Source organism: Lelliottia wanjuensis (assembly GCF_030238365.1).
GTDB lineage: Bacteria > Pseudomonadota > Gammaproteobacteria > Enterobacterales > Enterobacteriaceae > Enterobacter > Enterobacter wanjuensis.
This window is the reverse complement of record NZ_JASSOT010000054.1, coordinates 1-112,178: the sequence shown is the minus strand read 5'-3', so window position 1 is coordinate 112,178 and position 112,178 is coordinate 1. Positions and strand designations below refer to the sequence as shown.

General features: G+C 56.7%; 110 protein-coding genes, 4 tRNA genes and 2 rRNA genes (1 of these 116 running past the window's edge). 46 read left to right on the top strand and 70 right to left on the bottom strand.

The annotated features are described in order from the left end of the window. On the bottom strand, positions 1-115 hold the 5' portion of the coding sequence (locus QQF33_RS08070) for an SFCGS family glycine-rich protein (protein WP_100777835.1). The gene continues 248 nt to the left of window position 1, outside the view; only the first 115 of its 363 coding nucleotides appear in the window; it begins with the start codon at positions 113-115; the stop codon falls past the left edge of the window. A gap of 11 nt (positions 116-126) precedes the next feature. Further along, entirely contained in the window at positions 127-465 is a 339-nt protein-coding gene (locus QQF33_RS08065) for a glycine dehydrogenase (protein ID WP_282493366.1), read from the bottom strand. A 419-nt stretch (positions 466-884) separates the two neighbouring features. Between QQF33_RS08065 and QQF33_RS08060 the strand changes: the two genes are divergently transcribed. Beyond that, positions 885-1,040 (top strand): Hok/Gef family protein, encoded by a 156-nt coding sequence (locus tag QQF33_RS08060; RefSeq protein ID WP_282493365.1) that lies wholly within the window; start codon positions 885-887, stop codon positions 1,038-1,040. 70 nt (positions 1,041-1,110) lie between these two features. Here QQF33_RS08060 and cybC read toward each other — a convergent pair whose 3' ends face one another. Both cybC and pmbA read right to left on the bottom strand, forming a co-directional pair. After that, a complete protein-coding gene (gene cybC, locus QQF33_RS08055; RefSeq protein ID WP_100777838.1) occupies positions 1,111-1,497 on the bottom strand; it encodes a cytochrome b562 in 387 nt (128 codons plus the stop codon). A gap of 28 nt (positions 1,498-1,525) precedes the next feature. After that, the gene (gene pmbA, locus QQF33_RS08050) at positions 1,526-2,878 is read right to left on the bottom strand and encodes a metalloprotease PmbA (RefSeq protein ID WP_285157660.1); all 1,353 of its coding nucleotides are present in this window, start codon (positions 2,876-2,878) and stop codon (positions 1,526-1,528) included. 94 nt (positions 2,879-2,972) lie between these two features. On the opposite strand from pmbA, the gene yjgA reads away from it, so the two are divergent. Then, complete coding sequence (yjgA, locus tag QQF33_RS08045) at positions 2,973-3,524, top strand: ribosome biogenesis factor YjgA (RefSeq protein ID WP_095280536.1); 552 nt, start codon at positions 2,973-2,975, stop codon at positions 3,522-3,524. 79 nt (positions 3,525-3,603) lie between these two features. Here the strand turns inward: yjgA and mpl are convergent, their stop codons facing one another. Beyond that, the gene (mpl, locus tag QQF33_RS08040) at positions 3,604-4,977 is read right to left on the bottom strand and encodes a UDP-N-acetylmuramate:L-alanyl-gamma-D-glutamyl-meso-diaminopimelate ligase (RefSeq protein ID WP_285150361.1); all 1,374 of its coding nucleotides are present in this window, start codon (positions 4,975-4,977) and stop codon (positions 3,604-3,606) included. Positions 4,978-5,175: 198 nt separating this feature from the next. Between mpl and fbp the strand changes: the two genes are divergently transcribed. Further along, entirely contained in the window at positions 5,176-6,174 is a 999-nt protein-coding gene (gene fbp, locus QQF33_RS08035) for a class 1 fructose-bisphosphatase (protein ID WP_282493361.1), read from the top strand. A gap of 146 nt (positions 6,175-6,320) precedes the next feature. Then, positions 6,321-6,614, top strand: a complete 294-nt coding sequence (locus tag QQF33_RS08030; protein WP_282493360.1) for a helix-turn-helix domain-containing protein — start codon at positions 6,321-6,323, stop codon at positions 6,612-6,614. 34 nt (positions 6,615-6,648) lie between these two features. Here QQF33_RS08030 and QQF33_RS08025 read toward each other — a convergent pair whose 3' ends face one another. The 5 genes from QQF33_RS08025 to ytfQ form a co-directional block, all read right to left on the bottom strand. Beyond that, positions 6,649-8,217, bottom strand: a complete 1,569-nt coding sequence (locus QQF33_RS08025; RefSeq protein ID WP_285157659.1) for a methyl-accepting chemotaxis protein — start codon at positions 8,215-8,217, stop codon at positions 6,649-6,651. A gap of 93 nt (positions 8,218-8,310) precedes the next feature. Continuing rightward, a complete protein-coding gene (yjfF, locus tag QQF33_RS08020; RefSeq protein WP_282493358.1) occupies positions 8,311-9,312 on the bottom strand; it encodes a galactofuranose ABC transporter, permease protein YjfF in 1,002 nt (333 codons plus the stop codon). Next, positions 9,299-10,324, bottom strand: a complete 1,026-nt coding sequence (ytfT, locus tag QQF33_RS08015) for a galactofuranose ABC transporter, ATP-binding protein YtfT (protein WP_285157658.1) — start codon at positions 10,322-10,324, stop codon at positions 9,299-9,301. Before ytfT ends, yjfF begins: the two co-directional genes overlap by 14 nt. A gap of 10 nt (positions 10,325-10,334) precedes the next feature. Continuing rightward, a complete protein-coding gene (gene ytfR / locus QQF33_RS08010) occupies positions 10,335-11,837 on the bottom strand; it encodes a galactofuranose ABC transporter, ATP-binding protein YtfR (RefSeq protein WP_285157657.1) in 1,503 nt (500 codons plus the stop codon). 111 nt (positions 11,838-11,948) lie between these two features. Beyond that, the gene (gene ytfQ / locus QQF33_RS08005) at positions 11,949-12,905 is read right to left on the bottom strand and encodes a galactofuranose ABC transporter substrate-binding protein YtfQ (protein ID WP_095284160.1); all 957 of its coding nucleotides are present in this window, start codon (positions 12,903-12,905) and stop codon (positions 11,949-11,951) included. 306 nt (positions 12,906-13,211) lie between these two features. On the opposite strand from ytfQ, the gene ppa reads away from it, so the two are divergent. From ppa to QQF33_RS07990, 3 genes are all read left to right on the top strand, one after another. After that, complete coding sequence (ppa, locus tag QQF33_RS08000; RefSeq protein ID WP_064324598.1) at positions 13,212-13,742, top strand: inorganic diphosphatase; 531 nt, start codon at positions 13,212-13,214, stop codon at positions 13,740-13,742. Between the two features lie 188 nt (positions 13,743-13,930). Further along, a complete protein-coding gene (gene yncE, locus QQF33_RS07995; RefSeq protein ID WP_285157656.1) occupies positions 13,931-15,001 on the top strand; it encodes a 7-bladed beta-propeller protein YncE in 1,071 nt (356 codons plus the stop codon). A gap of 72 nt (positions 15,002-15,073) precedes the next feature. Continuing rightward, positions 15,074-17,056, top strand: coding sequence for a TonB-dependent receptor domain-containing protein (locus QQF33_RS07990; protein WP_390888464.1), 1,983 nt, complete (start codon positions 15,074-15,076; stop codon positions 17,054-17,056). Between the two features lie 97 nt (positions 17,057-17,153). Here QQF33_RS07990 and QQF33_RS07985 read toward each other — a convergent pair whose 3' ends face one another. From QQF33_RS07985 to tamA, 5 genes are all read right to left on the bottom strand, one after another. After that, complete coding sequence (locus tag QQF33_RS07985; RefSeq protein WP_285145747.1) at positions 17,154-17,504, bottom strand: type II toxin-antitoxin system ChpB family toxin; 351 nt, start codon at positions 17,502-17,504, stop codon at positions 17,154-17,156. Then, positions 17,498-17,749, bottom strand: coding sequence for an AbrB/MazE/SpoVT family DNA-binding domain-containing protein (locus QQF33_RS07980; protein WP_285157654.1), 252 nt, complete (start codon positions 17,747-17,749; stop codon positions 17,498-17,500). Before QQF33_RS07980 ends, QQF33_RS07985 begins: the two co-directional genes overlap by 7 nt. Before the next feature lie 208 nt (positions 17,750-17,957). Next, positions 17,958-18,302 carry a gamma-glutamylcyclotransferase family protein gene (locus QQF33_RS07975; protein ID WP_095280525.1) on the bottom strand — a complete coding sequence of 115 codons (345 nt, stop codon included), beginning with the start codon at positions 18,300-18,302 and terminating at the stop codon, positions 17,958-17,960. Between the two features lie 2 nt (positions 18,303-18,304). Beyond that, positions 18,305-22,081 (bottom strand): autotransporter assembly complex protein TamB, encoded by a 3,777-nt coding sequence (tamB, locus tag QQF33_RS07970; RefSeq protein WP_285157653.1) that lies wholly within the window; start codon positions 22,079-22,081, stop codon positions 18,305-18,307. After that, complete coding sequence (gene tamA / locus QQF33_RS07965) at positions 22,078-23,811, bottom strand: autotransporter assembly complex protein TamA (protein WP_282493350.1); 1,734 nt, start codon at positions 23,809-23,811, stop codon at positions 22,078-22,080. Before tamA ends, tamB begins: the two co-directional genes overlap by 4 nt. A 225-nt stretch (positions 23,812-24,036) precedes the next feature. Between tamA and msrA the strand changes: the two genes are divergently transcribed. Beyond that, entirely contained in the window at positions 24,037-24,678 is a 642-nt protein-coding gene (gene msrA / locus QQF33_RS07960) for a peptide-methionine (S)-S-oxide reductase MsrA (protein WP_285157652.1), read from the top strand. Here the strand turns inward: msrA and QQF33_RS07955 are convergent, their stop codons facing one another. Further along, positions 24,679-25,737, bottom strand: coding sequence for a LacI family DNA-binding transcriptional regulator (locus tag QQF33_RS07955; RefSeq protein ID WP_285157651.1), 1,059 nt, complete (start codon positions 25,735-25,737; stop codon positions 24,679-24,681). It lies immediately after the preceding gene. A 191-nt stretch (positions 25,738-25,928) separates the two neighbouring features. On the opposite strand from QQF33_RS07955, the gene QQF33_RS07950 reads away from it, so the two are divergent. From QQF33_RS07950 to QQF33_RS07925, 6 genes are all read left to right on the top strand, one after another. Further along, positions 25,929-27,083, top strand: coding sequence for a Gfo/Idh/MocA family protein (locus tag QQF33_RS07950; protein ID WP_285157650.1), 1,155 nt, complete (start codon positions 25,929-25,931; stop codon positions 27,081-27,083). Positions 27,084-27,099: 16 nt separating this feature from the next. Continuing rightward, entirely contained in the window at positions 27,100-28,278 is a 1,179-nt protein-coding gene (locus QQF33_RS07945; RefSeq protein WP_285157649.1) for a Gfo/Idh/MocA family protein, read from the top strand. Positions 28,279-28,280: 2 nt separating this feature from the next. Beyond that, positions 28,281-29,348 carry a Gfo/Idh/MocA family protein gene (locus tag QQF33_RS07940; protein WP_285157648.1) on the top strand — a complete coding sequence of 356 codons (1,068 nt, stop codon included), beginning with the start codon at positions 28,281-28,283 and terminating at the stop codon, positions 29,346-29,348. 11 nt (positions 29,349-29,359) lie between these two features. Beyond that, positions 29,360-30,385, top strand: coding sequence for a Gfo/Idh/MocA family protein (locus QQF33_RS07935; RefSeq protein ID WP_285157683.1), 1,026 nt, complete (start codon positions 29,360-29,362; stop codon positions 30,383-30,385). A gap of 58 nt (positions 30,386-30,443) precedes the next feature. After that, complete coding sequence (locus QQF33_RS07930; RefSeq protein ID WP_285150349.1) at positions 30,444-31,982, top strand: MFS transporter; 1,539 nt, start codon at positions 30,444-30,446, stop codon at positions 31,980-31,982. A 192-nt stretch (positions 31,983-32,174) separates the two neighbouring features. Continuing rightward, positions 32,175-33,512: a hemolysin family protein gene (locus QQF33_RS07925; protein WP_282493342.1), complete on the top strand. Its 1,338-nt coding sequence runs from the start codon at positions 32,175-32,177 to the stop codon at positions 33,510-33,512. Positions 33,513-33,586: 74 nt separating this feature from the next. Here the strand turns inward: QQF33_RS07925 and QQF33_RS07920 are convergent, their stop codons facing one another. Next, positions 33,587-33,793 (bottom strand): DUF1107 domain-containing protein, encoded by a 207-nt coding sequence (locus QQF33_RS07920; RefSeq protein WP_012015808.1) that lies wholly within the window; start codon positions 33,791-33,793, stop codon positions 33,587-33,589. 321 nt (positions 33,794-34,114) lie between these two features. On the opposite strand from QQF33_RS07920, the gene QQF33_RS07915 reads away from it, so the two are divergent. Continuing rightward, positions 34,115-34,672 (top strand): YtfJ family protein, encoded by a 558-nt coding sequence (locus QQF33_RS07915; RefSeq protein ID WP_282493341.1) that lies wholly within the window; start codon positions 34,115-34,117, stop codon positions 34,670-34,672. Here the strand turns inward: QQF33_RS07915 and cysQ are convergent. Further along, the gene (gene cysQ / locus QQF33_RS07910) at positions 34,666-35,406 is read right to left on the bottom strand and encodes a 3'(2'),5'-bisphosphate nucleotidase CysQ (RefSeq protein WP_285157647.1); all 741 of its coding nucleotides are present in this window, start codon (positions 35,404-35,406) and stop codon (positions 34,666-34,668) included. The two genes, QQF33_RS07915 and cysQ, sit on opposite strands and share 7 nt — an antisense overlap. A gap of 190 nt (positions 35,407-35,596) precedes the next feature. Between cysQ and QQF33_RS07905 the strand changes: the two genes are divergently transcribed. After that, complete coding sequence (locus QQF33_RS07905) at positions 35,597-37,540, top strand: bifunctional 2',3'-cyclic-nucleotide 2'-phosphodiesterase/3'-nucleotidase (RefSeq protein WP_285157646.1); 1,944 nt, start codon at positions 35,597-35,599, stop codon at positions 37,538-37,540. 166 nt (positions 37,541-37,706) lie between these two features. Here the strand turns inward: QQF33_RS07905 and QQF33_RS07900 are convergent, their stop codons facing one another. Genes QQF33_RS07900 through QQF33_RS07880 form a run of 5 tightly spaced genes read right to left on the bottom strand, consistent with a single transcriptional unit; the run spans position 37,707 to position 41,641 of the window. Then, on the bottom strand, positions 37,707-38,093 hold the full coding sequence (locus QQF33_RS07900; protein WP_282493338.1) for a winged helix-turn-helix transcriptional regulator: 387 nt from the start codon (positions 38,091-38,093) through the stop codon (positions 37,707-37,709). A gap of 59 nt (positions 38,094-38,152) precedes the next feature. Beyond that, positions 38,153-38,656 carry a protein disulfide oxidoreductase gene (locus QQF33_RS07895; RefSeq protein ID WP_285157645.1) on the bottom strand — a complete coding sequence of 168 codons (504 nt, stop codon included), beginning with the start codon at positions 38,654-38,656 and terminating at the stop codon, positions 38,153-38,155. After that, positions 38,646-39,230 (bottom strand): DsbA family protein, encoded by a 585-nt coding sequence (locus QQF33_RS07890; RefSeq protein ID WP_285153826.1) that lies wholly within the window; start codon positions 39,228-39,230, stop codon positions 38,646-38,648. The genes QQF33_RS07895 and QQF33_RS07890 overlap by 11 nt, the downstream gene beginning before the upstream one ends. A 2-nt stretch (positions 39,231-39,232) precedes the next feature. Then, positions 39,233-41,245, bottom strand: coding sequence for a protein-disulfide reductase DsbD family protein (locus QQF33_RS07885; RefSeq protein WP_285157644.1), 2,013 nt, complete (start codon positions 41,243-41,245; stop codon positions 39,233-39,235). Positions 41,246-41,293: 48 nt separating this feature from the next. Beyond that, positions 41,294-41,641, bottom strand: coding sequence for a copper resistance protein (locus QQF33_RS07880; RefSeq protein ID WP_285150346.1), 348 nt, complete (start codon positions 41,639-41,641; stop codon positions 41,294-41,296). Between the two features lie 169 nt (positions 41,642-41,810). On the opposite strand from QQF33_RS07880, the gene QQF33_RS07875 reads away from it, so the two are divergent. The 3 genes from QQF33_RS07875 (at position 41,811) to QQF33_RS07865 (ending at position 44,609) form a co-directional block, all read left to right on the top strand. Then, positions 41,811-42,659, top strand: a complete 849-nt coding sequence (locus QQF33_RS07875) for an SDR family oxidoreductase (protein WP_285157643.1) — start codon at positions 41,811-41,813, stop codon at positions 42,657-42,659. Between the two features lie 81 nt (positions 42,660-42,740). Then, positions 42,741-43,565 carry an AraC family transcriptional regulator gene (locus QQF33_RS07870; protein ID WP_285157642.1) on the top strand — a complete coding sequence of 275 codons (825 nt, stop codon included), beginning with the start codon at positions 42,741-42,743 and terminating at the stop codon, positions 43,563-43,565. Between the two features lie 75 nt (positions 43,566-43,640). Beyond that, a complete protein-coding gene (locus QQF33_RS07865; RefSeq protein WP_285145774.1) occupies positions 43,641-44,609 on the top strand; it encodes a DMT family transporter in 969 nt (322 codons plus the stop codon). Between the two features lie 89 nt (positions 44,610-44,698). Here QQF33_RS07865 and QQF33_RS07860 read toward each other — a convergent pair whose 3' ends face one another. After that, positions 44,699-46,348 carry a methyl-accepting chemotaxis protein gene (locus tag QQF33_RS07860; RefSeq protein ID WP_285150343.1) on the bottom strand — a complete coding sequence of 550 codons (1,650 nt, stop codon included), beginning with the start codon at positions 46,346-46,348 and terminating at the stop codon, positions 44,699-44,701. 248 nt (positions 46,349-46,596) lie between these two features. Between QQF33_RS07860 and ytfE the strand changes: the two genes are divergently transcribed. Then, a complete protein-coding gene (gene ytfE / locus QQF33_RS07855) occupies positions 46,597-47,259 on the top strand; it encodes an iron-sulfur cluster repair protein YtfE (RefSeq protein ID WP_285150342.1) in 663 nt (220 codons plus the stop codon). Between the two features lie 214 nt (positions 47,260-47,473). On the opposite strand, the gene cycA is transcribed toward ytfE, so the two are convergent. Both cycA and fklB read right to left on the bottom strand, forming a co-directional pair. Then, positions 47,474-48,883 (bottom strand): D-serine/D-alanine/glycine transporter, encoded by a 1,410-nt coding sequence (cycA, locus tag QQF33_RS07850; RefSeq protein WP_285157641.1) that lies wholly within the window; start codon positions 48,881-48,883, stop codon positions 47,474-47,476. Positions 48,884-49,192: 309 nt separating this feature from the next. Next, the gene (gene fklB / locus QQF33_RS07845; RefSeq protein WP_174348693.1) at positions 49,193-49,813 is read right to left on the bottom strand and encodes an FKBP-type peptidyl-prolyl cis-trans isomerase; all 621 of its coding nucleotides are present in this window, start codon (positions 49,811-49,813) and stop codon (positions 49,193-49,195) included. Positions 49,814-50,046: 233 nt separating this feature from the next. Between fklB and QQF33_RS07840 the strand changes: the two genes are divergently transcribed. Beyond that, positions 50,047-50,691: an OapA family protein gene (locus QQF33_RS07840; protein ID WP_285145729.1), complete on the top strand. Its 645-nt coding sequence runs from the start codon at positions 50,047-50,049 to the stop codon at positions 50,689-50,691. Between the two features lie 35 nt (positions 50,692-50,726). Here the strand turns inward: QQF33_RS07840 and QQF33_RS07835 are convergent, their stop codons facing one another. From QQF33_RS07835 to rpsF, 5 genes are all read right to left on the bottom strand, one after another. Next, the gene (locus tag QQF33_RS07835) at positions 50,727-51,662 is read right to left on the bottom strand and encodes a DMT family transporter (protein ID WP_285157640.1); all 936 of its coding nucleotides are present in this window, start codon (positions 51,660-51,662) and stop codon (positions 50,727-50,729) included. 153 nt (positions 51,663-51,815) lie between these two features. Continuing rightward, positions 51,816-52,265: a 50S ribosomal protein L9 gene (rplI, locus tag QQF33_RS07830; protein WP_059179941.1), complete on the bottom strand. Its 450-nt coding sequence runs from the start codon at positions 52,263-52,265 to the stop codon at positions 51,816-51,818. Between the two features lie 41 nt (positions 52,266-52,306). After that, positions 52,307-52,534 carry a 30S ribosomal protein S18 gene (rpsR, locus tag QQF33_RS07825; protein WP_000135199.1) on the bottom strand — a complete coding sequence of 76 codons (228 nt, stop codon included), beginning with the start codon at positions 52,532-52,534 and terminating at the stop codon, positions 52,307-52,309. A gap of 4 nt (positions 52,535-52,538) precedes the next feature. Continuing rightward, positions 52,539-52,853 carry a primosomal replication protein N gene (gene priB, locus QQF33_RS07820; protein WP_100777875.1) on the bottom strand — a complete coding sequence of 105 codons (315 nt, stop codon included), beginning with the start codon at positions 52,851-52,853 and terminating at the stop codon, positions 52,539-52,541. Between the two features lie 6 nt (positions 52,854-52,859). After that, complete coding sequence (gene rpsF, locus QQF33_RS07815; RefSeq protein ID WP_011915632.1) at positions 52,860-53,255, bottom strand: 30S ribosomal protein S6; 396 nt, start codon at positions 53,253-53,255, stop codon at positions 52,860-52,862. Positions 53,256-53,597: 342 nt separating this feature from the next. On the opposite strand from rpsF, the gene yjfY reads away from it, so the two are divergent. Next, positions 53,598-53,873 (top strand): DUF1471 family protein YjfY, encoded by a 276-nt coding sequence (gene yjfY / locus QQF33_RS07810; protein WP_285150339.1) that lies wholly within the window; start codon positions 53,598-53,600, stop codon positions 53,871-53,873. Positions 53,874-53,952: 79 nt separating this feature from the next. On the opposite strand, the gene QQF33_RS07805 is transcribed toward yjfY, so the two are convergent. Genes QQF33_RS07805 through ulaA form a run of 6 tightly spaced genes read right to left on the bottom strand, consistent with a single transcriptional unit; the run spans position 53,953 to position 58,361 of the window. Further along, the gene (locus tag QQF33_RS07805; protein ID WP_285150338.1) at positions 53,953-54,639 is read right to left on the bottom strand and encodes an L-ribulose-5-phosphate 4-epimerase; all 687 of its coding nucleotides are present in this window, start codon (positions 54,637-54,639) and stop codon (positions 53,953-53,955) included. After that, positions 54,626-55,492 carry an L-ribulose-5-phosphate 3-epimerase gene (locus QQF33_RS07800; protein ID WP_285145725.1) on the bottom strand — a complete coding sequence of 289 codons (867 nt, stop codon included), beginning with the start codon at positions 55,490-55,492 and terminating at the stop codon, positions 54,626-54,628. Before QQF33_RS07800 ends, QQF33_RS07805 begins: the two co-directional genes overlap by 14 nt. A 9-nt stretch (positions 55,493-55,501) precedes the next feature. After that, positions 55,502-56,152 carry a 3-keto-L-gulonate-6-phosphate decarboxylase UlaD gene (gene ulaD, locus QQF33_RS07795; RefSeq protein WP_282493322.1) on the bottom strand — a complete coding sequence of 217 codons (651 nt, stop codon included), beginning with the start codon at positions 56,150-56,152 and terminating at the stop codon, positions 55,502-55,504. A gap of 13 nt (positions 56,153-56,165) precedes the next feature. Continuing rightward, positions 56,166-56,633 carry a PTS ascorbate transporter subunit IIA gene (ulaC, locus tag QQF33_RS07790; protein WP_282493321.1) on the bottom strand — a complete coding sequence of 156 codons (468 nt, stop codon included), beginning with the start codon at positions 56,631-56,633 and terminating at the stop codon, positions 56,166-56,168. Positions 56,634-56,642: 9 nt separating this feature from the next. Further along, a complete protein-coding gene (gene ulaB, locus QQF33_RS07785; RefSeq protein WP_282493320.1) occupies positions 56,643-56,948 on the bottom strand; it encodes a PTS ascorbate transporter subunit IIB in 306 nt (101 codons plus the stop codon). Positions 56,949-56,963: 15 nt separating this feature from the next. Next, positions 56,964-58,361: a PTS ascorbate transporter subunit IIC gene (gene ulaA / locus QQF33_RS07780; protein ID WP_282493319.1), complete on the bottom strand. Its 1,398-nt coding sequence runs from the start codon at positions 58,359-58,361 to the stop codon at positions 56,964-56,966. Positions 58,362-58,720: 359 nt separating this feature from the next. Here ulaA and ulaG point away from each other — a divergent pair, with 359 nt between their 5' ends. Both ulaG and ulaR read left to right on the top strand, forming a co-directional pair. Next, entirely contained in the window at positions 58,721-59,785 is a 1,065-nt protein-coding gene (gene ulaG / locus QQF33_RS07775; RefSeq protein ID WP_285153581.1) for an L-ascorbate 6-phosphate lactonase, read from the top strand. A gap of 111 nt (positions 59,786-59,896) precedes the next feature. Beyond that, a complete protein-coding gene (ulaR, locus tag QQF33_RS07770) occupies positions 59,897-60,652 on the top strand; it encodes an HTH-type transcriptional regulator UlaR (RefSeq protein ID WP_103947877.1) in 756 nt (251 codons plus the stop codon). Here the strand turns inward: ulaR and yjfP are convergent. Further along, positions 60,649-61,377 carry an esterase gene (gene yjfP, locus QQF33_RS07765; protein ID WP_285150336.1) on the bottom strand — a complete coding sequence of 243 codons (729 nt, stop codon included), beginning with the start codon at positions 61,375-61,377 and terminating at the stop codon, positions 60,649-60,651. The two genes, ulaR and yjfP, sit on opposite strands and share 4 nt — an antisense overlap. A gap of 138 nt (positions 61,378-61,515) precedes the next feature. On the opposite strand from yjfP, the gene bsmA reads away from it, so the two are divergent. Then, positions 61,516-61,845, top strand: coding sequence for a biofilm peroxide resistance protein BsmA (gene bsmA / locus QQF33_RS07760; protein WP_285145721.1), 330 nt, complete (start codon positions 61,516-61,518; stop codon positions 61,843-61,845). 152 nt (positions 61,846-61,997) lie between these two features. Further along, entirely contained in the window at positions 61,998-62,273 is a 276-nt protein-coding gene (gene yjfN, locus QQF33_RS07755; protein WP_282493315.1) for a DUF1471 family protease activator YjfN, read from the top strand. A gap of 30 nt (positions 62,274-62,303) precedes the next feature. On the opposite strand, the gene QQF33_RS07750 is transcribed toward yjfN, so the two are convergent. Next, positions 62,304-63,926: an isovaleryl-CoA dehydrogenase gene (locus QQF33_RS07750; RefSeq protein WP_285150335.1), complete on the bottom strand. Its 1,623-nt coding sequence runs from the start codon at positions 63,924-63,926 to the stop codon at positions 62,304-62,306. A 191-nt stretch (positions 63,927-64,117) separates the two neighbouring features. On the opposite strand from QQF33_RS07750, the gene QQF33_RS07745 reads away from it, so the two are divergent. Continuing rightward, the gene (locus QQF33_RS07745; protein WP_282493313.1) at positions 64,118-65,407 is read left to right on the top strand and encodes an MFS transporter; all 1,290 of its coding nucleotides are present in this window, start codon (positions 64,118-64,120) and stop codon (positions 65,405-65,407) included. A gap of 149 nt (positions 65,408-65,556) precedes the next feature. On the opposite strand, the gene rlmB is transcribed toward QQF33_RS07745, so the two are convergent. From rlmB to nnr, 14 genes are all read right to left on the bottom strand, one after another. Continuing rightward, the gene (gene rlmB / locus QQF33_RS07740) at positions 65,557-66,288 is read right to left on the bottom strand and encodes a 23S rRNA (guanosine(2251)-2'-O)-methyltransferase RlmB (protein ID WP_095280487.1); all 732 of its coding nucleotides are present in this window, start codon (positions 66,286-66,288) and stop codon (positions 65,557-65,559) included. Positions 66,289-66,353: 65 nt separating this feature from the next. Continuing rightward, positions 66,354-68,801, bottom strand: a complete 2,448-nt coding sequence (gene rnr, locus QQF33_RS07735) for a ribonuclease R (protein WP_285150334.1) — start codon at positions 68,799-68,801, stop codon at positions 66,354-66,356. A gap of 38 nt (positions 68,802-68,839) precedes the next feature. Next, positions 68,840-69,265, bottom strand: coding sequence for a nitric oxide-sensing transcriptional repressor NsrR (nsrR, locus tag QQF33_RS07730; RefSeq protein WP_282493311.1), 426 nt, complete (start codon positions 69,263-69,265; stop codon positions 68,840-68,842). Positions 69,266-69,457: 192 nt separating this feature from the next. After that, on the bottom strand, positions 69,458-70,756 hold the full coding sequence (locus QQF33_RS07725) for an adenylosuccinate synthase (protein ID WP_282493310.1): 1,299 nt from the start codon (positions 70,754-70,756) through the stop codon (positions 69,458-69,460). A 102-nt stretch (positions 70,757-70,858) separates the two neighbouring features. Next, positions 70,859-71,056 (bottom strand): DUF2065 domain-containing protein, encoded by a 198-nt coding sequence (locus QQF33_RS07720; protein ID WP_095280484.1) that lies wholly within the window; start codon positions 71,054-71,056, stop codon positions 70,859-70,861. Between the two features lie 71 nt (positions 71,057-71,127). Beyond that, positions 71,128-72,132, bottom strand: coding sequence for a protease modulator HflC (gene hflC, locus QQF33_RS07715; RefSeq protein WP_282493309.1), 1,005 nt, complete (start codon positions 72,130-72,132; stop codon positions 71,128-71,130). 2 nt (positions 72,133-72,134) lie between these two features. After that, a complete protein-coding gene (gene hflK, locus QQF33_RS07710; protein ID WP_282493308.1) occupies positions 72,135-73,397 on the bottom strand; it encodes an FtsH protease activity modulator HflK in 1,263 nt (420 codons plus the stop codon). A gap of 60 nt (positions 73,398-73,457) precedes the next feature. Then, on the bottom strand, positions 73,458-74,738 hold the full coding sequence (gene hflX / locus QQF33_RS07705) for a ribosome rescue GTPase HflX (protein ID WP_100777896.1): 1,281 nt from the start codon (positions 74,736-74,738) through the stop codon (positions 73,458-73,460). Between the two features lie 74 nt (positions 74,739-74,812). After that, entirely contained in the window at positions 74,813-75,124 is a 312-nt protein-coding gene (hfq, locus tag QQF33_RS07700; protein WP_006810391.1) for an RNA chaperone Hfq, read from the bottom strand. An 85-nt stretch (positions 75,125-75,209) separates the two neighbouring features. After that, the gene (gene miaA / locus QQF33_RS07695; protein ID WP_282493307.1) at positions 75,210-76,160 is read right to left on the bottom strand and encodes a tRNA (adenosine(37)-N6)-dimethylallyltransferase MiaA; all 951 of its coding nucleotides are present in this window, start codon (positions 76,158-76,160) and stop codon (positions 75,210-75,212) included. Beyond that, the gene (gene mutL, locus QQF33_RS07690) at positions 76,153-77,994 is read right to left on the bottom strand and encodes a DNA mismatch repair endonuclease MutL (RefSeq protein WP_285145718.1); all 1,842 of its coding nucleotides are present in this window, start codon (positions 77,992-77,994) and stop codon (positions 76,153-76,155) included. The genes miaA and mutL overlap by 8 nt, the downstream gene beginning before the upstream one ends. A gap of 9 nt (positions 77,995-78,003) precedes the next feature. Continuing rightward, positions 78,004-79,347 (bottom strand): N-acetylmuramoyl-L-alanine amidase AmiB, encoded by a 1,344-nt coding sequence (gene amiB, locus QQF33_RS07685; protein WP_285157639.1) that lies wholly within the window; start codon positions 79,345-79,347, stop codon positions 78,004-78,006. Positions 79,348-79,363: 16 nt separating this feature from the next. Further along, complete coding sequence (gene tsaE / locus QQF33_RS07680; protein WP_282493304.1) at positions 79,364-79,825, bottom strand: tRNA (adenosine(37)-N6)-threonylcarbamoyltransferase complex ATPase subunit type 1 TsaE; 462 nt, start codon at positions 79,823-79,825, stop codon at positions 79,364-79,366. Next, positions 79,818-81,344, bottom strand: coding sequence for a bifunctional ADP-dependent NAD(P)H-hydrate dehydratase/NAD(P)H-hydrate epimerase (gene nnr / locus QQF33_RS07675; RefSeq protein WP_285157638.1), 1,527 nt, complete (start codon positions 81,342-81,344; stop codon positions 79,818-79,820). The genes tsaE and nnr overlap by 8 nt, the downstream gene beginning before the upstream one ends. Between nnr and queG the strand changes: the two genes are divergently transcribed. Beyond that, complete coding sequence (gene queG, locus QQF33_RS07670) at positions 81,343-82,482, top strand: tRNA epoxyqueuosine(34) reductase QueG (RefSeq protein WP_285157637.1); 1,140 nt, start codon at positions 81,343-81,345, stop codon at positions 82,480-82,482. The two genes, nnr and queG, sit on opposite strands and share 2 nt — an antisense overlap. Positions 82,483-82,752: 270 nt before the next feature. Here the strand turns inward: queG and QQF33_RS07665 are convergent. From QQF33_RS07665 to orn, 4 genes are all read right to left on the bottom strand, one after another. Continuing rightward, a tRNA-Gly gene (locus tag QQF33_RS07665) sits at positions 82,753-82,828 on the bottom strand. A gap of 36 nt (positions 82,829-82,864) precedes the next feature. Further along, positions 82,865-82,940: transfer RNA gene (locus QQF33_RS07660), tRNA-Gly, on the bottom strand. Between the two features lie 46 nt (positions 82,941-82,986). Beyond that, positions 82,987-83,062, bottom strand: a tRNA-Gly gene (locus QQF33_RS07655). A 188-nt stretch (positions 83,063-83,250) separates the two neighbouring features. Further along, complete coding sequence (orn, locus tag QQF33_RS07650) at positions 83,251-83,796, bottom strand: oligoribonuclease (protein ID WP_285145714.1); 546 nt, start codon at positions 83,794-83,796, stop codon at positions 83,251-83,253. A gap of 107 nt (positions 83,797-83,903) precedes the next feature. On the opposite strand from orn, the gene rsgA reads away from it, so the two are divergent. From rsgA to mscM, 3 genes are all read left to right on the top strand, one after another. Continuing rightward, positions 83,904-84,956: a small ribosomal subunit biogenesis GTPase RsgA gene (gene rsgA / locus QQF33_RS07645; protein WP_282491509.1), complete on the top strand. Its 1,053-nt coding sequence runs from the start codon at positions 83,904-83,906 to the stop codon at positions 84,954-84,956. Positions 84,957-85,053: 97 nt separating this feature from the next. Further along, a complete protein-coding gene (gene asd / locus QQF33_RS07640; protein WP_285150330.1) occupies positions 85,054-86,022 on the top strand; it encodes an archaetidylserine decarboxylase in 969 nt (322 codons plus the stop codon). A 17-nt stretch (positions 86,023-86,039) separates the two neighbouring features. Continuing rightward, positions 86,040-89,351 carry a miniconductance mechanosensitive channel MscM gene (gene mscM / locus QQF33_RS07635; RefSeq protein ID WP_285150329.1) on the top strand — a complete coding sequence of 1,104 codons (3,312 nt, stop codon included), beginning with the start codon at positions 86,040-86,042 and terminating at the stop codon, positions 89,349-89,351. A 112-nt stretch (positions 89,352-89,463) separates the two neighbouring features. On the opposite strand, the gene epmA is transcribed toward mscM, so the two are convergent. Continuing rightward, the gene (gene epmA, locus QQF33_RS07630; RefSeq protein ID WP_285157636.1) at positions 89,464-90,441 is read right to left on the bottom strand and encodes an elongation factor P--(R)-beta-lysine ligase; all 978 of its coding nucleotides are present in this window, start codon (positions 90,439-90,441) and stop codon (positions 89,464-89,466) included. Positions 90,442-90,750: 309 nt separating this feature from the next. Here epmA and frdA point away from each other — a divergent pair, with 309 nt between their 5' ends. The 6 genes from frdA to QQF33_RS07600 all read left to right on the top strand — a co-directional run bounded on the left by frdA (position 90,751) and on the right by QQF33_RS07600 (position 95,841). After that, positions 90,751-92,541 carry a fumarate reductase (quinol) flavoprotein subunit gene (gene frdA / locus QQF33_RS07625; RefSeq protein ID WP_282491514.1) on the top strand — a complete coding sequence of 597 codons (1,791 nt, stop codon included), beginning with the start codon at positions 90,751-90,753 and terminating at the stop codon, positions 92,539-92,541. Then, a complete protein-coding gene (locus QQF33_RS07620; RefSeq protein ID WP_095280467.1) occupies positions 92,534-93,268 on the top strand; it encodes a succinate dehydrogenase/fumarate reductase iron-sulfur subunit in 735 nt (244 codons plus the stop codon). Before frdA ends, QQF33_RS07620 begins: the two co-directional genes overlap by 8 nt. Before the next feature lie 10 nt (positions 93,269-93,278). Beyond that, positions 93,279-93,674 carry a fumarate reductase subunit FrdC gene (gene frdC, locus QQF33_RS07615; protein WP_100777909.1) on the top strand — a complete coding sequence of 132 codons (396 nt, stop codon included), beginning with the start codon at positions 93,279-93,281 and terminating at the stop codon, positions 93,672-93,674. A gap of 10 nt (positions 93,675-93,684) precedes the next feature. Next, positions 93,685-94,044 carry a fumarate reductase subunit FrdD gene (frdD, locus tag QQF33_RS07610; protein WP_095280465.1) on the top strand — a complete coding sequence of 120 codons (360 nt, stop codon included), beginning with the start codon at positions 93,685-93,687 and terminating at the stop codon, positions 94,042-94,044. 59 nt (positions 94,045-94,103) lie between these two features. Beyond that, positions 94,104-95,246, top strand: a complete 1,143-nt coding sequence (ampC, locus tag QQF33_RS07605) for a CMY2/MIR/ACT/EC family class C beta-lactamase (RefSeq protein ID WP_285157635.1) — start codon at positions 94,104-94,106, stop codon at positions 95,244-95,246. A gap of 64 nt (positions 95,247-95,310) precedes the next feature. Next, entirely contained in the window at positions 95,311-95,841 is a 531-nt protein-coding gene (locus tag QQF33_RS07600; RefSeq protein WP_282491518.1) for a lipocalin family protein, read from the top strand. Here QQF33_RS07600 and sugE read toward each other — a convergent pair. Further along, the gene (gene sugE / locus QQF33_RS07595) at positions 95,838-96,155 is read right to left on the bottom strand and encodes a quaternary ammonium compound efflux SMR transporter SugE (RefSeq protein WP_282491519.1); all 318 of its coding nucleotides are present in this window, start codon (positions 96,153-96,155) and stop codon (positions 95,838-95,840) included. The genes QQF33_RS07600 and sugE overlap by 4 nt on opposite strands. Before the next feature lie 262 nt (positions 96,156-96,417). On the opposite strand from sugE, the gene QQF33_RS07590 reads away from it, so the two are divergent. Then, the gene (locus QQF33_RS07590) at positions 96,418-97,011 is read left to right on the top strand and encodes a LuxR C-terminal-related transcriptional regulator (protein ID WP_285145710.1); all 594 of its coding nucleotides are present in this window, start codon (positions 96,418-96,420) and stop codon (positions 97,009-97,011) included. A gap of 51 nt (positions 97,012-97,062) precedes the next feature. Here QQF33_RS07590 and ecnB read toward each other — a convergent pair whose 3' ends face one another. From ecnB to efp, 3 genes are all read right to left on the bottom strand, one after another. Further along, entirely contained in the window at positions 97,063-97,209 is a 147-nt protein-coding gene (gene ecnB / locus QQF33_RS07585; protein ID WP_095280461.1) for a lipoprotein toxin entericidin B, read from the bottom strand. A gap of 107 nt (positions 97,210-97,316) precedes the next feature. Continuing rightward, positions 97,317-97,448 (bottom strand): entericidin A/B family lipoprotein, encoded by a 132-nt coding sequence (locus QQF33_RS07580; protein WP_285157634.1) that lies wholly within the window; start codon positions 97,446-97,448, stop codon positions 97,317-97,319. Positions 97,449-97,628: 180 nt separating this feature from the next. Further along, the gene (efp, locus tag QQF33_RS07575) at positions 97,629-98,195 is read right to left on the bottom strand and encodes an elongation factor P (protein ID WP_095280459.1); all 567 of its coding nucleotides are present in this window, start codon (positions 98,193-98,195) and stop codon (positions 97,629-97,631) included. 41 nt (positions 98,196-98,236) lie between these two features. On the opposite strand from efp, the gene epmB reads away from it, so the two are divergent. Beyond that, complete coding sequence (epmB, locus tag QQF33_RS07570) at positions 98,237-99,265, top strand: EF-P beta-lysylation protein EpmB (RefSeq protein ID WP_285157633.1); 1,029 nt, start codon at positions 98,237-98,239, stop codon at positions 99,263-99,265. A gap of 112 nt (positions 99,266-99,377) precedes the next feature. Here epmB and QQF33_RS07565 read toward each other — a convergent pair whose 3' ends face one another. From QQF33_RS07565 to QQF33_RS07555, 3 genes are all read right to left on the bottom strand, one after another. Continuing rightward, positions 99,378-99,731, bottom strand: a complete 354-nt coding sequence (locus QQF33_RS07565) for a DUF4156 domain-containing protein (RefSeq protein WP_282491525.1) — start codon at positions 99,729-99,731, stop codon at positions 99,378-99,380. A gap of 257 nt (positions 99,732-99,988) precedes the next feature. Next, entirely contained in the window at positions 99,989-101,632 is a 1,644-nt protein-coding gene (groL, locus tag QQF33_RS07560; RefSeq protein ID WP_282491526.1) for a chaperonin GroEL, read from the bottom strand. 40 nt (positions 101,633-101,672) lie between these two features. Beyond that, positions 101,673-101,966, bottom strand: coding sequence for a co-chaperone GroES (locus QQF33_RS07555; RefSeq protein ID WP_003855929.1), 294 nt, complete (start codon positions 101,964-101,966; stop codon positions 101,673-101,675). A gap of 178 nt (positions 101,967-102,144) precedes the next feature. On the opposite strand from QQF33_RS07555, the gene yjeH reads away from it, so the two are divergent. Then, positions 102,145-103,383 carry an L-methionine/branched-chain amino acid transporter gene (yjeH, locus tag QQF33_RS07550; protein WP_285157632.1) on the top strand — a complete coding sequence of 413 codons (1,239 nt, stop codon included), beginning with the start codon at positions 102,145-102,147 and terminating at the stop codon, positions 103,381-103,383. A gap of 83 nt (positions 103,384-103,466) precedes the next feature. Here yjeH and QQF33_RS07545 read toward each other — a convergent pair whose 3' ends face one another. Beyond that, positions 103,467-103,937, bottom strand: coding sequence for an FxsA family protein (locus tag QQF33_RS07545; protein WP_282491529.1), 471 nt, complete (start codon positions 103,935-103,937; stop codon positions 103,467-103,469). Positions 103,938-104,271: 334 nt separating this feature from the next. On the opposite strand from QQF33_RS07545, the gene aspA reads away from it, so the two are divergent. The 5 genes from aspA (at position 104,272) to QQF33_RS07520 (ending at position 109,844) form a co-directional block, all read left to right on the top strand. Continuing rightward, entirely contained in the window at positions 104,272-105,708 is a 1,437-nt protein-coding gene (gene aspA / locus QQF33_RS07540) for an aspartate ammonia-lyase (RefSeq protein ID WP_103948109.1), read from the top strand. A gap of 115 nt (positions 105,709-105,823) precedes the next feature. Next, entirely contained in the window at positions 105,824-107,125 is a 1,302-nt protein-coding gene (locus QQF33_RS07535) for an anaerobic C4-dicarboxylate transporter (protein WP_282491530.1), read from the top strand. A 111-nt stretch (positions 107,126-107,236) separates the two neighbouring features. Next, positions 107,237-107,560, top strand: coding sequence for a divalent cation tolerance protein CutA (cutA, locus tag QQF33_RS07530; protein ID WP_285150324.1), 324 nt, complete (start codon positions 107,237-107,239; stop codon positions 107,558-107,560). Then, the gene (locus QQF33_RS07525) at positions 107,536-109,221 is read left to right on the top strand and encodes a protein-disulfide reductase DsbD (RefSeq protein ID WP_285150323.1); all 1,686 of its coding nucleotides are present in this window, start codon (positions 107,536-107,538) and stop codon (positions 109,219-109,221) included. Before cutA ends, QQF33_RS07525 begins: the two co-directional genes overlap by 25 nt. Before the next feature lie 47 nt (positions 109,222-109,268). Beyond that, on the top strand, positions 109,269-109,844 hold the full coding sequence (locus QQF33_RS07520; RefSeq protein WP_285150322.1) for a transcriptional regulator: 576 nt from the start codon (positions 109,269-109,271) through the stop codon (positions 109,842-109,844). Here QQF33_RS07520 and QQF33_RS07515 read toward each other — a convergent pair. Both QQF33_RS07515 and QQF33_RS07510 read right to left on the bottom strand, forming a co-directional pair. Then, a complete protein-coding gene (locus tag QQF33_RS07515; RefSeq protein ID WP_285150321.1) occupies positions 109,841-110,431 on the bottom strand; it encodes a LysE family translocator in 591 nt (196 codons plus the stop codon). The genes QQF33_RS07520 and QQF33_RS07515 overlap by 4 nt on opposite strands. Positions 110,432-110,467: 36 nt before the next feature. Then, a complete protein-coding gene (locus tag QQF33_RS07510) occupies positions 110,468-111,313 on the bottom strand; it encodes an AraC family transcriptional regulator (RefSeq protein ID WP_285150320.1) in 846 nt (281 codons plus the stop codon). Positions 111,314-111,483: 170 nt separating this feature from the next. Here QQF33_RS07510 and QQF33_RS07505 point away from each other — a divergent pair. Next, positions 111,484-111,559 (top strand) — tRNA-Phe (locus QQF33_RS07505). Positions 111,560-111,860: 301 nt separating this feature from the next. Here the strand turns inward: QQF33_RS07505 and rrf are convergent. Further along, positions 111,861-111,976: ribosomal RNA gene (gene rrf, locus QQF33_RS07500) — 5S ribosomal RNA — on the bottom strand. A 98-nt stretch (positions 111,977-112,074) separates the two neighbouring features. After that, positions 112,075-112,178, bottom strand: a 23S ribosomal RNA gene (locus QQF33_RS07495); the annotation flags it as partial.

The following is a 112,178-nucleotide window of genomic DNA, read 5'->3' as shown; positions in this document are numbered from 1 at the left end:
TGTCCGCCGCCACGCCCGGAACCACAACCGCACGTCCGCCTGCTTTCTCAACGCCGATAGCCACTTTCTGGCCTTTGCCCAGACGATCGCCAATCACAACAGTAATTTGTTCCATGGTAGTGCTCCTTAAAGGTTGTCTTTCGCGACTTCGAAGTGGACGGAGAGCAGCCAGGCTTCTTCATCAGGAAGATTGCCGAACTGCGCCACTACTTCGCGGGCAAGTCGCATTGAATCTGCAGAAATTTCGTCAAACAGGTCGGCTTCAACGTCCGGCAGCGGTTCGCCGGTCACGGACCGGTGCGCCATCGCGCGAACGTGTGAAGTCAGCATTTGCACCTGGACGTCATTGGGAATGATGTTGTGCTGGCGAAGCAGCGTGAAAACCTGCTCCAGCATGGTGTCGGCGAGCTGTGCCGTTTGCGCTGCCTGTTCCCCAACGTCGTTCATTACCGCTCCGTTAATCACTCGTCTTACCCCGTTAATGGCTCTGGGATAAAACTAACGCTGGCGGTGAATTGTTTGTAGCGAGTTGTTTTCCACTTCGAAGTGGAAAGGAGAGCGGCACCAGTGATCTGTGCCACATAATTGCGGTGAATATGGATTATCAGCTGGATTTGCGTGATGAATGTCACGCGATTCGGTGGTCAAAGGGTACGGATGAGAGCGAAAAAGTTTACGAGCAGGCTCGTAGAAATGTGACGTGGATAAGGTTTTCTTATCGGGATTCGGTAGAGTGCGGGTGGGTGCTTGAGACTGACCGTCTCATGCATGGGACGGAAAGTGGAAAGCCCCTAACTGACTTAAAACCAGGGTCGGGGCCTTAAACGACACGTCCTCACACGTGAAGTTAGTGCCTTACCCGCTTTTAAAGCAAGGAGGCACCCATGAAGCAGCAGAAACCCATTATTAGGGCCCTGATGATTATTGCTTTGACAATAATCATCTTATCTCTGGTAAACCGGAAAACCCTGTGTGAAATTCGTTTTCATCAGGGTTCGCTGGAGTTAACTGCGCGGATGGACTGCCGCTCCGGAAAGTAAGGAGCTGACATGCGGAGGCAGGGAGTATGCCTCCGCCTCACGAGAAAGGGCGTACAGCTCAGGCACCCAATTAACGGTACTTTTTGTGGTACTCGTTACGCGTGGTGACAAACCCGTCAGCGGCGGCCTGCGCCTCTTTCACTTTGCCTTCGTTGGCAAGCTTAAGCGCACCGTCAATCTGGCCGACCAGCACGTCAAAACCGTGGCGGAAATCTTTCATCTCCGCGCTGTCCGGTGCGGCGTTTTCCAGCTTCGGCGGCGTTGCTTTTTGCGCGTCGAGGGCGGCGGCACGCATCTTGGTTAATGCGTCTTTCATTTCTGTCGCATTATCCGTTTTTTGCACCACTTTCAGATTGGTGCTGAGGGTGTCCATGTTGTCTTCAAGATCGGCGGAAAAGGCTGCCGAACTCATGACCAGGGTTGACGCGACGACGACGGCTAACAGGCTTTTATACATTGCTCACTTCCTTTTTTATTATGAAAGATTATTGACCGGCGATTTTCATCTCCGGTAACAGCACTGAACCACACTGTATATTGCTGCGCGTTTCAATATCGTTACCGACGGTCACAATATTGCGCCACATATCTTTTAAGTTGCCGGCGATGGTGATTTCGCTCACCGGGTACTGAATTTCGCCGTTTTCGACCCAGAAGCCCGCCGCACCGCGCGAGTAATCCCCGGTGATGCCGCTTACGCCCTGGCCCATCAGCTCAGTGACCACGAGGCCGGTGCCCATCTGTTTGAGCATCTGTTCAAAGTTCAGCCCCTGGCCTTCAATGCGCCAGTTGTGGATCCCGCCCGCGTGACCGGTGCTTTTCAGCCCCAGCTTACGTGCGGAGTAGTTGGTCAGCAGCCACTGGGTCAGCACGCCGTCTTTGATGATGTCGCGACGTTCCGTGCGCACGCCTTCGCTGTCGAACGGCGTGGACGCCAGGCCTTTCAGCAGGTGCGGATGTTCTTCGATGGTCAGCCATTCTGGCAGAATTTGCGTGCCCAGCGCATCGAGCAGGAAGGTGGATTTACGGTAAACCGCCCCACCCGCAATCGCGCCCACCAGGTGACCAAACAGACCTGTCGCCACTTCATTGGCGAAGATCACCGGCGCTTTCATGGTGGAGAGTTTGCGCGGCGACAAACGGGACAGGGTGCGTTTCGCGCACTCTTCGCCGACCCACTCCGGGGACTGCAAATCGCCCATCGCGCGGCCAATGGTGTAAGCGTAATCGCGCTCCATGTCGCCGTTCTCTTCGGCGATCACGCAGCTGGAGAGAGAGTGACGCGTTGAGCAGTAGCCCTGCAGCATGCCGTGGCTGTTGCCGAACACTTTGATCCCGTAGTGGCTGTTGAAGCTGCCGCCTTCGGTATTGGTGATGCGTTTATCCGCTTTCAGCGAGGCTTGCTCTGCGCGAGCCGCGTACTCAATGGCTTCGTCCGGAGACACTTCCGCCGGGTGGAACAGGTCGAGATCCGGGGCGTCAAACGCCAGCAGCTCTTTGTCCGCCACGCCTGCATACGGGTCTGGCGAAGTGTAGCGCGCGATATCCAGCGCGGCCTGCACGGTGCGCGCGATCGCATCCGGGCTCAAATCTGTCGACGAGGCGCTGCCTTTGCGATTCTGGTGATAAACCGTAATCCCCAGCGCGCCGTCACTGTTAAATTCAACGTTTTCCACTTCGCCAAAGCGGGTGCTGACGCTAATGCCCGTGGTCTTGCTGACCGCCACTTCTGCGCCATCGGATTGGCCTGAGGCCAGCATCAGTGCTGTGGATACCGCTTCTTCAAGAATCTTACGCTGCGCTTCAACTTGTGAGGTTACTTTCATCGCAAATGCCATACTGTAAGAGGGAGTTATCTGAAGTCTAACAGAGAACCGTTTTTCAGTGCGCGTCTTAACTGGTAACATTAGCCTCTTTTTTAAGGAGCCTGACATGACTAAGCAGCCCGAAGACTGGCTCGACGACGTTCCCGGTGATGACATCGAAGACGAAGATGATGAAATCATCTGGGTCAGTAAAAGTGAAATTAAACGCGACGCCGAAGAGTTAAAACAACTTGGTGCGGAAATGGTAGAGCTGGGTAAAAACGCGCTGGATAAACTCCCGCTCGACCCGGATTTGCGCGGAGCCATTGAACTGGCCCAACGCATCAAAAAAGAAGGCCGTCGCCGTCAGCTGCAGCTGATCGGTAAAATGCTGCGCCAGCGTGACGTAGAACCGATTCGCCAGGCGCTGGACAAGCTGAAGAACCGCCACAACCAGCAGGTTGCGCTGTTCCATAAGCTGGAGCAGATCCGCGACCGTCTCGTGGATAATGGCGACGACGCCGTCGCAGAAGTGTTGAACCTGTGGCCGGACGCCGACCGTCAGCAGTTACGTTCGCTTATCCGCAACGCGAAGAAAGAGAAAGAAGGGAATAAGCCGCCGAAATCTGCGCGCCTGATTTTCCAGTATCTGCGCGAGCTGGCTGAGAACGAAGGTTAAGTTTTTGCCGGATGGCGCTGCGCTTATCCGGCCTACGATCCCGTAGGCCCGGTAAGCAAAGCGCCACCGGGCACAACAGTTACTCTACCGCTTGTGCTTTCTTCGCCAGACCGTCCAGCAGTTTCTGATGTATCCCACCAAAACCACCGTTACTCATCACCAGAATGTGATCGCCCGGCTGGGCCGTTTTCACGATCATATCCGCCAGCGTATCCACGTCCGCATGCCAGTGCGCAGGCTGCACGCAGGCTTCGGCCACTTCCGCCACCTGCCACGGAATATGCTGCGGTTGCAGGAGGAAAACTTCATCCGCACGGCCTAACGACGGCGCGAGATCGTCCTTGCTGAGCCCCATTTTCATGGTGTTTGAACGCGGTTCCAGCACCGCCAGGATCCGCGCCGTACCGCCCACTTTGCCGCGCAGGGCAGCCAGCGTCGCGAGGATCGCCGTCGGGTGATGGGCGAAATCGTCGTACACGGTCACGCCGTTGGCTTCGCCACGCAGTTCAAGGCGACGACGGGCGTTGATGAACGAGTTCAGCGCATTCGCCGCATCGGCAGGCACTACGCCCACGTGACGCGCGGCGGCAATCGCCATCAGACCGTTATGCATGTTGTGTTCGCCGACCAGCGCCCACTTCACTTCGCCGACTTTCTCGCCGTCCAGCAACACTTCCCATTCGGACGCGTCGGTGGTCAGTTTCTTCGCCTGCCAGTGGCCCTGCTCGCCCACCAGCTCCTGCTCGCTCCAGCAGCCCATCGCCATCGTCTGTTTCAGGTTGATGTCGTTTTCCGGGTAGATGATGCGGCCCTGGCCCGGCACGATGCGCACCAGGTGGTGGAACTGTTTCTGAATGGCTTTCAGATCGTCAAAGATGTCCGCGTGATCGAACTCAAGGTTGTTGAGGATCAGCGTGCGCGGGCAGTAATGCACGAACTTGGAACGCTTATCGAAGAACGCGCAGTCGTATTCGTCCGCTTCAATCACAAAGAACGGGCTGTCGCCCAGACGCGCGGAGACGTCAAAATTCCCCGGTACGCCGCCGATCACAAAGCCCGGTTTGTAGCCGCAGGCTTCCAGGATCCAGGTTGCCATACCGGCGGTGGTGGTTTTGCCATGCGTACCGGCAACGGCCAGCACCCAGCGATCGCGCAGCACGAAATCGTGCAGCCACTGCGGGCCAGACATGAACGGAATGTTGCGTTCCAGCACCGCTTCCACACACGGATTACCACGGGTCATGGCGTTGCCGATAATCACCAGATCGGGCTCGTCGTCCAGTTGGCTGGCGTCATATCCCGAAATCAGGTCGATGCCCTGCTTCTCGAGCAATGTGCTCATCGGCGGATACACATTGGCGTCCGAACCTGTCACCTCATGGCCTAAAGAGCGCGCCAGCATCGCCAGTCCGCCCATGAAAGTGCCACAAATCCCCAATATATGAATGCGCATACGTCACTATCCCTCTTCTGTGTGGCGCACATTTTACTCACATGTCAGCCCCAGAGAAACGCATTTCAGGTAAATCCGTATTTTGCTGGCGCGATTCACCTCTGCGCTAATATTTGAATGTTTGTTAAGATTGTTGGACTTCTGGCTTTATACGCAACATACGATCGCTTTACTCACATACGATGCAGGGAAAGTGTTATGAAAACGTTAGGTGAATTTATTGTCGAAAAGCAGCACGAGTTCTCTCATGCTACCGGTGAGCTCACTGCTTTGCTGTCGGCAATAAAGCTCGGCGCGAAGATCATCCACCGCGATATCAACAAGGCCGGTCTGGTCGATATCCTGGGTGCCAGCGGTGCCGAAAACGTACAGGGCGAGGTGCAGCAAAAACTCGATCTGTTCGCCAATGAAAAACTGAAAGCCGCACTGCGCGCACGCGATATCGTCGCGGGCATCGCGTCCGAAGAAGAAGATGAAATCGTGGTTTTCGAAGGCTGCGAGCACGCCAAATACGTTGTGCTGATGGATCCGCTGGACGGATCCTCGAACATCGACGTTAACGTTTCTGTCGGCACGATCTTCTCCATCTATCGCCGCGTCACGCCCGTCGGCACGCCGGTCACGGAAGAAGATTTCCTCCAGCCGGGCAACAAGCAGGTGGCGGCCGGGTATGTGGTTTACGGCTCCTCCACCATGCTGGTGTACACCACCGGCTGCGGCGTGCACGCCTTTACCTACGATCCGTCGCTGGGCGTGTTCTGCCTGTGCCAGGAGCGTATGCGTTACCCGGCCAGCGGCAGCACCTACTCCATTAACGAAGGCAATTACATCAAATTCCCGAATGGCGTGAAGAAGTACATCAAATTCTGCCAGGAAGAGGATAAGTTGACCCAGCGCCCGTATACCTCGCGCTACATCGGTTCTCTGGTGGCGGATTTCCACCGTAACCTGCTGAAAGGCGGTATTTATCTCTACCCAAGCACCGCCAGCCACCCGGAAGGGAAACTGCGTCTGCTGTACGAATGCAACCCGATGGCGTTCCTGGCCGAACAGGCCGGCGGCAAGGCGAGCGACGGTAAAGATCGCATCCTGGACATCATCCCGGAGAGTCTGCACCAGCGCCGTTCGTTCTTCGTCGGCAACGATCATATGGTCGAAGACGTCGAGCGTCTTATCCGCGAATACCCTGACGCATAATGCTTTTCTTACGGGGAGTTCCACTCCCCGTTCTTATTTATATATTTTACCGTATAAATGAATATAAAAATGGCGCTTTAATCTTCCCGCCCTGTCGCGCATTATTCTGAACAGTTGCGTAATTATTCAGAGGAGTGACTGTCAGGATGCAAAATTTTTCTCGTGCGAACACCGGTATTGATTTAAATCTTATCCCTGTCTTTATTGAGATCGTCCGTTGCGGCAGCATGGCGAAAGCCTCCATCCGTCTGGAGATGTCCCGCCCTGCGGTGAGCCTGGCGTTAAAACGTTTTAATCAACTCTTTGACGAGCCGTTATTTATTCGTAAAGGCTTATATCTTGAGCCGACGCCAAAAGCATTACAGTTAACCAATTCGCTGGAAAATTTAATGGCGGATATTCATCAAAATATTGGTGCAGTGAATACTACGGAAGTATAAACCCCGGCGCATTGCACGCCAGGGTTGATTATTATCAGGCCGTTTGTGCCGACAATTTAAACGACGACATCGCTTCAATCAGTTCGCGTGATTGCTCTTCCAGCGATCGCGTTGCCGCGGAAGACTGTTGTACCAGCGCGGCATTTTGCTGCGCGGTCTCGTCCATCTGATTGACCGCAATATTCACCTGCTCAATACCTCGACTCTGTTCCAGAGAGGCGTTGGCGATCTCACGCATCAGTTTGGTCATGCGCAGCACTTCCGTGGCGATCTCATCCATCGTCTCACCAGCCTGTTGCGCCAGCTCGCTGCCTTCGTTGACGTGAGTCTGTGAATCGCTGATCAGCGTGCGGATCTCTTTCGCCGCATCGGCGCTTCGGCTGGCGAGGTTGCGTACTTCCCCGGCGACCACCGCAAAACCACGCCCCTGCTCGCCCGCACGCGCGGCTTCTACCGAAGCGTTGAGCGCCAGGATGTTGGTCTGGAAGGCGATACCGTCAATCACGCTCAGGATGTCGGCGATGCGCGCCGAGCTGCCCGAGATATCGCGCATTTTTTCAATCACATAGCACACCATTTCGCTGCCGTGATCCGCCGTGTCCGAGACGCTTTTCGCCATCTGGTGCGCCTGCTCGGCGTTGTCGGCGTTCTGTTTCACCGTGGCGGTGATCTGTTCCATGCTGGCCGCGGTCTGCTCAAGGGAGGTGGCCGTGGATTCCGTGCGCTGGGCCAGATTGATGTTGCCCGCCGTCAGTTCGCGGCTGCCCGTGTCAATCTGCGAGCTGGCATCGCGCACGCGCATCACCGAGCCCATCAGCGACTGGCGCATCTCTTCGATGGCCGCATTCAGCCGGTTGAACTCCTGACTGGTCGGTTCGTTCAGGCTGTGGGTCAGATCGCCTGCCGCCACGCGCTCAAGCTGGGAGATAGATGCCAGCAGCGGCTTAAGCAGCATATGGCGCAGGGACAGCCACGCCAGAACGATAATCCCGGCGGTGAGCAGCGCGGCGATCACGATCAGCATCATCACGCGGTTTTTGCTCGACTGCACCGCTTTCACTTCCGATTTCCCGCGCTGCTCGCTCCACGACTGGAACGCCTGCATATCGTTATCAAACTGGCGCGCGACCGGGATCAGCTTGTTCTCCAGCAGATCGTAATAGGCATCGGCGCTCTGTTGGTTCAGCGCAGCGACCATCGGAGTGATCCCGTCGGTGTTATAGGTGGCGAAACTCGCCGCCACTTTATCCAGCAGCTGCTGCCCCTGCGGATTCTCAATTCCGCCGTCGATTACGCCTTTCAGCGTTTTTTGCGCCTGCGCGACTTCGCGATTGATGTTCTGCACGGATTTGGCGGCATCATCCAGCATGCCGATCTCCATCAGACGCACGGCCTGACCTGCCTCATTACGGGCGCGCAAAATCAGCGTGTAACCCGCGTTGAGCTGCACCATCTGCTCACCCTGCAGGTGATTGATGCGCTGTAAAGAAGAGGAACTCTGTGTGAGGGCATAGATGCCAATGCCGCTGACAATCAGCAGCAGAAGGGTCATAACGGCCAGTAACGAAAGCAAGCCGGTACGAATCGATAGCGTTTTCAGCATGATGTTATTTCCGGTAGCGAGATATTTCTGGACAGAAATAAAGGTTATCGACCGCTACCGGAAAAAGTTTACACTTTAAGCAAATTCAGGGTGTTATCTGTTGAGCGTTGTGGTGCTAACGCGCGTCACAGGCGAGCTGAGGCGGTTTTCCCACAGCACCGTCAGACCGCGCTGCAAGGCGATAAAGATGAACAGCAAAATCCCAATCGCGATTTTGGTCCACCAGGAACTCAGCGTTCCGTCGAAGTTGATGTAGGTCTGGATCAGCCCCTGGATCGCCACGCCAAACAGCGTCCCGAGCACCGTTCCGACGCCGCCGCTCAGCAGCGTGCCGCCAATCACCACCGACGCAATCGCGTCCAGTTCAACGCCCACGCCCGCCAGCGCGTAGCCCGCCTGGGTGTAGATCGAGAAGACAATCCCCGCCAGCGTCGCCAGCCCGGTAGAGAGCATATAGATGCGGATGGTGGTGCTGCGGGTGGAGATCCCCATCAGGTTCGCCGAGGTCGCGCTGCCGCCGATGGCGTAGACCTGGTTGCCAAAACGGGTGCGGTGCGCGAGGAACATGCCGATCACCACCACGCCGAGCATCAGCAGGCCCATTGCGCTCAGACGCCCGCCGCCGGGGATTTTCCACGCCAGGCTGGAGAGTGTGTCGTAGATCGGATGGTTAATCGGGATCGACTCTTCCGACACCAGATAACTCACGCCGCGCAGGAAAAACATCCCGGCGAGAGTAATGATAAACGCCGGGATCTTCAGGGCGTCGATCAGCAGCCCCATAAAGGCGCCAAACGCGCAGCCCATCACCAGCACCAGCGGGAAGGCCAGCAGCGGCGAGATCCCCCAGAACCCGATCGCTTTGGCGAGGAACACACCGGTAAAGGCGATCACCGACCCGACGGAGAGATCGATCCCGCCGGAGAGGATCACAAAGGTCATGCCGACGGCGATGATCCCGAGAAACGCGTTATCGGTCAGGATGTTGCAGATTACGCGCGTCGAGGCGAAACCGGGGAATTGCGTCAGGCAGTAGAGATAGCCCAGCACGAATACGCCCAGGGTGATCATGAGCGGTAAGTTACGTTTTATCATGGCCGCGTATCCCCTTGATGATGCTAATAAAGCGCGACGACTGAACAATCAGCACGCAAAGCACAACCACCGCTTTGACCACCTGATTGAGCTCCGGCTGGAAGCCTGAAAGCAGAATGCCGGTGTTCATGCCCTGGATAATCAGCGCGCCAATCACCGACAGCAGCAGGTTAAAGCGCCCGCCCATCAGCGATCCGCCGCCGATGACTACCGCCAGAATCGCGTCCAGCTCCAGCCACAATCCGGCGTTGTTGGCATCGGCCCCGCGAATATCGGCGGCAACGATGATCCCGGCAATGGCCGCGCAGACCCCGCTCAGCACGTAGGTCAGCATCACCACCATGCGGGTGCTGACGCCGGCATTTTTCGCGGCGCGAATGTTGATCCCCACTGCTTCGATGAACATCCCCAGCGCCGTTTTACGGGTGAACAGCCAGAACACAACCAGCGTCACCAGGGCGATAATCACCGGCGTCGGGAACAGCAGCAGCCTGCCGCTGCCGAACCACGCCAGCTGCGGGGAGTCGAAGGTGACGATCTGCCCGGCGGTGATCAACTGCGCCACCCCGCGCCCGGCGACCATCAGAATCAAAGTGGCGACGAACGGCTGGATTTTCAGAAGCGAGACCAGGATCCCGTTCCACAGCCCCGCCAGCACGCCGGTGCCCAGCGCCGCTAAAATCACAACCGGCAGGCTGTGCCCGGCGACCGTCATCGAGGCGGCAGTCGCCCCCGCGATAGCCATGGTCGCGCCGACGGAGAGGTCGATCCCGCCGGTGGCAATCACCAGCGTCATGCCGATCGCCAGCAGCGCCACCGGTGCGGCGCGGTTTAAGATATCTATGGGGCTACCGAACAGGCGGCCATCCTGCAAAATAATCTGGAAAAAGTGCGGCGCGACGAGGCTATCGACCACCAGCACCAGTAGCAGCGCCACGATTTGCGGCGTGCCGGTGGGCCAGCTGAAGCGGCGCCTGGATTCGCCAGGTTTGGGAAGAGAACGGGGCATCACGATGTACTCCTTATGCCGCGATGGCATTCATGATCGCCGGAACCGAGAGTTCATCCAGCGGGATCTCTGCCACCTGCTTGCGATCGCGCATGATGATCACGCGATCGGCGTACCCCACCAGCTCTTCAAGTTCGGAGGAGATGACCAGCAGCGCCAGACCGTCGGAGCAGAGCGTTTCGATCAGGCGAATAATTTCCGCGTGCGCGCCGACGTCGATGCCGCGCGTCGGCTCATCGAGGATCAGGAACTGCGGTTTGGTCAGCAGCCAGCGGGAGAGCAACACTTTTTGCTGGTTGCCGCCGGAGAGAAACTCGATCGGCTGCTCGGTGCTGGGGGTGCGAATGCCGAGCTGGCGAATAAAGCGCTCGGCAATGGCGATCTGCTCACGCTTTGGAATCGGCCGCAGCCAGCCGCGCTGCGCCTGCAATGCAAGGACGATGTTTTCGCGCACCGAGGCGGCGGCAATGATCCCTTCGGTTTTCCGGTCTTCCGGACAAAAACCGATCCCCAGGCAGGAGGCCTGGTGCGGCGATCGCAGGGTTTGCGGTTTGCCTTTGATCATCGCGCTGCCGCTGTCGGCAGGCTTAATGCCAAAGATCACTTCCGCGGTTTCAGTGCGCCCTGATCCTAATAAGCCCGCCAGACCGACGATTTCACCGGGGCGCACTTCCAGGTTGAACGGCGTGATGGTACCTTTTTTACCAAAATCTTTGAACGCGGCGACGGGTTTGTCGCTCAGGAGCGTGCGGCCCGCGCGCTGCAGCGCATGGGTATCCAGCTCACGGCCCAGCATCATTTTGACCAGCTCGATCTGCGGCAGCTCACGGGTTTCGCGGCAGCCAACAAAACTGCCGTTGCGCAGGACGGTAATGCGATCGCTGACCTGATATACCTGATCGAGGAAGTGGGTGACGAAGATCAGGCTCACGCCCTGGTCACGCAGCTGGCGCATCAGGGTAAACAGCATTTCCACTTCCTGGGTATCGAGGCTGGCGGTGGGTTCGTCGAGGATCAGCACTTTGGCGGAGAGATCGATCGCCCGGCAAATGGCGACAATCTGCTGCATCGCCACCGAAAAGCGGTTCAGCGGCTCGCGCACGTCGAGTGAGAAACCGTAGGATTCCATCAGCCTGGTGGCGCGCGCTTCCATCTCTTTTCGGCGCAGCAGGCCGAAGCGGCGCGGCTCACGGCCAATAAACAGATTATCCGCCACCGACATGTTTGGCAGCAGGTTCACTTCCTGGTAGACCGTCCCGATACCCAGCTGCTGGGCGTGGGCGGTATTTTTCGGGGAGATGGCGTTGCCTTCCAGAAAAATGGTGCCGCGATCGGCGTGGTACACCCCGGTCAAGGCTTTGATCAGCGTCGATTTCCCGGCGCCGTTTTCACCGAGCAGCGCCATGATTTCACCGCGACGCAGGCTGAAATCGACGTTATCCAGCGCTTTCACGCCGGGGAAGAATTTGCTTAATCCTTCGGTTCGGAGGATTTCCTGGTGTTGTTCTTGAGTCATGGTTCCCCCTGCATCACGCCGGATGGCGCTACGCTTATCCGGCCTACAAATGCGCTTCCTGTAGGCCGGGTAAGCGCAGCGCCACCCGGCATTTTTCCTGACTGAGCGGCCTTAGTAGCCCATGTTTTTCTTCTTCTCTAACTCTTCTTTCGCCGTGTCTGGCAGGTAGAGGGTGGATTTGGTGATGGTCAGCTGCTCAGGTTTGGTGCCGTCTTTCTTGAATTTCTCAAGGGCATCAAACGCCGGGCCGGCCATGTTTGGCGTCAGCTCGACGCTGGCGTTCGCTTCGCCGTCAATCATCGCTTTATAGATATCCGGCACGCCGTCGATTGAGCCGGTCAGGATATCTTTGCCCGGTTTCAGGCCCGCTTCTTTGATCGCCTGAATCGCGCCGATCACCATGTCGTCGTTATGGGCGTAAACCATGCAGATGTTCTTGCCGTTGTTTTCCGCTTTGATGAAGCTCTCCATCACCTCTTTACCTTTGCTGCGGGTAAAGTCGCCGGACTGAGAACGGATAATTTTGATGTTTGGCGCTTTGGCGATGGCTTCCGCAAAGCCTTTCTTACGGTCGATTGCCACGCTTGCGCCGACGGTGCCCTGCAGCTCCACAACGTTACACGGCTTGCCATCGACCTGCTTAATCAGCCAGTCACCGATCAGCTGCCCTTCGAGCACGTTGTTGGCGGTGACGGTGGTCATATAGAGAGATTTGTCTTTCACATCGATGGAACGGTCGAGCAGGAACACCGGAATTTCAGCGTCTTTCGCTTCTTTCAGCACCGGTTCCCAGCCTGTCGCCACTACCGGCGCGATGAAAATGGCGTCAACGCCCTGGGCGATAAACGAACGCACCGCTTTGATCTGGTTTTCCTGTTTTTGCTGGCCATCGGCGATTTTCAGCGTGATACCGCGCTTTTGGGCCTCGCTTTTCGCGACGTTGGTTTCAGCCGCGCGCCAGCCGGATTCTGAGCCGACCTGCGAAAAACCGACGGTTAAGGGGGCGGCCATCGCCATAGACGACATGGCTGCCGAAACTGCTGTGACAAGAAGTAAGCGCTTCCACATAATGATGTCCTCGTAGCCCAGGTTATTGTTGGTCAAAAGATGTTCTGCGAAAAAACTATAGCCAATGGAATATGTAACGGATTGCGTTACATCACACTTCAGAAAAGTGAATAAAACGTTAATCACAAGTTTGTAATCGCTTTCATTCGCTCATGAAATATGCGGCTGAGTTTATGGATTTTCCTGTCATGGAAAGGTTCTGAAAATGGCGCGGGGATGGGGATGAGAATGAAAACAGGCGGAGACTTTCGGCGTGAGTTGGCTATAATACTCGCCACTTGTTTAGCATACACATAGGACACTCACATGAGCTTACTCAACGTCCCTGCGGGTAAAGAACTGCCGGAAGACATCTACGTTGTTATCGAAATCCCGGCCAACGCAGATCCTATCAAATACGAAATCGACAAAGACACCGGTGCGCTGTTCGTTGACCGTTTCATGTCCACCGCGATGTTCTATCCGTGCAACTACGGTTACATCAACCACACCCTGTCTCTGGACGGTGACCCGGTAGACGTTCTGGTCCCAACTCCGTACCCACTGGCCCCAGGTTCTGTGGTTCGCTGCCGTCCAGTTGGCGTGCTGAAAATGACCGACGAAGCCGGTGAAGATGCGAAACTGGTTGCGGTTCCGCACACCAAACTGAGCAAAGAGTACGATCACATCAAAGATGTGAACGACCTGCCAGAACTGCTGAAAGCGCAGATCACTCACTTCTTCGAGCACTACAAAGATCTCGAAAAAGGCAAATGGGTTAAAGTTGACGGCTGGGACAACGCAGAAGCAGCGAAAGCTGAAATCGTTGCCTCCTTCGAGCGCGCTGCGAAGAAGTAATTCTTCCACCCCTATGCTTTAAGCCCCGCACGTCGGGGCTTTTTTGTGCCCGCCATTTCGTATCCCCTTAATATCTGACCGGTTATTGCCCCACCAGAAAAGGTAGTCGCTGTTCACATTCGTCATTTGATAATGAGAGTGGATATCATTATCATTTGCAGTTCGTAAATAAATGTGAATAAACGTCAATGACCCTACACAATGTGAAAACCCTCAGCACCTCGATTCGCGCGGCAATGGCAGCGGCACTCATGCTGACCAGCGTGTCTGGCTTCTCGGCTGCATTGCCAGAGAAAGACTTTGTCACCCAGCCCGTGGGCCACGGTGTTTACGAGCTGGCCTATGACGGACAGGCAAAAGTGCTGTTTGCCGCCAGCGCCCCCTCGTTTGATAAAGACCAAACCAAAGGCAAAATCTACAAGCTGAACCTGGAAGACCTCACGGGAACGGGCGTGATTGAAACCACGCGCCGCGCCTTTGCCACCGCGCTTGACGAAGAAAATCATCTTCTCTACGTGGGCAACACGCTGGAAGGCTCCGTCACCGTGATCGACACCCGGACCGGCAAAGAGCTGGCCGTGATTCAGCTCGCCGACACCAGCAATCCGAAAGATATCGCCCACACCCGCGAAATGGTGCTCGATAAACAGCATCACCGCCTGTACGTCACCGCCGTGGTGGAAAAAGGCATCGTCTGGGTGATCGACACCGAAAAGCGCCAGCTCATTAACACTCTGACCGATATGGACGAATACCCGACCGGGCTGGCGGTGGACGCGGAGAAAAATCGTCTGTACGTGGTCAACGGTAAAAACGGGCTGATCGTCGTCGATACCCAGAGCGACAAGATCCTCAGCCGTTTCAACGTCGAACCAGAGAAAAAGCACTTCTTCCTGAATATCGCGCTGGACAGCAAAAACAACCGCGCCTTCCTGACTGACCCGGATCTCCCGAAGGTTATGGTGGTGGATATCCGCACCGGTAAAGTGCTCAATCACATCGACGTCACCAACTCGTTGGCGGTGCTTTACAACGAAAAACGTAACGAGATTTACGTCACGCACCGCAACGGCAAACTCATCAGCATTATCGACAGCCAGACGTACAAGGTGAAAAACAGCATTGCGACCACCGCGATGCCGAACAGTCTCGCTCTCTCCACTGACGGGAACGTGCTCTATGCCAGCGTCAAACAGGACGAGAAAGTGGCGAAAGAGAAACCGGATTACGTCATCAGAATCGCCCTCGATAAGCTCTGATTCCCTCACCAACCACACCCTGCGGCGTAAGACCGCGGGTGTTTTTTATTTTTCCTTTTTGGGTTTATGGCTATGAAAACGCGTCAATTAATGATGTTCACAGGCATGGTGGCGTTAACCGGCACGCTGGTTTTGCCCGCACAGGCAGACGATGAGATGGTGGTCACCGCCACCGGCTTTTCACAACAGAAAAAAGAAGCGCCCGCCACGATTTCCACGGTCGATCGCAAAACGCTGGATATTCAGCCCGACCAGACCATCGGCGATGCGATTAAAAACATCCCCGGCGTCTCCGTCTCTAACGGCGGCAGCGATATGGCCAACGGCAGCATCATGATGCGCGGGATGGACTCGAGCTACACGGCGTTTATGGTCAACAGCGTGAAGCAGAACACCAGCGAATCGCGCCCGTACGGCCAGGATATCGGCGCCGAAGCGGGCTTTTTACCGCCGATGGAAGCCATCGAGCGCATCGAGGTGATTCGCGGCCCGATGTCCTCCCTGTACGGCTCTGACGCCCTCGGCGGCGTGGTCAACGTGATCACCAAAAAACCTTACGGCGTGGCCGACTGGACGGGCGCTATCGCCGCCAACACCTGGCTGCAGGAGCATAAAGATCTGGGCAACACCAGTCAGCTGAACCTGTTCGCGATGGGGCCGCTGATTCAGGACAAGCTGGGCCTGAGCATTGCCGCTGACGGGCTGGATCGTCGCGATGACGAGCGCCAGAACTACTTCGGCAAGCACAACCGGAAATCCGTCGATGCCACGCTGGGCCTGAAAGCCAGCGACAATAACCTCTTCGACCTGAACGTGGTCGTGGGCGAGCAGGAAAAAAATCGCACCAAAAAACGCGGTACGCCGTGGATGTGGAAGTTCGATCGCAACGCGGTGACCCTCACCCATACGGGCTGGTACGCGGAGGACACCATTGCGACAACCAACTACATCAACTACGAGAAAGGGCGTTCGAAGTATCTGCTGGACAACACCTCGCCTGAGTACGTGCAGACTGAAAACTACGTGGCCAACTCGCAAACCACCTTCACTCTGGATAACCACAAGCTCACCGTCGGGGCGAACTTCACGCGCGAAGAGCTGAACGACCATTTCTATGAGTCAGGCAAAACGCTGCCGGGCGTCGAGCCCGTCACCAAAGTGACGCGTAACGGCTGGGCGCTGTTTGCAGAAGACGCCTGGACGATCAACGATTTTACCCTGACCAGCTCCGCACGCGGCGATTACGACAGCTATTTCGGCGCGCACGTGACGCCAAAACTGTACGGCAACTGGGCGATTACCGATGCCTGGGCGCTGAAGGGCGGGATCTCCGCGGGCTATAAAAAACCGGAGCTGCGCGCCACCTCGGATCAATTCGTCACCCCGCACGGGTCGACGCCGCCGTATCCGTTCCTGACCGTGGGTAACGACGATCTGAAACCAGAGAAAAGTGTCAACGCAGAAACGGGCCTCTACTGGACCGGCGAATCTGTGTCGCTGGACGGCACCGTCTTCTACACCCAGTTCAAGGACAAAATCTCTGAGCAGACGATCTGCGAAACCACCGCCACCAACCAGTGCGAAGTGAACGGCTACAAAGCCGATTCCGTCGATAAATACTTTAACGTCAGCAAAGCGGACGTTTACGGTATCGAGCTGAACGGCGACTGGCAGGTCACCCAGGATCTGAAAGCCAACGCGAACTACACGTACAACCACAGCGAGCAGAAATCCGGTGTGGATAAGGGCTACGCGCTGAACGACTACCCGCGTCATATGGCGAATGTGTCACTGAACTGGGCGGCGACGCAGTCGTTGGATCTGTGGAGCAACGCGAACTACCGCAGCAGCAACCGGGACAGCAACAGCGGCACGAAATATGAGGCTTACACGCTGGTCGATATCGGCGCGCGCTATAAGCTGAATAAAAATACGCAGCTGCTGGCGGGGATCTATAACCTGTTCGATGCGGACCCGAAACGCACCACCTCGTGGGGTGATTACGGGCAACTCGAAGGGCGTCGGTATAATCTTGGGGCGAGGATTGAGTTTTAATCCTGCGCCGTTGATTGCCGGGTGGCGCTTGCGCTTACCCGGCCTACTAAAGCTGCGATACCGTCATGTAAGCCGGCGCCACCCGGCAGAGTCAGCCTCAGTCGATAAGCGTTTGCAAACGCAGCAGCACATCTTCAACCACTTCATCTGCGGCCACACCCAGCCGTTTAGCCTGACGGGCATTGAGATCCAGCATCCTGATCTGGTTAACCAGAACCACGCCCTGAATGTCACCCTCTTCACAGCTCAGCGGCACGCTGAAACCCGCATAACGAGCGAAGTTGCCACCCTGAGTGACAGGGGCAATTAGCGTCATGCCTAACTGATTAAAATCACCGACTGAAAGGACAAGCGCCGGCCGACTCTCCCCTTGTTGCTCATGGCCTCTTACGGGATCAAGCCCGACGAGCACAATATCTCCACGCTCAAAGATCGGGCGCGTTACCATACTTCATCACCCACGGGGCCGGATGTTCCCCAGATGTCCTGTTCGCTGATCTCTGGTGCTGTCGTATCGCACTGCGCCAGCAGTTCCTGAAGTGTGTAACGCTTTGCCACCGGAGTGAGCACTAACTGATTATTCATCACCTGAGCCTCCATACTCTGACCCGGTTGTAAACCGAGCGCTTTCATCACTGTGCCTGGAATGACCATACCTGCACTGTTTCCCCATTTTTTGATGGTTATACGCATGAGCACCTCCATAGTTATACAAAGTATAACTCATGAAAGTGCGAGAACTGTTTTACGCCCACGCTTTTGTGAGTGCCAGCAAAAAAGTGCAGCAATTCGGTGTTTCGGAAAACGCATCGGAGAAAAAAGTGGAGTGCGGGGAAATTGCAGAACAGAACGCGAAGCATCTTGCAAAAAACAACGCCACCCGGAGGTGGCGTTGTTCATCTCAGTACTGGTCTCTGTCTAACCAGTTACCGCTTTCAATCAGTTTCAATCCATCGACCGGACGCTGGTACACGTACATCCATGCACTGCCATACGGAGTCTGGATCAACTGGCGTGCATATTCACCGCCCCTGGTGCGCAAGGCATCAAGTTCGGCAAGTGTAGCGTTATCAATACGATAAACTTCACCCTGTACCGTTCCGTTCCCCGGAACCGCGCCTGGATAGTGGCCCAGACTGTACAACTGGTAGTTCTCGATATTGTAATTTCCCAGCAACTGGGCGTTCGTCATCCAGTGACTGTTGCCTTGCCTGGTTCGTAAACTGCCGTATACAAATATTCGCATTGCTAAAACTCAAACTGATAGAGCAAATCGAGCGCCTGGTCTACGCCAGACACCGCTTCCAGATATAGCTTAGGCATCAGCCGATAGCGTAGCGTGAGTGTTGCCAGTGAGTCAAAGATCCCCACGCCATATTTCACCTGTAGACCCGGCAGTACATAGCCGCTGACCACCACCTGCGAAGAGTCACCGACTCCCTGGGTGTCCAGCGCCAGATTGCTTACGCCAAACGTCTCGCCGATTTTACCCACAACCTGCCCACTTTGTGCAACCCCCAGGCCGATTAACATTGAGGTCATCGCCGCACTATCGCTCTGCTGGCTGTCCAGACCCTGTCCGCGAAGCAGATAAGAGAGCGCTTCCTGCTGCGACATCGCCGGATCGGAGAAGATTTCCGCCCGCGGCTCGTCGGCAGAACCGGTGACGCGTACCCCGGCGATCACGTCGTTTTCCGTCGATTCAGGGTTACGAATCGCTTCGATGTTCAACAGCGGCTGGTCCGGCGGGCCGGAGAACAGCAGCTCGCCTTTACGCACAATCAGATCCTGACCGTAAGCATGGAAGCGCCCTTCCGGAATATTGATCTGCCCGTTCAGACCCAGCCCCTGCTGGTCCTGCGCCACTTTCAGGTCGCCCGTCAGGCGCGCTTTCAGGCCAAACGCATCGAGACGCACGTTGTTGCCGACGTGAATTATCAGATTACTGTTAATCGGAATGCCGGCGCTTTTGGTCTCAACTGGCTTCAGATCATTATTAAGCATCACCTCATCGCTGGAGACCCCGACAGCGCTTTCCGGCACGTCGTGAACCACGATGCGCGCCCACGGCACATCGACGCGACCATCAAGGGTAAACAGGCTCGGCGTGGCTTCGAACACCACATCCGGCGAGACGTCGAGGCGCACCATTGGCGGCACGGTGATACGTACCCGGCTGCCTTTCGCCGCCACGCGCGCGCGCCAGTTGTCGATCTGGCTCCAGTCCGCGTCACCGCTGAGGTTGATCTGCCCCTGCTGGGTGCGCACCACGCCCGCCAGCGTCGAGCTCATGCCGTTGAAGTTCATCGAAATCTGGCTCGGCTGCATATCAAACGGCATAAAGTTGCCGTCGATATCCACGCCGTTGAGCTGCATCTGACCAAACAGCTGCGGACTTTGGGCGTTACCGCCCAGACGCAGATTGGCGCTGAGCATCCCCGCTGCCTTTTCGCCGCGGGAGAAGATCGGGTTGACCATCGCCAGGTTCATATTGCGGATATTGACGTTGCCGCCCAGATTGCGTCGTCCCTGCGGATCGGTGATCTGCACCTGGCCGTCGAACTGACCGTTGTTGGTCAGACGAATCAGCCAGCCGAGTTCTGCCCGGTTGTTATGCAGATCCGCCGTCAGGTTCAGGGTCTCGAAGGCCACCGGCAGCGGCGCGTCGTTCACCGTCTGGGTCACTTTCACGTTACGCCCGGAGAGGGTCACGTTGCCCTGCGGCAGGCCCTCTTTGGTGGTGTCCCAGGAGACATCGGCTTTCCCGCTGAAAACGCCGCTGGCCTCGGTGGTCTCCGGCATAAACGGCTTGAGCATCGCCAGATCGAAGCGATTGAGATTCACCACCGCACGCCCTTCCGCGCCCGCATCAATGGTCTGCGGCACGCACAGCTCGGCGTTCGGGTTGGTCCAGCAGTGTGGCCCGATACTGATTTTCTGCTCGGCGTTACGGTAATCCAGCGCGATGGAACGGGAGAGCGTCAGCGGCCCCACCGGCGTAGTGAAGCGGGTGTTATCCAGAACCCCTTTCCAGCGCTCCTCTTTGCGATCGAAACTGCCCGTCAGATGCAGCTGACCGGAGACCGGCTCGCCCTGCACGCGCAGCTGGAGGTCGTGCTGCTTCTCGCTGCCTTTCGCATCCAGCGTCACCAGACTGATGTTCACGTCCGGCTGGGAAATACGCTCGACGCGCAGATTCAGGTTGCCCGCGATCTGGTCGGTAGATTTGACGTCGCCTTTCACCAGCACGCGCGCGACGGACAGCTCCTGCCAGCGCAGATTGTTGGCGGTGATATCAGCCAGCAGCTGCGGTGCGTCCACCGTTCCGCGCACTTTCACCAGGCCTTTCGCGGTGCCGCCGAGGCCCGGCAGGGCGTTGTCGAGATTCGGCGCGTCGATGGTGGCATCCAGATTGAGATCCTTCACGCCCAGCTCGCCTTTGATATCGGCAGTGTTTCGGCCCAGAGCGACGTGCAGATGCGGGATGATCCACTGCAGATAGCTGTTCCCGCGCAGGGCGCCTTCGACGTTCACTTTATTCTGCTTCACGTTGCCGGTGAGTTTGATCTCCGGCACCTCCATCTGCCAGCTTTCGCCGTACAGACTGCCGCGCGTTTTGATGGTTCCGTCGAGCTTCGACGGCCAGTCAGGCACCTCTTTCGCCGTGTTGATGCCTTTCAGGTTCAGCTCGCCGCGCCAGCTGATCGCTTTCTGCCAGTCGAGCAGCGCGGTCAGTTCGGTTTTGCCTTCCAGCGCCGCCACGGTGAGTTTATCGAGGTTAATCTGCTGCTCGTTGCCCTTCGCATCCAGAGTGATGTCCGCAGGCGGCAACCCTTCACCCTTCACCGAGGTGCGGAACGACAGGGTGTAATCGGTCATTTTGCCGCTTAGCTTGAGCTTGAGCTTATCGGCCTGGAACTGTTTTTCGCCGGTAAACGGCCAGTAGAGCTGTTCGCTCACCAGCTCCAGATTCAGCGGTAAACCGGCCTCCGCTAACTTTGTCTGCCCACGCAGCACCATATCCACCGGGCCGGAGAGATTGACGCCAAACTCCAGCTGCTCGCGCAGCGCACCGCCCACTTTCAGCTTCACCTTCTCGCCTTTCAGCGGGTCGATATTCAGGGCGCTGTTGAGGGTGATATCCACCGGCCAGTTGTCGCGCAGCAGCGCCTGCCCGGTCGCGTTAACGCTCCCCTGGTTGGTATCAATATCCAGCGCGTCGAGCTTCATGGTGCCGTCGATGCTGCTCACTTTCAGCAGCATGTTGAACACGGTCAAATCCGTGTCACCCGTCAGGCGCAACTGTTCGCCTTTGAACTCTTCGATGTTGAGGTTAAGCGGCAGATGAACGTCGGTCATCTCCGGCAGAACCGGCTTCGAGAAGAGATCTTTCAGGGTTTCGCCGAGCGGTTTTTCTTCCGGCTGCGGGTTCTGAATTTTCGGTTCGACGATCTCCTCCTGCGCCACTTTCGCCACTTTCGGCAGGGCGATCAGCAGCCCCTGCAGGGAGGTTGGCGTCAGGGTCAGGTTTTTCTCCTGCCAGCGCAGGCCGGAGGTGAAGTCCATCACCGAGACGGTGGTGTCGTCGATCTTGATGTTGACGTTGTTAAGCGCCACGCGGTAAAGCGCGATCGGGTAGGGCGTCGAGAGGTTAAGCGGACCGCTCTCCTCTTCCTCCACCGGTGCAGATTTCGGCATTTTCTTCGAATCAATCGCCACGTTCACGTCTTTTAGCGACAGATCGTTGACGCACAGGCTGCTGTCACGCAGGCAGCTCAATTTCACCGCCAGATGAAACTCGCCCGCGTTCACCGCCACGCCCGGCTGCTGGTAGCGGATATTCTTGAGGCGCAGATCGCGCCAGCCGCCCGTCACCTGGCCGATCTCAAGCCCAGGCACCCAGCGGTTCGCCGCGTTAAACAGCAGATGCAGACCGGTGGTGGTGCCCACCAGGAACGCCACCGTGCCGAGCAGCAGCACGATAAAAATCAGCACACCGAGGCTTATCTTCTTCCATAAACTCATAATTCAGGCCCCAGACCGATGTAAAACTGTAAACCGTGTTCGTCTTTGTCGCCGACAGGAACGGCGAAATCGAGCTTGATCGGCCCGACCGGTGACTGCCAGCGCACGCCCACGCCCGCGCCGGTTTTGAAATCACTTTTGCGGATATCACTCACCGCTTCGCCGCCGTCGACGAACACCGCGCCCCACCATTTCCCGCTGACGTTGTACTGGTACTCCAGCGATCCGGTTGCCAGTTTCGAGGCCCCCATCAGCTGGCCTTTGTCGTTTTTCGGGGAGATCGATTTGTATTTGTAGCCGCGAATACTGCGGTCGCCGCCCGCGAAGAAACGCAGGTCCGGCGGCACGCGTTCGAAATCGCCGGTTTCAATCCAGCCGAGGTTGCCGCGCGTCACAAAGCGGTGTTTATCGTAAAGGGTCCGGATCCAGACGTTTTGCGCCTGAACCACCGAGAAATCGACGTCCGAGCCCCAGGCAGTGTTGGAGTAATCAATGGAATAGCGCTGGGAGTCGCCCCAGGTTGGCATCAGGCCACCGCGCGAACGGGTGCGGCTGATCATCACCCCCGGATAGAGCAGCATGGTGGTGTTGGTGACGTTAGCCTGGGTAAAGTGGTCGAGGCTCCAGCGCAGGTTAATTGCCCGCTGCCAGCCGCTGGAGAGGTCCCAGAAGCGCGACAGCGCAAGCGTTGTGGAGTCCGATTCCGTATCGTTCAAGTCGGTGCGCTTAAAGCCGCCCTGCACCAGGTAATACTGCTCCAGCGGGTTCTTCAGCAGCGGCATTTTGTAGCTGAAATCGAGCTGCTGTTCCGGCGCGGAGATGCTGGCGCTGGTGGTCAGGCTGTGGCCGTAGGAGTTCATCCACGGCTTTTTCCACGTCGCTTTCACGCGCGGGCCGACGTCCGTTGAGTAACCCACACCGGTTTCGATGGTGTTCTCGGTGCGCGGGGAAACCACGCCATGCAGCGGTAAGACTTTCGTTTTACGCGACTTTTCGAATTCTGGCGCCACGACGACGGAGTTAAACCAGCCGGTCGCCGACAGACGGCGGTTCAGCTCGGCCAGATCTCGCGACTGGTAGTAATCCCCCTCTTTGAAGGGGATCAGGTTTTGCAGGTACTCTTCACGAATCTGCGAGCCTTCGAAGGTGACAGCCCCAAAACGATAGCGCTCGCCGCTGTCGTAATCGATATCCCAGAACGCCTGGCGGCGGTCGAGAGCAATCCCGAGCTGGCTTTTGTTGAACTGGCTGTCGAAGTAGCCCTTACGCAGCGCGACGCTGGTGAGCTCTTTTTTGAAGTGGTCGTAGTCGCCGTGATTCAGCACGGTGCCGACCTTCGGGCGCGTGCCCAGCAGATCCAGATAATCCCGGTCAGTACGCGCGCCGCCGCGCAGCACCACGTTGGTGCCGCCGATCAGCACCGGTTCGCCCTTGGAGACGCGAGCAATCAACACCTGACGGCCCTTGGCCGGTGGCGGACGTAAATCGAAATCAATGGTGGGTTCGTAGTAGCCCAGCGCTTTTAGCCCTTCGCGGATGGCATCATCCACGCGTGCGCGAAAGCGCCGGTCCGGCGTGACTTCGTCACTCTCAATGGTTGAAAGCTGTGCACGCACGTTTTTTTCCAGCGTCCCGGATAACCCCTCAACCTGCAAACGGACATTCGCCGCGCTGGCGACTCCGCTTGTCAGCAATAAACTGACCAAACATAACTGGCGGATCTTTGGCACGTTCTCTCCTGAATATCCTTGTTTCCACCCCTGGAAGCAATTGAAGTGCCGCTCCGCGGCGTTTCACGGCATAAAAGCCCAAAACCCAATCTGTGGGTTGAAAAATGGCCGACAGGCCTAATATTTCTTATGTTTAAATCTAGACTCATTCAGCGTATTTATTGTGTTCAATTAAACGCTCCATGACAACCTTAACTGAAACATCGCTGCCCCGGAGGCCCAACCGTGAGTTTATTCGACAAAAAGCATCTTGTTTCTCAAGCAGATGCACTGCCGGGACGTAATACGCCAATGCCGGTCGCCACTTTACACGCCGTAAACGATCATTCGATGACCCACGTCCCGGACGGGATGGAGATTGCCCTGTTCGCGATGGGCTGCTTCTGGGGCGTCGAGCGCCTCTTCTGGCAGTTGCCGGGCGTCTACAGCACGGCGGCGGGTTATACTGGCGGTTACACGCCTAACCCAACCTATCGCGAAGTGTGCTCGGGTGAGACCGGTCATGCGGAAGCCGTGCGCGTCGTCTACGATCCGGCGGTCATCAGCTACGAACAATTATTGCAGGTTTTCTGGGAAAACCACGACCCGGCCCAGGGCATGCAGCAGGGTAACGATCACGGCACGCAATACCGTTCCGCCATTTACCCGCTGACGCCGGAGCAGGACGCCGCCGCGCGCGCCAGTCTGGCCCGTTTCCAGCAGGCGATGCAGGCCGCGGGCGATAACCGCCAGGTCACCACCGAAATCGCCAATGCCACGCCGTTCTATTACGCGGAAGACGACCACCAGCAGTACTTGCACAAAAATCCGTACGGCTACTGCGGCATCGGCGGGATCGGCGTTTGCCTGCCGCCACAGCTGGCCTGATTACTGATCCAGCGCCACGCGAGCCGCGTGGCGCGTCGCATTGCTCACCGATCCAAAATCCATCACTTTGCCCTGCAGCAGCAGGTTAAACACCGACGCCTGCGGCCGATTCAGCCGCGTTTGCAGCAGGTGAACCGCCTCAATGCCCAGCTCGCGGCACGGCACCGTCACGCCGGTCACCGGCGCGTCCAGCCGGTTTTGCAGATTCCAGGTGAAATCCGTGGTGATAATCGAAATATCTTCCGGAACGCGCAGACCGCGACGCGCCAGCGCCCTGAGCACGCCTTCGGTCATGCTGGTGCTGTTGGGGAAAATCACCTGCGGCCATTGGGATTTGTCGTGCGCGGCAAGCCAGTCGTCGAGGGCACGCTCGGCCTCCTCCGCCGTAAACCACTCGGTCACCAGCAGATCGTTCTGCGGATCAAAAGGAACGTGAAAATGGCGATAGGCTTCTTTGATACCGTCGAGTCGGGCGTAGAGTGTCTCCCGACGCAGGCAGGTCATGGTCAGAATGCGGCGATGCCCCTGTTCAAACAGATGGCGCATGGCGGTAAATCCAATGGCCCGATGGTCGGGCGAAACGGAATCGAGGGTATTTTCCCGATCGATAGAATTAATTAACACACAGGGTTTATTGAGGGTGGTGGCGAGTTTAAATATGGTGGAATCGTCGGTGCCAATAATAATGATCGCGTTAATATTCTTATGCCCGGCTTTTTCGAGAAATAATTTTACGTCCGCGCGCTGCTCTTCTAATCCGCAATAACTGATCCAGACATCATGCGGGGCGCTGGCCTCGGCGATGCCTTTCGTCACCTCAAGATAAAAAATATCCCCCCGCCCCTGAAAGGTTCTTTCGGGCGCAAAGACCGCAATGCCGTTAATCAACAGCCGCCCGCTCGCCATGGACGCCAGCACGCCGAGTTCCCGCGCAGAGCGCACGATGGCCTCGCGGGCCTTATCGCTGGTATAGGATTTGCCGCTTAACACCCTGGAGACGGTACTGACGGAATAGCCCGTCAGCGCCGCGATTTCGTCCATTTTTAGCTTGCCCGGCATAGTGTGACCTCGCTCGCATTCAGTTTTTGCAAATATTTGCAGAAACAGCCTGTTGATTTTAAAACCAAATTTTCAGAGCGTAGGTTTTTACTTATGCACCTTGCGAGTATTCTCACAAAAACACATTGTCGCTGCGGTTGGCCTTTCCTATTTTCCCCTCATCACTCTTTTTAACCCAATTAAGGTGTGACATGGAAAAGGTACGGTTTGGCATTATTGGCATCGGCAATATTGGCACGGTCCATACGCGCTATTTGCTGGCGGGCGTGGTGAAAGAAGCCTGCCTGACGGCGGTCTGCGATAACGATCCGGCAAAACATCGGGCGATCCGGGCACTCGTCGGCGAACCGGTGGCGCTGTTTAGCGATGCCGAAGAGATGCTCACCAGCGGGCTGATCGACGCGGTGATTGTCGCCACGCCCCACTACGATCATCCCCGGCTTTCCATTATGGCCATGCGCCACGGCATTCATACCCTGTGCGAGAAACCGGCGGGTGTGTACACCGCCCAGGTGCAGGAGATGAACGCCTGCGCGCGCGAGTGTGACCTGGTGTTCGGCATCATGTACAACCAGCGCCCTAACCCGCTGTATCAGAAAGTGAAAGATTTGATTGAGAGCGGCGAGCTGGGCGAAATCCGCCGCTCCAACTGGATTATCACCAACTGGTATCGCTCGCAAAGCTACTACAACTCCGGCGGCTGGCGCGCCACCTGGAAGGGTGAAGGCGGCGGCGTGTTGCTTAATCAGGACCCGCATCAGCTTGATCTCTGGCAGTGGCTGGTCGGGATGCCCGTGCGTCTGCGCGCCTTCTGCCAGTTTGGCAAACATCGCCAGATTGAAGTGGAAGACGACGTCACCGCCTACGCGGAATACGCCAACGGCGCGACCGGGGTGTTTATCACCACCGTCGCCGAAACGCCGGGGACCAACCGGCTGGAGATCGCGGGCGATCGCGGCAAAGTGGTCGTCGAAGAGGGCAAGCTGCGCTACTGGCGGCTGCGGGAATCCGAAACCGAGTTCAACGCCCGCTGGCAGAGCGGCTTTGGCGAGCCGGAGTGCTGGGAAGTGTCGATCCCCGTCGCCCCCGAGTGCAGCGACCATCACGTCATTACCGCCAACTTCTGCGCCGCCGTGCTGCGTGGCGAGCCGCTGATCGCCCCGGGGCTTGAGGGGATCAACGGCCTGACGCTCTCCAACGCCATGCACCTCTCAACCTGGACGGACGACTGGGTGACGCTCCCACTCGACGAAAAGCAGTATCTGCACCTGCTCCAGCAGCGCATCACCACCTCTGTGGAAAAAGAGGCCACCAGCCGCACTCTGGATGCCTCTGGCACCTGGTAAAACCGGAGAAATAACGATGTTAAAAATCGCCATCGTGGGAACAGGGAACATCTCGCATAACCATATTCAGAGCTATCTGGAATTCGGGCAGCGCTGCCGCATCGTGGCGCTGGTCGATATCTACCCGGAAAAAGCGCAGGAGAAAAAGGCGCGCTACGGTCTGGAGCACGCCCGCATTTACGAAAGCCACCAGCAGATGCTGGCCGCCGAAGCGGAAATGGATATCGTCGACGTCTGCACACCGCCCTACGTGCATGCGGACATCAGCATCGACGCCCTGAACGCCGGGTGCCACGTCTTGTGTGAAAAACCGATGGCCGCGTCGCTGGAGGAGTGCGACGCGATGATTGCCGCGCAGCAGGCCAGCGGGAAAACCCTGTCGATCATCGCCCAGAACCGCTTTACCGACGCCTTCTGGCGCTTGAAGGCGGCGCTGGATTCTGAACTGGCGGGGAAAGTCTGCCACGCGCAGGTGGACTCGTTCTGGTGGCGCGGCCACTGCTATTACGATCTCTGGTGGCGCGGCACCTGGGAAAAAGAGGGCGGCGGCTGCACGCTCAATCATGCGGTGCATCACATCGACGCCATCCAGTGGATGCTCGGCTATCCTTCGGAAGTAGTGGCGATGATGACCAACGTTGCCCATGACAACGCCGAAGTCGAGGATCTGAGCGCCGCCATTTTCAAATACCCGAGCGGCGCACTGACGCAGCTCACCGCCTCGGTGGTGCATCACGGGGAAGATCAGAAGATCGTGATTCAGGGCGAGAAAGCGCGGATCTCCGCCCCGTGGGAGGTGTTCGCCAGCGTCAGCGCCGACAATGGTTTCCCGCAGGTCACCCACGATACCGCGCGCGAAGCGCAGCTGAACGCCGTGTTTCAGGAGACGCCCAAACTGGAGTGGACGCTGCACACCGGGCAGATCAACGACATGCTGTGCGCCGTCGAGCGCCAAACCGCCCCGCTGGTGGATGGCGTGCAGGGTAAACGCTCGCTGGAACTCATCACCGCCATCTATAAATCGTCCATCACCGGCAGCGTGGTGCGGCTGCCTATCTCCCGCGACGACCCGTTCTATCGCACCGGCGGCACTAACGTGCTCGCCCCGCGCTTCTACCAAAAATCCGCCAGCGTCGCGAACTTCAGCGAAGTCGGTGCCATTCCATTAGGCAAAAATCTGGACCAGGGGATCTGACCATGAACAAAAATGACGGCATGAATTACGCGCCCGTGGGCAAACCGCAGCCGGTGGTTCAGCCCGGCGAATTTGTCTTCGCGGCGGCGGCCCTCGATCACGGCCATATCTACGGGATGTGCAACGGGCTGATCGAGGCCGGGGCGACGCTGAAATGGGTCTACGATCCCGACCCGGCGAAAGTGGACAAATTTGTGCAGCAGTATCCGCAGGTAAAGGTCGCCGCCTCGCTGGAAGAGATTCTTGCCGACCGCGAGGTGCAGCAGGTCGCCGGGGCGGCGGTGCCGTCCGAACGCTGCGCGTTGGGGCTAAAAGCGATGGCGGCGGGCAAAGACTATTTCACCGACAAAGCGCCGCTCACCACGCTGGATCAGCTGAATGATGCCAAAGCGATGGTGGCGAAAACCGGGCGCAAATACGCGGTCTATTACAGCGAGCGCCTGCATGTCGAGAGCGCGGTCTTTGCCGGACAGCTGGTGAAACAGGGGGCGATTGGCCGCGTGGTGCAGACGCTGGGCACCGGTCCGCATCGCGAGGGGCAAGGCCGCCCGGACTGGTTCTACGAACGGCGCTATTTCGGCGGCATCCTGTGTGATATCGGCAGCCATCAGATTGAGCAGTTCCTGTTTTACACCGGGAACAGCGAGGCCACGGTGGTGGCCGCCCAGGCGCGGAATTTTAGCCATCCGCAGTATCCAAACTTTGAAGATTTCGGCGATGCGATGCTGAAAGGCGAAAACGGCGCCAGCGGCTATTTCCGCTGCGACTGGTTCACGCCAAACGGGCTTTCTACCTGGGGCGACGGGCGTCTGACGCTGCTCGGCACCGAAGGCTATATCGAGATCCGCAAATACGTCGATCTCACCCGCGGCGAGCAGGACGTGGTCTATCTCGTCAACAAAGAGGGCGAGTTCCGCTATCCGGTGGCGGGCCAGGTCGGCTTCCCGTTCTTTGGCGAGCTGATCCTGGACTGCCTGAATCGCAGCGAAAACGCGATGACTCAGGCGCACGCTTTCAAGGCGGCCGAGCTGTGCGTGAAAGCGCAGATGCTGGCGAACGCGGCGGATTAACGGGAGGCGCGATGAAAATGCTCAATGCGGCGATTATCGGCGGCGGCGCGATCCACACCTGCCACGTCAACGCCCTGCGCCAGATGCCCGGCGTGACCCTGCGCGCGCTGGTCGATATCGACAGTGAACGGGGTCTGAAGCTGGCGATGGCGTACCAGTGCCGCTTTTATCAGGACTATCTCGAAATGCTGCTCGACGGTGAGATCGATGTGGTGCACATCTGCACGCCGCATTTCGAGCATAAACGCATGATTCTGGCGGCCCTCGCGGCGGGTAAACAGGTGTTCTGCGAAAAACCGGTGGGGATGAACGGGGGCGAAATCGCCGAGATCGCAATGGCCGCGCAAAACGCGCCGGGCTTGCTTGGCGTGTGCTATCAGAACCGTCTCAACCCCACCAGCCAGCGCATTCGCCGCGAGCTGGCGGAGGGAGACCACGGCAGGATGCTGAGTATTAAAGCCGTGCTCACCTGGTCGCGATCGGGGGCCTATTACACCCAAAGCCCGTGGCGCGGGCGGTTTGCCACCGAGGGCGGGAGTTTGCTGATCAATCAGGCGATTCATACGCTCGATCTGATGCAGTGGTTTGCGGGCGGCGTGACGCGCCTGAAAGGAGTCGTCGACAGCGGCGAGCTGGCGGACGTGACGGAAGCCGAAGACAGCGCGATGGCGACGCTGCACTTCACCAACGGTGCGCGCGGGCTGTTCTACGCCAGCAACTGCCACACCACCGATTCACCGCTGCTGCTCGAAATCCACTGCGAAAACGCCACGCTGCAGCTGGTTGATAACGCCCTGTGGCGAATCAAAAACGGCGAGCGGATCAAACTGGTCAGCGACGCCTCACCCAACGGCGCGGCAAAAAGCTACTGGGGGCTCGGCCATCAGCACGCCATCGGTGATTTTTACGCCGCACTCACAGATCCTGATAAAGCGGATTACAACGATATTCGCGAAGCCGGGAAATCACTCACCCTCGTGGAGGCAATATATCGATCATCCCAGATGCGGCAATGGATTGAGATAAATCAGCAGTGAATAAAAAACGGCCAGAAATAATCTGGTTCAAAATAACCCTACTCTGAGTATCAATATTATGGTCAAACCAACTGAACGCAGGGTTGGTTATGGTGTGGCCCTTGGCTACGGCATAACCGATCTGTTTGGCGGAGGCGCTTTCGCCATTATTGGCACCTGGCTGTTATTTTTTTATACCACCTATTGCGGACTGAGCGTCCTCGAAGCCGGTTCTATCTTTGCTATTGCTCGCGTCATTGACGCCGTATTAAGCCCGATTATGGGCTATATCACCGACAATTTTGGCAATACCTGGCTTGGGCGGAAATTCGGTCGGCGTCGCTTCTTTTTATTACTCAGTTCCCCGCTGATGTTCTTATACGCCCTGCTGTGGGTGACGGACATGGGCTACTGGTATTATCTCGGGACTTATCTGTCGATTGAATTATTGTCGGCGATGGTGCTGGTGCCCTGGGAGACCCTGGCCGCAGAGATGACCAACCGGTACGAAGAGCGCAGCCGCTTGTCCGGGGTGCGCATGATCTGCTCCCAGCTCGGCGGTTTTCTCGCGGTATCGGTGCCGGGCGTGATTATGCACTTCACCGGAAAAGATAATCCTTTCACCTACACTCTTACCGGATTCATTTTCTCCTGCGTCTTCTGTCTCGCGGTCTTTATTACCTGGCGCACGACGTGGGAGGCAAAAGATGTCCATCAGGAGTCTGATTTTAAAATAGAGACCCATCGCAGTAGCGGTTTACTCAATCACCTGAAATATCTGGTGCTGGATCTCTTCTCCGCGTTCCATATTCGCGCCTTCCGCTTACACATCATCATCTATATTTTCTCCTTTACCGCGATGGATGTGTTCGGTTCAGTTTTTACTTATTACGTGGTCTATTGCCTGAGCCAGGACGCAGCGGCGGTATCCGGCTGGTTAAGTATTGCGGCGTTTGCCTCGGTGCCCGGCACCTACGGATTTATGCTCCTGTTAAACCGGCTGAATATTTCCCCGTCGGCGGCACTGCGCATTTCATACGGCTGTATCTTCTTCGTGCTGGCATTCTTGTTCGCCGTCTATTACACGGATACCCAGGTGCCTGCCCTTCTGTTTTCGGCGGTCTTTATTCTGCTGGGCGCGGCGCGTTCCGGGCTGTATTACATCCCGTGGAATATCTACAGCTTCATTCCTGATATCGACGAGATGGTCACTCAGCAGCGCCGGGAGGGGATTTTTGCCGGCGTCATGGTCCTGACGCGCAAAAGTACCGTGGCGCTGGCGATCATGCTGATCGGTGTGGTGTTGCAGGAGTCCGGATTCGTGAAAGGCAGCGGCGCGCAGCCTGAATCGGCGCTGTACGCCATCATCGGCCTGATGCTGTTCGCCACCTCCGCGCTGCTGGCGGTGAGCTTTATCACCACCTACAAGTTCAAGCTGACGCGCGAGACTCACAAGCTGCTGCTCAAAGAGATCGCCCGTCGCAAGCTGGGCGGCGATTATCGCGACTGCGACGACCGCACCCGCGTGATCATCAAGCAGCTCACCGGCTATGAATATGACGAAGTCTGGGGCGGCAACGCCGCACGGCGGCCGGTGGATAACGTCAGTCTCTCCTGACCCCAGGGCCGGGCGGCGCGGTCTGCCCGGCCTTTTTTTAGTCAAAATGTGACCTCTGGCGGATTTACACTCGTTTACGCTATACTACCCGCTGAAATAATCGGCTCAACGCTACGAGCCGATGTTCAATGTGTCTTCACACGAATGAAATCAACTTCCCTTCCGAGGATCTGGCGAGAAGCCGGATAAACTATGTTAAACAGTATTTTAGTAATACTTTGTCTTATTGCCGTCAGTGCATTTTTCTCGATATCTGAGATTTCGCTGGCCGCCTCCCGCAAGATCAAACTTAAACTGCTTGCCGACGATGGCAATCTCAATGCGCAACGCGTCCTGAAAATGCAGGAAAATCCCGGTATGTTCTTTACCGTGGTGCAAATCGGTCTGAACGCGGTCGCCATTCTCGGCGGTATCGTGGGCGATGCGGCCTTTTCTCCGGCTTTTTACAGCCTGTTTTCTAAGTACTTCGCGCCTGAACTCTCCGAGCAGCTGAGCTTTATTCTCTCCTTCTCGCTGGTGACCGGCCTGTTCATCCTGTTCGCGGATTTAACCCCGAAACGCATCGGTATGATTGCGCCAGAAGTTGTGGCTTTGCGCATCATCAACCCGATGCGCTTCTGCCTGTACGTGTTCCGTCCGCTGGTGTGGTTCTTCAACGGCCTGGCGAATACCATTTTCCGTCTGTTTAAGCTGCCGATGGTGCGTAAAGATGACATCACTTCCGATGATATCTACGCGGTGTTTGAAGCCGGTGCGCTGGCAGGTGTGCTGCGTAAGCAGGAACATGAGCTGATCGAGAACGTGTTTGAACTGGAATCCCGTACCGTACCGTCCTCTATGACCGGGCGTGAAAACGTGATTTGGTTTGATCTGCACGAAGACGAGCAGAGCCTGAAAAACAAAGTGGCCGAGCATCCGCACTCTAAGTTCCTGGTGTGTAACGAAGACATCGACCACATCATCGGCTACGTCGACTCGAAAGACCTGCTGAACCGCGTGCTGGCGAACCAGAGCCTGGCGCTGAACAGCGGCGTGCAAATCCGCAATACCCTGATTGTGCCGGACACCCTGACGCTCTCCGAAGCGCTGGAAAGTTTCAAAACCGCCGGGGAAGACTTCGCGGTGATCATGAACGAATACGCGCTGGTGGTGGGGATCATTACCCTGAACGACGTGATGACCACGCTGATGGGCGACCTGGTCGGCCAGGGTCTGGAAGAGCAGATCGTGGCGCGCGATGAGAACTCATGGCTGGTAGACGGCGGCACGCCGATTGAAGACGTGATGCGCGTGCTGGATATCGACGAATTCCCGCAGTCAGGCAACTACGAGACCATTGGCGGCTTCATGATGTTTATGCTGCGTAAAATCCCGAAACGTACCGACTCGGTGAAGTTCTCCGGCTACAAATTCGAGGTGGTGGATATCGACAACTACCGCATCGACCAGCTGCTGGTGACGCGCATTGATAACAAACCGACGGTGCTGGTGCCGAAGCTGCCGGACGCGGAAGAGAAAGTGTCGGCGTAAGCGCCCCACAAATATCAACGGCTCCCTCGGGAGCCGTTTTTTTTATACTGCTTTAACTACTGCATAGCACGCGGTTAAGCCATCTCAGTTTGCAGACGCATAACCTGTCGGTTGACTTCGGACATCACAGAATAGTGCTGTTTGTCCTTAACTTTCGGGATAAGAATTTTGCCCTTATCAAATTCGAAAGCGCCAACATCCTTGATGTACAACCGTCCTCGGAACAGGATCTTCACGTACTTCGCCACCTGAAGCGGGTTGTAGCGTTGGAAAATTTTCATTCTTGTATCTCCTGCGAATCATACGCTCTTGCGGCGCCACAATCGGGCCGACTGTCCTGAGCGCAAATTTATTGCTCAATGACTATAGACCAGAAAAACGTTGATACCCAGTATGCATAAGTTTATTTACCGTTTGATTACAATTATTCAGAACATTCTTTGCATAGCGTTTCACAAAACAGTATAAGCCTTCTTTTTTTTACGGTTATGTGCGTTCACCCGCAAACTGGCATTCGGATTGCGGGAAAAGCCGATTGATCGCACTTATGATTAAACCGTAAGACCAAGTGGTCGGATCACCTGCAACTATAAGGAAACACCATGACCCTTCGTAACATCCTGGCCGCAGCCTGCCTGTTACTGCCGATGATGGCCTTCGCGCATAACATTGAAAATGGACAGCGTGTGCCACCGATCGGTATCGCCGATCGGGGAGAATTGATTCTCGACAATGATAAGTTTAGCTATAAACCCTGGAATAGCGCGCAGCTCGCGGGGAAAGTGCGAGTGGTGCAACATATTGCCGGTCGCACCTCGGCAAAAGAGAAAAATGCCACTCTGGTTGAAGCGATCAAGTCCGCAAAATTCCCCCATGACCGCTATCAGACCACCACCATTGTGAACACCGACGATGCGATCCCAGGCTCGGGCATGTTTGTGCGCAGCAGCCTGGAGAGCAATAAAAAGCTCTATCCGTGGTCGCAGTTTATTGTCGACAGCAACGGCGTGACGCGCAAAGCCTGGGGCCTGGAAGAGGAGAGTTCAGCGATTATCGTGCTGGACAAAGCGGGCCGCGTTGAGTGGGCGAAAGACGGCGCGCTGACGCAGGAAGAGGTGCAGCAGGTTGTCGCCCTGCTGCATAAATTGCTCGGTCAGTAAATCGAGACCCGAAAGCCCGGATTTAAGAACGACTCGCGTGGGGTATAGTCCAGCGGCTTACCCTGCCAGTCGTGAACGTGTGCGCCCGCGGCGGATGCCACCGCGTGGCCTGCCGCCGTATCCCAGACGTTGGTAGGCCCAAAGCGCGGATAGAGCTGAGCGTGCCCTTCCGCCACCAGACAGAATTTCAACGATGATCCTATCGACGTGGTCTGGTGCTCGCCGATTTGATGCAGGTACTCCTGCATTTCGCCGTCGCTGTGGGAGCGGCTAATCACCACCAGAGGAGGTCGCGCGTCACGCACCTGGATCTGCTTGCGCGTCCCGCACTCCTCTTTCCACGCCTTACCTTCTGCGGCGCTGTACATTACCTTCAGCACCGGGGCGTAGACCACGCCCAGCACCGCTTTGCCTTTTTCAATCAACGCGATATTGACGGTAAACTCGCCGTTACGCTTGATGAACTCTTTGGTGCCATCCAGCGGATCCACCAGCCAGTAGCGCTGCCAGTGCTGGCGCACATCCCAGCTCTGGGGATCTTCTTCAGACAGTACGGGGATATCCGGCGTCAGGGCCTGTAGCCCTTTGAGGATCACCTCGTGGGCCGCGAGATCCGCCGCCGTCACCGGGGAGTCGTCGGCCTTGCTGACGACATCCATCGGCTTCGCGCCATCGTAGACCTGCATAATGGCCTCACCCGCATCCCGTGCGAGCTGACAAATTTTCTCTAACATTCTCCACCTCTTTGTTATCGCAGTGGTCATAACTCTTTGTTTTAGTTATATCGTATTGTAAACAATTCCGCTATCTGTGAAGCAATTCTGGTTTCACGGCGCTTTTTTCTGGCAGGATTCACACTTCTGTAAGCAACAAAATGTACATACATATTCTTTTGTGGCTTGGATCGAAAAAAGGACTCCTCTGATGATTAAGTTTAGCGCAACGCTCCTGGCGACGCTGATTGCCTCGAGCGTGCAGGCAGCGACGGTTGATCTCCGCATTCTGGAAACGACCGACCTGCACAGCAACATGATGGACTTCGATTACTACAAAGATACCCCGACAGAAAAATTCGGACTGGTACGCACCGCAAGTTTGATCAACGCCGCGCGCGGCGAAGTGAAAAACAGCGTGCTGGTCGATAACGGCGACTTAATTCAGGGTAGTCCGCTCGGGGACTACATGGCCGCGAAGGGGTTGAAAAAAGGTGATATTCACCCGGTCTATAAGGCATTGAATACCCTGGATTACGCCGTCGGCAACCTCGGTAACCACGAGTTTAACTACGGTCTGGATTATCTCCATATGGCGCTCTCTGGCGCAAAATTCCCGTACGTTAACGCCAATATCATCGACGTTAAGACCAATAAGCCGCTGTTTACGCCGTATCTGATCAAAGAGACTGAGGTCGTCGATCAGGATGGCAAAAAACAGACGCTAAAAATCGGCTATATCGGGTTTGTCCCGCCGCAGATCATGACCTGGGATAAAGCCAATCTCTCGGGCAAAGTGACCGTCAACGACATCACCGAAACCGCGCGCAAGTATGTGCCGGAGATGCGTGAGAAAGGGGCCGATCTGGTGGTGGTTGTGGCGCACTCGGGCCTTTCCGCCGATCCGTATCAGGCGATGGCCGAGAACTCCGTCTATTACCTCAGCGAAGTGCCGGGCGTTGACGCCATCCTGTTTGGTCATGCGCACGCGGTCTTCCCGGGCAAAGATTTCGCCAGCATTAAGGGAGCGGATATCGAGAAAGGGACGCTGAACGGCGTGCCATCCGTGATGCCGGGCATGTGGGGCGATCATCTGGGCGTGGTGGATTTGGTGCTGAACAACGACGGCGGGAAATGGCAGGTGACGCAGTCGAAAGCCGAAGCGCGCCCGATTTACGACGCGGCGGCCAAAAAATCGCTGGCGGCGGAAGATAGAAACATTCTGAACGTGCTGAAACACGATCACGACGCCACCCGCGAATTCGTCAGCAAACCGGTCGGTAAATCCTCCGACAATATGTACAGCTATCTGGCGCTGGTGCAGGACGATCCCACTGTTCAGGTCGTGAATATGGCGCAGAAAGCCTACGTTGAGCGCTTTATTCAGGGCGATCCGGACCTCGCAAAACTGCCGGTGCTCTCGGCTGCAGCGCCGTTCAAAGTCGGCGGACGCAAGAACGACCCCGCCAGCTACGTGGAAGTGGAAAAAGGCCAGCTCACCTTCCGCAACGCGGCGGATCTCTATCTGTACCCGAACACGCTGGTGGTGGTGAAAGCGACGGGCAAAGAGGTGAAGGAGTGGCTGGAGTGCTCCGCCGGTCAGTTTAACCAGATCGACGTTCACAGCAGCAAGCCGCAGTCGCTGATCAACTGGGACGGATTCCGCACCTATAACTTCGACGTGATCGATGGCGTGGATTATCAGATTGATGTTTCGCAGCCCGCGAAGTACGACGGCGAGTGCCAGACGGTGAATCCGCAGGCGGAACGCATTAAGAATCTTACCTTCAACGGCAAGCCGATCGACCCGAACGCGGTGTTCCTGGTGGCAACCAATAACTATCGCGCCTACGGCGGGAAATTCGCCGGAACCGGCGATAGCCATATCGCCTTTGCGTCGCCGGACGAGAACCGCTCGGTGCTGGCGGCGTGGATTGGCGAGCAGTCGAAGAAAGATGGCGCGATCCATCCGGCGGCCGACAATAACTGGCGTCTGGCCCCGATTCAGAGCGACACCAGACTGGATATCCGCTTTGAGACGTCACCGTCCGACAAGGCCGCGGCGTTTATCAAAGATAAGGCGCAGTATCCCATGACCAAAGCCGGAACCGATGATATCGGGTTCGCGATTTATCAGGTGGATTTGAGCAAGTAGCGTGGTTGTGCCGGGTGGCGGCTACGCCTTACCCGGCCTACAAAACCCATGACGCCCCGAGCCCGTGGTTCAAAACCCGCAAATCGCACCGAATCCGTGGTTCAAAACCCACAAATCATGCCGAACCCGTAGGCCGGGTAAGGCGTAGCCGCCACCCGGCAATCCATCACGCCGCACGGTCGTCCCGATGGGCCAACACCTGCGGCGTATTCACCTCGATCCAGTCCGCCAGATCGGCCACCTTCTCGCTCACCTCAACGCCCAGCGGCGTCAGGCTGTACTCCACGTGCGGGGGCACCACCGGATACGACACGCGATCGACAAATCCGTCTTGCTCCAGCGCCTGCAGCGACTGGGCCAGCATCTTCTCGCTGACGCCGCCCATTTTGCGGCGCAGGTCGCTAAAACGATGCGTCCCCTGGCGCAGCGCCACCAGGATCAGCACGCCCCAACGGCTGGTGACGTGCTTGAGCACATCCCTGGACGGACACTGTTCGGCAAACAGATTGCCGTCGCGCATTTGCTCGCTGAGAGTCGGGATTGACGTTTTCATACTCACCTTTCTGAGGGTACTTACTAAAAGTTAGCGATAAGTGGCGATAGTGTGCCATATCATAACCCCGCCCACCAGAGCCGCAGCTTCATGCCCCAGCCGCTGGTGTAACCGGTAGTCACAGATTTCACCTCCCCGTGCGAGATAATCAGCACCGTCGGCGTGACCTGCACCTGCCAGCTTTTCGCAAGCTCACCCTTTGGATCGTTAACCGTCGGCATCGCGTATCGCTTTTTCGCCAGCCACTGGCTCAGCGTCGCATCCTCACCGGAGCGCAGAGCCACGGTGAGGACGTTTCCGCCCTCCTCCGCCATGTTCGCCACCGACGGCGTGGTGTAGCGGCACACGCCGCACCAGGTCGCCCAGACGTAAACCAGCAACGGTCGATCCTGGCTCAGCTTCGCCAGATCCACCGATTCGCCGTCCAGCGTCTGGAGCGGCGTGCTGATGAATGTCGCGGGGAGCTCAGGCCTGCGGAACTGATCCACAATCACAACCGCGGCTGCCGCAATCAGCAGCCAGACGATGCCTTCGCGCAGCCAGCGCGCGAGTTTACTGCGCATCTTGCTTCGCCAGCTCTTCTTTCACCAGCGCCTCCAGATCGTCGTAAGGAATTGCGCCCGGCACCATGGTTTTGCCGACGAGAGTCGCCGGCGTGCCCTGCACGCCCAGCACCTGAGCAAGAATCAAATTCATCTGGAGGGTTTCACCGCTCTTCTCATCCGCTTTGATGGCCGCAGTCCCCGTCTTCCGCTGCGCGGCCAGGATAGAGGCGTCATCGTGATAGCCCTTCTTCGACATCAGCCGGTGGTGCAGATCCCAGTACTGCTGGGGCTGCTGTCGCCACGCCGTCAGGGCGATCCGCGCGGAATTCGCAGAGCTTTCGCTGCGAAACGGCAGGAGTTTCACCACCAGTTTGACATCCGGAAATTTCTGCACGATTTTCTCCAGCTCCGGGTCGAACTGCTTGCAGTACGGGCAGTTGTAATCGGTAAATGAGACCAGCGTCAGGCGCGGTTTTTCCGCCCCCATCGCGGGGGTATCGGGGTCGTTCCAGAGCAAATTCTCCAGATCGGGTTCGGCGGCAAAACTCAGAGTCGAAAAACAGAACAGCAGAAGTGTGGCTAAAATACGCATCATTATTTTCCTTTGGCATCGGTCAGGGTCTGGAGCACATCATCGCGGTCCAGCAGCGGCGGCAAGACGCGGCCTTGCTCGAGTCCGGGGCCGTAAATTTGGTTGAAGGGGACGGCGGCACTCTGGCGCGCGCGGAGGAACTGGCCGATGGTCTCTGACGGACGGCTCCAGTCACCGCGCAGGGCCACCACGTCTGGCTCGCTGAGGGCGTCTTGCACCTCGTCGCGCAGCAAGACGTTGTATTTGTTGGCTTTACAGGTCACGCACCAGTCGGCGGTGACATCCACAAACACCCTTTTGTTGTCCGCCAGCGCAGCGGTGATGGCTTTTTCGCTGAGCGGCTGCCAGGCAATGCGATCTTTCGTAAGCCCCGTGTGGCCGGTGCGCAGCAGCACAAGAGTCATGGCGAGCGCCAGGATCGCGGCCAACGTACTCCACAAGGCCACCCGCCAACCCCAGCGCCACAGCGTGGCGAGCAGCAGCGCGATCACAAGGAGAGCGCTAAACGCCTGCGTCGGCAGTTGCCCGATGTGAACCGAGAGCAGGCTGGCAAGCCACAGCCCTGACGCGAGCATCATCAGCCCGAGGATTATCCGCACGACGTTCATCCAGCGTCCCGGTCTCGGCAGGCGCAGCGCCAGCCCTGGGCAGGCGGCGATCAGCAGCCACGGCAGGCTCATGCCGATCCCCATCACCAGGAAGATCCCCCACAGCAGCGACAAGGGAGCGACCAGCGCCACCGACACCGCCGTGCCGAGGAACGGCGCGGTACAGGGTGTCGCCAGCAACGTGGCAAAAGCCCCCTGACAGAAATGGCCCACCAGACCATTCCCGCCGCGCGTGGCGAGAAACGTCGACAGTCCGGACGAGAGACGGATTTCAAACAGCCCCAACAGACTGGCGCTGAAGCCCACCATCACCAGCACCATTGCCGCGATAAACCACGGGTTCTGGAACTGGATGCCCCAGCCCAGCGCCTGATTGCTGAGGCGCAGGGCGGTCATCATCAGCGCGAGGGCAAGGAATGAGGTCACAATCCCGGCGGCCGAAGCCAGAAACTGCTGGCGCACGACGCGGCGATGGGTCGTTGAGGCCTGCACGATACTGCCCAGCTTCATCGCCAGCACCGGGAGTACGCACGGCATGACGTTGAGGATCAGCCCTCCGGCCAGCGCCATCAGCAGGATCCAGCCAAGGGATAACGGGGTGGCGCTGGATTGGGCCTCCCCCACCGTTACCCGGCTCTCCTGCGCCTGGCCGCTGTCGGCTAACACCAGCGACAGGGTTTTGCCTCTGATATCCGGTGCGGCATCGCCCCAGCCGTCGCTGACGGGCAGCGTTGCGGTCAGGGTCTGGCCGTCAACCCGGTAAACCGGTTTGCCAAAATCCGTGTCCGCGAGGGTGTCGATAAACAGCTCGGGGTTTTGCCAGCCCGCCTCGCGGGTGGCGGTGACAGTCAGCTTTTCGCCACCGAAACCGGCGCTCAGTTGCGAAGTCAGCCCTTCCTTGAGCGGCAGCGTGCCCAGCGCGCGGCTGAAGTCGTAGCTGAACTGCGGGTCGGCGGGCACAGTGAGATCCAGCACGAAGGGGTAGTCCGTCAGGATGCAGACGTTGCTGCAGGTGGAGAGCGTCAGCACGCCCGCCAGTTTCTCGGGCATTGTGCCGCGCAGAGTGATGGGGAAAGAGACCTTGCCGTCATAACCCTGCGTCGAAATCCCGGCCACCTCGAAACGCTGCGGCACCGGCCAGCGCCAGTCCATCTCCAGCGGGGTTTGCCATTTGATGGCGGGCGCAATGCCGCCTTCTCCCGGCGATCGCCAGTAGGTTTTCCAGCCTTTCTCCAGGCTGACGTCCAGCAGCAGGCGCGTCTCGCCCTTTTGCTGAGCATCGGCCCGCAGGCGAACGCTGGCGTGATCGTTATCCGCGGCGCGCAGCCAGCCGCTGTCGGCGGCCTGACTGACGGGCAGCCATAGCCAAAGCAGGCAGATCAGAAGCTGCCTTAAAAATACGTGCATTTATTTTCTCCATAAATAATTGATTAACCTGAATTCGCAGGCAATCAATCATTCACGGAAGACGCAGAGTCGCAGATGCACCCGCAATCGGGGCGGAGAGATGACGCGAGGCGGCCAGCGGCGCACCGGGCGATGCGGTACGGCAGCCATTACCGCCAGCACCAGGGTGATGGCAAACAGCGCGCCCTCAAACATGATCGGCGGCGTTGCCAGCAGGGATTTGGCGCTCAGCTCGCAGGGGGTGACCGGGGCATCGCCGTCGACACTTTGCTGAGCCACAGGAGAGGCGTTCATCACCAGCGCGTGCAGCCCCGCCATGCGCTGGGTCGTGCAGACGAGCACCACCAGACATGCCAGAGCAACAAGAAGAAAAGCTTTACGCTGACGCGGGATCATAGACGCCTCAATCAAATTCAGGCGCTTATCTTAGCGGCAAAAAAGGCGCGGTGCTGTAAAGAAACGTCTTCATGACACATTTGACACTTACCTTTTTGTACGTACTTACTAAAAGTTAGTGGTGGTGATAATGTTCCTCCACACCAGACAAACACCGAGGACATACCCGATGATCGCAATTACCGGCGCTACCGGCCAGCTTGGCCAACACGTTATCGACAACCTGCTGAAAACCGTACCTGCCAGCCAGATCGTGGCAATTGTACGTAACCCGGCGAAAGCCGAGGCCCTGAGCCAACAAGGTATCGTTGTGCGTCAGGCGGACTACACGGATCAGGCGGCGTTCACCGCAGCCCTGAGCGGCGTGGACAAACTGCTGCTGATCTCCTCCAGCGAAGTCGGCCAGCGCGCGACTCAGCATCAGAACGTCATCAATGCCGCCAAAGCGGCGGGCGTGAAATTCATCGCCTACACCAGCCTGCTGCATGCGGATCAATCCCCGCTCGGTCTGCACGTTGAACACGTCCAGACCGAAAAAGCGCTGGCCGAGTCCGGCATTCCTTACGCCCTGCTGCGTAACGGCTGGTATACGGAGAACTATCTCGCCAGCGCACCACCCGCTCTGGAGCACGGCGTGTTTATCGGCGCGGCGGGTGACGGCAAAATCGCCTCGGCCACGCGCGAAGATTACGCGGCAGCAGCGGCTGTCGTTGTCGCCGGAGAAGGCCATGAGGGCAAAGTGTACGAACTGGCGGGCGATAAGGCCTGGACGCTGAGCGACCTGGCCGCCGAACTGAGCAAACAGAGCGGCAAACCGGTGACCTATCAGAACCTGAGCGAAGCCGATTTCGCCGCCGCGCTGAAAGGCGTGGGCTTACCGGCCGGGCTGGCGGACATGCTGGCAGACTCCGATACGGGCGCCTCTAAGGGCGGTCTGTTCGACGACAGCCATACCCTTAGCAAACTGATCGGTCGCCCGACCACGACGCTGGCAGAGAGCGTCAAAGGCATTCTGTAACCGTTAAGCATTGGTTAATTTTTGTGGCGTCCCCGTGGGTCATCTCTGATAATGAAAAGATGACCCACCCGGAGACTCACTGTGCAAGGCGTACCCGAACAGTTCATCGATGAGAGAGACAGCGCGCGCTTTCGCCATCTGGCGCAGGTGCCGGGCGTCGAACTGTATCACGCGCATATCTCACGCTACGCCTTTGAACCTCACACCCACGAAGCCTTCGGGATCGGCGCGATTGAAGCCGGTGCCGAGCGCTTTCGCTATCGCGGCACCCAGTATGTCGCCCCCATCCATTCCGTTGTCACCATGAATCCTGACGAGCTGCACACCGGCGAAGCGGCGACCGACGACGGCTGGCGCTACCGGATGGTCTATCTCGACCCCGATCTGCTCGAAGAAGTGACCGGCATCCGCCACTGGTGGTTTAGCGACGTTACGCGCCATGACCCGCAGCGCTCGCAGCAGATCTGTCAGCTGATTTATGGACTCTGGCACACGGACGATCCGCTGGCGCAGAAGGGTTTGCTGCTGAATCTGATCGATACCTTCCAGCCGCTGGCGCGCCATGCGCCGGTGATTCAGGAAGGGGCGCATCGCTTCGAGCGCGCGCGCGAGTATCTGCACGATAACTATATGCATCCGGTCACGCTGGACGAGCTGGCCCGCGTGGTCTCCCTCAGCCCGTACCATTTCCAGCGCCAGTTTAAAGCCCACTTTCACGTCACGCCGCACCAGATGCTGATGGCGATCCGCCTGTGGCGCGCCAAAGCTTTTCTCACACTCGGCATGCCAGCCGCCGAAGTGGCTGCCGCCACTGGGCTCACCGACCAGTCGCACCTCACCCGCGCCTTTACCCATCGCTACGGCATCACGCCGGTTCGCTATCAGAAGCAGGTCGTCCGGCGCTAATGCGCAATCTCATACAATATTCCCGACGTGCGTCTTCCTACACTGCACGCAGGTTTCTCTGACGTGGATGGCAAAATGATTAGCGGCGTGTTGTACGCCCTGCTGGCGGGTTTGATGTGGGGGCTGATTTTTGTCGGGCCGTTGATTGTGCCGGAATACCCGGCGGTGCTGCAGTCGATGGGGCGCTATCTGGCGCTGGGGCTGATCGCCCTGCCGCTGGCATGGCTGGGCCGCGCGCGTCTGCGCCAGCTGACTCGCCGCGACTGGGCCACCGCCCTGGGCCTGACCATGATGGGCAATATTATCTATTACGTCTGCCTGGCGAGCGCCATTCAGCGCACCGGCGCACCGGTCTCGACTATGATTATCGGCACGCTGCCGGTGGTGATCCCGGTGTTCGCCAATCTGCTGTACAGCCAGCGCGACGGCAAACTGGCGTGGGCAAAAATGGTGCCTGCGCTGGTCTGTATCGCCATCGGGCTGGCGCTGGTGAATATCGCCGAGCTGCGCCACGCGGACGTGGGCGAGTTTGACGGCTGGCGGTACGGTTCCGGGATTTTGCTGGCGTCGGTGTCGGTGGTCTGCTGGGCCTGGTATGCCCTGCGCAATGCCCGCTGGCTGCGGGAGAATCCGGATAAGCATCCGATGATGTGGGCAACCGCCCAGGCGCTGGTGACGCTGCCGGTTTCGCTGCTGGGCTATGCGGCGTCTTGCTGGTGGCTGGGTGTGCAGCAGCCGGAATTTGCCCTGCCGTTCGGGCCGCGTCCGTGGCTGTTTGTCGGCCTGATGGTGGCGATTGCGGTACTGTGCTCGTGGGTCGGAGCCTTGTGCTGGAATATCGCCAGCCAGAAACTGCCGACGGTGATCCTCGGGCCATTGATTGTCTTCGAAACCCTGGCCGGGCTGCTTTATACCTTCCTGATGCGCCAGAGCGTGCCGCCGCTGTTAACGGGGTGCGGGATTGCGCTGCTGGTGGTGGGGGTGGTGATCGCGGTCAGAGCGAAACCGGAAAAACCGACGGTGGTTCCGGTGGCCGAAATGTAAAAAAAAGCCCGGTGGCGCTGCGCTTACCGGGCCTACGATTTGGCTTTGGTGTTGTAGGCCGGATAAGCGCAAGCGCCATCCGGCATCTGTCAGAAGGTTTCCCAGTGAGCTTCGTTCACCGTCGCCACAGGCTTAGCTTTCGGCGAATGGGTTTTCACCGGCGCGGCTTTCACCGCCTGACCGCGGGTGATTTTAAACACCGCCACCGCTTCGTTCAGACGCGCGGCCTGATCTTCCAGCGCTGCCGCTGCGGCTGCTGATTCTTCCACCAGCGAGGCGTTCTGCTGGGTCACGCGATCCATCTCCGCCACCGCCTGACCCACCTGGTCAATACCGCGGCTCTGCTCGTCGGACGCCGAGGCGATTTCGCCCATGATGTCGGTCACGCGGGTTACGGCATTCACAATCTCCGCCATGGTCTCCCCGGCCTGATTCACCAGCGCCGAACCGGCGTTGACGCGATCGCCCGAATCATCAATCAGCCCTTTGATCTCTTTCGCCGCCTGGGCGCTGCGCTGCGCCAGAGTACGAACTTCACCTGCCACCACCGCAAAACCACGGCCCTGCTCGCCTGCGCGCGCGGCTTCTACCGCCGCGTTCAGCGCCAGAATGTTGGTCTGGAAGGCAATACCGTCGATGACGTTGGTGATCTGGGCAATTTTGCTGGAGCTGGTGGCGATCTCATCCATCGTGCGCACCACGCCTTCCACCACGCTGCCGCCTTTTTTGGCGGTGGTCGAAGCGTCCAGCGCCAGGCGAGACGCCTGACGGGCGTTGTCGGCGTTTTGCTTCACGGTGGCGGTCAGCTGTTCCATGCTCGCGGCGGTCTCTTCCAGCGATGCGGCCTGCTGCTCGGTACGGGAGGAGAGATCGTTGCTGCCGGCAGAAATTTCGCCCGCGCCGGTGTAGATGGTGTCAGCCCCTTCGCGCACCACGCCAACGGTGTTCGCCAGCGCGGTTTGCATCTCCTGCACGTTACGCGCCAGTACCGCCATTTCGTTTTTGCCCTGGGCGTCGATCGGCTGCGTCAGATCGCCCGCGGCAATCGCGCGGATATGGCTGATGACGTCATGCAGCGGAAGCAACAGCACGCGGCGCATGGCAATCCAGCTGGTGACAATCACCGCCACGACCACCAGCATAATGGCGGAGAGGATCCACAGGATGCGGGTGTAGTCGCTTTCGTTATCCTGAATGCCTTTGCTGGTCAGTTTCGCCTGCGCTTCACGCCACTCGCGATACACTTTTTGCATCGAGGTCTGCTTCTGCTCAGCGTTTTGCTTGAACATATCTTCCAGATTGCCCTGCGCCAGCAAGGTGTTCATTTGCGTCAGGGTAGCGGAGTAGAGGCGATATTGCTCTTCCAGCTGGCTGGAGAGCTTTTCGTCCATCCCCGGCGTTTCCGGCAGGGCGTAGTATTTGTCGTAATGGCTCTGCGCGTCGGCCAGCAGGTTTTTCGCGGTGCCGACCAGCTCGTTCAGCTGTCCGCCGTTGATCTGGCTGGCGACGCTGCTCTGTAAGCGGAGCATCCCGCGGTTAAGGGTCACACGCGCCTGGTTGAGGCTGATCCAGGCGTCGGTAAATTCCGCCACGTTCTGGCTGGAGAGCTGAGAAACGGTGAAATTGTCTTTGTCGTTATTCAGGGCATTGATGAATACCCCGGCGGAGATCAGCTGGACGGCGCCCAGCCCGAGCAACACCGAGATCAAGAGGGTGATGACTTTTATACGTTTAAACATGCGATGCCTTTAGTTATATGCAGGATTTTGTCTGACCTGTATCTATCGGCAGGGGCGCGGGGTTGTTTAACGTGATGTCGGGCGCGAGAAGCCCGATCCCGGAATTTTTTAAATCCATTCAGCAAGTTAATACTTCAAAATAATTGTGACGCATATCTCATTATTGCCGCTGCCACCAAAGAGTTATAGCCCTGCCTTAAAGATGCATTTAATATGCACCTTATATTCTTGATGATGAGGTAACTGCTATGGCCTTTCGCGACCAACCTTTAGGCGAGCTGGCGCTCTCCATTCCCCGCGCATCAGCGCTGTTTCGCCAATACGATATGGATTACTGCTGCGGCGGGAAACAAACGCTGGCGCGTGCGGCTCTGCGCAAAGCGCTGGATATTGACGTGATTGAAGCCGAGCTGGCGCGACTCGCCGAGCAGCCCATCGAGAAAGACTGGCGCAGCGCGGCGCTGGCGGAGATCATTGACCACATCATCGTGCGATACCACGACCGCCACCGCGAACAGCTGCCGGAATTGATTTTGCAGGCGACCAAAGTTGAGCGCGTGCATGCCGATAAAGCCTCGGTTCCGCGCGGGCTGGCGAAATACCTGACCATGCTGCACGAAGAGCTCTCCAGCCATATGATGAAAGAGGAGCAGATCCTGTTCCCGATGATCAAACAGGGGATGGGCAGCCAGGCGATGGGGCCAATCAGCGTGATGGAGAGTGAGCATGACGACGCGGGTGAACTGCTGGAAGTGATCAAGCACACCACCAATAACGTGACGCCACCGGCGGATGCCTGCACGACATGGAAAGCGATGTACAACGGCATCAACGTATTGATTGACGATCTGATGGAACACATCAGTCTGGAAAATAACGTCCTGTTCCCGCGCGCATTAGCCGGGGAATAAAAAAAAGCCCGGTGGCGGCTTCGCCTTACCGGGCCTACATTTCGTGCATTTTTTGTCTTCGTAGGCCGGATAAGCGAAGCGCCATCCGGCATCAGAATTTCGTGCATTTGTCGCCTTCGTAGGCCGGATAAGCGAAGCGCCATCCGGCATCAGAATTTCGTGCATTTGTCGCCTTCGTAGGCCGGATAAGCGCTAGCGCCATCCGGCAACAGACTTAACGCACGCCTGCCATACGTTTCTTACCGATAAACAGCCAGCCTAACCCCAGCGCGATAAACCACAGCGGCGTCACAATCAGCGCCTGACGGGTGTCATCTTCCAGCGTCAGCAGAACCAGCACGAACACGAAGAACGCCATGCAAACCCAGCACATCAGCTTACCGAGCGGCATTTTGTAGATCGATTTTTCATGCAGCTGTGGACGCTGTTTGCGGTACACCAGGTACGAGCAAAGAATAATCGTCCAGACAAACATGAACAGGATCGCGGAAACCGTGGTGATCATGGTGAACGCGCCAATCACGCTCGGGTTGACGTACAGCATCACCACACCGCCCAGCAGGCAGATGCAGGAGAAAGTCAGCCCTTTCGCCGGAACGGCGCGTTTGGAGAGCTTCGCGAATGCGCTCGGCGCCACGCCTTCCTGCGCCAGACCGAACAACATACGGCTGGTCGAGAACACGCCGCTGTTGGCAGACGAGGCCGCCGAGGTCAGCACCACGAAGTTAATCAGGCTCGCTGCCGCAGGCAGACCCACCAGCATGAACAGTTCGACGAACGGGCTCTTGGTTGGGACAACCGAGCTCCACGGCGTCACGGACATAATCACGATCAGCGCGAAGACGTAGAACATGATGATACGAATCGGGATGGAGTTAATCGCGCGCGGCAGGGATTTCTCCGGATCTTTGGTTTCCGCCGCGGTGGTGCCCACCAGCTCGATGCCCACGAAGGCGAAGACCGCAATCTGGAAGCCCGCGAAGAAGCCGCTCAGCCCTTTCGGGAACCAGCCGCCGTCATTCCACAGGTGCGTAAAGGAAGCCTGCACGCCGGTCGGTGACTGGAAGTGCGTCAGCACCATCACCAGGCCCACGACAATCAGCCCAACGATAGCGACGATTTTAATCATCGCGAACCAGAACTCCATCTCACCGAACATTTTCACGGTGGCGAGGTTGAGGCTCAGCAGCAGAACAATCACCGCAAGGGACGCCACCCAGTCGGAAAGGCCGGGGAACCAGAACTGCGCGTAAGCAGTGATGGCAACGACGTCAGCCATACCGGTGACCACCCAGCAGAACCAGTAGGTCCAGCCGGTAAAGTATCCCGCCCACGGTCCGAGCAGGTCGGAGGCGAAGTCGCTGAAGGATTTGTATTCGAGATTCGAGAGCAGCAATTCACCCATTGCCCGCATCACGAAGAACAACATAAAACCGATGATCATATAGACGAAGATGATCGACGGTCCGGCAAGGCTGATGGTTTTGCCTGACCCCATGAACAGCCCCGTGCCGATTGCACCGCCAATGGCGATAAGCTGAATATGACGGTTTGTGAGATTGCGCCGTAGCGACTGTTCAGACGATGCCTCTTCGTCGGCAACGACTTTTACCTGATCTACCATGTGATTTTTTCCTGTTTGTGCCTGTCTGTGTTGTTAAGGCTCTTCTGGCCTTTAAATACGTCAATACATGACGGTCCCCGTAAAAGGACTCATCGATAGTAGGTAAGAATCGGCGGGATGAATACTATGAAATAGATATTATGTTAATAATATGTTTAAAGTGAGTGTCATATCACTCATACAACGCGAAACAGCTCACAAAAATACACGCAACTCGGCTGTTTGCAAGATTAAATGTTGATATCGGCGTAACTATAGGTTTTCTCACTACTTCCTCTCCCGCAGCGGGAGAGGAAATGCGTATGCCGATTACAGGATTTCCAGCAGCTCGACTTCAAACACCAGGGTGCTGAATGGCGGGATGGACGCGCCAGCGCCACGCTCGCCGTAAGCCAGGTTCTGCGGGATAGTCAGTTCCCATTTGGAACCGACCGGCATCAGGGTCAGCGCTTCGATCCAACCTGGGATCACGCCGTTGACCGGGAATTCAGCCGGTTCACCGCGCGCCACGGAGCTATCGAACACGGTGCCGTCGATCAGTTTGCCGGTGTAGTGCACGCGCACGTGGTTAGTGCGAGCCGGGATGGCGCCTTCGCCCTGAGTGATCACGCGGAACTGCAGACCGGATTCGGTGCTGTTCACGCCCTCTTTCTCACGGTTTTCTTCCAGGTATTTCACGCCTTCAGCGGCCATTTCTTCGAAACGCTCGCGACGAACGGCATCTGCACGCTCATGAACTTCACGCAGTGCGCGGTGCACAACGTCTACCGGTACAGCCGGATGTTTGCCTTCCAGCGCGTCAGCGATACCCGCCACCAGTGCTTCAGGTAACAGTCCTTCCAGGCCGGATTCGCTCAGCTGCTGTCCTACCTGCAAACCGATACCGTAGCTTGCCTGCGCTTCGATAGTGTCAAAAGTCGGGGTGGTCATGGGTTTTCCTTCCATCACATTTAAAGTAGCGGGCAGCATATCAGCCACGCCCTTATGGGTAAAACTTTGTCTTAAGTTAAGATGACAAACTGCGGCGAAACAGAAACAATAGGGGCGACCAGGTGTTTTCCTAAACATGAGTCACACGAGTCGGGTTTACTACGCCATTCAGGCAGTTAGCAGACTATACTTCTCAGGACAGGATTATAATGATGCGGAGCAGGAGGAGAGCCATGCCCGGGCGATTTGAACTGAAACCTACCCTGGAGAAAATCTGGCATGCGCCGGACAATTTTCGCATCATGGATCCGCTGCCGCCGCTGCACCGCCGGGGCATTATTATTGCCGCGCTGGTGGTGGTGATCGGATTCCTGCTTCCTTCTGGCGATGACAGCAGCGATGCGCAGCCCGTGAGCCGCAACGCGCAGCTGGACATTCAGTCGCAGTCCCGGCCGCAGCCGGATCAACAGCCAATGCAGACGCAGCTGGTCACGCCGTCAAACGACCCGGATCAAGTCGCGCCGGTCTCCCCGGAACCGGTTCAGGAAGAGCAGCCGCAGGAACAAGCCGCCGCGCCCGTTCGGTCCCAGGTGCAACAGCCGCCAGGGATTGATCAGCAGTGGCGCGCCTACCGCGTCGAGCCGGGTAAAACCATGGCGCAGCTGTTCCGCGACCATAATCTGCCGCCGACCGATGTCTATGCGATGGCGCAGGTAGAAGGCGAAGGAAAACCCCTCAGTAACTTGCAGAATGGCCAGATGGTGCAGATTCGCCAGAACGCCAACGGCGTCGTGACGGGCCTGACGATTGATACCGGAAACGGGCAGCAGGTGCTGTTTATGCGTGAGCAAAACGGCAACTTTATGCGCGTGAAATAACCGAAGTGCCCGGTCGCGCTGACCGGGCGTTCACATCAGACGCTTTTTTTCGCCTTATTCACCCACCAGATCCCCGAGCAGACCAGCACCAGCGCGATAGCGTATTTGATGTCCAGAATGTTTTCCCCAAGGAAAATGGCCGACAGCACGGTACCGGCTACGGGAATAACAAAGTTGAACGGGGCAATCATGCTAACGCGGTTCACTTTGAGCAGCATACTCCAGAGGGCAAAGGCCACGGACGACAGCAGCGTCAGGTAGCCGAGCACTGTCACCGCCGCCGTGCTGTGCACTTCCAGCGTTCCGCCTGTCGAGTAGCCTCCCACCACCAGCGCCAGCCCGCCAATGGCTAACTGCCAGCCGGTCATCACCGTCGGGTCGACGGTTTGCGAAATCCGTTTTCCGTACAGCGTAGCGGCAGAGAGAATAAACGCCGCCAGTACCACAAAACCGTCGCCCTTCCAGACAAAGTGGAAATCCATCAATCCGCTGTTGAAGTTCACCAGCATCACGCCCGCAAAGCCGAGAATACAGCCGATGGTTTTGTTATAGCTGAGCTTGTCGTTCTGATAGATAAAGTGCGCCAGCAGCACGCTGAAGAAGGTCCCGGTCGCGTTCATGATCGAGCCTTTCACGCCTGTGGTGTACGCGAGACCCACATAGAAAAAAACGTACTGGATTGACGTTTGGGTCAGGCCCAGCAGCGTCAGCTGTCCAAACTGCCGTGGCGTGAGCCGGGCAATGGGCTTGCGCTGGGCGAGGGCAAACATCAGCAATATCAGACCGGCGAAGAGAAAACGGTAGCCAGCGAAGACCACTTTCGACGGAATATCGTCGGTGGCAATCTGGAAAAGTTCGTAGCCGCTTTTGATCGCCGGATAAGAGCTTCCCCACAACAGGCAGCAGAGCGTGGCGCTGGCGTAGGCGATTTTCTTACGGGCAAACAGGGATACGGGTTGAGGGGCGTCCATAGCAAATCTCAGAGATAAAATGGCGTTTCATTTATTATCAGGGAATGCGACGGGAATAGCTACCATACAAGATGCAGGGTGTGATTTTGGCGGGGCTTAAAAAACAAAACGCCGGCACAAGGCCGGCGCTTCAAACGCTAACAGAGTAAAAAATTACTCAGCTACAACGTTAACAACCAGTTTAGCGAACACTTCGCTGTGAACCTGGAAGTCCACTTCGTGCTCACCAGTGGTACGCAGAACGCCGTTCGGCATGCGAACTTCGCTCTTAGCCACTTCAACGCCAGCTGCAGTTACAGCGTCAGCGATGTCGCGAGTACCGATAGAACCGAACAGTTTACCTTCGTCGCCAGATTTAGACGCGATGGTAACGGTGCCCAGTGCATTGATTGCTTCAGCACGAGCATTAGCAGCCGCCAGAACGTCAGCCAGTTTGGCTTCCAGTTCAGCACGACGTGCTTCGAAAAACTCTACGTTTTTCTTAGTAGCTGGAACAGCTTTACCCTGTGGAACCAGGAAGTTACGTGCGTAACCCGCTTTAACGTTAACCTGATCACCCAGGCTGCCCAGGTTTGCTACTTTATCAAGCAGAATAACTTGCATTACCTTATCCTCTTAAAGTCGTATTAATGGACCGTGCCCGATTACTGATGACGATCAGTGTACGGCAGCAGGGACAGGTAGCGAGCGCGTTTGATAGCGCGAGCCAGCTGACGCTGATATTTTGCACGAGTACCGGTGATACGGCTTGGGACAATCTTACCGCTTTCGGTGATGTAGTTTTTCAGCGTTGCGATATCTTTATAGTCGATCTCTTGAACGCCTTCCGCGGTGAAACGGCAGAACTTGCGACGACGGAAATAACGTGCCATATGGCTAGTCTCCAGAATCTATCAAATCAATCTGCTCGGCATGCAGAACCATTTTGCTCAGGCCGTTCTTTGCCTTGTGGCAAGAGATGAACCCCTGAACGGTGACTGCACAGCCGACCGTTATACTGTGAGTAATGGCCTGGTTTTCGTGTCCGCTAATAATAACGGGCATTTGGCACCACGCCTGCCGGTGAAACCCGGCTTCCTCCTGCACAGAACGATGCTCAAGCACGAACTGGCAATGAGGAATTCCTGATGGGCTGACCTTACGAAGGGGGGTCCTGCACACGGTACCGGACAACACCAGACGGTTGGTCATCAGAAATTACTCTTCAGAATCCCCAGCATCAGAATCATCTGCGGTTTCGTTTGCGAAATCATCGCGACGCTCACGGCGCTCGTCTTTCGCTTTAACCATCGGAGATGCTTCGGTAACTGCGTTCTTAGTACGCATTACCATGCTGCGGATAACGGCGTCGTTGAAGCGGAAGTTAGTTTCCAGCTCATCGATCGCTTCCTGCGGAGCTTCAACGTTCAGCAGAACGTAGTGAGCTTTGTGCAGTTTGTTGATCGGGTAAGCCAGCTGACGGCGGCCCCAGTCTTCCAGACGGTGGATCGTACCTTCTGCTGCAGTGATTGCACCAGTGTAACGTTCGATCATACCCGGAACCTGTTCGCTCTGGTCAGGATGGACCATAAAAACGATTTCGTAATGACGCATCGAATTGCTCCTTACGGATTATTCAGCCTCCTGTCTGGGTCAGCCGCGGCCCATGGAGGCAAGGAACGTGTTAAAGGGCGGCCGAAAAATTGACGCGTCATTCTAATTGCGAACCCCCAAAAACTCAAGCTGATTGCACAAATAATTCGCACAAACCGTGAAGCGGGTCTAAGTAGATGATTTAAAATTAGACACATCGAAAAGCGCGACTTTTTTGAACAACAGCATCAGAAATGGTCGCCATTCGCCACACTATTAGCGATTACACTTTAATCAGACCCTATCCCCGGTGAAAAGGAGAGGAAAAACCGTCACACAGCACGCAGTCGTGGAGCGCATATCATGAAAAAAATCGTAATAGCCATTCTGGCTGCGCTTTTGCTCAGTGCAAACGCGATGGCAGCCATCAAGATCGACGGTCGACAGGCCAGAAATATGGATGATGTGCAGAGCTTAGGTGTCATTTACATAAACCATAATTTCGCCACCGAAAGTGAAGCAGATCAGGCGCTGAATGAAGAGACCGATGCACAGGGCGCACAGTATTACCACGTAATATTGACCCGCGAGCCCGGTAGCAACGGCAACATGCATGTCAGCGCAGATATCTATCGATAAGACTTTGACGCTAGCACCAGGAAAGCCAACAACGAGAATATAGCCATAGTTTGACTTGCCCCCTGCCCGGGGGCTTTTTTTATTTCTGCCCGTAATAGGCGTTCGGCCCGTGTTTGCGCTGGTAATGTTTGTTCATCAGATAGCTGTCGATGGGCTGAAGCTGCGGGTTGATCCCGCGCGCAATCCACGCCATTTTCGCCACCTCTTCCATCACCACCGCATTGTGCACCGCATCGTGCGCACTTTTGCCCCACGCGAACGGACCGTGCTGCCAGACGACAATCCCCGGCGTATGCAGCGGTTCATGCTCACCGATCGTCTCGATAATCACTTTCCCGGTGTTGAGCTCATATTCGCCCTGCACTTCCTCTTCGGTTAACGCCCGGGTACAGGGGATGTCGCCAAAGAAATAGTCCGCGTGCGTGGTGCCCAGCGCCGGAATCGCCAGCCCGGCCTGCGCCCAGGCCGTCGCATGGGTGGAGTGGGTATGCACCACGCCGCCGAGGGATGGATAGCGGCGATAGAGCGCCAGATGGGTAGCGGTATCCGAAGAGGGATTCCATTTCCCGTCGATGACGTTGCCGTCGAGATCCACCACCACCATATCCTCTGGCCGCATGACGTCGTACGCCACGCCGCTGGGTTTGATTGCCACCCTCCCGCGTTCACGATCGATCGCGCTCACGTTGCCCCAGGTAAAGGTCACCAGACCGTAGCGCGGCAGATCCATATTGGCGTCAAACACCTGCTGTTTAAGCTGCTGCATGAGAAGCCTCCAGCAGTCCCGCCCGAGCCATCCGCTCGCGAACCCAGTCGCGGGCTTTCGCCACTTCGGCAATCGGGTCGTCTGACGTTTCACTCCACATCTCAATCAGATACGGTCCGCAGTAGCCGCTCTGTTTGAGCGTCCGGAAGCACTGTTCGAAATCCACCACCCCGGTGCCGAAGGGGACGTTTTTGAAAACACCTGGACGCGTGTCTTTGACGTGAACCGCCACGATATGCCCGCGCCCGGCCTGCAGTTCCATCTGCACGTCGTTGTCCCATGCCGAAAGATTGCCGATGTCAGGGTAGATCTGGAACCACGGATTATTGAGATAATGCGCGTAGCCCAGCGCCTTGCTGATGGAGTTCATCAGCGGGTAATCCATGATCTCCATCGCCAGCGTCACCTGCGCACGGCTGGCCATTTCGACGCTCTCCTTCAGCCCCTCACGAAAACGACGGCGCGTTTCGTCGTTGGCTTCCTGATAGTAAACGTCATAGCCCGCCAGCTGGATCACGCGGATACCGACATCCTGCGCGAAGGTGATGGCTTTGCGCATGATCTCCAGGCCCTGGTTGCGAACCTCGTCGTCCTCGCTGCCGAGGGGAAAACGACGATGCGCACTCAGGCACATCGACGGCACGCGCACGCCGGTTTCCGCTACCGCATTGACCAACGCCAAACGCTGTTCACGGCTCCAGTCGAGACGAGAAAGACGTAAATCCGTCTCGTCCACGGACATTTCAACAAAATCGAATCCCAGCTTTTGCGCCAGCTGCAGGCGCTCAAGCCAGCACTCCCCCGCAGGGAGCGCCTTTTCATAGATACCCAGCGGGACCTGTTTCGATAACATACCCGCTCCTTAGCCCCACAGCTGGGCGATGGAACGTTTGAACTGACGCGCCGCTTCGACCGGAGAAGCGGCATCACGAATGCTGCGCCCGGCGATGAAGACGTGAATCGGGATGCCTTTAAACAGCGGTAAATCTTCCAGCGCCAGGCCGCCCGTCACGGTGACTTTAAAGCCCATATCCGAAAGGCGTTTAATCGCGCTGATATCGGCATCACCCCAAGCCACACCCGCCGCCTGCGCGTCACGGCTGCGGTGATAAACCACCTGCTGAATGCCCGCGTCATGCCACTCCTGCGCCTGTTCCCAGGTCCAGTAGCCGGTCAGTTCAATCTGCACATCGCCGTTGAACTCTTTCGCCACTTCCAGCGCGCCTTTGGTGGTGTTGATATCCGCACAGCAGATCACCGTCACCCAGTCGGCGTTGGCTTCAAAGCACATCCGCGAAAGGATTTTTCCGGCATCGGCGATTTTGGCGTCTGCCAGCACGATTTTGTGCGGGTACAGGGCTTTCAGATCGCGCACAGCGCGAACGCCCTCTCCGACGCAAAGAATGGTGCCGACTTCGATGATGTCCACTTCTTCCGCAATCAGGCGCGTGGTTTCATACGCATGGGCCATCGTTTGGTTATCCAGCGCGACCTGCAACATCGGTAATGACATATTCAATTCCCTCTTAAACTGCCGCCGCATTGGCGTGATCGATTAAATCCAGCACGTCCTGCTCGGTACGGCAGGCGCGTAAACGGTCGAAATTGGCTTCATCATCAAACAGATTCACGATCTGCATGATGCCCACTTCCTGATGGGTGGTGGCATCGACTGCCGCCATGGTGATCAGGATATCGACCGGGTCGTTGTCTTCATGGTTAAAGACCAGCGGTGTTTTCAGCGTGACCAGCGCGAAGCCGGTTTTTTTGACGCCCTCTTCCGGGCGGCCGTGCGGCATCGCAAGGCCTGGGGCAATGACGAAGTACGGTCCGTGCTGCGCCACGCCGTCGAGAATGGCCTGGTAATAGCGCGGCTCAACCACATCTGCCTTAACCAGTAAATCGACGCCCAGTTTGACGGCCTCCTGCCAGGTGCTGGCCTCGGCCTGGAGCTGGATGGAACGGTTCTCCGCCAGCGAATCACGTAATTTCATCTCGCGTCCTTATTTGATATCACCGGGGAAGTGCTCTTTGATGACGTCCATCAGCTTCGGACCAAAATCCGCGGCGGAGAGCATATTGCGCACGCCCACCACGTATTTATTGCCCGTCACGGTGATTTCGCCGGCGATATGCGTGGAGGCAATGATGATATCCGCCCCGCTCAGCTCGCTTTTGTACTCGCCCACGGCGCAGCTGTTCACCGAATGATCAACCCCCTGCCCGGTGAGAAACTGGTCCACTTTCATTTTCATGATCATGGAGCTGCCCTGCCCGTTACCACACACTGCCAGAATACGTACGGTCATAATCAAAACTCCTTGTTAGGCAGAGTGCTCTGCCAGCTGTTTCTCAGCGTCTTCTTCAGCGCGTAATGTGCGCCCTGCGAAGACCATATAAACCAGTGCAATCAGGATAATGACGGCCATAAAGACGATGCCGACAGAGGCGAAGCCCTGCATCATCGGCGGTGCCAGAATCGACCAGTCCGCCATGCCCATCCAGGCGCTCATACCGGTCAGTTTGACTGCCCATACGCAGCCAAAGATTTCGATCATCCCCATCACCAGACAAATCTTGAGCGCCGCGCGCCAGCCACCGAAGTGGTTAGCGAACACGCCGATAGTGGCGTTGGAGAAGAACATCGGAATAAAGCCTGGAATGATCAGAATGGAGGAGCCACAGCCGACCAGAATGCCAACCGCAATCAGCTGGCCGATGGTGCCCCACATAAAGCCCCACACGACGGCGTTCGGCGCAAAGCTATAGATGGCCGCACAGTCAATCGCCAGAACGGCGCCAGGAATCAGTCGCTGAGAGATGCCGTTGAAGGCCTCGGAAAGCTCAGCCACAAACATACGCACGCCCTGGGTGATGATGAAAATCGCCACCGCGAACTGGAAGCCGGTCTGCAGAATGTAGATCGTCCAGTGAGTTTTCCCGGCCATCGCCTGCACCACATCAATGCCGAAGGAGAGCAGAATCGCGCCGAAGAAAATGGTCATCACAATCGCCGTAGAGACGATATTGTCGTGGAAAATGTTCAGCCAACCGGGGAGCTTGAGGTCTTCCACGCTCTCCTCTTTTTTGCCGAGGAAAGGCGCAACTTTATAGGCAATCCAGGAGGCGAACTGCTGCTGGTGACCAATGGAAAAACCGCAGCCGTCGGTCACTTCCTGCGTCGGCTTGTACATCATGTTGGAGGTGATGCCCCAGTAGAGCGACACCAGCACTGCCGTGCAGATGATGGTGGTCCACATCGGGTAGCCGAAGATAAAGAAGAAGACCGCGATCAGCCCGGCCTGCTGGAACATGATGTGCCCGGTCAGCATGATGGTGCGAATACCGGTGATGCGACGCAGCAGAACGTAGGTAATGTTCAGGGCCAGCGCCAGCAGGACCGCGTATCCCACCCAGCTATAGGCTTCGCCCATGCGATCAATGGTCGCCATCATGGAGGCGTAGGTGTCGGAGATAGCGCCGTTAATGCCGTAAACTTCCGACATTTTGGCGACAACAGGTTTAAACGTGCTGGTTAAAATACCGGAACCTGCCTGCAGCAGCATAAAACCGATAATGGTTTTGATGGTGCCCTTAACAATCACGCTCGCGCTTTTGCGTAACAGGATATAGCCGAGACACGTCACAATACCCAGCAACAGCGGCGCATTGGTCATTACCTGATTGAAGAAGACGGTAAAGACGCTGTAGAGGATTTCCATAACACACTCCAGAAAGTGAGGGTACGAAGGACAAACTGCGTAAGAGAAGTGCCCTCACTCTAGTAATCACAAATAATCACCACAAGATTGCATTTGATTATTTGTGACGCGCCACGCAAATTATTTCCCTGTGCTTCATAATGATTTTCATTTCACACTTACCAGCCTTAATTTATTCTTTTAATTTAAGTAATTAACAATGATTTCAAACGAAAAAATGGATTCCCACCCGTCTGTTAGTACGACTTGTTACATCTCTTAATTTGCAAAATCGTCGTTGCAATGCTGATTTAATGGTGACAACATAAATCACAACGCGTCATTTTGTGATTAATTATGATTAATGAGGGAGTCAAACGATGAGTAAAGTGAAATCCATCACCCGTGAATCATGGATCCTGAGCACCTTCCCGGAATGGGGCAGCTGGCTGAATGAAGAGATCGAGCAAGAGCAGGTCGCACCGGGTACTTTTGCGATGTGGTGGCTGGGCTGCACCGGGATTTGGCTGAAATCAGAAGGCAGCGCCAACATCTGCGTCGATTTCTGGTGCGGTACCGGCAAACAGAGCCACGGCAATCCGCTGATGAAAGACGGCCACCAGATGCAGCGCATGGCAGGCGTCAAAAAACTCCAGCCGAACCTGCGTACCACGCCGTTTGTGCTGGATCCGTTCGCCATTCGTCAGATCGATGCGGTGCTCTCGACTCACGATCATAACGATCATATCGACGTCAACGTGGCCGCCGCCGTCATGCAAAACTGCGCCGACGATGTGCCGTTCATCGGGCCGCAAACCTGTGTGGATCTGTGGATTGGCTGGGGCGTGCCGAAAGAGCGCTGCATTGTGATGAAGCCGGGCGACGTGGTGAAAATCAAAGACGTGGAGATCCATGCTCTTGATGCGTTTGACCGCACCGCGTTGATCACCCTCCCTGCCGACCAGAAGGCGGCGGGCGTTCTGCCGGATGGTATGGACCAGCGCGCGGTAAACTATCTGTTCAAAACGCCGGGCGGTTCGCTGTATCACAGCGGCGATTCTCACTACTCCAACTACTATGCGAAACACGGGAACGAGCATCAGATCGATGTGGCGCTGGGCTCCTATGGCGAAAACCCGCGCGGAATCACCGACAAAATGACCAGCGCCGATATGCTGCGCATGGCGGAAGCGCTCAACACCAAAGTGGTGATCCCGTTCCACCACGATATCTGGTCAAACTTCCAGGCCGATCCGCAGGAGATCCGCGTTCTGTGGGAGATGAAAAAAGACCGCCTGAAATATGGCTTCAAGCCGTTTATCTGGCAGGTGGGCGGCAAATTTACCTGGCCGCTGGATAAAGATAATTTCGAATATCACTACCCGCGCGGCTTCGATGATTGCTTCACCATTGAACCGGATCTGCCATTTAAATCGTTCCTGTAATCACGGAGCGGCGATCGCCAGGCCAGTGCGCCTGGCGATTCTCTTTTTGCTTAGTATTTTCAGGCTATTTCAAATATCATCTTTTAAAATCAATTTTTTTCGGAATAGCTCATGACGGAAGCGCAACGGCATCAAATCTTACTGGAACTCCTGGCACAAAAAGGTTTTGTCACCGTCGAACAAGTGATTGATCGTCTTGAAATATCCCCCGCCACGGCGCGTCGCGATATCAATAAGCTCGATGAGAGCGGTAAGCTCAAGAAAGTGCGCAATGGCGCAGAGGCCATCAGCCAGCAGCGCCCGCGCTGGACGCCAATGAATATTCATCAGGCGCAGAATCACGATGAGAAAGTGCGTATTGCCCGCGCTGCGTCGCAGCTGGTGAATCCCGGTGAAAGCGTGGTGATTAACTGCGGCTCGACGGCCTTTCTACTGGGACGTGAGATGTGCGGGAAGCCGGTGCAAATCATCACTAACTATCTGCCGCTGGCGAACTATCTGATCGACCAGGAGCACGAAAGCGTGGTGATCATGGGCGGCCAGTACAACAAGAGCCAGTCCATCACCCTCAGCCCACAGGACAGCGAAAACAGCCTGTACGCCGGGCACTGGATGTTCACCAGCGGCAAAGGGCTCACTGCGGACGGGCTGTACAAAACCGATATGCTCACGGCGATGGCGGAGCAGAATATGCTCAACGTCGTCGGGAAACTGGTGGTGCTGGTCGACAGCAGCAAAGTGGGCGAGCGCGCCGGAATGCTGTTCAGCCGCGCCGAACAGATCGACATGGTGATCACCGGTAAAAGTGCCAATCCGCAGATCCTGCAAAAACTTGAGGATCTGGGCGTCAAAATCCTGCGCGTTTAGAGGTGCTGGCGGAAAAACGCAGTGGTGGCATCCAGCGCCGTGGGCGTGATGCGGTGCCGCACGCCCGCCTCCCACAGGCAGGTGAGATGGCTATCTAACCCCTCACGCACCAGCGCCTGCTGTAAACGGAACGTCTCAGCGGCAGGCACGATATCATCGGCCTCGCCGTGCCAGAGCAGCAGCGGGCGGTCCGCCAGATGCGGCAGCGCGTGAGTCACGTCCCAACCAGCGAGCGAAGCCTGGACGGCGTCGATATCCTGCGCCTGCGGCGGAAACAGCGTTTGGGAAAGCGTCGAAAAATAGCCCGAGCCCATTAAGCTTGCCACGCACTTCACTTCCGGGTGGCGTGCCATAATTCCCAGCGCGGTCATGCCACCCATCGACGCTCCGGCGACGGCAAGACGTTCATCGTCCACCAGCCCCGCCTGATAGAGCGCATCGCATAGCCCGGAAAACTCACCCAGGCTGCCCTGTAAGATTTGCCAGAACTGGCCCAACCGCGCCTGCTCGTCACCCGAAAAGCGCGAGCCGTGATCGGGTGCATCGGGCATCACCACGCGAAATCCCGCCTGTGCCAGCGCGACGGCAAAGTAGCTGTAAACCAGTTTTGATGAGGTAAACCCATGATAAAAAATAACAACAGGCAACGGTTGCTCACGCATTCCGGCCGGGAATGCGTGTAAAATCTCGTGGTCACCAAGCCGCTGCGTTTTAAGTTCAATCATGGTCGATCCTCTTTCTAATGGGTGATTCATAATGTTGAGAACTGGATTACGCTTTCACGCTATTTTCATTCGAAAATGACGTCACAGATAACAGTTTGGGAACATTCCCCCAAAAGGAAATTCGCAGACATCTACACTATGGCTATCAGGAAACGAGATATGGTTATGCGCAGGTTCGCTGCTTTATTGCTGGTGCTGCTGGTCACAGGCTGTAGCGTGCTGGAAGGAACACCTCAGCCCGCTCCGCCGGCCACCAGCCATCCTCAGGAAATTCGTCGTAATCAGACCGAAGGATTACAGCGAATGGGTACGGTCAGCACGTTAGTTCGTGGCTCACCGGCGGATGCCGAGGATGACATCAGAGCGAAAGCTGTCGCCGCAAAAGCAGATTACTACGTCATCATTATGGTGGATGAAACCATCATTACCGGACAGTGGTACTCGCAAGCCATTCTGTATCGCAAATAACTAACTGTCAGCATTTAAACGACATTTACACTGCTTTGCGTCCATAGACGTTTTCCTGTCCACAATAAACTCCATGCCTGTGACAATGGAAGTGAGTTTATTTGCGAAGGATTGCCCGGCGGATACCGGAGACATGTGAAATGGAGCTGACAATGAAACGATCTCTTGCTTTGACCTCACTGCTGCTCTCAGCTGGGCTGATGAGCACCACCGCGCAGTCGGCAGAGTTTGCCAGTGCTGATTGCGTCACAGGCTTAAATGAAATTGGCCTGATCTCCGTGAATAACATTTCAGGGAGCCCGCAGGACGTTGAACGTGTGATTGCCTTTAAAGCGGATGAGCAGGGCGCGTCCTGGTATCGCATTATCCAGATGCAGGAAGACAGACAGGTCGATCAGTGGCGGGTGCAGGCGATTCTTTACGCCTGACCGCGCCGATAAACCCGTCCGTCTGATGCCTTAACCCACTCTCCCCGTGGCGCGGAGCAGCAGGTCATTTTGCACCTGCTCGCTCAGGAGCGTACTTCCGCGAGGATCCAGCATCATGCGACACCAGGCTTGTGCCACAGGCGGAGAGGCGTGTCGCAGCATTTGCGCTCCGGCTCCCAGTAGATAGAGTTGCTGCGTGATCTCCCGGCCCTGCGCCTCCTGCGGTTTCCGCAATTTTTGCTGCAACTGTCGCCAGCCGCGATCGAAATGGCGATCCTGGCCTTTTACCTGCGCGAAGTCATCGTGCAGTACATCCTGAATCCCCGACTGTTTCGCCAGCACCCGCAGTACATCCAGACACATGATATTGCCCGAGCCTTCCCAGATGCTGTTCACCGGCATTTCCCGGTAAATGCGCGGCAGCTCGCTCTCTTCGCAATACCCGACGCCGCCCAGCACTTCCATCGCCTCGGCGACAAACGGGATGCCCCCTTTGCAGACGCTGTATTTTGCCGCGGGCGTGAAGAGCCGCGCCCATGCGGATTCTTGCGAATCTTCCCGACGATCCCAGGCGCGCGCCAGGCGGAACAGCAGCGCAGTTTGCCCTTCGAGCTGGAGCGCCATCCGGCTCAGGACGTCGCGCATCAGGGGCTGATCGACAAGATTTTTGCCAAACGTCTGCCGCTGATGGGCGTGATACAGGGCGACCGACAGCGCGCGGCGCATCAGCCCGTGGCTGCCCAGCGCACAGTCAAAGCGCGTCAGCCCACCCATCTTCAGGATCTGGCGCACGCCCTCACCCTCTTCGCCCAGCAGCCAGCCCGAGGCGTTCATCAACTCGACTTCACTGCTGGCGTTCGAGCGATTGCCGAGCTTGTCTTTCAGACGCTCCAGCCGGACTTCATTGCGCTGTCCGTCGGGCAGAATGCGCGGCACGAAAAAGCACGATAACCCGCCGTGCGCCTGGGCCAGCACCAGATGGGCATCGCTTTGCGGCACAGAGAAAAACCACTTATGCCCTATCAGCCGATAGCTGCCGTCGCTGCACTTTTCTGCCCGCGTGGTGTTGCTCAACACATCCGAGCCGCCCTGTTTTTCGGTCATGCCCATGCCGATCAACAGCCCGCGTTTCTGCGCGCCGGAGGCAAGATGGGGATCGTAACGGTCACTCATCAGCGGCGAGAGCCAGTCGTGGAAAGGTTTGGGCAGCGACTGCTGGAGAAGCGGCGTGGCGGCAAAGGTCATGGTAATCGGGCAAAGCGTTCCGGCCTCGACCTGCGCGTGAAGCACAAACCGCGCGGCACGGGCGACAAACGACCCTTTGCGGGCTTCGTCTTCCCAGGCCAGATTGTGGACCCGATTGGCGCACAGCCCCTGCATCAGCAGGTGCCACGCCGGGTGAAAGCGCACATCGTCCAGCCGCTCCCCGCGCGGATCGTAACGCAATAGCTCCGGCGGATTAGCGTTGGCGAGGCGGCCCAGTTCGAGCGATTCCGCCGTGCCTAACTGCTGGCCGATGCTGGCGAGAAATTCGCTGTCCCACTCAGCGCCTTCCCGCGCCACTGCGTCGTGCAGGGCGCAATCGGACAGAAACAGATTGCTGTTCGACAGCGGTACAGGCTGGTTAAAAACCGTGTGTGTCTGCCAGTGCATATGTGTCCCTCCTTCAATGGCAATGAAGGTAAGTATGGACAGAGCACGGGGCGGCTGCATGGGAGTCGGGTCACAGGGTGGCGATCTACCTGAAATCATTCGTGAATCAGGTCACACAACATAAGAATAAACTATTTCACGCGGACCAATCTGTTGAATAATTTATTCTCATCTTCCGAGAGAGAATCATTATGCACTCTTCCCAACGTGCGCCGGATGCGCACAAGCGCGCTTTAATTGCAGGCTCGATTGGCAACTTCATCGAATGGTATGAATTCGCGGTGTATGGCTTTATGGCCACCGTCATTGCGAAGAACTTCTTCCAGCTTGAAGGCGAAGCGGGGATGACCAGCCTGATCCTCACCTACGCCTCGTTCGCAATCGCCTTCTTCTTCCGCCCGCTCGGCGCGGTGGTGTTCGGTCGTATTGGCGACCGCATCGGCCGTAAGCCGACGCTGATTATCGTCCTGGTGCTGATGACACTTGCCACTGCCGCTATCGGCATGGTGCCGGTATACGCCAGCATCGGCATTGCCGCGCCGCTGATCATCACCGGACTGCGCATCCTGCAAGGGCTGTTTGCCGGTGGTGAATATGGCGGAGCGGTGTCGCTGATGACCGAGTTTGCGCCGCGCGGCAAACGCGGGCTGTACGGCGCATGGCAATCCTTTACCGTGGCGCTCGGTCTGCTGGCAGGCGCAGGTATCGTCGCCCTGCTCTCGGCGGTGATGACGCCAGAAGCGCTGCATGACTGGGGATGGCGCATTCCGTTCTTCCTCGCCCTGCCGATGGGCGTGGTTGCCCTGTGGCTGCGCGTCAGCATGGAAGAGACACCGAGTTTTGTGCAGCAGAAAGAGAAACCGGTCGTCGCCCGGGCGCAGACTGCCGCAACGCTGAAAGCGATCGTGATGGGAATTGGCCGCGTGATGGTATGGTCTGCCGCCGGGTATACCTATCTGGTGATTATGCCGACTTACCTGCAATCCGCGCTGCACACGGGCTTTAACCAGGCGCTGCTAATTGCGGTGATTTCGAATATCGGGTTTGCGCTGACGATTATTCCGTCGGGGATACTGAGCGACCGCATCGGGCGACGCACGGTGATGGTGATTGCCACTGCGCTGCTGCTGATCCTCGCCCTGCCGCTGCTGAAGATTTTGCAGCTGGAGTCCAGCACGCTGGCGGTGAAAGCGATGGTGGTGCTGATTGCGGGCGGTCTGGTCGGAATGCTGGCGGGGCCGGGTCCGGCGATGCTGTCGGAGATGTTCCCGACGCGCGTGCGTTATACCGGGCTGGGGCTGGCCTATTCGCTGTCGAACGCGATCTTCTCGGGCTGTGCGGGTTTGATTATTACCGGATTGATTAAGCAGACGGGGAATCTGGATATTCCGGCGTATTACGTGATGGCGACGGCGGTGGTGAGTATTGTCGCGCTGATGACGCTCAAGAAAGACGACCATCTTCGGTCGCTGGAGGAGTAGCCTTTGCGCCCGGTGGCGCTACGCTTACCGGGCCTACAGGATCGTGCATTTGTAGGCCGGGTAAGGCGAAGCCGTCACCCGGCAACATACGGCATGGTCGCGCTTTTGTAGGCCGGGTAAGGCGCAGCCGCCACCCGGCAAAAACACCATCACCCGCGCTGACGCACCGCTTCGAACAGGCAAATACCTGTTGCCACAGACACGTTCAGAGACGAAACGCTGCCCGCCATCGGAATGCTGATCAGCTCGTCGCAATGCTCGCGCGTCAGACGGCGCATCCCTTCCCCTTCAGCCCCCATCACCAGCGCCATACGGCCAGTCATTTTGCTCTGATACAGGGTATGGTCGGCTTCGCCAGCGGTGCCAACGATCCAGATGTTCTCTTCCTGCAGCTGACGCATGGTGCGCGCCAGGTTGGTCACGCGGATCAGCGGTACGTTTTCCGCCGCGCCGCAGGCCACTTTCTTGGCCGTGGCGTTCAGCTGTGCAGAACGATCGCGCGGCACAATCACCGCATGGACGCCCGCCGCATCAGCGCTACGCAGGCATGCGCCGAGGTTGTGCGGATCGGTCACGCCGTCGAGGATCAGGAAGAACGGGTTATCCAGTTGGGCAATCAGATCCGGCAGATCGTTTTCCTGGTACTGACGACCCGGTTTCGCACGGGCGATAATGCCCTGGTGAACGGCTCCCTCGCTTTTCTCATCGAGGAACTGGCGGCTCGCCAGCTGAATCACCACGCCCTGGGCTTCCAGAGCATGGATCAGCGGCAGCAGACGTTTATCCTCACGCCCTTTCAGAATATAAACTTCCTGAAAACGCTCCGGGGCGCGCTCCAGCAGGGCCTGCACCGCATGGATGCCGTAAATCATTTCACTCATTGATGGTTCTCGTTAATTGCTTTTTCCCTCTCCCCTATGGGGAGAGGGTCAGGGTGAGGGGGAAATCACTCCGCCACTTTTTTCTTCGCCGCACGCTTCGCTTTGGTCGCGGCTGCTATTTTCTGAGTCTTGGCCGACGGCTTTTTCGCGCCTTTCTCTTTCTTCGCTTTCGGCGGTTTCGGCGCAGCTTTGGCTTTATCACCACGGAAAGCGGCATCCGGCTCGAAGTTCACCTTTTTACCGGTCTGACGGCGCTTACCGCTGGTTTTGCCGTTCGGCCCTTTTCTGGCCTTCTCACGCTCGGTTTTCCCAACGTTACGCGGCGCACGTTCGCTGGAGATCAGGCTGAAATCAATCTTACGCTCGTCCATGTTCACGGCTTCAACTTTAACTTCCACGCGATCGCCCAGACGGTAAGTCTGGCCGCCGGATTCACCGGTCAGACGCTGACCGACCTGATCGTAGCGATAGTAGTCGTTGTCCAGAGAGGAGACGTGGACCAGACCGTCGATGAACAGCTCGTCGAGACGCACGAAGAAGCCAAAGCCGGTGACGCTGGCGATGACGCCTCTAAAGACGTTGCCTACCTGATCCAGCATGAAGTCACACTTCAGCCAGTCCGCCACATCGCGCGTCGCTTCGTCGGCGCGGCGTTCCGCCATCGAACAGTGCTGACCCAGCTGGAGCATCTCTTCCATGGAGTAGTGGTAGCCGCCGGTTTCGGTGGTGTTGCCTTTGTGCCCCTGCTCCTGCGCCAGCAGATACTTAATGGCGCGGTGCAACGACAGATCCGGGTAACGACGAATCGGCGAGGTAAAGTGCGCGTAAGACTGCAGCGCCAGGCCGAAGTGACCGCGGTTTTCCGGATCGTAAATCGCCTGTTTCATCGAACGCAGCAGCATGGTTTGCAGCATCTCTGCGTCAGGACGATCGCCGATGGACTCCAGCAGCTCGGCGTAGTCGCGCGGCTCTGGTTTGCTGCCGCCCGGCAGTTCCAGACCCAGCTCCGCCAGCACCGAACGGAACGCGGTGATCGCTTCGGTGGTCGGTTTATCGTGAATACGGAACAGCGCAGGCTCTTTAGCTTTCTCAACGAAACGCGCCGCCGAGATGTTCGCCAGAATCATGCACTCTTCGATCAGCTTGTGGGCATCGTTACGCTGCGTCTGCTCGATACGCTCGATGCGACGTTCGGCGTTGAAGATGAACTTCGCCTCTTCGCTCTCAAAGGAGATCCCGCCGCGCTCTTCGCGCGCCTGATCCAGCACTTTGTAGAGGTTGTGCAGCTCTTCGATATGTTTGACCAGCGGCGCGTATTGCTCGCGCAGCTCCTGGTCGCCCTGCAGCATGTGCCAGACTTTGGTGTAGGTCAGGCGCGCGTGCGAGCTCATCACCGCTTCATAGAATTTGTAGCCGGTTAAACGCCCTTTGGTGGAGATGGTCATTTCGCAGACCATGCACAGACGATCAACCTGCGGGTTCAGGGAGCACAAACCGTTGGAGAGCACTTCCGGCAGCATTGGGACCACCTGCGACGGGAAGTAGACGGACGTGCCACGGCTGCGCGCTTCATTGTCCAGCGGGGTGTTAGGGCGCACGTAATAGCTCACGTCGGCAATCGCCACCCACAGGCGCCAGCCGCCGCCGCGTTTTTTCTCGCAGAAGACGGCGTCATCAAAGTCGCGTGCGTCTTCGCCATCAATGGTCACCAGCGGCAGATCGCGCAGATCCACGCGGCCGATTTTGGCCTCTTCCGGCACCTGTTCTTTCAGATCTTTGACCTGGTTTTCAACGGCATCAGGCCAGACGTAAGGGATCTCATGAGTACGCAGCGCCATATCCACGGCCATGCTGGTGCCCATGTTATCGCCCAGCACTTCCACGATCTTACCGATCGCTTTGGTACGGCGTGTTGGACGCTGGGTGAGTTCAACCACCACCACGAAGCCCATGCGCGCGCCCATCACCTCTTCCGGCGGGATCAGGATGTCGAAGCTCAGACGGCTGTCGTCCGGCACCACAAAACCCACGCCAGCGTCGGTGAAGTAACGCCCGACGATCTGGCTGGTTTTAGGCACCAGGACACGCACCACGCGTGCCTCACGGCGGCCCTTGCGGTCAGCGCCTAGCGGCTGCGCCAGGATCTGATCGCCGTGGATGCACATCTTCATCTGTTCAGATGAGAGGTACAGGTCGTCCTTGCGGCCTTCAACGCGCAGGAAGCCAAAGCCATCGCGATGGCCGATGACGATGCCTTTCAGCAGGTCGAGACGTTCCGGCAGGGCATAGCACTGACGGCGGGTAAAGACCAACTGGCCGTCGCGCTCCATGGCGCGCAGGCGGCGACGAAGGGCTTCAATTTGCTCTTCGCCTTCAATGTTTAATTCAACGGCAAGTTCTTCACGGTTAGCGGGTTTTTCGCGTTTTGTTAAGTGTTCGATGATGAACTCGCGGCTTGGGATAGGATTCGCGTACTTTTCGGCTTCGCGTTCCTGGAAAGGATCATGTGACATGTCGGTTCCTCCGTTGTCAGCTCCGGTGGAAATTTTCTTCATTCCACCAGCAATAATTTATAAAGCGGTTGATTCTCTTCAACCAAATCGGCCAGCGTGTAGTTATCCAGTTCCTTGAGAAAACTTTGCACAGCCTTAGAAAGCGCCTTTTTCAGGCGGCAAGCGGGAGTGATGTGGCAGAACTCGCTGCTGCAATTCACCAGAGTCAGCGGCTCCAGTTCACGTACCACATCCCCAACACGAATACTCTGCGCGGGTTTACCGAGACGAATCCCCCCGTTTTTCCCGCGGACGGCAGTTACGTATCCCGCACGGCTAAGTTGATTGATTATTTTGACCATATGATTACGGGACACGCCGTAGACCTCTGTCACCTCAGAGATACTGGTCATCTGTCCTTGTGGCAACGACGCCATGTAAATCAGCGCACGTAAGCCGTAATCGGTGAAACTCGTTAACTGCACATCAACCTCAGGAAAAGGGAAAAACGCGGTCAGACCGCAGAGATATTCACTATTGATGATAAACCAGCCAGATACTTAGCGGCTAATTTATTTGACTGAAAGGGGGAAAAAGCGAGGAACAGGAGGCGATTGCCAAATAGCACTTCGTTTATCCGGCCTGCGGGGCTTCCCGCAGGCCGTTAACCACTCAGATTATGCGTCGAACGGGTCGCGCAGAATCATGGTTTCAGTACGGTCAGGGCCGGTAGAGATAATGTCGATCGGCACTTCGGTCAGTTCTTCGATACGCTTGATGTAATCCAGCGCCGCTTTCGGCAGACCGCTACGCTCTTTCACACCAAAGGTGGTTTCGGACCAGCCTGGCATGGTTTCGTAGATCGGCTCGATACCTTCCCAGTCGTCAGCTGCCAGCGGAGTGGTGGTCACTTCGCGGCCATCTGGCATACGGTAGCCAACGCAGATTTTCACTTCTTTCAGGCCGTCCAGCACGTCCAGCTTGGTCAGGCAGAAGCCAGACAGGGAGTTGATCTGCACTGCGCGACGCACGGCAACCGCATCCAGCCAGCCGGTACGACGACGACGACCGGTGGTCGCGCCGAACTCGTTACCTTGCTTGCACAGGAACTCGCCGATGTCATCAAACAGCTCAGTCGGGAATGGACCTGCACCCACGCGAGTGGAGTAAGCTTTGATGATACCCAGAACGTAATCCACATAACGCGGACCCAGGCCAGAGCCCGTCGCCACGCCACCGGCGGTGGTGTTAGAGGAGGTCACGTACGGATAGGTACCGTGGTCGATATCCAGCAGCGTACCCTGCGCGCCTTCAAACATGACGAAATCGCCACGCTTACGCGCCTGGTCCAGCAGATCGGACACATCCACAACCATACCGGTCAGGATGTCAGCCACCGCCATGACATCATCCAGCACTTTCTGGTAGTCAACGGCGTCAGCTTTGTAGAAGTTCACCAGCTGGAAGTTGTGATATTCCATCACTTCTTTCAGTTTTTCAGCGAAGGTGGCTTTGTCGAACAGGTCACCAACGCGCAGACCGCGACGGGCAACTTTATCTTCGTAAGCAGGGCCGATGCCACGGCCGGTGGTGCCGATAGCTTTCGCGCCACGTGCTTTTTCGCGCGCTACGTCCAGTGCGACATGATAGTCGAGGATCAGCGGGCAGGCTTCGGAGAGCAGCAGACGCTCACGAACCGGGATACCACGGTCTTCCAGGCCTTTCATCTCTTTCATCAGCGCAGCAGGAGAAAGCACAACACCGTTACCGATGATGCTGGTCACATTTTCACGAAGAATGCCTGATGGAATAAGATGGAGGACGGTTTTTTCACCGTTGATTACGAGAGTATGGCCTGCGTTGTGACCACCCTGATAGCGTACAACATATTTAGCACGTTCAGTCAGAAGATCGACAATCTTCCCTTTACCTTCGTCACCCCATTGGGTGCCCAGTACGACAACGTTGTTACCCATTTTTCAAAATCACCGATTGCTTAAAAATGGATTCTACCACCGCTTTTTCAGAGTTACAGCACTTTTTGCCCTCAATATAAGGCAAATCCGACCACTTTTTGATCAGCCAATCGTTTTCCTCAACATGTAGTAGATCACCACTCCTGCAACCACAAGACCCCCGCCAAAACGACGTAAAATATTATCCGGCAATTGTGTCATGGTGGCGATCATTCGACGCCACGCACGCGGATAAAGCATCGGGCCCAGCCCTTCGAGGACCAAAACCAGAGCAAGCGCCAGCAAGATAGTGGAATTCATTTTAGCTCCCTATAAAAGAAAACCACCGCTCCGTTGAGAGCGGTGGTTTGATAACTCAAACGAGAATGAGTTTATCGCGTGGCGTTGCCTGGCGTCTTCATATAACGGAAGAAATCGCTGTCAGGGCTGAGCACCATCACATCCTGATTGCTCTGGAAGCTGTTTTCATACGCACGGAGGCTACGGATAAAGGCATAGAAATCCGGATCCTGGCTGAACGCGTCAGCAAACAGTTTCGCGGCTTCCGCATCGCCTTCACCGCGCATAATGCGGCCCTGACGTTCGGATTCTGCCAGCGTTTTCGTCACTTCGTAATCCGCTGTTGCGCGCAGCTTTTCAGCCTCTTCCTGACCCTGTGAACGGTGGCGACGGGCAACCGCTTCACGCTCAGCGCGCATACGGCTATAAATCGCTTCAGACACTTCGGTAGGCAGGTTGATCTGCTTGATACGCACATCGACCACTTCGATACCTAACGCCGCCATACTGTTCGGGTTCATCACCGCCACTTTGCCGTTGGTTTCAGCCTGAACACGCTCAGCCGCTTTGGCAATCGCGTCATCGGCCGCCGGTGTCGCCACTTCGTCTTCGGTACCCGCGGTACCGGAGTTCAGCGCGTCACGGACTTCCAGCGTCAGACGACCACGGGAATCGGTCACGATGTCTTTCACATCCAGACGACCAATTTCAGAGCGCAGACGGTCAGAGAACTTACGTTTCAGCAGCACTTCGGCCTGAGAGACGTCACCGCCGCCCGTTGCCAGATAGTAACGGCTGAAATCGCTGATACGCCATTTGATGTAAGAATCGACGATCAGGTCTTTTTTCTCTTTAGTGACGAAGCGGTCGGCCTGGTTATCCATGGTCTGGATACGGGCGTCGAGCATTTTCACTGATTCAATCATCGGGAGCTTAAAGTGCAGACCCGGCTCGAAGACCAGCGGTTTGTTTTCATCGTCACGCAGAACTTTACCGAAGCGCATGGTGATCCCGCGCTCGCCCTCTTTCACCACAAAGATGGAGGTATAAAGTACGACCAGCGCGATGATGATAATCGCAATAACTGACTTACGCATCGTTATTCCCCCTGACGCTGGCTGTCGTTACGCTGTGCGTTGGCACGGCGTTGGTCCATGATGTCACCATCGCTTGAAGAAGACGTGGTATTGGCGCTGGAATTGCTGCTGGCTGCCGGAGGCAGACGCAACAGGTTATTGGCTCCGCTGGTATCCTGTTTTGCCGCAGGCGCACTACCGCCTTTCAGCATCTGGTCCAGTGGCAGCACCATCAGATTGCCGCCTTTGCTGTCGTTCACCAGCACTTTACGGGTGTGGCTCAGCACTTTCTCCATGGTCTCAATATACAGACGCTCACGGGTAATTTCCGGAGCAGCTTTATATTCTGGCAGGAGCTTCGCAAAGCGAGCCACTTCACCCTGGGCTTCCAGGATGGTCTGAGTCTTATACGCACGCGCCTCTTCGAGGATACGCTGCGCCTGACCGTTCGCACGCGGCTGCACTTCGTTGGTGTAGGCTTCCGCTTCACGGATGTATTGCTGTTCGTTTTCACGTGCGGCAATGGCATCATCAAAGGCAGCTTTCACCTCTTCCGGCGGACGAGCAGCCTGGAAGTTGACGTCCAGCAGGGTGATACCCATGTTGTACGGACGGATGGTCTCTTCCAGCTCGCGCTGGGTATCGCTACGAATAACGGTACGACCTTCGGTCAGAATACGGTCCATGGTGTATTTACCGATCACGCCACGCAGGGCGCTGTCGGTGGCCTGACGCAGACTGTCATCGGCGCTGGTGACGCTGAACAGATAGTGCTGCGGATCGGTCACGCGGTACTGCACGTTCATCTCAACGCGCACCACGTTCTCGTCAGAGGTCAGCATCACGCCGGACGCCGCCAGTTCGCGTACCGATTCCACGTTTACCGCGGTCACGTTATCAACGAAGGTTGGCTTCCAGTTCAGACCCGGCTCAACCAGATGGCTGAATTTACCGAAACGAGTGACCACACCGCGTTCAGCTTCTTTAATGGTGTAGAACCCGCTGGCAGCCCAAATGATGACCACGGCAGCAGCAACGATGCTCACTACGCGGCCACCCATGTGCGGGCGCGGACCCTGAGTGGAACTTCCACCCGAGCCAGAGCCTTTACCTGTACCGAAACCACCAAGCTTTTTGCTCAGCTTGCGAAAGATATCGTCCAGATCAGGAGGCCCCTGCTCGCGACCACCTTTGTTGCCATTTCCCCCAGAGTTGCCGCCTTGATTATTGCTGCTTCCCCACGGGTCGCGGTCTTGTCCGTTATTACCGGGCTGATTCCACGCCATGTATATGCTCCATATTTGTTATGCAAGGGCGAATTTTCAGGCTCGTGCACCTTTATCTGGTCAGACGACGTAGTCCACCAGCGTAGGTTCTTGTTTACAGAGGCGACGCCAGTCAACGATCGGCATACGCACCTGCATCCCCACGCTGCCGTCATCCTCCATCCACTCTTTTTCTATCGCCTGAAGCTGATAAAACCGGCTGCGCAGCCTGCCTTCCTGTGGCGGCAGACGCAGCGTGTGCTGAGCCACCTCACCAGAAAGACGTTCTGTCAAAGCCTGGAAAAGTAGTGGCACACCGACACCGGTCTGGGCAGAAAGCCAGACCCGAATCGGTTTGTTCTCTTCATCTCGGTCGATACGTGGCTCGAAGTCGTCCAGCATATCGATTTTATTCATCACCAGCAGCGTCGGGATCTCGTGCGCGTCGATCTCTTCGAGCACGGTATTCACCGCGTCGATGTTTTCCTGCACGCGAACATCCGCAGCGTCGATGATATGCAGCAGCAGCGTCGCCTGACGCGTCTCCTGCAAGGTGGCTTTAAACGCGGCCACCAGATCGTGCGGCAAATGGCGAATAAACCCTACGGTATCCGCCAGCACCGTTTCACCCACATCCGCCACGTCGATGCGACGCAGCGTCGGGTCAAGGGTCGCAAACAGCTGGTCTGCGGCATACACCTTGGCCTCGGTTATCTGGTTAAACAGGGTGGATTTACCGGCGTTGGTATACCCCACCAGCGACACCGTCGGGATGTCAGCTTTGGTTCGCGAACGACGTCCTTGCTCACGCTGTTTTTCGACTCGCGCCAGACGTGAGAGGATCTGGGTAATACGACCACGCAGCAGTCGACGGTCGGTTTCGAGCTGGGTTTCACCCGGACCGCGCAAACCAATCCCGCCTTTTTGCCTTTCAAGGTGGGTCCAGCCGCGCACAAGACGCGTGGCCAGATGGCGCAATTGCGCCAGCTCAACCTGCAGTTTCCCCTCGTGGGTACGTGCACGCTGAGCAAAAATATCTAAAATCAGTCCCGTACGGTCGATAACGCGACATTCGCACAGGGCTTCCAGGTTACGCTCTTGAGCCGGAGATAGCGCATGGTCAAACAGCACGACGGACGCGCCGGTTGCTTTTACGGCTTCCGCAATTTCGACTGCTTTACCTTCACCAACAAAAAACTTTGGGTGCGGCGCTTTACGGCTACCGGTAATCACCTGTAATGCTTCGACACCGGCGGAAGAGACCAGAGCTTCAAACTCCTGGAGGTCTTCCATATCTTTGTCTTGCGTAAAATAGATGTGTACCAGTACCGCATGCTCACCGGCATCATAACGGTCAAACAAGCGTATTATCCTCAAAATAAATCAGCGGGGAACGCAGAAACCTGGCTCCCCGTGTGGAAAAACAGCCCGTTACCTTATTCGGTTTCTTCGCTGTCCTGCGCAGGTGCAGAAGAACCCTGTGCGTTGCTGCCGTGATGGTAGTTACTACCGGTGCCGCCGCCAGCGTTGTTGCTGTGATGAGATACTGGACGGGACGGAACAACAGTAGAGATAGCGTGCTTATAAACCATCTGGCTGACCGTGTTTTTCAACAGGATCACGAACTGATCGAAAGATTCAATCTGACCTTGCAGCTTAATACCATTCACCAAATAAATAGAAACTGGAACACGTTCACGACGCAATGCGTTCAGAAACGGATCTTGTAAAGATTGCCCCTTAGCCATTCTATCTTTTCCTTATATGCTTGTTATGTACTTAGAACCTTGCGATTCTGAAAAATTGCGCACGATACGAGTTAATTGTACACATTCAGTCTGCGATAGCACCCACAACCTGTAAAACTTCGTTGTACGCCTGGTCTGGCTTCTCACTGTCTAACCAGTGGATTCCGTCCCAACCGCGCAACCAGGTTATCTGGCGTTTCGCTAACTGTCTGGTGGCGCAAACACCTCGATAAACCATTTCATCGTATGAAATCTCGCCTTCAATGTAAGACCACATCTGGCGGTATCCGACACAACGAATGGAAGGCATGTCCGTATGCAAATCTCCGCGAGCAAAAAGCGCCCGCACTTCTGCTTCAAAACCTGAAGCTAACATCTGATGAAAACGCTGCTCAATTCGCTGATGGAGCAGTTCACGGCTCGCCGGGGCGATGGCGAACTGATGCACCTGATACGGCAGAGCTTCTCCTGACGTTTGCGTCAGTTCCGTTAAAGTTTTACCCGAAATGAAAAAAACTTCCAGTGCCCGGGAAAGCCTTTGCGGATCATTTGGATGAATCCGTGCTGCGGCAACCGGATCAACCTCTTCCAGTTGTTTGTGCAACGCGCCCCATCCCTGCTCTGCCGCCTGCTGCTCAATTCTGGCTCTCACTTCAGGGTTCGCGGATGGCAAGGGTGATAACCCCTCCAGCAGCGCCTTGAAGTAGAGCATGGTTCCGCCGACTAACAGCGGAATCCGGCCCGCTGCGGTGATCTCGGCCATTTGCGCCAGCGCATCGCGGCGAAAATCCGCTGCGGAGTAAGCCTGCGCCGGGTCGAGAATGTCCAGCAGTCGGTGCGGTGCCGCGCGCAGTTCGTCTGCGTCTGGCTTCGCCGTGCCGATATCCATCCCTTGATAAATAAGGGCGGAATCGACGCTAATCAACTCTACTGGCAAAACTTTACGTAGCTCAATGGCTAACGCGGTTTTGCCCGAGGCCGTTGGGCCCATTAAAAATATCGCCTTTGGCAGGCTCGCCTTACTCACATCACTCATTTTTCAGGGCATTCATCGCCGAATCTAAATCAACACGTTGTAATAAACCACCCGGCGGTGCTTTGACCAAATGAGGGCAAAGACGTTCAACTTCTGCCAATACAGTAATGGCTTGCGCCATACTCCACGGATGGTGGTCGCTCGCTAAATGGCGGGCAATCCACTGGGCGGTATTGGTGGCATCAACGGTCGTTTGCTGCGCCAGGTAGCCTATCAGTTCAGGAATCAAGTTTTGTAAATTTTGTTGGCGTAAGGGTAAAGGCACCGCGCGAATCGTCACATGATGGGCCTCTAACACAAATTGTATGCCCATTTCCGCCAACAGGGACTCAACGCGCGTTAATACGCTGCTTTCGTCCGCGGAAATTTTGAGCCGCACCGGAATCAACAGCGGCTGGGCGCAGGCCGCGTTTGCGCCTGGCGTCAGCTGTGCCTGTTTCAGCCAGCGTTCCGCAACCGGTAGCGCCAGCAGCGCCAGCTTCCCGTCGCGCTCAAGCAGCGCCATATCCGGGGCAACGATCGTCAGCACCCGGCCAAAACTCTGGCTGTGCCCTTCCAGCGCCGGGGCCGATGGCGCCACAGGCTCTTTACGCTCCACGGCCGGAGTATCCAGCAATTTGCTGTAGAGCGCACCCTGCTGTTTTTGATAACCCGGCGCGTGGGGATAGTTCGCCCCGCTCGGACGTGGTGCCTGACCGCCAGATGAATAGCGCGGCGTCTCAGGCTCACGCGCGACAGCCGGTTCGGCAAACTGGTTACGCCCCGCCGCCACGCGGTTTTCCGGGATCGGGCGTGGCGCAACCGTCTCTTCCACCAGCGGCAGCGAAGGTTCAGCCTGCTGCTGTAACACGCTCAGCACGCCCTGATAGATAAAATCGTGGACCAGTCGCGACTGATGGAAACGCACTTCATGCTTGGCCGGATGGACGTTAACGTCTACCTGGTGCGGATCGATTTCCAGATAGAGAACAAAAGCAGGCTGCTGATCCGCGCCGAGCTTGTCTTCACAGGCCTGACGGATCGCATGGTTGATCAGCCGATCGCGCATCATGCGGCCGTTAACGTAGCAGTACTGGATCTCCGCCAGCGTGGCGTTCATGGCTTTCGGATCGGCCACCCAGCCGCGCATCGCCAGATCGCCGTGCTGCCACTCGATCGCCAGCGCCTGTTCCAGGAACCCGGTTCCGCAGATCGCGCCTAAGCGACGCTCTTTCTGACCCCCTTCCGCCACCGCACGATACTGACGCATTACTTTGCCGTTATGGCTCAGATTGATCGTCACATCGAAACGCGCCAGCGCGATACGGCGAATGATCTCGTCGATATGGCCGAACTCGGTTTTTTCAGTGCGCATAAACTTGCGTCGCGCCGGGGTGTTGTAGAACAGATCCAGCACTTCCAGCGTGGTGCCCACGGGATGGGCGGCAGGTTTGACGGTCACGTCCATGTCACGCCCTTCCGCATAGGCCTGCCAGGCTTCCTGCTGTTCGGCAGTGCGAGAGGTGAGCGTCAGACGAGAAACGGAGCTGATACTGGCCAGCGCTTCGCCGCGAAAACCGAGGCTGATGATCGCTTCCAGATCGTCGAGAGAGGTAATTTTACTGGTGGCGTGACGAGCCAGCGCTAAAGCCAGCTCGTCTTTTTTGATGCCGCAGCCGTTGTCCCGAATACGAATCAGCTTTGCGCCGCCGCGTTCGATATCAATATCAATGCGGGTTGCGCCCGCATCAAGGCTGTTTTCCACCAGCTCTTTCACAACCGAAGCAGGACGCTCCACCACCTCGCCGGCGGCGATTTGGTTCGCAAGCTGCGGCGGCAGAACCTGAATCGGCATGAATTCTCCTTAGTTGGTCGCGCTCATCTCGCCAGGCAGAGCGGCGCTGGCGGTTTGACCCGCGCCCCCTTGCGGCGCTGACTGCAGCGGATGCGCGGCAAAATAATTGCGCAGACCATTATAAATCGCATCGGCAATCTGCTGCTGATAGCTGTCGCTGCCCAGCAGACGCTCTTCGTTGTTATTGGTGATAAAGCCGGTTTCGACCAGGATCGACGGGATATCCGGGGAGCGTAACACGCCTAAACTCGCGTGCTCAGGGCGGCGCTTGTGGATCGCACCGACGCGCTGAAGCTGGCTAATCACATTCGTCGCCACATCATACCCGACGCGCTGAGAATGACCGAACTGTAAATCCAGCACCGCCTGGCTGAGATAGGGGTCGGACTGGCTGTTCGCCAGCACGTCACCCGCGCCGCCGAGCAGTTCCGACTGCTTCTCATGCTCTTCAAGCCAGTTCGCCATTTCGCTATTCGCACGGCGGTTCGACAGCACCCATACCGACGCACCGGTCGCGCTACGGTTTGGCGCGGCATCTGCGTGGATCGACACCAGGAAGTTGGCGTTCTGTTTCCGCGCGACGTCGGAACGGCCCATCACCGAGATGAAGTAGTCGCCGTCACGGGTCATCACCCCTTTAAACATCGGGTCGTCATTCAGCAGGGCACGCAGCTTACGGGCAATCGAGATAGTGACGCTTTTCTCCTGCGTACCACCCGGCCCAATCGCGCCAGGATCCTGGCCACCGTGGCCGGCATCGATGGCAATAATCACTTTGTCATCGGACGACACCGCCCGCGCACGCGCCGCCGGGCGGGTCACGGTATTGCTGCTGGTGACGCTGGTGATGCGATCGTTTTGCGCTTTGAACGGATTTCGCGCTGGTTCAGAAGGACGCGGCGCAACCACCGGCTGCTCCACGCGCTGTGCCACGACAGGTGCAGGCGGCGGAGGTGGAGGCGGCGGGACATCAGCGTTAATGGTAAAGACCACGGTGTAGTTCGCGCCGTTTTGCTGCTTCACCGCGCGGGTTTTGCCGTTCTGCGTCAGATCGACCACCAGTCGCAAAGACTGAGGATCTTGCGCATTGCCGGAGCGAATACTTTTGACCAGGTTGTTACCGCTAAACTGCAGCGGCAAGCCCTGAATCACGCCGGTCTGTTTGATATCCAGCGCGACGCTACGTTTATCGACCTGGGTAAAGGCGTAATCGGGATCGCCCATGAAACTGAAGGTGATGCGCGCCTGCGAATCACCGTTGGACACCTGAATGTCCGATAAACTTGCCGCACCGGCCTGCGCGCACAGCAGCACCGTTGCGGCCAGCAGCCAACCTTTAACGCGATTAATCATCCCGTTATCCCTTCATTCAGCTGGCTAAACGAGCCAGCAAGGAACAGCCTGATGAGGAAACTGCACTGATGCGTGCCTCACGCCCTTGCGCCTGGTAATCTAAGTGAATTTCGACATCCGGGTCAGGCAACACACCCGCACCTTGTTGCGGCCACTCCACCAGGCAAATGGCATCGTTGGCGAAATAGTCACGGATACCCATAAATTCCAGCTCCTCTGGGTCCGCAAGACGGTAGAGATCGAAGTGATACACCCTCAAATTGTCGAGTTCGTAAGGCTCAACCAGGGTATAGGTCGGGCTTTTCACATTCCCTTTATGGCCCAGCGCCTGCAAAAAGCCGCGGCTGAAGGTGGTTTTACCCGCGCCCAAATCACCGTACAAATAGATGACGGTTGCCCCTTCGCAGGCCTGCGCCAGGCGTTTGCCAAGATCCAAAGTTGCCTGCTCGTCGGGTAAAGCGATCACTCGATTAGTCATTTTCTACGTCAATCACATCCGGGTTAACAACACGCCGCAGCGTGTCAAAAAGATCGGTGGCCAGCATGCCGCGCGTACCGTACTGCGCAACCAGCCTGTCGGCTGCCGCGCCGTGCGCCACACAGCCTGCAATGGCAGCATCATAAGGGGTAAGTTTCTGTGCCAGCAAGGCGCTGATAATGCCGGAGAGCACATCGCCCATTCCGCCACTCGCCATTCCCGCATTGCCCGCGTCGATAATGCCCAACGCGCCAGATTCGCAGGCCACAATCGTGCCTGCCCCCTTCAGAACCGCAACACCTCCATAACGTTTTACCAGACGCTGCGCAGAAAGTAAGCGATCGCTTTCAATTTCTGCGACGCTGCAGTTAAGCAGCCGCGCGGCCTCGCCGGGGTGTGGCGTCAGGATGCGATTGTGACGTTTATCAGGATTGATTGCCAGAAGGTTCAGCGCGTCGGCGTCCCACAGCATGGGTTTGCGGCAGTTCTCGACTTTCTGCAGCGCTTTTTTGCCCCACTCCTGCTGACCCAGCCCTGGCCCTATCGCCACGACGTCCGCCCACGCCAGGCTCTCTTCGAAGGATTGCGGCGTCAGCTCATGGACCATCAGCTCTGGCCGGGCGGTGATGATTGGCGGGATATTCTCAATGCGAGTGAGCACTCGCACAAGACCCGCACCCGCGCGCAGAGCGGCTTCTCCGGTCATGCGAATCGCCCCTGCCGTGCCGTGATCGCCACCGATAATCACCAGTTTCCCGTGGTCGCCTTTGTGGGACGTCGGACGGCGCGGCGGCAGCCACCGGGCAAGCTGCGAGGCGTCAAGACGAGCGATACCCGTTTCCTGGCCTGCCAGCCAGCTATCCAGGCCTAACGCATGATGGTGAAGTTTACCCACGACATCGCGCGCTTTACCGGTCAGCAATCCGGGTTTGAGGGCGATAAAGGTTATTGTGGCAGCAGCGTGAATCACCGCGCCCGGCGTCGCCCCCGTTTGCGCGACCAGGCCCGATGGGATATCCAGCGCGATCACCGGCGCGGGATGGGCGTTCGCATGGTCAATCAGTATTGCCACCTTGTCGCGGGGAGCCTGTTTGAGGCCAGTACCGAGCAGGCCATCCACAATAAGGTCAACTCCCTCCGGCCAGACGATATCCGCCGCGTGGATCATGCCCCCGGCGTTCAGCCAGGCGTCACGGGCCTCGCTCGCCTCTTCCGGCAAGGGTTTGTCGCTCTCCAGCGCCAGCAGGGTCACGTTTATGCCAGCGGCTGCTGCCAGACGAGCGACGACATACCCGTCGCCGCCGTTGTTGCCATGGCCGCAGAGAATCAACCAATGCGTGGCGCGCGGATAGGCCTCACGCGCGACGCTAAACGCCGCATCGCCTGCGCGACACATCAGTTCGTAGAGGGTAATGCCGAGGCTGTCAGCGGCCTCTTTTTCGGCGCGACGCAGGGCGTCCGCAGGCCAGATGGAATGTGGTATACTTGCGGGGATTTTCTTCACTGTATGGTCCGTCATGTCACAGCCCCTCGATCTCAATCAGTTAGCGCAAAACATTAAAGAGTGGGGCGCTGAGCTTGGCTTTCAGAAAGTCGGTATCACCGATACGGACCTTTCCGCGAGCGAGCCAAAACTGCAGGCCTGGCTGGACAAACAATACCACGGCGAAATGGAGTGGATGGCGCGTCACGGCATGATGCGCGCCCGGCCCCACGAGCTTTTGCCGGGGACGCTGCGCGTCATTAGCGTTCGCATGAACTACCTTCCCGCCAACGCGGCGTTTGCCCGCACGCTGAAAGATCCGTCATTGGGTTACGTCAGCCGTTATGCCCTCGGGCGTGATTATCATAAGCTTCTGCGTAACCGCTTAAAAAAACTCGGGGAAACTATTCAGCAGCACTGTGGCTCGCTGAATTTTAGACCCTTTGTCGACTCCGCGCCTATCCTTGAGCGCCCCATTGCCGAAAAAGCCGGACTTGGATGGACAGGTAAGCACTCACTTATCTTAAGCCGTGATGCAGGTTCGTTCTTTTTTCTCGGTGAATTGCTGATTGATTTGCCGCTGCCGGTCGACGGCCCGGTTGAAGAGGGCTGTGGGCGCTGCGTGGCCTGCATGACCATCTGCCCGACAGGGGCGATTGTCGAGCCTTACACCGTGGATGCACGCCGCTGTATCTCGTATCTCACGATTGAGCTCGAAGGGCCGATCCCGGAAGAGTTCCGCCCGCTGATTGGCAACCGGATTTACGGCTGTGACGATTGCCAGCTCATCTGCCCGTGGAATCGCTATTCGCAGCTCACGGACGAAGACGATTTCAGCCCGCGCAAAGCCTTACACGCCCCGAAACTGACGGAGCTGTTTGCCTGGGATGAAACTAAGTTTTTGAGAATTACCGAAGGTTCGGCGATCCGTCGTATCGGACATTTGCGCTGGCTGCGAAACATTGCCGTGGCCCTGGGAAATGCCCCCTGGGACGAAGCCAATATTCAGGCGCTCGAAGTGCGCCGAGGTGAGCACCCACTTCTCGACGAACACATAGAGTGGGCGATTGCGCAGCAAATCGAGAAGCGAAACGCCTGTGTCGTTGAGGTGCAATTGCCGAAGAAACAGCGTCTGGTTCGGGTGGTCGAAAAAGGGCTTCCGCGCGACGCCTGAACTATTCACAGCCTGTGAATAAAATCACGAAGTCAGGCACCATCAGGCTTTGCAGACAGGTCAAGTGATCTCAATAACATTTTGAAATCAAATTTTATATATTAAATTCAATAAGTTACGGATATACCGTTCACCGTGCGAAGGTTTTGGCGGTTCAGGAATAATAGCAGGATCTGTGGATAACTCTGTTTACAAGAGTTTGTCAGAAGCAATAGAAAATGTCCCCAACGAAAGACTTCGCTGTGGATAAACTGGGTATGAAGAAGAATTTGGAGCGGGAAACGAGACTCGAACTCGCGACCCCGACCTTGGCAAGGTCGTGCTCTACCAACTGAGCTATTCCCGCTTGGGTGGTGCGTGTCTGACGACACTTTTCAAATTTTGGAGCGGGAAACGAGACTCGAACTCGCGACCCCGACCTTGGCAAGGTCGTGCTCTACCAACTGAGCTATTCCCGCTTGGGTGGTCCTGGTGCTGCGCGTATCTTGCGATACTTTCAAATTTTGGAGCGGGAAACGAGACTCGAACTCGCGACCCCGACCTTGGCAAGGTCGTGCTCTACCAACTGAGCTATTCCCGCAAAAATTTGACGCTGTCGTAACGTGTAATTCTCTGTCGTTACGGGAGGCGCATTATACGAGAAATCCTTTTAGCTGCAACCCCCCTGAAAGCGATTTTTTAGAAATCTTGTTCAAGTGACTAATTAATCGGCAAGCTGCACAATTTAACGGCAAAAACCCGGCTACGCAAGCGCGCCGGGCTGCAAACTTACAACTTAATAAAGTTTTCGCGGTAATACGCCAGTTCCGCCACCGACTCACGAATATCGTCCATCGCCTGATGGGTGCCCTGTTTCTTAAAGCCATCCAGAATTTCTGGTTTCCAGCGACGCGCCAGCTCTTTCAGCGTGCTCACGTCCAGATAACGGTAGTGGAAATAGGCTTCCAGCTCCGGCATATACTTGAACAGGAAGCGGCGGTCCTGGCCGATACTGTTACCGCAGATCGGCGATTTCCCCTCAGGCACCCACTGTTTCAGGAACGCGATCGTCGCCAGCTCGGCCTCGCGATCGCCCTGGGTGCTGGCTTTCACGCGCTCCACCAGCCCGCTGCCGGTATGGGTACGCACGTTCCAGTCATCCATCAGCGCCAGCTGTTCGTCAGACTGATGCACGGCAATCGTCGGTCCTTCCGCCAGAATGTTCAGGTTGGCATCGGTCACCAGCGTGGCGATCTCAATGATGCGATCGCGCTCGGGATCCAGCCCGGTCATTTCAAGATCGATCCAAATCAGGTTGTTTTCGTCTGCGCTCATGTTATTTTCCACCCTTCTCGCATAACCGGCTGTAGCAGGTTAACTAGTATTAATTAGTGTGTATCATAGAGGTTTTGCCCGATACGGGCGACCAGGAGTCAGCACGATTGAGTAAAAATAAACTCTCCAAAGGGCAACAGCGCCGTGTGAGTGCCAACCATCAGCGCCGTCTTAAGACCACTTCGGAGAAACCCGATTATGACGACAACCTGTTTGGCGAAACGACCGAAGGCATGGTCATCAGCCGTTTCGGCATGCATGCCGATGTGGAAGCCGCCGACGGTAGCGTTCACCGCTGCAACATTCGTCGCACCATCCGTTCACTGGTCACCGGTGATCGCGTGGTATGGCGTCCGGGCAAAGCGGCGTCCGAGGGTGTCAACGTAAAAGGGATCGTCGAAGCGGTTCACGAGCGCACTTCCGTTCTGACACGCCCCGACTTCTACGACGGCGTCAAACCGATCGCCGCGAATATCAATCAGATCGTGATTGTCTCGGCGATCTTACCCGAGCTTTCGCTCAACATTATCGACCGCTATCTCGTCGCCTGCGAAACGCTGGAGGTCGAGCCACTGATCGTCCTGAACAAAATCGACCTGCTGGATGAAGACGGCATGGCGTTTGTGAACGAGCAGATGGACATCTACCGGGCGATTGGCTATCGCGTGCTGATGGTCTCCAGCCACAAAAAAGATGGCCTGAAACCGCTGGAAGAGGCGCTCACCGACCGCATCAGCATTTTCGCTGGCCAGTCTGGCGTGGGTAAATCCAGCCTGTTAAATAATCTGCTGGGGCTGCAGGAAGAGATCCTGACCAACGATGTGTCGGACAACTCAGGGCTTGGCCAGCACACCACTACGGCCTCGCGCCTGTACCACTTCCCGCACGGCGGCGACGTCATTGACTCCCCAGGGGTGCGTGAATTTGGTCTCTGGCACCTTGAGCCGGAACAAATCTTCAATGGATTTGTCGAATTCCATGAATATTTAGGCGCTTGCAAATACCGCGACTGTAAACACGACAACGACCCTGGCTGCGCCATTCGTGAAGCGGTGGAAAACGGGAAAATTGCCGAAACCCGTTTCTACAACTATCACCGCATCCTCGAAAGCATGGATCAGGTAAAAACGCGTAAAAACTTTTCTGATTCTGATAACTGACAACTAAGCTAAGCGTCGCTAAAATCGTCCCCTTTTTTCAGGTTCCGGCTCTGTGAAGCCGGATCAGGAACGACAAAACAATGGCCTGGAGGCTACCTTGTTAAACTCATTTAAACTTTCGCTTCAATACATTCTGCCTAAACTATGGCTCACCCGCCTGGCGGGCTGGGGCGCGAGCAAACGAGCGGGCTGGCTGACCAAGCTGGTTATCGATCTGTTCGTTAAATACTACAAGGTCGACATGAAAGAGGCGCAGAAGCCGGACACCGCCAGCTATCGCACCTTTAACGATTTCTTCGTCCGCCCACTGCGCGATGACGTTCGCCCGCTGAATACCGATCCTAACGTACTGGTGATGCCTGCTGACGGCGTGATTAGCCAGCTCGGTAAAATCGAAGAAGACAAAATCCTGCAGGCCAAAGGCCACGACTACAGCGTGGAAGCCCTGCTGGCGGGTAACTACCTGATGGCGGATCTGTTCCGCAACGGTTCGTTTGTCACCACCTACCTGTCGCCGCGCGACTATCACCGCGTTCACATGCCGTGCAACGGTATCCTGCGTGAGATGATCTACGTGCCGGGCGATCTGTTCTCCGTGAACCATCTGACGGCGCAAAACGTCCCGAACCTGTTCGCCCGTAACGAGCGCGTCATCTGCCTGTTTGATACTGAATTTGGCCCAATGGCGCAGATTCTGGTCGGTGCTACCATTGTAGGCAGCATCGAAACCGTATGGGCTGGCACCATCACCCCGCCGCGCGAAGGCGTCATCAAACGCTGGACCTGGCCGGCTGGCGAAAGCGAAGGCTCCGTTGCCCTGCTGAAAGGTCAGGAGATGGGCCGCTTTAAACTGGGTTCCACGGTGATCAACCTGTTCGCACCGGGTAAAGTGGATCTGGTTGAAACGCTTTCCAGCCTGTCCGTGACGAAAATCGGTCAGCCGCTGGCCATATCTACCGAAACCTTCGTGACGCCAGACGCTGAGCCAGCACCGCTGCCAGCCGAAGAGATCCAGGCTGAACACGACGCCAGCCCGCTGGTTGACGATAAGAAAGACCAAGGCTAACCAAAGGGGTTACTGAAGTGCGCCCGATTATCATTTTTCTGATGGCCTGGTGCCTCAGTACAGGGGCGTACGCAGCGACAGCCCCTGATGCCAAACAGATATCCCAGGAACTGGAGCAGGCGAAGGCGGCAAAACCCGCCCAGCCGGAAGCCGTTGAGCAGCTCCAGGCCGCGCTGAACGCGCTTGAGGAACGCAAAGGTTCCCTCGAGCGTGCAGAGCAATATCAGCAGGTTATCGACAACTTCCCCAAACTCTCCCAGACGCTCCGCTCGCAGCTGAACAACATGCGCGACGAGCCGCGCGACGTTCCCTCGGGCATGAGCACCGACGCCCTGAATCAGGAAATCCTGCAGGTCAGCAGTCAGCTGCTGGAGAAGAGCCGTCAGGCGCAGCAGGAGCAAGAGCGCGCGCGTGAAATCGCGGACTCTCTCAGCCAGCTGCCGCAACAGCAAACCGATGCCCGCCGCCAGCTCAGTGAAGTTGAGCGCCGCATCGGCACGCAGCCCGGCAACAATCCGCAAAATCTCAGCCTGCAGGCCGAATCCGCCAAACTCAAAGCCCAGGTCGATGAGCTTGAGCTGGCCCAGCTCTCCGCTAACAACCGTCAGGAACTGGCGCGTATGCGATCCGAACTGGCGCAGAAACAGGGACAGCAGCTCGATACCTATCTGCAGGCCCTGCGCAATCAGCTCAACAGTCAGCGTCAGCGCGAGGCCGAGCGTGCGCTAGAGAGCACCGAACTGCTGGCGGAAAACAGCGAGCACCTCCCGGCCGGGATCGTGGCTCAGTTCAAGATCAACCGCGAGTTGTCCGCCGCGCTGAACCAGCAGGCCCAGCGTATGGATCTGGTCGCCTCGCAGCAGCGTCAGGCGACCAATCAGACCTTGCAGGTGCGTCAGGCTCTGAACACCTTGCGCGAGCAGTCCCAGTGGCTGGGCTCGTCGAATCTTCTGGGCGAAGCCTTACGCGCTCAGGTGGCGCGTCTGCCGGAGATGCCTAAGCCGCAACAGCTCGACACCGAAATGGCGCAGCTGCGCGTCCAGCGCCTGCGCTACGAAGACCTTCTCAACAAGCAGTCGCAGGTCCGTCAGCAGCATCAGGCAGATGGCGAGCCGTTGACCAGCGAAGAGAACCGTATTCTCGAAGCTCAGCTACGCACCCAGCGCGAGCTGCTGAACTCTCTGCTGCAGGGCGGCGATACGCTGATTCTGGAACTGACCAAGCTGAAAGTGTCCAATAGTCAGCTGGAAGATGCGCTGAAAGAGGTGAACGAAGCCACCCACCGCTATCTGTTCTGGACCTCTGACGTGCGGCCAATGAGCATCTCCTGGCCGATCGACATTGTGCAGGATCTGCATCGCCTGATCTCACTGGATACCTTTGGCCAGGTGGGCAAAGCGGGCGTGATGATCCTGACCAGCAAAGAGACGATTTTCCCGCTGCTCGGGGCGTTGATTCTGGTTGGTTTTAGCATTTACTCGCGCAGGCACTTCACCCGTTTCCTGGAACGTTCCAGCGCACGCGTCGGGAAGGTGACGCAGGACCACTTCTGGCTCACGCTGCGCACCGTATTCTGGTCGATTCTGGTGGCATCTCCGCTGCCGGTGCTGTGGATGACGCTGGGCTATGGCCTGCGTGAAGCCTGGCCGTATCCACTCGCGGTGGCAATTGGCGATGGCGTGACGGCTACGGTGCCGCTGCTGTGGGTGGTCATGATTTGCGCCACCTTTGCGCGCCCGAACGGGTTGTTCATCGCCCACTTCGCCTGGCCGCGCCAGCGCGTAACGCGGGCGATGCGCTATTACCTGATGAGCATCGGACTGATCGTGCCGCTGATCATGGCGCTGATCATGTTCGATAATCTCAACGACCGTGAGTTTTCCGGCTCCCTCGGACGGCTGTGCTTTATGCTGATCTGCGGCGCGCTGGCGATGGTAACCCTGAGCCTGAAACGCGCCGGTATTCCGCTGTATGTCGACAAAAGCGGCAGCGGCGAAAACATGGTAAACCGCATGCTGTGGAACCTGCTCCTCAGCGCGCCGCTGGTCGCGATTCTGGCCGCCGCAGTCGGGTATCTGGCGACCGCCCAGGCCCTGCTCGCGCGTCTCGAAACCTCGGTGGCGATCTGGTTTCTGCTGTTGGTGGTGTATCACGTTATCCGCCGCTGGATGCTGATTCAGCGCCGCCGACTGGCGTTTGACCGCGCCAAACACCGTCGCGCCGAGATCCTCGCCCAGCGCGCGCGTGGCGAAGACGATCCGCACAGCACCAGCAGCACCGAAGGGACGACGGAAGTGGATGAGGTCGAACTGGATCTGGATGCCATCAGTACCCAGTCCCTGCGACTGGTGCGATCCATTCTGATGCTGATCGCGCTGCTGTCGGTGATCGTGCTGTGGTCGGAGATTCACTCGGCGTTTGGCTTCCTTGAAAACATCTCCCTGTGGGACGCGACGTCCACGGTACAGGGCGTCGAGAGCCTGGAACCGATTACCCTGGGTGCGGTGTTAATCGCGATTCTGGTGCTGATCATTACCACCCAACTGGTGCGTAACTTCCCTGCTCTGCTGGAGCTGGCGCTGTTACAGCACCTGGATCTCACTCCCGGCACGGGATACGCCATCACCACCATCACCAAGTACCTGATCCTGCTGTTTGGCGGGCTGGTCGGCTTCTCGATGATTGGGATTGAGTGGTCCAAGCTCCAGTGGCTGGTCGCGGCACTCGGTGTGGGTCTGGGCTTTGGTTTGCAGGAGATCTTCGCCAACTTCATTTCGGGCCTGATCATTCTGTTCGAAAAACCGATCCGCATCGGCGATACGGTCACGATCCGCGATCTGACCGGAAGCATCACCAAGATCAACACGCGTGCAACCACCATCAGCGACTGGGACCGCAAAGAGATCATCGTGCCGAACAAGGCGTTCATCACCGAGCAGTTTATCAACTGGTCGCTGTCCGACTCCGTGACGCGTGTGGTCCTGACCGTTCCGGCGCCGTCCGATGCTAACAGCGAAGAGGTGACGCAAATTCTCTATACCGCCGCCGAGCGCTGCTCGCTGGTGATCGACAACCCGGCACCGGAAGTGTTCCTGGTCGATTTGCAGCAGGGGATTCAGATTTTCGAATTGCGTATCTACGCCGCCGAGATGGGACACCGTATGCCGCTGCGCCATGAGATCCACCAGCTGATTCTGGCCGGGTTCCGCGAGCACGGGATTGATATGCCATTCCCGCCGTTCCAGATGCGTCTGGAAACACTGGACGGGCGTAAAACGGGAAGAACGTTGACGTCAGCGGCGAGGAAACGGCCGGCGGGGAGTTTGTAAGGTAAGTGCGAACTAATTCAGTGCGGCCTGATGCCCTCACCCCAACCCTCTCCCACAGGGAGAGGGAGAACACACTAAAAAATCCTCTCTGAGAGAGGATTTTTGCTTTTACCTAAGCCCGATCCACCGTAAACGCAATCACATCCCCAAGCTGCTCGGCGCCGAGCGCCAGCATCACCAGACGATCCACGCCCAGCGCCACGCCGGAGCAGTCCGGCAGACCGGCTTTTAACGCTTCCAGCAGGTTGATATCAATCGGCTGCTGCGGCAGGCCGCGCGCAGTACGCTTGCGGTTGTCCTGCTCGAAACGCTGCTGCTGTTCGCGGGCATCGGTCAGTTCGTGGAAACCATTCGCCAGCTCAATACCTTTGTAATACACCTCAAAGCGCTCGGCGACGCGATGGTCTTCGGTGCTGATCTGCGCCAGAGACGCCTGGCTCGCCGGGAAGTGGTAGACAAAGGTCGGGCGGTCTTTACCAATCTGCGGCTCAACGCCAAAGGTGAACAGCAGCTGCAGCAGGGTATCGCGATCTTCTTCGGTATCCGCAACATTGCTCAGATCTAGCTTCGCCGCCACTTCACGCAGCAGGGTTTTGTCCGCCGACAGCGGGTCGATTTCCAGATGACGCTGGAAAGCCTGCTGGTATGAGAGCGTTTCGGCTCCGGCGCACTCCAGCACCTGTTGCAGCAGATCGTCCACCTCGTTCATCAGGCGGTACATGTCGTAGTGCGGGCGATACCACTCCAGCATGGTGAATTCCGGGTTGTGGTGACGCCCCATCTCTTCATTGCGGAAACTGCGGCAAAGCTGATACACCGGGCCGCAGCCCGCCGCCAGCAGGCGCTTCATGTGATACTCCGGGCTGGTCATCAGGTACAGATTCATCCCCTGAGAGTGGCCTGGGCCGACAAAACGGGTTTCAAACGGGACCAGATGAATATCGGTCACCGTCGCCTGACTCATGCACGGCGTTTCCACCTCAAGTACACCACGGTCAGCAAAGAAACGGCGGATTTCTGCCATAATTGCTGCACGTTTTAACAGGTTAGGGATGGTTGCGCTCGGCTGCCAGGTGGCCGTTTCGCTCATGGGAATTTTCTCCGGATTCAGACAAGGGCACGAAGTCTACTCGTTAGCGCACAGAGAGACAAATTTTGCACAGTAAATTTTCTCGATTCAGCAATCTGAAAAATTCCGTGACGCAATTCATCAAACGCAGTGATAAATCGCCGGACTTAACAGCAAAAAAATCGAACGCGTCAAATTTCCCCCACATCCATACGGTTATACTGTTTTACCCATAAAGGAGCAGTGGAAACGCGTTCGCAACCGCCCCTGAGGCAAGTGAAACCTGTTAGGTCTTCACGTTGCGGAAAAACAAAAATCTGGAGGAATGTCGTGCAAACTTTTCAAGCCGATCTTGTCGTTATAGGTGCTGGCGGCGCAGGATTACGGGCTGCGATTGCTGCAGCCCAAGCGAATCCAACCGCTAAAATCGCACTGATTTCAAAAGTCTATCCGATGCGCAGCCACACGGTTGCCGCAGAAGGAGGGTCCGCCGCCGTTGCGCAGGATCATGACAGCTTCGAATACCATTTCCACGACACGGTTGCCGGGGGCGACTGGCTTTGCGAACAGGATGTCGTTGACTACTTTGTCCACCATTGCCCGACGGAAATGACCCAGTTGGAGCAGTGGGGCTGCCCGTGGAGTCGCCGCCCGGATGGTAGCGTCAACGTGCGCCGATTCGGCGGGATGAAGATCGAACGCACCTGGTTTGCCGCCGATAAAACTGGCTTCCATATGCTTCACACCCTGTTCCAGACCTCCCTTCAGTTCCCGCAAATTCAACGCTTTGACGAACACTTCGTCCTCGACATTCTGGTCGACGACGGCCATGCGCGTGGCCTGGTGGCGATGAACATGATGGAAGGCACGCTGATGCAGATCCGCGCCAATGCGGTGGTGATGGCGACGGGCGGCGCAGGCCGCGTGTATCGCTACAACACCAACGGCGGGATCGTCACCGGCGATGGCATGGGCATGGCGCTCAATCACGGCATTCCGCTGCGCGACATGGAGTTCGTGCAGTATCACCCAACCGGCCTGCCGGGCTCCGGCATTCTGATGACGGAAGGCTGCCGTGGTGAAGGCGGTATTCTCGTCAACAAAGATGGCTACCGTTATCTGCAGGATTACGGCATGGGCCCGGAAACCCCGCTCGGCGAGCCGAAAAACAAATATATGGAACTCGGCCCGCGCGACAAAGTCTCCCAGGCGTTCTGGCACGAGTGGCGCAAAGGCAACACAATTTCTACCCCGCGCGGCGATGTGGTCTATCTCGACCTGCGTCATCTGGGCGAGAAGAAATTGCTGGAACGTCTGCCGTTCATCTGCGAACTGGCGAAAGCCTACGTTGGCGTCGATCCGGTGAAAGAGCCGATTCCGGTGCGTCCAACCGCGCACTACACCATGGGCGGCATCGAAACCGATCAGCAGTGTGAAACCCGCATTAAAGGGCTGTTTGCCGTCGGGGAGTGCTCTTCCGTCGGTCTGCACGGGGCAAACCGTCTCGGCTCCAACTCGCTGGCGGAGCTGGTGGTGTTTGGCCGCATGGCGGGTGAACGCGCGATGGAGCGCGCTGCAACGGCTGGTGAAGCCAACAGCGCCGCGCTCGACGCGCAGGTGGTGGATGTCGAAAAACGCCTGAAAGCGCTGGTGAACCAGGAAGGCACGGAAAACTGGTCGAAAATCCGCGACGAAATGGGTCTCTCCATGGAAGAAGGCTGCGGGATCTACCGTACGCCGGAGCTGATGCAGAAAACCGTCGATAAGCTGGCGGAGCTGCAGGAGCGCTTCAAGCGTGTGCGCATTACCGATACTTCCAGCGTGTTCAACACCGACCTGCTCTACACCATTGAGCTGGGTCACGGTCTGAACGTTGCCGAATGTATGGCGCACTCCGCTCTGGCACGTAAAGAGTCACGCGGCGCGCATCAGCGTCTGGACGAAGGCTGTACCGAACGCGACGACGTGAATTTCCTCAAGCATACCCTCGCTTACCGCGACGCAGACGGCACCACCCGTCTGGACTACAGCGACGTGAAGATCACCACGCTGCCACCAGCAAAACGTGTTTATGGGGCAGAAGCGGAAGCCGCCGATAAGAAGGAGAAGGCGAATGGCTGAGATGCAGACGTTGAAAATTGAAGTGGTGCGCTACAACCCGGAAGTGGACGCCGCACCGCACAGCGCTTTCTACGATGTGCCTTTTGATGAGCAAACCTCGCTGCTGGATGCGCTCGGGTACATCAAAGATAACCTGGCGCCGGACCTGAGCTATCGCTGGTCCTGCCGCATGGCTATCTGCGGCTCCTGCGGCATGATGGTCAACAAAGTGCCGAAGCTGGCCTGTAAAACCTTCCTGCGCGAGTACACCAAAGGCATGAAGGTCGAGGCGCTGGGTAACTTCCCGATTGAGCGCGATCTGGTGGTCGATATGACCCACTTTATCGAAAGTCTGGAAGCGATTAAGCCGTACATCATCGGCAACCCGCGCACGCCAGATCAGGGTCCAAACACCCAGACCCCGGCGCAGATGGCGAAATACCATCAGTTCTCCGGCTGCATCAACTGCGGTCTGTGCTATGCCGCGTGCCCACAGTTTGGCCTGAACCCGGAGTTTATCGGCCCGGCGGCCATTACGCTGGCGCATCGCTACAACGAAGACAGCCGCGATCACGGGAAGAAAGAACGTATGGCGCAGCTCAACAGCCAGAACGGCGTGTGGAGTTGTACTTTCGTGGGTTATTGCTCGGAAGTGTGTCCGAAGCATGTCGACCCGGCCGCCGCTATTCAGCAGGGTAAAGTGGAAAGCTCGAAAGACTTTCTTATCGCTACCCTGAAACCACGCTAAGGAGTGCATGATGACGACTAAACGCAAAGCCTACGTGCGGCCAATGCCGGCCACCTGGTGGAAGAAACTGCCGTTTTATCGCTTCTATATGCTGCGTGAAGGCACGGCGGTTCCAGCGGTGTGGTTCAGCCTTGAGCTGATGTACGGTCTTTTCGCATTGAAGCACGGCCCGGAAACCTGGGCCAGTTTTGTGGGCTTCCTGCAAAACCCGATCGTGGTGATCCTGAACCTGATCGTGCTCGCCGCCGCGCTGCTGCATACCAAAACCTGGTTTGAGCTGGCACCGAAGGCCGCGAACATTATCGTGAAGGGCGAGAAAATGGGGCCGGAGCCTGTGATTAAAGGGCTTTGGGCGGTGACTGCAGTTGTGACTGTGGTTGTTCTGTTTGTGGCACTGTTCTGGTAAGGAGGCCTGAGTGATTAATCCCAACCCAAAACGTTCTGACGAGCCGGTATTCTGGGGCTTGTTCGGCGCAGGCGGCATGTGGAGCGCCATCGTCGCACCGGTCATTATCCTGCTGGTCGCGATTCTGCTGCCGCTGGGGCTGTTCCCGGGCGATGCGCTGGGCTATGACCGCGTGCTGGCGTTCGCCAGCAGCTTCATTGGCCGCGTGTTTATCTTCCTGATGATTGTTCTGCCACTCTGGCTGGGGCTGCACCGCATCCACCACGCCATGCATGATCTGAAAATCCACGTGCCAAACGGCAAATGGGTGTTCTACGGTCTGGCGACCATTCTGACGGTTGTGACCCTGGTTGCTATCGTCACAATTTGATATTGTGCGTCTTCATCCGGCCCGCCCTTCCGGCGGGCTTTTTTATGGAAGATGCTCAGATGAAAAAATCACTTTGCTGCGCCTTGCTGCTCAGCGCGTCATTCTCAGCGCTGGCGGCACCGGTGACAGATAAACAGCTCGCCGACATCGTTAACCGCACCATCGCCCCGCTCATGCAGGAACAGGCTATCCCCGGTATGGCCGTGGCGGTCATTTATCAGGGCAAACCTCACTATTTCACCTGGGGTAAAGCCGATATCGACGGAAACAAACCCGTCACTCAGCAAACGCTGTTCGAACTGGGCTCCCTGAGTAAAACCTTCACCGGCGTACTGGGCGGTGACATTATCGCACGCGGCGAAATCCATCTTAGCGATCCCGTCACTCAATACTGGCCTGAACTGACGGGCAAACAGTGGCAGCACATTAACCTGCTGCATCTGGCGACGTACACGGCGGGTGGTTTGCCCCTGCAGGTGCCTGATGAAGTCACCGACCAGGCGGCCCTGCTCAACTTCTATCAACACTGGCAGCCGCAGTGGGCTCCGGGCGAAAAACGTCTTTACGCGAACGCCAGCATTGGGCTGTTTGGCGCACTCGCCGTTAAGCCGTCGGGCATGAGCTTTGAACAGGCGATGACCACGCGCGTACTCCAGCCGCTGAAACTGAATCACACCTGGCTGAACGTTCCGGCTGCGGAAGAGAAAAACTACGCCTGGGGCTATCGCGACGGCAAAGCCGTTCACGTTTCGCCGGGGATGCTGGATGCCGAAGCTTACGGCGTTAAAACCACCATCGAAGATATGGCGAGCTGGGTACAGGCCAACATCAACTCGTCAGCCGTAAAAGACGAAAAGCTACAGCAGGGCATTGCGCTGGCGCAGTCGCGCTACTGGCGCATCGGCGAGATGTATCAGGGCTTAGGCTGGGAAATGCTGAACTGGCCGGTGAAAGCCAAAACCGTGGTCGACGGCAGCGATAATAAAATCGCGCTCGCCCCGACAACCGCAGTGGCAATCAATCCACCCGCCCCTGCCGTGAAAGCCTCGTGGGTGCATAAAACCGGATCCACCGGCGGATTTGGCAGCTACGTCGCTTTTATTCCGGAAAAGAATCTCGGCATCGTGATGCTGGCGAATAAGAGCTATCCCAACCCGGCTCGTGTAGCGGCCGCGTATCAAATTCTGGACGCGCTCCAGTAACCTTTTGTCCCGCATTTTCCTTGCTGTCATCTACACTTAACAAAAAAACAGCAAGGAAACTTCTATGCGCATTTTGCCTGTTATCGCCGCGGTGACAGCCGCGTTTTTAGTGGTGGCTTGTAGTTCCCCTACCCCGCCGAATGGCGTCACCGTTGTGAATAACTTTGATGCACAGCGTTATCTCGGCACCTGGTATGAAATCGCCCGCCTGGATCATCGCTTTGAACGCGGGTTACAGCGCGTCACCGCAACTTACAGCACCATGGATGACGGCGGAATTCAGGTGATTAACAAGGGATACAACCCAGAGCGTGGGATGTGGCAGCAGTCGATCGGCAAAGCGTACTTTACCGGCGACCCGAGTCGGGCCGCGCTGAAAGTATCGTTCTTTGGCCCGTTCTACGGTGGCTATAACGTGATTGCGCTGGATCGGGAATATCGCCATGCGCTGGTATGCGGGCCGGATCGCGACTATCTGTGGATCCTCTCGCGCACGCCGACCATTTCAGACGAAATGAAGCAGCAAATGCTCGATGTCGCGACCCGACAAGGGTTTGATGTGTCGAAATTAATTTGGGTCGAACAGCCGCATTAATGGGTGCTGAGCTTCAACCCAATAATCCCCGCCACGATTAACGCGAGGCTGGCAATACGCGCCAGGCTCGCGGACTCGCCCAGCAGCAAAATACCGGTAATCGCCGCGCCCACGGCACCGATCCCCGTCCAGACGGCATACGCCGTGCCGACCGGCAGCGTGCGCATCGCCCAGGAGAGCAACGCAATACTGACAATCATGGCGGTGATGGTAATGATACTCGGGGTCAGGCGGGTGAAACCGTGGGTGTATTTCAGGCCGATGGCCCATACCACTTCCAGCAAACCGGCGATCAAAAGAATAATCCAGGACATATAAGGCTCCTTAACTTAAATAACAGTCTGGGGCCGTCCCCGGTGGTCGAAGCGCTTGCAGGTCGTCCCGCAAGGCAGAGATGAGAGGCCTATTTTGCTCAGAAAGCGATCTTAATTCAATACAATTGGCAAAATCTGGTTAAAGCCTGAAATAGCCTCAGTATGCAGCGGAGTTCAGCCATTTAGTACTCATCGGACTTCCCTATGATGGTGTGCTTTCTGATGGCAGCAAGCCGAGCCCTTTGCCTGATGCGAAAAAAACATGTTTAAAATTCTCTTGATTGACCGTTGTCACTTCACCCGCTCCGGGTTTGAAGCATGGCTCAATCATTCAGGGTTATTCCCCGGCACCTTTATGGTCACTGGGCTGAATAATCTGTTTCTTGCCAGGGAGCATATCCTGCAATGGAAGCCCACGCTGGTGATCGCCGATTTAAACAGTTTTATGCAGGATATGAGTGATATCCAGCAGCTGTCGTCCCTGCTTATTGCCAGCGAGACGCGGCCTTTTATTCTGCTGCAATCCGACATCAAGCTGGATATGTCGGGCTACATTAAGCAGTTCCCGCTGTGGGCTTCGCTGTGCAAAAGCACGTCGCTGGACACCCTGGCGAGAGTGATTAATGACGCATTAAGTACCTGTGCCAGCTACGAGATCCCGCAAATTGCGACGCCCCTGCTGACCCGTCAGGAAGAGAAAGTATTAGCACTGTGGATGGAAGGTGCCAGCAATCAGAATATTGCCGGGAAGCTCAGCATTAACAGCAAGACGGTGTATACCTACAAACGCAATATCCGTATGAAGCTGCACATGGACACGCGCTTCTCACCGTTTTTGACGCTTCAGGAAGTGTAAAGCTGACGGTACGGCGGCAGCCCCGTTCCGTACCGTCCTGATATCACATCATTAATTCTGTGCTTTCGTTGCTGCACCAGAAATAGCACTACCGCCGCTAGAGATATCTTCACCCACGCCACGCGTGGTGTTGCATGCGGTTAATACTGAAGAAAGCACCAGTACAGAAAAGATCGCTGCAATTGTTTTCTTAACCATAATATCTTCCTTTTATAGCCAATGTTATTTGTGTATAGCCACTTAAGGATAGACAAGATCCCGCCGGTTGACGGAAAAGGAAGAATTTTTCGGAGTATTAGACGTGATTAACTGGCTGCGTGGGAGATCGCGTGGCCAACAGCTTTGATATCTTCACCTACTCCGCGCGCGGTGTTGCACCCGGAAAGGAGGGTGCTGGAGAGTGCCAGCATCAGCAGAATTTTAACGGTACGTTTCATCATCCCTGCCTGAATCAATCAGGCGCAGCAGGCGCTGCGCCTCACTCATTACCCGTCATACTTCAAGTTGCATGTGCGTTGGCTGCGCCTGCTCACCCCAGTCACTTACTTAAGTAAGCTCCTGGGGATTCTCAGGCTTGCCGCCTTCCTGCAACTCGAATTATTTAGGGTAAACATGAATTACTTCACGCGGGATACGTATTCGCCAGAGCGAGTATCCACTTTGATCACTTCGCCGATCTGAACGAACAGTGGCACTTTAACCACGGCGCCAGTAGACAGGGTGGCTGGTTTACCGCCGGTACCTGCGGTGTCACCTTTCAGGCCTGGATCGGTTTCAATGATTTCCAGCTCAACGAAGTTAGGCGGAGTCACGGAGATAGGCTGACCGTTCCACAGGGTCACGATGCATTCAGCCTGGTCCAGCAGCCATTTCGCGTTATCACCAACGGCTTTCTCGTCAGCAGCCAGCTGCTCGAAAGTTTCGTTGTTCATGAAGTGATAGAACTCGCCGTCGTTGTACAGGAAGGTCAGGTTCATATCGACAACGTCAGCGCCTTCAGCGGAGTCGGTAGATTTGAAGGTTTTCTCAACGCGGGTACCGGTCAGCAGGCGACGCAGCTTAACGCGCGCGAATGCCTGGCCTTTACCTGGTTTAACGAATTCGCTGGCTTCAACCGCATACGGTTCGCCGTCCATCATGATTTTAAGACCAGCACGAAAATCGTTGCTATAGTAAGTCGCCATAAGGCCCTCTGAAAATTGTTAACTGGTAGCTAAGCCACAAAATGGCGCATATTGTAACCCTAAATACCCCGTCCAGAGAAGATTGGTTATCGCAACTTGCCGATGTAATCACCAGTCCTGATGAACTGCTGGGTCTATTGAATATAGACACTGATGAAAATTTGCTCGCTGGCCGTGAGGCAAAGCGCCTCTTTGCCCTGCGTGTCCCCCGTGCGTTTGTCGCGCGGATGGAGAAAGGCAACCCCGACGATCCATTGCTGAAACAGGTACTTACCTCGCAGGATGAGTTCGTGACCGCGCCCGGTTTTAGTACCGATCCGCTGGAAGAACAGAACAGCGTGGTGCCGGGTTTGCTGCATAAATATCAGAACCGTGCCCTGCTGCTGGTGAAGGGCGGATGTGCAGTAAATTGCCGCTATTGCTTCCGTCGTCACTTCCCGTACGCCGATAATCAGGGCAATAAGCGCAACTGGCAGGTGGCGCTGGACTATATTGCGGCCCATCCTGAGCTGGATGAGATCATCTTTTCCGGGGGCGATCCACTGATGGCGAAAGATCACGAGCTGGACTGGCTGATGGCACAGCTCGAGGCTATCCCGCACATCAAGCGGTTACGCATTCACAGCCGTCTGCCGATTGTGATCCCCGCGCGTATAACCGACACGCTGGTTGCGCGCTTCGAACAGTCGCGACTGCAAACTCTGCTGGTGAATCATATTAACCACGCCAACGAAATCGACGACGCATTCCGCTCGGCAATGGCGCGTCTGCGCAAAGCGGGTGTGACGCTGCTGAATCAGAGCGTGCTGCTGCGCGGTGTGAATGATAGCGCGCGAGCACTTGCCGATCTGAGCAATGCGCTGTTTGATGCCTCGGTGATGCCCTATTACCTGCACGTGCTGGACCGCGTTCAGGGTGCGGCGCATTTTATGGTGAGCGATGAGGAAGCCCGGCAAATTATGCGGGAGCTGCTGACGCTGGTGTCGGGATATATGGTGCCGAAGCTGGCGCGCGAGATTGGCGGTGAACCGAGCAAAACGCCGCTGGATTTGCAGCTGCGGCAGAACTAAATAGGCAGGTGGCAGAGGTAAAAGCAAAACGGCAACACCCGTTGCCGTTTTTAGTGTTTGTGCCCTCTCCCGTGGGAGAGGGTCGGGGTGAGGGCATCAGCCCGCACCTATCTCAATTCGGGCACTTATAAACCTGGCCGTTCATTGAGCTTGCCGTCGGCACGAAGCTCGACAGAATGCCTTGCGTTGGGCTGCTCACGCCATAAATCACGTTGCCACCCATTGCCGCCGCCTGGTTACGCAGCGCATTTGCCGCACCGCGCATTGAGCCGCCTTCGTCACCGTGCTGACCCGACATCCAGTTGCTCTGCTCACCGGTTGCCGTGCCTAACAGCTGGCACTCGCTGCCCGGCTTATCTTCCACAAAGCGAACGCCCTGTCCCGCCGAGGAGAGCTCGTTACTGGAGCTACATCCCGCCAGCAGCAACGCTGCCCCTACGATCCCTGCACAGACTTTAACGCGCATGTTATTCCCCGTTTTCAATAAGCTGGACAAGAGTTGTCCGTGTGTAAACCTTATACTAAAAAGATGACCAAAAGAAAAACCCCCAGGCATTTCTGTCCGGGGGTTTTTCAATTCTGGGACGTAAACGCCCAAATCATTCTGGTTGCAGGAAGGCGGCAAGTTCGTGAATCCCCAGGAGCTTACTCAAGTAAGTGACTGGGGTTCGCGGACGAAGCCAACGCATCTGCAGCCTGAAGGATGCAGGGCGTGGGGGCAAATTACATCATGCCGCCCATACCACCCATACCGCCCATGCCGCCTGCGCCTAAGTCAGGAGCATCGCCTTTAGGCATATCGGTCACCATGCATTCGGTGGTGATCATCAGACCGGCTACGGATGCCGCGTACTGCAGAGCAGAACGGGTCACTTTCGTTGGGTCCAGGATACCGAAGTCGATCATGTTGCCGTATTCTTCAGTGGCTGCGTTGTAACCGTAGTTACCTTCGCCTGCTTTCACGTTGTTCGCCACAACAGACGGCTCTTCACCGGCGTTGGAGACGATCTGACGCAGTGGCGCTTCCATTGCGCGCAGCGCAACTTTGATACCCACGTTCTGATCTTCGTTCTGAGCAGTCAGGCCAGCCAGTTTAGCGGCAACGCGAACCAGCGCGACACCACCACCAGCAACCACGCCTTCTTCTACCGCAGCACGGGTTGCGTGCAGGGCGTCATCAACGCGGGCTTTCTTCTCTTTCATTTCAACTTCGGTAGCCGCACCGACTTTGATCACTGCCACGCCGCCTGCCAGTTTCGCTACGCGCTCCTGCAGTTTTTCACGGTCGTAGTCAGAGGTCGCTTCTTCGATTTGCTTACGGATCTGAGTTACGCGGCCCTGGATTGCGCCTTCGTCACCTACGCCATCGATGATGGTGGTGGTGTCTTTGTTGATCACAACGCGTTTCGCCTGACCCAGATCTTCCAGGGTCGCTTTTTCCAGTTCCATACCGATTTCTTCAGAAATCACGGTACCGCCGGTCAGGGTTGCGATGTCCTGCAGCATAGCTTTACGACGGTCGCCGAAGCCAGGTGCTTTAACCGCAGCCACTTTCACGATGCCACGCATGGTGTTCACTACCAGAGTTGCCAGGGCTTCGCCTTCAACGTCTTCCGCGATGATAACCAGTGGTTTGCCAGCTTTCGCTACGGCTTCCAGGACAGGCAGCATTTCACGGATGTTGGAGATTTTCTTGTCAGCCAGCAGGATGAACGGGCTTTCCAGCTCAACAGCGCCAGTTTCTGGTTTGTTGATGAAGTATGGGGACAGGTAGCCGCGGTCGAACTGCATACCTTCAACCACGTCCAGTTCGTCTTCCAGGCCGGTACCGTCTTCAACGGTGATCACGCCTTCTTTACCGACTTTGTCCATCGCTTCTGCGATCAGTTTACCCACGGTTTCGTCGGAGTTAGCGGAGATAGTACCTACCTGCGCAATCGCTTTAGAGTCGGAGCAAGGAACGGACAGCGCTTTCAGCTCTTCAACAGCCGCGATAACCGCTTTGTCGATACCACGCTTCAGGTCCATTGGGTTCATGCCCGCAGCAACAGCTTTCAGGCCTTCAGCGATGATCGCCTGAGCCAGCACGGTCGCGGTGGTGGTACCGTCGCCTGCAGCGTCGTTCGCTTTAGAGGCAACTTCTTTCACCATCTGCGCGCCCATGTTTTCGAATTTGTCTTCCAGTTCGATTTCACGTGCAACGGAAACGCCATCTTTAGTGATGGTTGGTGCGCCGAAGGATTTATCCAGCACCACGTTACGGCCTTTCGGGCCCAGGGTCACTTTTACTGCATCTGCCAGTACGTTCACGCCGCGCAGCATTTTCACACGAGCGTCGTTACCAAATTTTACGTCTTTAGCTGCCATGTTCTTATTTCCTCAAATTCGTTCAGTATCGTTTCGCGGATTACGCTTCAACAATTGCCAGGATGTCGCTTTCGGACATGATCAACACTTCTTCATTGTCGATCTTCTCGGATTTCACGCCGTAGCCATCGTTGAAGATCACGATGTCGCCCACTTTAACGTCCAGCGGCTGCACTGTACCGTTTTCCAGGATGCGGCCCTTACCGACAGCGATGATTTCGCCACGAGTTGATTTGGCTGCTGCAGAACCGGTCAGTACGATGCCGCCCGCAGATTTGGTTTCAACTTCTTTACGCTTGACGATCACACGATCATGTAACGGACGAATACTCATTGATAGCTCTCCTTCGAGAAAGTCATTATCAGTTATGGAAGACGCCGGGCCGTAAAAGGTTTACCGACTGGTGCCCTGAGAGATGGGGGTCGGATTTTGCCCCTTCAAGGGGCAGCCGAAAAAAAATTTGTGAAAGTGTTACCATCGCCTCTCTTTTGATGGTGGCAGGACGAAGTCAATGAGTGGACTCAAACAGGAGCTGGGGCTGGCGCAGGGCGTGGGTTTGCTCTCCACCTCCTTGTTAGGAACGGGTGTGTTTGCGGTGCCTGCGCTGGCGGCACTGGTGGCGGGGAATAACAGCCTGTGGGCGTGGCCAGTGCTGATTGTGCTGGTCTTTCCGATTGCAATCGTCTTTGCGACGCTGGGACGACATTTCCCGAGCGCGGGCGGCGTGGCGCATTTTGTCGGCATGGCGTTTGGCCCACGGCTGGAGCGGGTGACCGGCTGGCTGTTCCTGTCGGTGATTCCTGTCGGTCTCCCTGCCGCCCTGCACATCGCCACTGGTTTTGGTCAGGCGCTGTTTGGCTGGCACGATGAACAGCTGTTGTTTGCTGAGTTGGGTACGCTGGCGATCGTCTGGTGGGTGGGCTCGCGCGGGGCCAGCTCGAGCGCCAATCTGCAAACGCTGGTCGCGGTGCTGATCGTTGCGTTGATTGCCGCCATCTGGTGGGCCGGCGATATCCACGTCAGCGAAATTCCCTTCCCGGCCATCGCCGACGTCGATCATTCTCAGCTCTTCGCCGCGCTCTCGGTGATGTTCTGGTGTTTTGTTGGCCTGGAGGCGTTTGCCCATCTGGCGTCGGAATTCAAACAGCCGGAGCGCGATTTCCCGCGCGCGCTGATGATTGGCCTGCTGCTGGCGGGCACGGTCTACTGGGCCTGTACGGTGCTGGTGTTGCACTTCAACGCGTACAGCGCTGAAGCGGCCGCGGCGGCATCGCTGCCGGGTATTGTGGTGCAGCTGTTTGGCGTCAAAGCGTTATGGATTGCCTGCGTGATCGGCTATCTCGCCTGCTTCGCCAGCCTGAACATCTATATTCAGAGTTTCGCCCGTCTGGTGTGGTCTCAGGCGCAATACAAACCGGACAGCCGACTGTCGCGCCTGTCAAAACGTCAGCTGCCGCTGAACGCCCTGAACGCGGTGCTGAGCTGCTGCGTGCTGAGCACTTTGGGGATCTACTGGCTGAACATCAATCTGGACGCGCTGATCGTCTACGCCAACGGCATTTTCATCATGATTTATCTGCTGTGCATGCTGGCGGGGTGTCGGTTGCTGAAAGGACGATTTAAGACGCTGGCAATCATCGGCGGAGTGCTGTGTTTGCTGCTGCTGGTGATGATTGGCTGGAAGAGTTTGTACGCCGTCGTGATGCTGGCGGGGCTGTGGGGGTTCTTGCCTAAGCGCGGTGCGGTTTAGTTGCCGGATGGCGGCTGCGCCTTATCCGGCCTACGATTTGGGTTTTGTAGGCCCGGTAAGCGAAGCGCCACCGGGCAAAAAACTCAGCGATCGTCTTTATGATCGATACGGTCGTGCTGGTCGTCCTTACGCTGGTACTCCCCGTCAAAGGTTTCCCCATTTCCCGGACCGGTGCTGAACCCGCCGCCAGGCATACGGTTAAAGCGCAGATGCGGCAGCAGTCGCAGGGTCAGCAGTTTTTGCACCGGCGGTAACAGCAGTAACAGGCCGATGAAGTCGGTGAAGAAGCCCGGCAGAATCAGCAGCAGACCCGCAAGAATCAGGGAGACGCTTTTGATCATCTCGGCCGCCGGACTTTCGCCCGCCGCCATCTTCTGCTGCATTAACAGGAAATTTTTGAAACCCTGGTTACGCACCAGCGACATACCTATCACTGATGTGAATATCACCAGGATCAGCGTCAGCAGGACACCCAGCACGTGGGCGACCTGGATAAAAATCGAAATCTCAATGTAAACATAGAGAAAAATGGCAATAAAAGGTATCCAGCGCACTGGTTTCTCCTGTGTGGCAGACGCCTCTGGCCTCTGTCTGAATGTGTTTGCGATTCGCGTCTTTCTGAGATGGAGACGGATAGCCAAATTTCAATCGGTTTGCACGGATATTTTTTCTGGAAATATTCAAGCGGTGATTCATTTCACAGATTAATAATTATCATGAGATGAGGGCGATAATAAGTGATCCAGATTACGGCAATTCGCTATCATCAGCATATGATCTCGAGTATCTGGCTGATTGAGGGAATAATCGTCGGTCAGCAAATATTGAAAACCACATATCTACTGTGTGTTTAGTACAATCCATCGGCCGCTTTAAAAGAAGGTTCACATGTTAAACAACATTCGTATCGAAGAAGATTTGTTGGGTACCAGGGAAGTTCCAGCGGATGCCTACTACGGTATTCACACTCTGAGAGCGATTGAAAACTTTTACATCAGCAACAACAAAATCAGCGACATCCCTGAGTTTGTCCGTGGCATGGTGATGGTGAAGAAAGCCGCAGCCCTGGCGAACAAAGAGCTGCAAACCATTCCGAAAAGCGCTGCAAATGCCATCATCGCCGCCTGCGATGAAGTGCTGAACAACGGCAAATGCATGGATCAGTTCCCGGTTGACGTCTATCAGGGCGGCGCGGGGACCTCCGTCAACATGAATACCAACGAGGTGCTGGCGAATATCGGTCTTGAACTGATGGGCCACCAGAAAGGCGAGTACCAGTACCTCAATCCAAACGACCACGTTAACAAGTGCCAGTCCACCAACGACGCCTACCCGACCGGTTTCCGTATCGCCGTGTACGCTTCCGTGGTGAAACTGATCGACGCGATTAACCAGCTGGGCGATGGCTTCCAGCGTAAAGCCGTTGAGTTCCAGGACATTCTGAAAATGGGTCGTACCCAGCTGCAGGATGCGGTGCCGATGACCCTCGGCCAGGAGTTCCACGCGTTTAACGTGCTGCTGAACGAAGAGACCCGCAACATCCTGCGCACCTCTGAGCTGCTGCTGGAAGTGAACCTTGGCGCGACCGCCATCGGGACACGTCTGAACACCCCAGACGGCTATCAGCAGCTGGCGGTGCAAAAACTGGCGGAAGTCTCTAACCTGGCGGTAGTACCGGCGGAAGACCTGATCGAAGCGACCTCCGACTGCGGCGCTTACGTGATGGTGCACAGTGCGCTGAAACGCCTGGCGGTGAAACTCTCCAAAATTTGTAATGACCTGCGCCTGCTCTCCTCCGGTCCACGCGCTGGCCTGAACGAAATCAACCTGCCAGAGCTGCAGGCCGGTTCGTCCATCATGCCAGCTAAAGTGAACCCGGTGGTGCCAGAAGTGGTGAACCAGGTGTGCTTCAAAGTCATCGGGAACGACATTACCGTGACCATGGCCTCCGAAGCGGGTCAGCTGCAGCTGAACGTGATGGAGCCGGTGATTGGCCAGGCGATGTTTGAGTCTATCCACATTCTGACCAACGCCTGCTACAACCTGCTGGAAAAATGCATTAACGGCATCACGGCGAACAAAGAAGTGTGCGAAAGCTTCGTCTATAACTCTATCGGCATCGTCACCTACCTGAACCCGTTCATCGGCCACCACAACGGCGATATCGTCGGGAAGATTTGTGCCGAAACCGGTAAGAGCGTGCGCGAAGTCGTACTGGAGCGAGGACTGCTGACAGAAGCTGAGCTGGATGATATCTTCTCGGCGCAAAACCTGATGCACCCGGCCTACAAAGCGAAACGTTATACCGATGAAAGCGAACAATAACAGTTCCGGTTAAACTTCCGAAAGGCATGTCACTTGTGACATGCCTTTTTGCTTTTATAGGACATCACAAAAATAACATTTACGTATCCAACATCTAACATTCAAGGAAGCGATTATGATTGTCATTGAGCTGATTATCGTTTTAGCGGCGATTTTTATCGGCGCCAGACTCGGGGGGATTGGTATCGGCTATGCTGGCGGGCTCGGCGTGCTGGTGCTGGCCGCGATTGGTGTCGCACCGGGGAAAATCCCGTTTGACGTTATCTCCATCATCATGGCGGTGATTGCGGCCATCTCTGCGATGCAGATCGCGGGCGGGCTGGATTATCTGGTGCATCAGACTGAAAAACTGCTGCGCAAAAATCCGAAGTACATCACCATCCTCGCGCCCGTCGTCACCTACTTCCTGACCATTTTTGCCGGAACCGGGAACATCTCTCTGGCGACGCTGCCGGTGATTGCCGAAGTGGCGAAAGAGCAAGGCATCAAACCGTGCCGTCCGCTGTCGACCGCCGTCGTTTCCGCTCAGATTGCGATTACCGCCTCGCCAATTTCTGCCGCGGTGGTTTATATGTCCTCCGTAATGGAAGGCCACGGCGTGAGCTACATTCATCTGCTCTCGGTGGTGATCCCATCGACGCTGCTGGCTGTGCTGCTGATGTCGTTCCTGGTCACTATGTTGTTCAACTCAAAACTCTCTGACGATCCGGTATACCTGAAACGTCTGGAAGAGGGTCTGATCGAACTGCGCGGTGAAAACAAAGTTGAAATCAAACCGCGCGCCAAACTGTCGGTGCTGCTGTTCCTGCTCGGCGTGGTCTGTGTGGTGATTTATGCCATCGTCAACAGCCCAAGCCTTGGCCTGGTGGCGACGCCGCTGATGAACACCACTAACGCGATCCTGATTATTATGCTGAGCGTCGCGACGCTGACCACGGTGATGTGCGGCGTGGAAACGGACAGCATTCTGAGTTCCAGCACTTTTAAAGCGGGGATGAGCGCCTGTATCTGTATCCTCGGCGTGGCGTGGCTCGGCGATACCTTCGTCTCCCACAACATCGACTGGATTAAAGAGACGGCGGGTACCGTGATTCAGGGCCACCCGTGGCTGCTGGCGGTGATTTTCTTCGTTGCCTCTGCGCTGCTGTACTCTCAGGCGGCAACAGCCAAAGCGCTGATGCCGATGGCGCTGGCGCTGAACGTCTCTCCGCTGACCGCAGTGGCTTCGTTTGCCGCTGTTTCCGGCCTCTTCATTCTGCCAACCTACCCGACGCTGGTCGCGGCGGTGCAGATGGACGATACCGGCACGACGCGCATCGGGCGTTTCGTCTTTAACCATCCGTTCTTTATTCCGGGCACGATGGGCGTGGTGTTTGCCGTCTGCTTCGGCTTCCTGATTGGCAGCGTGATTCTTTAAGCTGCCGGTGGTGTAAAAATAGTTAAAGTCGGGCCGCTCAGCGGCCCGATTCATTAATGCCCTTCGGCCCAGCGTGATATAGTGATTTTTTCGCGATGAGGAGGTCGAGTAGTGAATACACCTGACGCTGTCGTTGTACTCTGTACCGCACCCGATGAAGCCACTGCCCAGGAGCTTGCTGCCAAAGTGCTGGCAGAACAGCTCGCGGCCTGCGTGACCATCCTGCCCGGTGCCACCTCGATGTACTACTGGGAAGGCAAGCTGGAGCAGGAGTACGAAGTGCAGATGCTGCTGAAAACCAACGTCGTGCATCAACAGGCGCTTCTCGATTGCCTCAAGTCTCATCATCCTTACCAGACCCCCGAACTGCTGGTGCTGCCAGTGGCTCACGGCGATAACGACTATCTCTCATGGCTCAACGCTTCCTTACGCTGATCCTGCTGCTGTGCAGCACATCAGTTTTTGCCGGGCTGTTCGACGCGCCCGGCCGCTCTAATTTCATTCCCGCCGATCGGGCATTTGTTTTCGACTTCCAGCAGAACCAGCACGATCTGAATCTGAGCTGGCAGGTTAAGGACGGGTACTACCTGTACCGCAAGCAGGTCGGTATCACTCCTGCGAATGCGACGGTCGGCAAGCCTCAGCTGCCTGCGGGAGAATGGCACGAAGACGAGTTCTACGGCAAAAGCGAGATCTACCGCCACCGACTGACGGTGCCGGTCACGGTGAATCAGGCAAGCCAGGGCGCGACGCTGACGGTGACGTATCAGGGCTGCGCCGATGCCGGTTTCTGCTATCCGCCGGAAACTAAAGTGGTGCCGCTGAGTGAAGTCGTGGCGGCAACCCCTGTTCCCCCTTCTCTGGAGCCGAGTGAAAAGAGCGCGGAACTCCCCTTCTCTGCCCTCTGGGCGTTATTGATCGGCATCGGCATCGCCTTCACGCCATGCGTATTGCCAATGTATCCCCTGATCTCCGGTATCGTACTCGGCGGTAAACAGCGTTTATCTACCGCCCGCGCGCTGCTGCTGGCCTTTATCTATGTTCAGGGGATGGCGCTCACTTATACCGCGCTCGGCCTTGTGGTGGCCGCGGCGGGGCTGCAGTTCCAGGCCGCACTTCAGCATCCGTATGTACTCATCGGTCTGTCGGTGGTCTTTACCCTGCTGGCGCTGTCGATGTTCGGGCTGTTCACCCTGCAATTGCCGTCGTCCCTGCAAACGCGCTTAACGCTGATGAGCAATCGTCAGCAGGGCGGTTCGGCTGGCGGGGTGTTTGTCATGGGGGCGATCGCCGGGCTGATTTGCTCACCCTGCACCACCGCGCCGCTGAGCGCCATCCTGCTCTACATCGCTCAGAGCGGGAATATGTGGTTCGGCGGTGGGACGCTCTATCTCTACGCGCTGGGCATGGGTTTGCCGCTGATTCTGGTGACTGTTTTTGGCAACCGACTGCTGCCGAAAAGCGGGCCGTGGATGGAGACGGTGAAAACCGCGTTCGGCTTTGTGATTCTGGCGCTGCCGGTATTCCTGCTGGAGCGCATTATTGGCGATGTCTGGGGAATACGTCTGTGGGCGATTCTGGGCGTCGCGTTCTTCAGCTGGGCGTTTATCACCAGTTTGCAGGCGAAAAAATCGTGGATGCGCATCGTGCAAATTATCCTGCTGGCCGCCGCGCTGGTGAGCGTGCGCCCGCTTCAGGACTGGGCGTTTGGCTCCGCCACGACACAAACACAGGCGCATCTTAACTTTACGCAAATCATCAACGTCGATGAATTGCATACCGCATTGGCGCAGGCCAAGGGCAAACCGGTGATGCTCGACCTCTATGCCGACTGGTGCGTGGCCTGTAAAGAGTTTGAAAAATACACCTTTAGCGATCCGCAGGTGCAAAATGCGCTGAAAGAGACCGTTCTGCTGCAGGCCAATGTGACGGCCAATAGCGCGCAGGACAAGGCCTTGCTGAAGGAACTCAACGTGCTTGGTCTGCCGACAATTCTGTTCTTTAATGAACGGGGAGAAGAGCAGCCCGACGGGCGCGTAACCGGATTTATGGATGCAGCCGCATTCAGCGCACATTTGCGCGATCGCCAACCGTAAACGACACTGATAACGGAAGAAACCGTTAGCATTGGGAGGAGAAAACCGTGCAACGTGAAGACGTACTGGGACAAGCCCTGCAATTACTTGAAGTACAAGGGATCGCCAGCACCACGCTTGAGATGGTCGCCGAACGCATCGATTATCCTCTGGATGAATTGCGCCGCTTCTGGCCCGATAAAGAGGCGCTGCTTTATGACGCCCTGCGCTATCTCAGCCAGCAGGTGGATATCTGGCGCAGGCAGTTGATGCTGAACGAAGAGCTGTCGCCTGAACAGAAATTACTGGCGCGCTACACCGCTCTGGCGGATTGCGTTCACAACAATCGCTATCCGGGCTGCCTGTTTATTGCCGCCTGCACGTTCTACCCGGATCCGGGTCATCCGATCCATCAGCTGGCGGATCAGCAGAAAAGCGCCGCCCACGACTTCACGCACGAGCTGCTGACGACGCTCGAAGTGGACGACCCGGCGATGGTGGCCAAACAGATGGAACTGGTGCTGGAAGGATGTCTGAGCCGCATGCTGGTCAACCGGAGTGTGACTGACGTTGAGACGGCGCATCGTCTGGCGGAAGATATTCTGCGTTTTGCTCAGTGCCGCATGGGTGGCGCGCTGACTTAAGCCAGCATGCCTGCCCACGCGGATACCAGCAGGCACAGGGCCATCACGCGTTGAAAGCGCACCATCGCCACGGTGGTGCGAAACACACGGTTCACCGCCTTCCCCAGCCACGCCCAGCACATCAGACACATAATCGAAATCATTAAGAACCACAGCGCCATCAGCGCAATATCCCGCAACGTATGTTCCCCCGCAGGCGCAAACAGGCTGACGACCGCCAGCGCCATCATCCATGTCTTGGGATTAACCACCTGCAGTAGTGCAGCCGCCCGCGCCGTAAAACGGTGGTGTGAGCCGTTGCTCAGATTTGCCGCTGGGGCATTGAACAGCTGCCAGCTCATCCAGCTTAACCACAGCACACCCGCCCAGCTCATTACCTGACGAATCAGCGGGTACTGGCGCAAGACTTCTCCCGCCCCCGCACCGGATATCAACACGATGGCGCTGGCCGCCACACAGCCGCTCACAAGGGCAGGAAGGGTCGCCTTCACGCCATAGTGCTGGCTGTTGGTCAGAACGAGGATGTTGGTCGGGCCTGGCGTTATCGAAGCGACAAAGGCAAACAGCAGAAATGGCATTACAGTCACAGGTATCTCCTTCTTATTGGAGACCTGACTGTGCCGTTATTTTCTGGAAACGTCTGGAAGGTTTGTGCACAACTTTCGGTAATGGGCTGGGGTGATGCGATAGGCTCGCTGGAACCAGCGCCCAAGATGGCTCTGGTCGGCGAAACCGAGCGCTGCAGCGACATCGACGGGTAAATCGCCACGTGCCAGCATCTGACGGGCTTTTGCGAGTCGAAGCTGGATAAGCCAGGCGTGCGGCGCCAGGTGAAACTCACGTTTGAAGCAGCGGGTCAGCGTAAAGCGATCGGTTCCCGTCTCGCGCGCCAGGTCTGACAGCCCGAGGTTTTCACCGAGATGCGCGTACAGGTAATCGCGCGCCCGATGTGCCACCGCCGCGCTTTGGAGCTGCGAAGGCAGTCGTTTTCGCCAGTGGCAATGGGAGGTGATTTGCGCCAGCAAGTTATCCATCGTACTTTGCTGGACGATTTTCATCTCATCCTGATGCAGTGCACTGAACGTTTCACCGATGGTGCGAACCAGCTGCGGCTCGCGCGTCAGGGTCTGGGCAAAATGGAGTGAATAGCTGCCGGGCGTGGATTCGTACAGTCCATGCAGCGTGTTGTTCAGCCACTGCTCGTCCAGGTAAAAGGTCAGGTAGGTAAAACCGCCCTCGACGGGTGCGTCGCCATCGTGGATCTCACCGGGTTCGAGCAGAAAGGCGTCTCCCGGCTGGCTACGGTGTCGTTCGCGGCGGCAGTGGAACTGCTGGGTACCAGAAAGCGTGATGCCGACCAGATAGCTGTCGTGCCAGTGCGGGTCGAAGGCGTGGCCTTCAAAGTGCGCTTTAATGGTTTCAATGCCCGTATCTGCATGCTGACGGAGCTCAAGCCAGTCGTTCGTCATACACCCCTCCTGTAATCTGTCAGCATTGCGATTTCAGCCCCTCATTGTCTGGAAGATTTGTGCAATTTCGCTGCGCAAACCGACAGATTGCCGTAAAGTTAAGCAGTTGAACAGCTTTTCCCGAATTAGGGTTGACGCACATGCGGGATTAAGGTTTAATGCGCTCCGTTGCCCGGATAGCTCAGTCGGTAGAGCAGGGGATTGAAAATCCCCGTGTCCTTGGTTCGATTCCGAGTCCGGGCACCACTATTTAAAGAACCCAGCCTATGGCTGGGTTTTTGCTTTTGGGGATCCGGTAGATTTTGGCCGCGTCGCTCAACTCAATTCTTCAGTTTGAACATCTCTTTTATCATCACTCAGCTCGAATTCCACACACACGTAGCTGCGCCAGAAATGACGTGATCAATGATATTGATAAGGTTTTAGCTTTGATTTAAGGCCGTATGGCTGGGCTGGAACCGGAGTTTTTGTTGTTTGATGGCTTATTTTAGAAAGGACAAAAACGCAAAAAGGCCATCCTTGCGGATGGCCTCTTCACTTAATTGATGCCTGGCAGTTCCCTACTCTCACATGGGGAGACCCCACACTACCATCGGCGCTACGGCGTTTCACTTCTGAGTTCGGCATGGGGTCAGGTGGGACCACCGCGCTAAAGCCGCCAGGCAAATTCTGTTATCAACACGCATCTCTGCATGCCGGTTAATCTGTTATCAGGCTGAAAATCGTCGTCTCTGCTTTCGCCAAAACATCTTCGGCGTTGTAAGGTTAAGCCTCACGGTTCATTAGTACTGGTTAGCTCAATACATCGCTGCACTTACACACCCAGCCTATCAACGTCGTAGTCTTCAACGTTCCTTCAGGACTC

What these genes read in the sequence shown, in the direction of transcription:
- QQF33_RS08060 (WP_282493365.1), top strand. Translation starts at nt 885, where the DNA reads ATGAAGCAGCAGAAACCCATTATTAGGGCCCTGATGATTATTGCTTTG.
- cybC (WP_100777838.1), bottom strand. Translation starts at nt 1,497, where the DNA reads ATGTATAAAAGCCTGTTAGCCGTCGTCGTCGCGTCAACCCTGGTCATG.
- pmbA (WP_285157660.1), bottom strand. Translation starts at nt 2,878, where the DNA reads ATGGCATTTGCGATGAAAGTAACCTCACAAGTTGAAGCGCAGCGTAAG.
- yjgA (WP_095280536.1), top strand. Translation starts at nt 2,973, where the DNA reads ATGACTAAGCAGCCCGAAGACTGGCTCGACGACGTTCCCGGTGATGAC.
- mpl (WP_285150361.1), bottom strand. Translation starts at nt 4,977, where the DNA reads ATGCGCATTCATATATTGGGGATTTGTGGCACTTTCATGGGCGGACTG.
- fbp (WP_282493361.1), top strand. Translation starts at nt 5,176, where the DNA reads ATGAAAACGTTAGGTGAATTTATTGTCGAAAAGCAGCACGAGTTCTCT.
- QQF33_RS08030 (WP_282493360.1), top strand. Translation starts at nt 6,321, where the DNA reads ATGCAAAATTTTTCTCGTGCGAACACCGGTATTGATTTAAATCTTATC.
- QQF33_RS08025 (WP_285157659.1), bottom strand. Translation starts at nt 8,217, where the DNA reads ATGCTGAAAACGCTATCGATTCGTACCGGCTTGCTTTCGTTACTGGCC.
- yjfF (WP_282493358.1), bottom strand. Translation starts at nt 9,312, where the DNA reads ATGATAAAACGTAACTTACCGCTCATGATCACCCTGGGCGTATTCGTG.
- ytfR (WP_285157657.1), bottom strand. Translation starts at nt 11,837, where the DNA reads ATGACTCAAGAACAACACCAGGAAATCCTCCGAACCGAAGGATTAAGC.
- ytfQ (WP_095284160.1), bottom strand. Translation starts at nt 12,905, where the DNA reads ATGTGGAAGCGCTTACTTCTTGTCACAGCAGTTTCGGCAGCCATGTCG.
- ppa (WP_064324598.1), top strand. Translation starts at nt 13,212, where the DNA reads ATGAGCTTACTCAACGTCCCTGCGGGTAAAGAACTGCCGGAAGACATC.
- yncE (WP_285157656.1), top strand. Translation starts at nt 13,931, where the DNA reads ATGACCCTACACAATGTGAAAACCCTCAGCACCTCGATTCGCGCGGCA.
- QQF33_RS07990 (WP_390888464.1), top strand. Translation starts at nt 15,074, where the DNA reads ATGAAAACGCGTCAATTAATGATGTTCACAGGCATGGTGGCGTTAACC.
- QQF33_RS07985 (WP_285145747.1), bottom strand. Translation starts at nt 17,504, where the DNA reads ATGGTAACGCGCCCGATCTTTGAGCGTGGAGATATTGTGCTCGTCGGG.
- QQF33_RS07980 (WP_285157654.1), bottom strand. Translation starts at nt 17,749, where the DNA reads ATGCGTATAACCATCAAAAAATGGGGAAACAGTGCAGGTATGGTCATT.
- QQF33_RS07975 (WP_095280525.1), bottom strand. Translation starts at nt 18,302, where the DNA reads ATGCGAATATTTGTATACGGCAGTTTACGAACCAGGCAAGGCAACAGT.
- tamB (WP_285157653.1), bottom strand. Translation starts at nt 22,081, where the DNA reads ATGAGTTTATGGAAGAAGATAAGCCTCGGTGTGCTGATTTTTATCGTG.
- QQF33_RS07955 (WP_285157651.1), bottom strand. Translation starts at nt 25,737, where the DNA reads ATGCCGGGCAAGCTAAAAATGGACGAAATCGCGGCGCTGACGGGCTAT.
- QQF33_RS07950 (WP_285157650.1), top strand. Translation starts at nt 25,929, where the DNA reads ATGGAAAAGGTACGGTTTGGCATTATTGGCATCGGCAATATTGGCACG.
- QQF33_RS07945 (WP_285157649.1), top strand. Translation starts at nt 27,100, where the DNA reads ATGTTAAAAATCGCCATCGTGGGAACAGGGAACATCTCGCATAACCAT.
- QQF33_RS07940 (WP_285157648.1), top strand. Translation starts at nt 28,281, where the DNA reads ATGAACAAAAATGACGGCATGAATTACGCGCCCGTGGGCAAACCGCAG.
- QQF33_RS07935 (WP_285157683.1), top strand. Translation starts at nt 29,360, where the DNA reads ATGAAAATGCTCAATGCGGCGATTATCGGCGGCGGCGCGATCCACACC.
- QQF33_RS07930 (WP_285150349.1), top strand. Translation starts at nt 30,444, where the DNA reads ATGGTCAAACCAACTGAACGCAGGGTTGGTTATGGTGTGGCCCTTGGC.
- QQF33_RS07925 (WP_282493342.1), top strand. Translation starts at nt 32,175, where the DNA reads ATGTTAAACAGTATTTTAGTAATACTTTGTCTTATTGCCGTCAGTGCA.
- QQF33_RS07920 (WP_012015808.1), bottom strand. Translation starts at nt 33,793, where the DNA reads ATGAAAATTTTCCAACGCTACAACCCGCTTCAGGTGGCGAAGTACGTG.
- QQF33_RS07915 (WP_282493341.1), top strand. Translation starts at nt 34,115, where the DNA reads ATGACCCTTCGTAACATCCTGGCCGCAGCCTGCCTGTTACTGCCGATG.
- cysQ (WP_285157647.1), bottom strand. Translation starts at nt 35,406, where the DNA reads ATGTTAGAGAAAATTTGTCAGCTCGCACGGGATGCGGGTGAGGCCATT.
- QQF33_RS07905 (WP_285157646.1), top strand. Translation starts at nt 35,597, where the DNA reads ATGATTAAGTTTAGCGCAACGCTCCTGGCGACGCTGATTGCCTCGAGC.
- QQF33_RS07900 (WP_282493338.1), bottom strand. Translation starts at nt 38,093, where the DNA reads ATGAAAACGTCAATCCCGACTCTCAGCGAGCAAATGCGCGACGGCAAT.
- QQF33_RS07895 (WP_285157645.1), bottom strand. Translation starts at nt 38,656, where the DNA reads ATGCGCAGTAAACTCGCGCGCTGGCTGCGCGAAGGCATCGTCTGGCTG.
- QQF33_RS07890 (WP_285153826.1), bottom strand. Translation starts at nt 39,230, where the DNA reads ATGCGTATTTTAGCCACACTTCTGCTGTTCTGTTTTTCGACTCTGAGT.
- QQF33_RS07885 (WP_285157644.1), bottom strand. Translation starts at nt 41,245, where the DNA reads ATGCACGTATTTTTAAGGCAGCTTCTGATCTGCCTGCTTTGGCTATGG.
- QQF33_RS07880 (WP_285150346.1), bottom strand. Translation starts at nt 41,641, where the DNA reads ATGATCCCGCGTCAGCGTAAAGCTTTTCTTCTTGTTGCTCTGGCATGT.
- QQF33_RS07875 (WP_285157643.1), top strand. Translation starts at nt 41,811, where the DNA reads ATGATCGCAATTACCGGCGCTACCGGCCAGCTTGGCCAACACGTTATC.
- QQF33_RS07865 (WP_285145774.1), top strand. Translation starts at nt 43,641, where the DNA reads ATGATTAGCGGCGTGTTGTACGCCCTGCTGGCGGGTTTGATGTGGGGG.
- QQF33_RS07860 (WP_285150343.1), bottom strand. Translation starts at nt 46,348, where the DNA reads ATGTTTAAACGTATAAAAGTCATCACCCTCTTGATCTCGGTGTTGCTC.
- ytfE (WP_285150342.1), top strand. Translation starts at nt 46,597, where the DNA reads ATGGCCTTTCGCGACCAACCTTTAGGCGAGCTGGCGCTCTCCATTCCC.
- cycA (WP_285157641.1), bottom strand. Translation starts at nt 48,883, where the DNA reads ATGGTAGATCAGGTAAAAGTCGTTGCCGACGAAGAGGCATCGTCTGAA.
- fklB (WP_174348693.1), bottom strand. Translation starts at nt 49,813, where the DNA reads ATGACCACCCCGACTTTTGACACTATCGAAGCGCAGGCAAGCTACGGT.
- QQF33_RS07840 (WP_285145729.1), top strand. Translation starts at nt 50,047, where the DNA reads ATGCCCGGGCGATTTGAACTGAAACCTACCCTGGAGAAAATCTGGCAT.
- QQF33_RS07835 (WP_285157640.1), bottom strand. Translation starts at nt 51,662, where the DNA reads ATGGACGCCCCTCAACCCGTATCCCTGTTTGCCCGTAAGAAAATCGCC.
- rplI (WP_059179941.1), bottom strand. Translation starts at nt 52,265, where the DNA reads ATGCAAGTTATTCTGCTTGATAAAGTAGCAAACCTGGGCAGCCTGGGT.
- rpsR (WP_000135199.1), bottom strand. Translation starts at nt 52,534, where the DNA reads ATGGCACGTTATTTCCGTCGTCGCAAGTTCTGCCGTTTCACCGCGGAA.
- priB (WP_100777875.1), bottom strand. Translation starts at nt 52,853, where the DNA reads ATGACCAACCGTCTGGTGTTGTCCGGTACCGTGTGCAGGACCCCCCTT.
- rpsF (WP_011915632.1), bottom strand. Translation starts at nt 53,255, where the DNA reads ATGCGTCATTACGAAATCGTTTTTATGGTCCATCCTGACCAGAGCGAA.
- yjfY (WP_285150339.1), top strand. Translation starts at nt 53,598, where the DNA reads ATGAAAAAAATCGTAATAGCCATTCTGGCTGCGCTTTTGCTCAGTGCA.
- QQF33_RS07805 (WP_285150338.1), bottom strand. Translation starts at nt 54,639, where the DNA reads ATGCAGCAGCTTAAACAGCAGGTGTTTGACGCCAATATGGATCTGCCG.
- QQF33_RS07800 (WP_285145725.1), bottom strand. Translation starts at nt 55,492, where the DNA reads ATGTTATCGAAACAGGTCCCGCTGGGTATCTATGAAAAGGCGCTCCCT.
- ulaD (WP_282493322.1), bottom strand. Translation starts at nt 56,152, where the DNA reads ATGTCATTACCGATGTTGCAGGTCGCGCTGGATAACCAAACGATGGCC.
- ulaC (WP_282493321.1), bottom strand. Translation starts at nt 56,633, where the DNA reads ATGAAATTACGTGATTCGCTGGCGGAGAACCGTTCCATCCAGCTCCAG.
- ulaB (WP_282493320.1), bottom strand. Translation starts at nt 56,948, where the DNA reads ATGACCGTACGTATTCTGGCAGTGTGTGGTAACGGGCAGGGCAGCTCC.
- ulaA (WP_282493319.1), bottom strand. Translation starts at nt 58,361, where the DNA reads ATGGAAATCCTCTACAGCGTCTTTACCGTCTTCTTCAATCAGGTAATG.
- ulaG (WP_285153581.1), top strand. Translation starts at nt 58,721, where the DNA reads ATGAGTAAAGTGAAATCCATCACCCGTGAATCATGGATCCTGAGCACC.
- ulaR (WP_103947877.1), top strand. Translation starts at nt 59,897, where the DNA reads ATGACGGAAGCGCAACGGCATCAAATCTTACTGGAACTCCTGGCACAA.
- yjfP (WP_285150336.1), bottom strand. Translation starts at nt 61,377, where the DNA reads ATGATTGAACTTAAAACGCAGCGGCTTGGTGACCACGAGATTTTACAC.
- bsmA (WP_285145721.1), top strand. Translation starts at nt 61,516, where the DNA reads ATGGCTATCAGGAAACGAGATATGGTTATGCGCAGGTTCGCTGCTTTA.
- yjfN (WP_282493315.1), top strand. Translation starts at nt 61,998, where the DNA reads ATGAAACGATCTCTTGCTTTGACCTCACTGCTGCTCTCAGCTGGGCTG.
- QQF33_RS07750 (WP_285150335.1), bottom strand. Translation starts at nt 63,926, where the DNA reads ATGCACTGGCAGACACACACGGTTTTTAACCAGCCTGTACCGCTGTCG.
- QQF33_RS07745 (WP_282493313.1), top strand. Translation starts at nt 64,118, where the DNA reads ATGCACTCTTCCCAACGTGCGCCGGATGCGCACAAGCGCGCTTTAATT.
- rlmB (WP_095280487.1), bottom strand. Translation starts at nt 66,288, where the DNA reads ATGAGTGAAATGATTTACGGCATCCATGCGGTGCAGGCCCTGCTGGAG.
- rnr (WP_285150334.1), bottom strand. Translation starts at nt 68,801, where the DNA reads ATGTCACATGATCCTTTCCAGGAACGCGAAGCCGAAAAGTACGCGAAT.
- QQF33_RS07725 (WP_282493310.1), bottom strand. Translation starts at nt 70,756, where the DNA reads ATGGGTAACAACGTTGTCGTACTGGGCACCCAATGGGGTGACGAAGGT.
- QQF33_RS07720 (WP_095280484.1), bottom strand. Translation starts at nt 71,056, where the DNA reads ATGAATTCCACTATCTTGCTGGCGCTTGCTCTGGTTTTGGTCCTCGAA.
- hflC (WP_282493309.1), bottom strand. Translation starts at nt 72,132, where the DNA reads ATGCGTAAGTCAGTTATTGCGATTATCATCATCGCGCTGGTCGTACTT.
- hflK (WP_282493308.1), bottom strand. Translation starts at nt 73,397, where the DNA reads ATGGCGTGGAATCAGCCCGGTAATAACGGACAAGACCGCGACCCGTGG.
- hfq (WP_006810391.1), bottom strand. Translation starts at nt 75,124, where the DNA reads ATGGCTAAGGGGCAATCTTTACAAGATCCGTTTCTGAACGCATTGCGT.
- miaA (WP_282493307.1), bottom strand. Translation starts at nt 76,160, where the DNA reads ATGAGTGATGTGAGTAAGGCGAGCCTGCCAAAGGCGATATTTTTAATG.
- mutL (WP_285145718.1), bottom strand. Translation starts at nt 77,994, where the DNA reads ATGCCGATTCAGGTTCTGCCGCCGCAGCTTGCGAACCAAATCGCCGCC.
- amiB (WP_285157639.1), bottom strand. Translation starts at nt 79,347, where the DNA reads ATGATTAATCGCGTTAAAGGTTGGCTGCTGGCCGCAACGGTGCTGCTG.
- tsaE (WP_282493304.1), bottom strand. Translation starts at nt 79,825, where the DNA reads ATGACTAATCGAGTGATCGCTTTACCCGACGAGCAGGCAACTTTGGAT.
- queG (WP_285157637.1), top strand. Translation starts at nt 81,343, where the DNA reads ATGTCACAGCCCCTCGATCTCAATCAGTTAGCGCAAAACATTAAAGAG.
- nnr (WP_285157638.1), bottom strand. Translation starts at nt 81,344, where the DNA reads ATGACGGACCATACAGTGAAGAAAATCCCCGCAAGTATACCACATTCC.
- orn (WP_285145714.1), bottom strand. Translation starts at nt 83,796, where the DNA reads ATGAGCGCAGACGAAAACAACCTGATTTGGATCGATCTTGAAATGACC.
- epmA (WP_285157636.1), bottom strand. Translation starts at nt 90,441, where the DNA reads ATGAGCGAAACGGCCACCTGGCAGCCGAGCGCAACCATCCCTAACCTG.
- QQF33_RS07620 (WP_095280467.1), top strand. Translation starts at nt 92,534, where the DNA reads ATGGCTGAGATGCAGACGTTGAAAATTGAAGTGGTGCGCTACAACCCG.
- frdC (WP_100777909.1), top strand. Translation starts at nt 93,279, where the DNA reads ATGACGACTAAACGCAAAGCCTACGTGCGGCCAATGCCGGCCACCTGG.
- ampC (WP_285157635.1), top strand. Translation starts at nt 94,104, where the DNA reads ATGAAAAAATCACTTTGCTGCGCCTTGCTGCTCAGCGCGTCATTCTCA.
- QQF33_RS07600 (WP_282491518.1), top strand. Translation starts at nt 95,311, where the DNA reads ATGCGCATTTTGCCTGTTATCGCCGCGGTGACAGCCGCGTTTTTAGTG.
- sugE (WP_282491519.1), bottom strand. Translation starts at nt 96,155, where the DNA reads ATGTCCTGGATTATTCTTTTGATCGCCGGTTTGCTGGAAGTGGTATGG.
- QQF33_RS07590 (WP_285145710.1), top strand. Translation starts at nt 96,418, where the DNA reads ATGTTTAAAATTCTCTTGATTGACCGTTGTCACTTCACCCGCTCCGGG.
- ecnB (WP_095280461.1), bottom strand. Translation starts at nt 97,209, where the DNA reads ATGGTTAAGAAAACAATTGCAGCGATCTTTTCTGTACTGGTGCTTTCT.
- QQF33_RS07580 (WP_285157634.1), bottom strand. Translation starts at nt 97,448, where the DNA reads ATGAAACGTACCGTTAAAATTCTGCTGATGCTGGCACTCTCCAGCACC.
- efp (WP_095280459.1), bottom strand. Translation starts at nt 98,195, where the DNA reads ATGGCGACTTACTATAGCAACGATTTTCGTGCTGGTCTTAAAATCATG.
- epmB (WP_285157633.1), top strand. Translation starts at nt 98,237, where the DNA reads ATGGCGCATATTGTAACCCTAAATACCCCGTCCAGAGAAGATTGGTTA.
- QQF33_RS07565 (WP_282491525.1), bottom strand. Translation starts at nt 99,731, where the DNA reads ATGCGCGTTAAAGTCTGTGCAGGGATCGTAGGGGCAGCGTTGCTGCTG.
- groL (WP_282491526.1), bottom strand. Translation starts at nt 101,632, where the DNA reads ATGGCAGCTAAAGACGTAAAATTTGGTAACGACGCTCGTGTGAAAATG.
- QQF33_RS07555 (WP_003855929.1), bottom strand. Translation starts at nt 101,966, where the DNA reads ATGAGTATTCGTCCGTTACATGATCGTGTGATCGTCAAGCGTAAAGAA.
- yjeH (WP_285157632.1), top strand. Translation starts at nt 102,145, where the DNA reads ATGAGTGGACTCAAACAGGAGCTGGGGCTGGCGCAGGGCGTGGGTTTG.
- aspA (WP_103948109.1), top strand. Translation starts at nt 104,272, where the DNA reads ATGTTAAACAACATTCGTATCGAAGAAGATTTGTTGGGTACCAGGGAA.
- QQF33_RS07535 (WP_282491530.1), top strand. Translation starts at nt 105,824, where the DNA reads ATGATTGTCATTGAGCTGATTATCGTTTTAGCGGCGATTTTTATCGGC.
- QQF33_RS07525 (WP_285150323.1), top strand. Translation starts at nt 107,536, where the DNA reads ATGGCTCAACGCTTCCTTACGCTGATCCTGCTGCTGTGCAGCACATCA.
- QQF33_RS07510 (WP_285150320.1), bottom strand. Translation starts at nt 111,313, where the DNA reads ATGACGAACGACTGGCTTGAGCTCCGTCAGCATGCAGATACGGGCATT.